Genomic DNA, 111,160 nt, shown 5'->3' with positions numbered 1-111,160 from the left:
AGGAGGCTGTTGCGGGCGGTCGTGTGCCGGGCGAGCGCTCAGGTTCCGGCCTCGCCGGCCAGTGCGCCGCGAGGATGTGCCTGCCGGTGGACCTGTTTGAGCCGCTCCGCAGAGACGTGGGTGTAGATCTGCGTTGTCTGCAGGGAGGCATGGCCGAGGATCTCCTGGACGCTCCGCAGGTCGGCTCCGCCTTCAAGCAGATGGGTGGCCGCAGTGTGGCGCAGCCCGTGCGGGCTCAGGTCGGGCATTTCGCCGACCTGGGAGATCCGTTCGTGGACGATGCGGCGCGCACTGGTCGGGTGGAGGCGCGCCCCGCGAACCCCCAGGAAGAGGGCGGGGCCGCTGTCCGCGGTCACCAGTGCGGGCCGTCCCGCCCGCAACCAGTCCTGGACGGAGCGGACGGCGGGTTCGCCCATGGGGACGGTGCGTTCCCGTCCGCCTTTGCCGAGGACGCGTACCGTCCCGCGGCCGGTGTCCAGGTCGTCGATGTCGAGGCCGCAGAGTTCGCTGACCCGGACGCCGGTCCCATAAAGCGTCTCCAGGACGGCCAGATCGCGGAGCCCCACGGGGCCCTGGGCGTCCACGGTGTCGAGCAGACGTGCGGCATCGTCCTGGGTGAGCACGCCAGGCAGGTCACGGTGGCGTTTGGGGGTGCCGAGCAGTAGGCCTGGATCGTCCTGGAGCAGGCCACGCCGGTGCAGATACCGGGTGAATGCGCGTGCGGCGGCCGTCCGGCGGGCCAGGGTGGCGCGGGATCGTCCGAGAGCGTGCTGGCGGGCGAGCCAGGCACGCAGCAGCGGCACGTCCAAGCCTGCGGGTTCCGTCACGCCGACGTCGGCGGCGTACCTGGTCAGGTCGCTCAGATCACCGAGATAGCCCCGCAGCGTATGCGGCGAAACGCCGCGCTCGGCGCGCAGATGCCGCTCGAAGTCGGAGACGGCGTCCTGAAGCGCATTGGTCACAGCGTCACGCTCCGCCAGCCTGCAGGCCGAAGCAAGCACCGCAGACCGTTTCGAGCGAATCGCCGCAGATGTTCGCCGAAGTTATCCACAGGAGGTCGTTCTCCAGATACGGATCGTGACGCTCCGGCACCGTCGGACTCCGGAGGTGAGGCCCATGAACGCCCACATCACTCTCGGCCGGCGCGGTGAGGACGCCGCCGCCGGCTACCTGCTCGAACTCGGCTGGACGATCATCGAGCGCAACTGGCGGTGCCGCGAGGGCGAACTCGACATCGTCGCCCATGACGGACGCGGCCACGTCGTCTGCGAGGTGAAGACCCGCGGCTCGGCCCGCTTCGGCGACCCCCTCGAAGCGATCACCAAGGACAAGGCGGCCCGGCTGAGGCGGCTGGCCTGGCGATGGGCCGCCGCCCACGGCGTCACCGGCGCGCCCGTGCGGGTGGACGTCCTCGGCCTCGTCACCGACGGCGACGGCTTCTCGATCGATCACCTGAGGGAGGTGTGCTAGATGACCCTCGCGAAGACCCGCTCGGTGTCCCTCGTCGGGGTGGACGGCTTGTTGGTGGACGTGGAGGCCGCCATCACCAGCGGTGTCCCGGGCCTGCACCTGGTCGGCCTCCCGGACACGGCGCTCAGCGAGGCCCGCGACCGGGTCCGCGCCGCGATCTTCAACTCCGGCGAGGACTGGCCCAACAGGCACGTCACTGTGTCGCTGTGCCCGGCGAGCATGCCGAAGAAGGGATCTACCTTCGATCTCAGTATCGCGGTCGCCCTGCTCGCGGCCGCGGAGGCCGTCCCCGCCCGGGCGTGCGCCGGCCTCGTGCTGATCGGCGAGCTCGGCCTCGACGGCCGCCTGCGTCCCATCCAGGGCATCCTGCCCGCCGTCCTGGCGGCGGCCAATCAAGGCTGCCACACGGTCGTCGTCCCGCGCGCGAACGCCGCCGAGGCGGAACTCGTCCCGGGCATGAAAGTGGTGTCGGCGAGCACGCTGCGGGGCCTTCTGTGCATCCTGCGCGACGAGCCTCCTCCCCTGGAGGAGGACGAGGATCGCGACCCTCCCCCTCCCACGGACGGGTTCGCCCTACGGCGGCTGAACATCCCGCCCGATCTCGACCTGGCCGACGTCCGGGGGCAGGCCGAAGCGCGCAGGGCGCTGGAGATCAGCGCCGCGGGAGGGCACCATCTCTTCTTCGCCGGCCCGCCGGGCTGCGGCAAGACGATGCTGGCGGAACGGCTGCCGACGCTGATGCCGCCCCTGGAGCCCGACATCGCGCTGGAGGTCACCGCGATCCACTCCCTCTCGGGGAGCCTCCGGCCCGGCCAGCCACTGATCACCCAGCCTCCGTTCTACGCGCCGCACCACACCGCGTCACGCGCCTCGATGGTCGGCGGCGGCTCGGGCCGCGCCCTGCAGCCGGGCGCCGTGTCCCTCGCCCACCGGGGGATCCTCTTCCTGGACGAGGCCCCGGAGTTCTTCGCGGGAACGCTCGACGCCCTCCGCCAGCCTCTCGAAGAGGGCGAGGTGCGGATCAACCGGATCGAGGGCATGGCCCGCTTCCCGGCGCGGTTCACGCTCGTCCTGGCGGCGAACCCGTGCCCGTGCGCCGCGGCCAAGCAGGTCGACTGCTCCTGCGCGCCCGGCATCCGCCGCAGATACGCCTCCCGCCTGTCCGGGCCGCTGCTCGACCGCATCGACCTCAAACTCGAACTGGCGCCGGCGAGCCGTGCCGAACTCCGCTACGACCTGGAGTTCGCCGAATCCAGCAAGGTCGTGGCCGAACGCGTCCTGCTCGCCAGGGAACGGACGCTCAGGCGCCTGGCCGGCACCCCGTGGCGCTCCAACTCCGAGATCCCCGGGCCGGAGCTGCGGCGCCGCTTCACGCCCCCTTCGGAGGCGATGGACGGCGCCGACGAAGCCCTGCAGAGAGGAACGCTCAGCGCGCGCGGCCTCGACCGCATCCTGCGGGTCGCCTGGACGATCGCCGACCTGTCCGGCCACGACGAACCCGGCCCGGACGACGTCGGCGGCGCGCTCACCCTGTGGTCGGCGGGGCGCCAATGAGCGATGAGCGAACCGCCCGCGCCACCCTCACCGCCGTGGCGGAGCCGGGCGACACCTTCCTCAACCGGATCATCGACCACTCCGGCCCGGAGCGGGCGCTCGAATCGATCCGCACCGGCGGGCTCCCCGGCGGCCTGTCCGCCGACGCCAAGGAGATCCGGCGGCTCGGCCACTGGCGGATCCGGCTGATCGCCGCGGAGCCCGATCAGGACATGGCCGTCTGCGCCCGGTTCAACGGGCGCCTCATCTGCCCGGGAGACCCCGAATGGCCGACGACCCTGGACGACCTCGGCGGCGGACGCCCCTACGCCCTGTGGCTGCGCGGCCCCGGGGACCTGCGCTACGGATGCCTGCGTTCGGTCGCCATCGTCGGTTCCCGCGCCGCGTCCCCGTACGGCCTGCGCGCCGCCGCCGGCTTCGCCTCGGACCTGGCCGACGAAGGCTGGACGGTGCTCTCCGGCGGCGCCCTCGGGATCGACGCGGCCGCCCACCGCGGCGCCCTGGCCGCGGACGGATCCACCGTCGCGGTCCTCGCCAACGGCGTCGACGTCCCCTACCCGGCGTCCAATGAGGGCCTCTTCGCCGAGATGGCCCACCGTTCCCTCCTGGTCAGCGAGTCCCCACCGGGCACCCACCCGCACCGCCTCCGGTTCCTCGTCCGCAACCGTGTCATCGCCGCCCTGTCCCGGGGGACGCTCATCGTCGAGGCGGAGGCCCGCAGCGGCGCCCTCAACACCGCCGGCTGGGCGGCCAGGCTCGGCCGCGTCGTCATGGCCGTGCCCGGCCCCATCACCAGCCGGTCATCGGTCGGCAGCCACCGGCTGCTCCGCGAGGAGGGCACCACCCTCATCACCCGCACCGAGGAGATCATCGAGGCCGTGGGGCGCATCGGCGCCGACCTCGCCCCGCCCCCGCACACACCCGTGCTGCCTCGCGACCGTCTCGAACCGGTCACCCGGTCCGTGCTGGAGGCGTTCCCCTCCCGCGGGGCGACCGGCCCCGCCCAGCTCGCCGTGAAGGCGGGCGTCGACCTGACGGCGGTCAACGCCAAGCTGGGGCTGCTGGCCGCCGCCGGCTTCGTCGAACGCGCGCCCGCCGGCTGGCGCCTCACCAAGTCCGCGAAGGCCCCCCGCGAGAAGCCGTCCGGGTACACGGAATGAAGCACTCACGACAGTCGAAGCGGGCGCCGCCCCATCACTGATCCGAGGGAAGCTCGAAGTCGCTCTTGGCGAGTTCTTCGACGTTGACGTCCTTGAACGTGACGACACGCACGTTCTTGACGAAGCGGGCAGGACGGTACATGTCCCAGACCCAGGCGTCCTGCATCGTGACCTCGAAGAAGATCTCGCCGTTGTCGGCGCTGCGCACCTGGAGGTCGACCGAGTTGGTGAGATAGAACCTCCGCTCGGTCTCGACGACATAACCGAAGAGCCCGAGGACGTCGCGGTACTCGCGATAGAGCTGCAACTCCATCTCGGTCTCGTACTTCTCGAGATCCTCCGCGCTCACGCCCGTGCCCCTTCCGTGCGGTCCTCGCCGGGGACCTCCCCTTCGGTCTCCTCCAACTCCACGTCCACTTCTCCATTGTTACGCAAGGCACGCCCGACGTTGACGTAGGAGAAACGATGCTCCGGACAAGGTCCGTGCGCGGCGAGCGCCCTGCCGTGCGCACGGGTCACATACCCCTTGTGGAGGTCGAACCCGTAGTCCGGATACCGCTCATGGAGAGCCACCATGATCCGGTCCCGGGTGACCTTCGCGATGATCGAGGCCGCCGCCACGCAGGCCGCGACCTGATCCCCCTTGATCATCGCAAGCCCGGGAACATCCAGGCCCGGCACGGGGAACCCGTCGCTGAGCACGTACGCGGGCCGCTTGTCCAGGGCGGCCAGAGCCCGCCGCATTCCGGTGACGTTGCAGTGGTGAAGGCCGATCCGGTCGATGTCGTGGCAGGGGATGACCACGGCGCTCCACGCGTACGCGCGCTCGGTGATCTCCGCGTACAGCTCCTCGCGGCGCGCGGGAGTGAGCAGCTTGGAGTCGGTGAGGCCGTCGATCCTGCGCCGACCCCCCTGAAGGATCACCGCCGCGACGACCAGCGGCCCCGCGCACGCGCCCCGCCCCGCCTCATCGACGCCGGCGACGGGGCTGAACCCGGCATGATCCAGGACACGCTCATACGCGTGCATCCCCGCGTCGCGGCGCGGCGTGAAGCGAAGCGGACGACCCTTCATGCCCGCAGCGTACGTCCCCGCAACCTCCCGCCGCGCCCCGAACGCCCCGTTCCGACATGTCCCCGACTTCCGGAGGACCCGTGAAGCCGATGCGGGTGGCCGGGTTAGTGCGGGTCAGGTCTGCAGGCGGCGGTGGCGCATGAAGAGGGCTAGGGGCAGGGTGCACATGACACCCAGCGCGTAGGGGGTGACGGGCAGGGCAGCGGAAGCGGTTTTCTGCAGGCCGCCTTGTTCGAAGGTATCGGGGATCGGAAGGGTGCCGATGCGGTCCAGAGGCCAGACGATGACGAAGGCGCGGCCGATGACCCGGTCGACCGGGATGGTGCCGCCGCCGGGGTCGCTCCGGTGGGAGCGGGAGTCGTAGGAGAGTTCGCGATGGTCGCCCATGACCCACAGCTGGCCCGGCTTCACGGTGACGTCGAACGGGTCGTTGGACGGTTTGTTCCGCTCGTGCGTGATCGGGTCGGTGTAGAGGTAGGAACTCTCGTCCAGAGGAACGCCGTTGACGGTGACCCGGCCCTTGGCGTCGCAGCATTTGACGCGGTCGCCGGGGATGCCGATGACGCGCTTGATGTAGTCCTTCTCGTTCGGCGCGACGCCGAAGGCGGTGCCGATGGCGCGTAGCACCTTGGACACCGGGTTGCCGGGCTCCTCGACCTGGACCTCCGGGTCCCAGGAGTCGAGGCCGTTGAAGACGATGACGTCGCCGCGCGCGATGTCCCGGGTATGGTAAACGATCTTGTTGACGAGGACGCGGTCACCGACCTGGAGGGTGTTCTCCATGGAACCGGACGGAATGTAGAACGCCTGAACCGCGAATGCCTTGATGACGAGGGCCAGTACGACGGCGACCACGATGAGGACGGGGAGTTCTTTCCAGAACGAACCCTGCTTCTTCTTCTTTTCGCCGTCGTCCTCGGAGTCTTCGCCCGTCTCCTCGGCCGAGTCCACGGGCTCCTTCTCTTCGGGCACCGCGCCCTCGGCTTCGGATCGCACGTCTCTCCGATCGTCCTCGTCAGTCATCAGAGCGAAAGCCTAGCGGCGCGGGGCCCACGGGACGCCTCCAGTGGGCGTGTCGCCGGCGGCCGGGCCGGCCGGCTCCCTCCGGAACGCCCGACGCCCCGGTCACCGTTACGGGTTCCCGGGGCGTCGTGGTTCATCCGCTCAACGAGTCCTTCTCATCCTCGGCGGGCACACGGATCGCGGTCTCGGCGGCGGAGGAAGAGGGGCTCAGTGGTCGCGCTTCTCCTTGATCCGCGCGGCCTTGCCGCGCAGGTTGCGCAGGTAGTAGAGCTTGGCGCGGCGGACGTCGCCGCGGGTGACGACCTCGATCTTGTCGATGGAGGGGCTGTTGATCGGGAACGTCCGCTCGACGCCGACGCTGTAGCTGACCTTGCGGACGGTGAAGGTCTCACGGGCGCCGCCGCCCTGCCGCCGGATCACCACGCCCTGGAAGACCTGGATTCGGCTCCGGTTGCCCTCGGTGACACGCACATGCACCTTCAGCGTGTCGCCCGGACGGAAGTCCGGCACGTCGGCGCGCATCGCGGCCTTCTCGATCTCCTGGATCAGGGTGTGCATCGCTGCGGTTCCTCATGGTCGAACGCGGGCGTCGAGAGGCCCCAGTGGGTCTTCGGTGGGGGCGTCGCGCCGCGGAAAGTGGTCGTGGGGTGCCGTGCGAACTGGACGCACGAACGCTTCAGTCTGCCATACCTTCGCCGTCAACCGGAAAACCGGCCTCGCGCAGCACGGCGCGATCCCGCGTGTCGAGGTCCTCCGGTGCGAGTCGGGCGAGCAGTTCGGGCCGGTGCCGCGCGGTGCGGCGGAGCGCCTCGTCGCGCCGCCAGCGGGCGATCGCGCCGTGGTGTCCGGACAGGAGGACGTCCGGGACGGGACGCTCACGCCAGACGGGTGGTTTCGTGTAGACGGGGCCCTCCAGCAGCGACTCCATGGCGCCCGGCGCGAAGGAGTCGTCGGCGACCGAGTCGGCGTTGCCGAGCACTCCGGGCAGGAGACGCCCGATCGCCTCGACCATGACCAGGACGGCGACCTCTCCGCCGGCGAGCACGAAGTCGCCGAGGCTGACCTCGTCCACGGGCATCCGGGTGCGGGCTTCCGCCGCGACCCGGGTGTCGATGCCTTCGTAGCGGCCGCAGGCGAAGAGCAGCCAGGGTTCGGCGGCGTAACGGGCCGCGTCGGCCTGGGTGAACGGCCGCCCGCTCGGCGTCGGAATGATCAGCCGCGGCAGCGGGTCGGGCGGTGGTGGGGGTGTCGGGGGTTCGCCCGAGGGCCGCGGTGGTGAGGACACCGGTCCGGCGCCGGAGGCGTGCGGGCCCGGTGCGGGCGGGGCGATGGTGTCGAGGGCTTCGCCCCAGGGCTCAGGTTTCATGACCATGCCGGGGCCGCCGCCGTACGGGGTGTCGTCGACGGTGCGGTGCCGGTCGTGGGTCCAGTCGCGCAGGTCGTGGACGTGCACGTCCAGCAGGCCGCCCCGGCGGGCCTTGCCGATGAGCGAGATGTCCAGGGCGGCGAAGTACTCGGGAAAGATCGTGACGATGTCGAGTCTCATGATGGGTCGAGCAGTCCGGGGGGCGGGTCGATCACGAGCCGCCCCCCGGGGACGTCCACCTCGGGGACGAGCGCCGCCACGAACGGGACCAGTTTCTCGCCGGCGTCGCCGCGCACGACCAGGAGGTCCTGGCCGTGGTGCAGGACGTCGGCGACCTCGCCGACGTCGGTGCCGTCCGCGGTGACGACGGTGAGGCCGATCAGTTCCTGGTCGTGGAAGTCGTCCGGGTCGGCGGACGGGGGGATGTCACCGGGGTCGACGACGAGCCAGGTGCCGCGCAGTTCCTCCGCGGCACCGCGGTCGCCGATCCCGGCGAAGCGCACGAGCAGGCGTCCCGAATGCCAGCGGACACGCTCGATGGTGAGGGGGCCGGTGGCCGGCGGGTCGGTGACGATCTGCGTGCCCTCGGCGAACCGGGATTCCGGTTCGTCCGTACGGACATCGACGGCGACCTCACCGCGGACGCCGTGCGGCCGTCCGATCCGTCCCACCACGAGCGGTTCGCTCATCGGAACGCCACTCAGCGGACCTCGTTGACGTCGAGCAGGTCAACGCGCACATAGCGACCACCGGAAAGGGCGCTGATCACCGTGCGCAGGGCCTTGGCGGTGCGACCGCTGCGGCCGATGACCTTCCCGAGGTCCTCGGGGTGCACGCGCACCTCGAGGACCCGGCCGCCCCGGATCCGGCGGGCGCGGACCCGGACGTCGTCCGGGTTGTCCACGATCCCGCGGACCAGGTGCTCGAGCGCTTCTTCGAGCACTGTCAGCCCTCGCTCTTAGCTTCGGTGGTCTCGGCGGCCTTCGCCTCGGACTTGTCGGCGGACTTCTCGGCGGCCTTCGCCTCGGACTTCTTCGGCTCGGCCTTCTTCGGCTCGGCCTTCTTCTTGCCCTTGGTCGCGGGGGCCGCGGCCTCGACGTCGCCCATCGACTCCTTGACGGCGGCCTCGAACGCGGCCTTCTTGTCGGCCTTCGGCTCGGCGACCTTGAGGGTGCCCTCGGCACCCGGCTCGCCCTTGAACTTCTGCCAGTCGCCGGTGATCTTCAGCAGGTTGCGGACGGGCTCGGTCGGCTGCGCGCCGACGCCGAGCCAGTACTGGGCCCGCTCAGAGTCGATCTTGATGAGCGACGGCTCCTGCTTGGGCTGGTAGAGCCCGATCTCCTCGATGGCGCGCCCGTCACGCTTGGTGCGGGCGTCGGCGACGATGATCCGGTACTGCGGGTTCCGGATCTTCCCCAGACGCTTGAGCTTGATCTTGACTGCCACGGGTGTGGTGTACTCCAGACTTCATTACAGGATGGGCGGGCCCGTGCCAGGTGGGGAACACCGGCCTACGGCCGCCCGATGGACTCCGGCCGCGCAGGACGAGAGAGGGCGCCTCACGATTCCGGGTTTCCAGCCAATCATTCTGCCAGACGATGGCGGTAAAAGCGCAATCGCGCGATGCCGTGTCCGGGACCGGCGGGCTCGGCCGCCATCACCCGGCCCCCGAGCCCCGGACGAGCGCGGTCACTTCTTCTTGCGGCCTTGGAGCTTGCTCAGGTCGGGCATCTGCAGGCCGGGCGGGAGCTGGCCGCCGAGACCGGGAGGAAGGCCGCCCGGACCACCGCCGAGACCGGGGGGCAGCCCCTGGGGCATGCCGTCGGCCGCGGGCTGCCGGTCGTCCTGCCGGTCCTTGCCGGCACGCTTGCGCGGGTCGCCGCTGCGCTGCCTGCCCTTCTTGTTCTTGGACGCCTTCGCCGCCTTGGTCGCCTTCTTCCGTCCGCCGGGCATGCCGGGGATGCCCATCCCGCCGGCCATCTGGCGCATCATCTTCTGCGCGTCGAAGAACCGGGTGACCAGGCTGTTGACCTCGCCGACGGCGACGCCCGAACCGCTCGCGATGCGGGCCCGCCGCGAACCGTTGATGATCTTGGGCTGGGAGCGTTCCTGGGGAGTCATCGAGCGGATGATCGCGGCGATGCGGTCCAGGTCCTTGTCGTCGATCTGGCTGATCTGATCGCGGACCTGCCCCATGCCCGGCATCATGCCGAGCAGGTTGCCGATCGGGCCGAGCTTGCGGATCATCATCATCTGCTCGAGGAAGTCCTCGAGCGTGAAGTCCTCGCCCGAGGCGAACTTGCTGGACATCTTCTCGGCCTGCTCGGCGTCGAACGCCTGCTCGGCCTGCTCGATCAGGGTGAGGATGTCGCCCATGTCGAGGATCCGGCCCGCCATGCGGTCCGGGTGGAAGACGCTGAACTCCTCGAGCTTCTCGCCCGTCGAGGCGAACATGATCGGCCGGCCGGTGACGTGCCGGACCGAGAGCGCCGCGCCGCCGCGGGCGTCGCCGTCGAGCTTGGTGAGGACGACGCCGTCGAAGCCGACGCCGTCCATGAACGCCTGGGCGGTGTTGACCGCGTCCTGGCCGACCATGGCGTCGACGACGAACAGCACGTCGTCGGGGTCGACGGCGTCCCGGATGTCGATGGCCTGCTGCATCATCTCGGTGTCGACGCCGAGACGTCCCGCGGTGTCGATGACGACGACGTCGTGCTGGGCCTGCCGCGCCTGGTCGATCGACCGGCGCGCCACGTCCACCGGGTCGCCGACGCCGCTGCCCGGCTCGGGCGCGAACACCGGCACCCCGGCCCGTTGGCCGACGATCTCCAACTGCTGGACGGCGTTGGGACGCTGCAGGTCGGCGGCCACGAGCATCGGCGCGTGGCCCTCCTGCTTCAGCCACCGGGCCAGTTTGCCCGCGAGGGTCGTCTTGCCCGCCCCCTGAAGGCCCGCGAGCATGATCACGGTGGGCGGGGTCTTGGCCAGCCTGATCCGGCGGGTCTCGCCACCGAGGATGTTGATGAGCTCCTCGTTGACGATCTTGACGACCTGCTGTGCCGGGTTCAGCGCCTGCGAGACCTCCGAGCCTCGCGCCCGCTCCTTGACCTCCGCGATGAAGTCCTTGACCACGGGCAGCGCGACGTCGGCCTCAAGTAGCGCGATCCGGATCTCGCGGGCCGTGGCGTCGATGTCGGCCTCGGAGAGCCGGCCCTTGCTGCGCAGCGACGAGAAGACCGTCGTCAACCGGTCGGAGAGCGTCTCGAACACGTGTCTGGACCGTCCTTGGAAAGCGTCTGGGATCGCCTATCAGCGTATCGGGTCACCGGCCGAGCCCCACCCCTCTCGCCGAGCCCGTTCCGGGAAGGCGCTCATATCGCATCGTTCCCGGGCTGGATCACTCCTCCGGCCCCGAGCACGATCCTGTTCCCGGGCGGCCCGGCGGAGACGGGTGCGTGTTCTACGAGCGGGTGAAGTCGGTGCAGGGCTGCGAAGCTAGTGCAGGGCCGCCAGAACCTCGACGCGGGCGGTCTCGAGGGCGGCGGGGTCGTCCAGGGGGCGGCCATGTTCGTCCACCACGTAGAAGACGTCCACGGCCTCGGCGCCGAGGGTGTCGACCTGCGCCGCGCGGACCTGCAGGCCGCTCGCGCCCAGCGCCTGCCCGATCCGCCAGAGCAGCCCCGGGCGGTCGTGTGCGCGCACCTCGACGACGGTGGCGGTGCGGGACGCGTCGTCCAAGATCATCACCCGGGGCGGGGGAACCGTCACGCCCGGACGCACCCGCGCCGACCGGGCGCGGCGTTCGAGGCGGTCGGCCACATCGAGCCGGTCCGCGAGCATGCGCCGCAGATCCGCCTCCAGGCTGGCCGGATCCGGCGGCGTCCCGTACTCGGGCACGGCCGTGAAGTCCAGCACGGCCGTCCCGCCGGAGCCTTCCGGGGAGGAGATGGTGCGGGCCGTCTTCACCGCCAGGCGGTGGAGGGCCAGGACGCCGGCGGCGCGCCACAGAAGGCCGGGACGGTCCGGGGCTGCGATGGTGATGCGCGATCCGGTGACGCGGACGGCGGCGCCGTCGTGGCGGGCCAGGGCCAGTTGATCGGATCCGAGCGCGGGGGCGGGCGGCGGTGTTCCGCCGGACAGCGCGGCGGCGGCGCGGCGGGCCAGTTCGGCGACCAGGCCCGCCTTCCAGGCACCCCAGGCGGCGGGTCCGGTGGCGTTGCCGTCGGCGATGGCGAGGGCGGCGAGGAGGTCGATGATCTCGCGTTCGCGGCCGGGCACCCGGGAGACGGCGGCGGTGACGGTCTGGACGGTCACCGGGTCGTCGAGGTCGCGGCGGGTGGCGGTCTCGGGCAGGAGCAGGTGGTGGCGGACGAGGGTCTCCAGGACCCGGACGTCGTCGTCGGGGAAGCCGAGGCGGGCGCCGATGTCGCGGGCGATGACGGCGCCGGTGGCGGAGTGGTCGCCGGGCCGGCCCTTGCCGATGTCGTGCAGGAGGGCACCGACGAGGAGGAGGTCGGGCCGGGCGACCTCGCGGGTGAGGGCGGCGGCTCCCGCGGCGGCCTCCACCAGGTGGCGGTCAACGGTGAAGCGGTGCACCGGGTTGCGCTGCGGGCGGTTGCGGACGTGCTCCCAGTCGGGCAGCAGCCGGACGATCAGCCCGGCCTGGTCGAGGGCCTCCCAGACGCCGATGGCGGCGGGCCCGGCGCCGAGCAGGGACACGAGGGCGTCGCGGGCGGCGGCGGGCCAGGGCGTCCGCGGCAGGACGGCGCGCTCGGCGAGCCGGGCGACCGTGGCGGGTGCGATCGGCAGGCCCGCCTGGGCGGCGGCCGCGGCGACGCGGAGCACGAGCGCGGGGTCGTTCAGGTCGGCGTTCCGCGCCAGGACGACCTCGCCTTCGTGTTCGACGGCGCCGTCCCCGACGGGCCGCCGCTCGACACCGCGCCGCTCCACCCCCCGCGGGGCCGGGCCGGACGATGGGTGGGGCCGGGCCTTGGTGTAGCGGTCCACGCGGCGCCACAGGTGGGTGGCCGCGTAGGTGATCGTGCGGGCGGCCTCCGCGATCGATCGCTGCAGGACGTTCGCGTCCGGGAGGCCGAGGGCCCGGGCGACGGATTCGTGTTCCTGCAGGACGAGGCGGTCGGTGGACCGGCCGGTGACCTCGTGCAGGACGTGCCGTACGTCCAGCAGGAGGTCGTGGGCCGCCCGGACCCGGGCGCCGGGGGCGGACGCCACCCAGGCCGCGGCGACGGCGTGCATGACGTGGACGTCGCGCAGCCCGCCGCGCGCCTCCTTCAGATCGGGTTCCTGGAGGAACGCCAGTTCGCCTTGGTCGTCCCAGCGTTCGCGGCACATCGCCGCCAGTTCGGCCAGCCGGAGGGGGGCGTCGGCGCGCCAGTCGGTGAGGACGGCGGTGCGCAGTTCGTCGACGAGCGTGTGGTCGCCCGCGATCCGGCGGGCCGACAGGAGCCCGAGTGCGGCCTTCATGTCGCCGCGCGCCACGGTGCGGGCCTCGTGGACGGTGCGGACGGAGTGGTCGAGGCGGAGCCCCGAGTCCCAGACCGGATACCAGACGCGGTCGGCGACGCCGGCGACGTCCGCGCGGCCGCGGTGCAGGAGGACGAGGTCGAGGTCACCGCCGGGTGTCAGCTCGCGGCGGGCGTGGCTGCCGACCGCGGCGAGCGCCACGTCGCCGGGGACGTGGCGGTCCGCGAGGAGTGAGCCCAGCCAGCGGTCCAGGTCCGCGGCGCGCGCGGCCCGCGCCGCCGCGAGGGCGGCACGGGCCGCGTCGGCCACGTCCCCGGCCGTCCCGGAGCCGCCGGCGCCGGGACGGCCCGGGCCGCGGTCTCCGGGCGGCGGGGCGGCGAGGGTCACCGGGTGCCTCAGAGGGCTTCCGGGCCGGTCTCGCCGGTGCGGACCCGGACGACGGTGTCGACCGGGACGGCCCACACCTTGCCGTCGCCGATCTTGTCGGTGCGGGCCGCCTTGACGATCACGTCGATGATGTCGTCGGCGTCCTCGGACTCGACGAGGACCTCGACGCGCAGCTTGGGCACCAGGTCGACCTGGTACTCGGCGCCGCGGTAGACCTCGGTGTGCCCCTTCTGCCGGCCGTAGCCGCTGGCCTCGCTGACGGTCAGGCCCTTGACCCCGAAGGTCTCCAGGGCCTTCTTGACCTCGTCGAGCTTGAACGGCTTGATGACCGCCGTGATGAGCTTCATCGCCTACGCCTCCACCTTCTTGGCCGCGTCCTCGGGCTTCTCCGCGTCCGCGGCGGGGGCGGGCGCGGCCGCCGCGGCCAGGGTCGCACCGGAACCGCCGCCCGTCCGGATGGTGCCGAAGTCGTAGGCGGTCTCCGCGTGCGCGGTGCTGTCGATTCCGGCGGCCTCGTCGTCCTCGCTGATGCGGAAGCCCATCACCAGGTCGATGAGCTTGGCGATCAGGTAGGTGACGACGAACGAGTAGGCGAGGGTGGCCAGAACCGCCACCGCCTGCTTGCCGAGCAGCGACAGCCCGCCACCGGCGAACAGCCCGTCGGCGCCGCCGTCGTTGACCGCGGTGGTGGCCAGGAGGCCGATCAGCAGGGCGCCGACGATGCCGCCGACCATGTGGACGCCGACCACGTCGAGCGCGTCGTCGTAGCCGAGTTTGTACTTGAGGCTGACCGCGAAGGCGCAGACCGCGCCGGCGACGAGTCCGACGGCGATGGCGCCGAGCGGGGTGACGAACGCGCAGGCCGGGGTGATGGCGACGAGTCCGGCGACGACACCGGACGCGAGGCCGAGCGTGGTGGACGAGCCGTCCCGCAGCTTTTCGACGACGATCCAGGCGAACGCGGCGGCGCAGGTCGCGACGAGCGTGTTGATGAACGCGACGCCCGCGACCTCGTTGGCGGCGCCGGCCGAGCCGGCGTTGAAGCCGAACCAGCCGAACCACAGCAGCCCGGCGCCGAGCAGGACGAACGGCAGGTTGTGCGGGCGCATCGGCTCCTTCGGCCAGCCCCTGCGCTTGCCGAGGACGAGTACCAGGGCGAGCGCCGCGACTCCCGCGTTGATGTGGACGACGGTGCCGCCCGCGAAGTCGAGTGCGCCGAGTTCGAAGATCCAGCCGGCCTGGCCGCCCTCTTCGCCGTCCGACCACCAGACCCAGTGGGCGATCGGGAAGTACACGAGCGTCACCCAGGCCAGGGTGAACACGACCCAGGCCCCGAATTTGGCACGGTCCGCGACCGCGCCGCTGATGAGCGCGACGGTGATGATGGCGAACGTCGCCTGGAAGGCCACGAACACCAGCTTCGGGATGCCGGTGCCGTCGTCGGCGGTGGCGGCGGTCTCCAGGCCGACCAGTCCCCATTCGCCGAACCCGCCGATGAACGAGCTGAGCCCGCCGCCGGAGGTGAACGCCAGGGACCAGCCGTAGACGACCCACGCCATGCCGACGACGGCGATGCTGACGAAGCTCATCATCATCATGTTGAGCACGCTCTTGGCCCGGCTCATGCCTCCGTAGAAGAAGGCCAGCCCCGGTGTCATCAGCAGCACGAGCGCCGCGCTCGTCAGTATCCACGCGGTGTTACCGCTATCGATCTTCATCTCTGAGAGAGTCCCTCCTCGCCAGGGAACGTGACTGCTCAGAGACTCTGGCGCGGCCGTTTCACCTGAGGGGCTCTTACGTTTCCTCGGTGTGAAAACCGACCCCGGCGTGTTTCGCCGGTGTTTCCGAAACCTCACATGCCTTATTTAGGCGACATTGGACCTTTTTTCAGTCTCCCAGGATCGCGTCCACAAAGGCCTCGGGTTCGAAGGGGGCCAGATCGTCCGGGCCCTCCCCCAGCCCGACCAGCTTGACCGGGACGCCCAGTTCCCGCTGCACCTGGACGACGATGCCGCCCTTCGCGGTGCCGTCCAGCTTGGTCAGCGCGATACCCGTGATGTTGACGACCTCCGCGAAGACGCGGGCCTGCTGCATGCCGTTCTGCCCGGTGGTGGCGTCCAGGACGAGCAGCACCTCGTCGACCGTGGCCTGCTTCTCCACGACGCGCTTGACCTTGCCCAGCTCGTCCATCAGCCCGGTCTTGGTGTGCAGCCGGCCGGCGGTGTCGACGATCACCACGTTGACCTTGGTGTCGATGCCCTGCTTGACGGCGTCGAACGCGACGCTGGCGGGGTCGGAGCCCTCCTCCTTGCGGACGACCTGCGCCCCGACCCGGTTGCCCCACGTCTCCAGCTGGTCGGCGGCGGCGGCGCGGAAGGTGTCGGCGGCGCCGAGCAGGACGGTCTTGCCGTCGCCGACGAGGACCCGGCCGAGCTTGCCGCAGGTGGTGGTCTTGCCCGTGCCGTTGACGCCGACGACCATCATCACGGCGGGACGGTCCCCCGGCGCCTCGGTCCGGAGGGAGCGGTCCAGATCCGGGCCGATCTGCTTGACGAGCTCCTGCTTGAGCAGCTCGCGGACCTCGCCCACCTCGCGGGTGCCGAGGACCTGGACCCGGGTCCGCAGGTCGTCGGTGACCTGGCGGGCCACGGCCGCGCCCATGTCGGCCGTGATCAGGGTGTCCTCGATCTCCTCCCAGGCGTCGTCGTCGAGCGTTTCGCGCGACAGCAGGACGAGGAGGGTCTTGCCGAAGGTGTTCTGGGAGCGGGCGAGGCGGGCGCGCAGCCGGACCAGCCTGCCCGCACCGGGCGGCGGCCTCTCGATCTCGACCGTGGGCCGCGGCGGCGGTACCTCCGTCGGCGGCGCCCTCTCGATGGTGGGGGCGCCGCCCTCCGCCTCGTCGGCGGCGGTCGCTCCTCCCGCCCGTTCCGTGGGCCGCTCGGCGGGCGGCCGCGGCCGCCCGCGACGGGGCCGCAGCAGCATGACGCCGCCGACGATCAGTGCGACCGCGGCCAGCGCGGCGATGACGATCAGATATTCCATAGCGCCCCCAGTTTTCCAGAAGGTGTCTACCCCGGGGGGCGGCCCCCTGGAACCCCCCTTCCGACGCAGGCCGTGATCACTGTGCGGGCCCGGGGGCGGGCAGTGACGCGCGCTCGGAGTTCTCCCACTCGTCAACGTTTCGCAGAAGGGCCTCCAGGTAGGAGCGGAGGTGGGTGCGGTAGACGTCGCTGTAGGTGCGCAGGTAGGCGATCTCCCGTTCCATGGCGCGTCGCTCGTCGGCCGGCGGGGCCTCCTGGCGGATGACGGGCGGCGGCGCGGTCTGTTCGGCGTTGCGGACGGCCGCGTCGGCAACCGCGGCGGCCTTGCGGTGGGCGTCCTCCAGCATGTGCTCGGCGCGTCCCTTGGCGTCGGACAGGATCGCCTCCCGGTGCAGCCTGGCCTCGTGGGCCAGCTCGCGCGTGTAGCGCTCGGCGTCCGCGACGTACAGGTCGGCGGTCTGCTGGGCCTGCGAGAGGATGCGGACGGCCTGGAAGTGGGCGTCCTCGGGCGCCATCACGCCGGGTGTGCCCTTGGCCGCCTGGGCGCGCAGCCGGTCGACCTCGTCGGCGAGGGCCGCCTTGTCGCCGAAGATCTGGACGAGTTCCCGCTCGACGTACGCCAGGAAGTTGCGGACCTGCTCCTCGTCGTATCCGCGGCGGCCGAGGGCGGCCCGGGCGAAGACCACCGACTGCAGTTCGCCCGGGGTCAGCCGCGTGCCCGCGGAGACGACGGGAAGGTTCGGGGAGTTCAACGCGCTCACCTCTGTGCGTCTGCGAAGGTTTCCAGCCGGATGCGGTCGCGGGCGACGCCGAGCCGCGTGAGCTGCTCGACCGTGTGCCCGACCATCGCGGACGGCCCGCACACGTAGGCGTCGTGGCCGTCCCAGGGGCCGTGCCTGGCCACGACGTCCGACAGATTTCCGTGCTCGACGTCGTCGTCGCCCGCTTGGGGTCCCGGCTGGAGCCCCGATTGGAGCCCTGACTGGAGCAGGGCGGAGAAGCCGTGGCCGCCGGACTCGTCCGACACGGTGGGCACGACGGTGAGCCAGCGGAACTCGCCGGCCAGTTTGGTCAGGTCTTCCAGGTCGTACAGGCCGTCCCTGGTGCGGGCGCCGAAGAACAGGTGCACGCGCGGAGGGGCGGCGCGCTGCGAGATCTGCTCCAGGATCGCCTTGAGCGGGGCCAGGCCGGTGCTGCCCGCCACCAGGAGGACATCCCGCCCGGACGCCTCGTCCAGCGTGAGCGTGCCGACGGGGGCGCCCATCCGGACCCGGTCACCGGTCTCGGTTCCGCGCACCAGGACGGGGCTCACCGGGCCGCCGTCGACGAGCCGGATGTGGAAGTCCACGGTGTGGTCGGGACGGGGGGCGTTCGCCATCGAGTAGTAGCGCCAGTGCCGCAGCCGGGCCGGCACCTCCAGCGCGACCGACTGGCCGGGCCGGTAGGGCAGCGGCCGGTCCGGCTGGACGCGCAGGACGCTGATGTCGAACCGTCGCCGTTCGACACCGAGGACCTGGCCGTTCCACCAGGCGGGGCTTGTGAGGGCGTTCTCGTCGGCGGCCTCCAGCATGACCTTGGCGACCAGGCTGTAGGCGGCGTTCCAGTCGCCCTCGACGTCGTCGCTCCAGGACGGCCCGCAGAAGTGCCGCACGGTGGCGAGGAGGCTGGCGCCGACGTGCGGGTAATGCTCGGCGACGATCCCGAACCTGCGGTGGTCGCGGCCGAGCTGCTGGAGGAACGGGACGAGGGCGGGCAGGTCATCGACCCGGGAGACGATGTGCCCGAGGGCGCGCAGCAGCTTGTCGCGCTGGCCGCTCATCCCGATCGGGAACATGTCGCGCAGGTGGGGGTTGCGGACGAAGAGGTCGGAGTAGAAGAACAGCGCGACCTGGTCGCCCTGTCCGGCGACGTGGTCGAAGCTGTCCTTGAGGCGCTGGGCGTCCATGTCAGATCAGGATGCGGGCCGGATCAGGAGACGGGCTCGGCCGCGGCCTCTGTCATGACCTGGGCGACGAGCCCGTAGGCGGCCGTCCAGTCGCGTTCGAGGTCCGCGTTCCATTCGGGGCCGCTGAAGTAGGCGAGGGTCGCCAGGAGGCTGGCTCCGACGGGGGCGTAGTGGTCGCCGAGGACCCCGAAACCGTGGTGCCGCCGGCCGAGGTCCTGCAGGAACGGGACGAGCGCGTCGGTGTCGTCGACGGTCGAGACGATCTGGGACAGCGCGGCGAGAAGGACCTCGTGCTGCTTGGCCATCGCCGCCGGGAACATCGACCTGAGCTGCGGTTCCCGGGCGAATAGGTCTGCGTAGAAATATTCTGCCACGTCGACGCCGTTCGTGCCGACGAGGGCGAAATTGTCTTTGAGTTTCTGCGGGTCCACGGGCGTCACCTTCCGAGCGGTTCTCCGTACCGGGCGGGGTTTGTCCGGTGAGGGAAGCCGGAGAACCAACGGTGCATATGGGTAGTGGATGGACTTCGACCCGCACAAGTCCGCCAGCGTCGTCACGGCGTCACGGTCGGTGTACGACGGTCGCGCCACTTCCCTGTCACCGGCAGGAATGCGTCGTGACCAAGTAGTTATTGGAGCCCGAAAATAATACAGACCACATCTCGGGACCCGTCCGAAATGCGGAACGCTGGGCGATGTAACGTTCCAATGAAAGGGTGACCGATATTTCTGTCATGTGAAAATTCGTGCACGAACTCAGTCGCGCAGCCGCTGGCTGACCACCTGGGTGACGCCGTCCCCGCGCATGCTGACGCCGTAGAGGGCGTCGGCTCCCTCCATCGTCCGCTTCTGGTGAGTGATCACGATCAGCTGGGACGCCTCGCGCAGCTCCTCGAAGACGGTGAGCAGCCGCTGCGTGTTGGTGTCGTCCAGTGCGGCCTCGACCTCGTCCAGGACGTAGAACGGCGACGGGCGGGCCTTGAAGACCGCGACGAGGAACGCGATCGCCACCAGGGACCGCTCGCCGCCAGACAGCAGCGACAGCCGCTTGACCTTCTTGCCGGGCGGGCGGGCCGCGACCTCGACGCCGGTGGCGAGCATGTCGTCCGGCTCGGTGAGCGACAGGCTGCCCTCCCCGCCGGGGAACAGCCGCGCGAAAATCCGCTCGAACTCGCGAGCGGTGTCGTCGTAGGCGGTGCCGAACACCTGCTGGACGCGGTCGTCCACCTCCTTGACGAGGCCGAGCAGCTCCCGCTGGGTCTTCTTCAGGTCCTCCAGCTGCGAGGTGAGGAACGCGTGCCGCTCCTCCAGCGCGGAGAACTCCTCCAGCGCGAGCGGGTTCACCTTGCCGAGCTGGTTGAGCTGCCGCTCGGCGGTCTTGGCGCGCTTCTCCTGGACGGCCCGTTCGTACGGGACGGGCCGCGCGTCCTCCCCCTTGTCGGGATCGGGCGGGACGAGCTGGTCCGGCCCGTACTCCGACACCAGGGACTCGACCTCCAGGCCGAACTCGTCCAGGGCCCGCTGCTCGTACTGCTCCAGCCGGAGCCGCTGCTCGGCGCGGGCGACCTCGTTGCCGTGCACGACGTTGACCAGGCGTTCGAGCGTCCCGGACAGCTCGCGGACCTGGGTCCGCACGACCTTCAGCTCCGCCTCGCGGGCGGCCTTGGCCTGTTCGGCGGCCTCCCGCCGCCGTACGGCCGCGTCCAGGGAGTGCTCGATGCGGTCCAGGGCGGTCCTGGCGCCCCGGTGGACGGCCTTGGCGACCCTCGCCTGCTCCTCGCGTCGGGCGCGGCGCTGGGCGGCGCGGGCGCGTTCCTCGCGCTCGCGGCGGGCACCGCGTTCGAGCGCGTCGGCGCGGCCGGCGATGGCCTGGACGCGTTCCTCGGCGGTGCGGACCGTCAGCCTCGACTCCATCTCGACGCTGCGCAGTTCCTGGCAGCGGGCGTTCAGCTCGTCGCGGGCCTGCGTGTCATGCCCGGCCTCGTCGGCGACCTCCGCGGCCTCCTCCGCCTCGGCGAGCCGCATCGCCAGTTCCTCTGCCGCCTCGGTGTCGCGCTCCAGAGATTCGTTCGCCGCGTCGAGCGCCTTGGTCAGCCGCTCCGCCTCGCCCCTGGCGGCGCGGACGTCGGCCTCCAGGCGGGCGGCGCGCTTGGCCTCCTGAGCGGCCTGCGCGTCGAACTCACGCAAGCGCGCGCGGACGCGGTCAAGCTCCGCCTGCGCCCGGTTGACCCCTGACTGGGTCTCGTTAGCGGTCGCTTCGGCGGCTTCCACCGCCGTCTGCGCCGCCTGCTCCCGCTCCATGGACGCCGTGAGGTCGTCGGCCGCGACACCCGCCGCCGTCTCGGCGGCCGCCAGGTCCTCGGTGGCCTCATCGAGCGTCGCGCGCATCTGCAGGAGGCTCTGCCCTCCACCCGCTGCGCCGCCCTGAGCCCAGTGGGCGCCGACAAGCTCCCCATCGCGGGTGACGGCCCGCAGAGAAGGCTCCCTGCGCACCAGCCCGGCAGCGGACGGGACATCGTCCACAACGGCGATGTCACGCAGAAGGTGCTCGACCGCAGGACGCACCGCATCCGGCACCGTCACGGCGTCGACCGCATAGTCGACCCCGGGGAGCCGCCCGCCCGCCACTGCCGCTCCCCCGCCGACGAGCAGCCCGGCACGTCCGGCATCGCGGGAACGCAGCAGCGTCAGCGCGGCTTCGGCCGTATCCAGCGAGCCGACGGCGATGGCCTCGGCCGCGTTGCCGAGCGCGGCCGCGATCGCGGTCTCATAGCCGGGACGGACGTTCAGCAGCGACGCCACCGTCCCGAGGACGCCTTCCAGCGAACCGTCCGCCCCCGCGGCCAGGAGGGCCTCCCCGCCGTCGGCGGCGCTGGCCAGCGTCAGATCGAGGGCCTCGATCCGGGCCTGCAACGCCGTGACCTTCTTCTGCGCCGCCTGGTCCGCCGACCGCGCGGAACCCACGGCCGACCGGGCCTCCTTCAGGGCCCGCCGGGGACCCTCCACCGCCGCCCGCGCCGCCTCGGCGGCGTCCTTGGCGGTGGCGAGCGCCTCCTGGGCCACCTCGTGCTCGGCGGCCAACTCCGGGTCCTCCACGACCTCGGCCTCGAACGCCTCGAACTCGGCCTGCGCGGACTCGGCGCGCTGCCCGGCCTCCTCCCGCGCCTCGGCGAGCCGGCCGATCTCCGAGCGTCCGGCCGCGGCCTTGCTGCGCAGCGCCTCGACCCGTCCCCGCAGCCGGGCCAGCTCCTCCCGCCGGTCGGCCGCGGCACGCGCGGCGGCCTGCAGCCGCCGTTCCTCGGCGGCCAGGGCCTCCTCTGCTCCCGACCGCTCCTCGACGGCCGCGGAAAGCCCGTCCTGCGCCGCCTCCAGCGCCTCCCGGAGCATGTCTTCCTGCTCGCGGACCTCGGCGGCCTCGCGCTCCATCTCCTCGGGATCGCGGCCGCGCCGTTCCTCATCGCGCGCTTCGGCGGCATTGCGATGCCGCTCGGCCGCGAGATCGGCGACGCCCCGCAACCGCTCCTTCAGCGCCGACAGCCGGAACCACGTGTCCTGCACGAGCGCGAGCCTGGGCGCCTGCTCGGCCTCCTCGGCCTCCAGCACGGCCTCGCGTTCCTGCGCCTCGGCCAGCGCCCGCTCCGTCTCGGTGCGGCGCTCCCGGACGGCGGCCTCGTCGGCCGCCTCCTGCTCAAGCCTCGTCCGCAAGGTGACCAGGTCGTCGGCCAGCAGCCGCAACCGGGCGTCACGCAGGTCGGCCTGGATGACGGCGGCCTTGCGCGCGATCTCCGCCTGCCTCCCCAGCGGCTTCAGCTGCCGCCGCAGCTCACCGGTGAGGTCCTGGACGCGGGTCAGGTTCCCCTGCATCGCGTCCAGCTTGCGGAGCGCCTTCTCCTTGCGCTTGCGGTGCTTCAGGACACCCGCGGCCTCTTCGATCACCGCGCGGCGCCCTTCGGGGCCCGAGTGCAGGACGCGGTCGAGCTGGCCCTGCCCGATGATGACGTGCATCTCGCGGCCGATGCCGGAGTCGGACAGCAGCTCCTGGATGTCGAGGAGCCGGCACGAGTCCCCGTTGATCGCGTACTCGCTGCTGCCGGACCGGAACATCAGCCGGCTGATCGTGACCTCGGTGTAGTCGATCGGCAGCGCGCCGTCGGAGTTGTCGATCGTCAGCACGACCTCGGCCCGGCCGAGCGGCGCCCGGCTGGCGGTGCCGGCGAAGATGACGTCCTCCATCTTGCCGCCGCGCAGCGACTTGGCGCCCTGCTCCCCCATGACCCAGGCCAGTGCGTCGACGACGTTGGACTTGCCCGACCCGTTCGGCCCGACGACGGCGGTGATGCCCGGCTCGAACTTCAGCGTGGTGGAGGACGCGAAGGACTTGAAGCCGCGCAGCGTCAAATTCTTCAGGTACACGCGTCCGCCGTCCTCCTGAGGTGACTGGGCGATGGCCGGCCGGCCGTGTTCGTTATACAACGGCCGAGGTCGGCTCGGGCACGGGACGCGCGGTCGCCGCACTGGATTCGGGTCACGGCGGTCATGCACCACCGGATGCCCCGAATTCCGCCGATCGCTACAGCTGCCATCAGATTCGGACAGGCAGAATGCGTACCAAGGTTTGACCGGATCCTGACCGTTCCCCGTACATCAGCCCGAGGGTACACCCGCACCGCCAGGCCCGAAGGGAACAGGACCGGGCACCCGAACCGGCCATCGCGGCCACCATGCGATCGCACCGCGGTGCCCGCCGAAGAAGGAAGGGCCGCCAAGGCCGGAGGCCGGCTACACGACCGCCAGGGGCGCTGCAATAAACAAGGGACGCCAGGTCGTGGCGTCCCTGTCCACTCTTGAGAAAGGCGCTGATCAGGTCAGCGCGGGTTCACGGTCCTTGACCGCAAGGGACATCACATCGTCGTCCGGCGCCGTCGCGAGCGCGTCGTTCTCTGCCTGAAGCCGTACGAGCTCGGCTTCCAGATCACGTACGCGCTGCTGAAGACGCCGCATCTCCGCGACCATCCGGGGGTCGGGACCGCCGACGTGGCCGAGTAGAGCCTTCGCCATGACTAAGGGTCCTCCACGCTGAGTAACCAGCAGGGATCACGCACGAGAATCGAATCAAGTCGGTGCGCGTATCGTCTAGAGTCGCACCGGCCGGTGTCCTGGTCAAGACGCACATCACAGGCCGGTAACAACCTTCCTCTACTAGTTTAGCAGGTATAAACCGGAACCCCCTACCCGGTCAGCGCTCATGGAAACCGGAGCCCTCTCCGCGCGGCTCGCTCCAGCGGCAGGTCACGCCCGTCACCTTGCCGGGGCGTCCGGGCAGGCCCGCGGGCGCGTCGCCGTCCAGCAGCTCCAGGAGCCGCCGGCATTTCCGGCGGGGTCCTTCGGCGACGACCTCGACGCGCCCGTCGGCGAGGTTGGCGGCGGTGCCGTCGAGGCCGAGCTCGAGCGCCCGTGCCCGCACCCACCAGCGGAAACCGACTCCCTGGACGTGGCCGCGCACCCAGGCCGTGAGCCGGACGATGTCCTCGTCACCGCCGTCCATCGCGTCCCCCCATCTCGATCGTGACTCCGGTCGCCTAATACCGTGCCCTGCGGGGACGCGGCTGGCACACGGGGCAGGTGTAGGACGAGCGGTTCATGAACTCGTCGCGGCGGATCGGCGCGCCGCAGCGGCGGCACGGTTCGTCGCGCCGCCCGTAGGCGTCCAGGGACCGTTCGAAGTAACCGCTCTCACCGTTCACGTTGACGTACAGGCTGTCGAACGACGTCCCGCCGACGGCCAGGGCGGCCCCCATGACGTCCTGTGCGGCCTCCAGGACGCGCGCGGCCTCCGCTCGCGTCATCGTCTCGGTGGGCCGCGCCCAGTGCAGCCTGGCCCGCCACAGCGCCTCGTCGGCGTAGATGTTGCCGACGCCGCTGATCAGGGACTGGTCGAGCAGAGCCCGCTTGATCCCGGTCCTGCGGCGGCGGAGGGCGCGGAAGAACGCCTCGGCGTCGAAGGCGTCCTCCAGCGGATCGGCGGCGATGTGCACGATCGGCTCCGGGACGAGCCCGGGGCCTCCCGGCCCGCCGATCACGTCGGGCACCAGGTCGGCGACCATGAGATGCCCGAACGTGCGCTGGTCGACGAAGCGCAGGTCGCGGCCGCCGTCGTCGAAGCCGATGCGGACCCGCAGATGCCTTTCGCGTTCCCGGTCCGGCTCGCCGACGAGCAGCTGGCCGCTCATCCCGAGGTGGGCCAGCATCGCCTCCCCCGGCGCACCGCCGCCGTCCGCGCCCAGCGGCACCCACAGGTACTTGCCGCGGCGGCGGGGTGTCAGGGCGGTGCGGCCGGCGAGGCGTCCGGCGAAGTCGGCCGGGCCGGGCTCGTGGCGGCGCACCGACCGCGGGTGCAGGACCTCGGCGGACTCGATGGTGCGGCCGGTCGTCCAGCGTTCCAGGCCGCGCCGGACGACCTCGACCTCGGGAAGCTCAGGCACCGGCCTGGGCCGCCTGACCGGCCTGCCGCTGACCGGCCTCCCGCGCCTCCTCGGCCTGATCTGCCTGGTCTGCCTGCTCGGTCTGATCTGCCTGCTCGGCGACCTCACGCTCCACGACGATCCGGCGGATCTCGTTCCAGGCGGCCTCGGCGGCGTGCTGCTCGGCCTCCTTCTTGCTGCGGCCCTCACCGGCCCCGTAGGCCGTCCCGCCGACCCGTACCGTGGCACGGAACGTCTTCTGGTGGTCGGGGCCGCTCTCGGCGACGTGGTACTCGGGGACGCCGAGCTCCTCGACCGCGGTGAGCTCCTGCAGCGAGGTCTTCCAGTCCAGGCCGGCGCCGAGGCCCGCCGAACGGGTGATCAGCCCGTCGAAGAGGCGGTGCACCAGGGCGGACGCCTCGTCCAGGCCGCGGTCGAGGTAGACCGCGCCGATCAGCGCCTCCAGCGTGTCGGCCAGTATCGACGCCTTGTCGCGGCCGCCGGTGCCCTCCTCGCCGCGGCCGAGCCGGATGTGGGCGCCGACGCCGAGGCCCCGCGCGACGCCCGCGAGGGCCCGCATGTTGACCACGGCGGCGCGCAGCTTGGCCAGCTGCCCCTCGGGCAGGTCGGGGTGGCCCCGGAACAGGGTGTCGGTGACGACGAGGCCGAGCACCGAGTCGCCGAGGAACTCCAGCCGCTCGTTGGTGGGCAGCCCGCCGTTCTCGTAGGCGTAGGAACGGTGGGTGAGTGCGCGTTCGAGCAGGTCGCCGTCGATGACGACGCCGAGCGCGCCGCTGAGTTCCGCGCGATCCGGCGCGGGGTCGCTTTTCTTGCCGCTCACAGGGCCCTCCTCGCAGGCCGTGCACCGCGCAGGGCGCGGTCGCGTCTGTGGCGCGCGGCCGGAACGGCCGGGACGGCGAGGACGCTCGGCGTGGAGGGTCCGCGAAGACGAGGTGCGCGCCGGTCGGTGATCCCGGCGTGCACCACGGCTCCGGGCGCAGTGTCCGCGCCGGTCACCACGCCGACGTCACGCGCCGGGTGGTCGGGTGCCTGTCCTGCCGCATCGCGGGGGGCGGGCCGCGCCGTACGCGCGGATCCGCCCCCCAGGATGCGAGAAGACCGAGACTCTCATCCGGTCCGCCGCCGGCACCGGGTGCCGGCGGCCGAGGATGAGAAGTGTTCACTCAGGACGACGGGGTGATGACCTGCCGCCGGTCGTAGGTGCCGCACGTCGCGCAGGCGGTGTGGGGCAGTTTGTGGTCGCGGCACGTCGGGCACTCGACCAGGTTCGGCGCCGCGGTCTTCCACTGCGCACGCCGGTGCCGCGTGTTGCTGCGCGACTTCTTCCGCTTGGGGACGGCCACGTCAGCCCTCCTGCTTTCCTTCTCGTCGGTCGGATGAACCACGGGGGCCTGAGCTCCCGCCCCCCCGGCCGGGGGGAGCCGGCGCCAGGTCGCCGGCCATGTCCTGCAGCGCCGCCCATCGGGGGTCGGCGACGTCGTGGCGGTGGCCGGGTTCGGCGTCCGCCAGCCGTACACCGCAGTCCGGGCACAGGCCCGGGCAGTCCTCCCGGCACAGCGGGGACAGCGGCAGCGCGAGCACCACCGCGTCCCGCAGGACGGGTTCGAGGTCGATCAGATCGCCCTCGAGGCGGAGCTCGTCGTCGTCGGCGTTCCCGCCGGAGCGGGTGTCGTCGTAGACGAAGAGTTCCTGGAAGTCCGCCTCGAAGGTCGAGGCGATCGGGTCGAGGCAGCGGGAGCACTCCCCCTGGAGGGGGACCGTCGCCGTGCCGGTGACGAGCACCCCTTCGAGTACCGCTTCGAGCCGGATGTCCAGGTCGATCGCGGCGCCTTCGGGGACGCCCACCATCTCGATGCCGAAATTCTCCGGTGCCGGCACGGACAGGTGCTCCTCCCGCGACGACCCGGGCTGCCTGCTCAACGCTCGGGTGTCGAGCACGAGTGGGGCGTTGGGGTCGAGGCGTGTCAGCGGCTTCCTGCTTTCGTGAGGCATGAGAATGACGGCCGCGGGTGATGGCCGATGCCACAGGGTACCGAAGACCCGGCCATTGCCCCAACTCGCGGCGCCCTCACCAGGGCGGGGCCGTCACTCGTCCTGCCGGAGCCGATCGACCAGGCGGTCGTGCACGATGTCGGGGACGAGCCCGGAGATGTCACCGCCGAATTTCACGACCTCTTTCATCAGGCTTGACGAAAGGAACGCGTACTCGGGGTTCGTCGCCATGAAGAGCGTCTCCACTCCGGCGATCCGGTGGTTCATCTGGGCCATCTGCAGCTCGTACTCGTAGTCGCTGACGGCCCGGAGCCCGCGGACGATCACCGGGATGTCCTGCTCTCTGCAGTAGTCGACGGTGAGCCCGTAGAACGTGTCCACCTTGACGTTGCCGTACTCCTTGGTGACCTCGGAGATCATGCCGGCGCGTTCGTCGACGGTGAACAGGCTCTTCTTGTTCTTGTTGATCAGCACGGCGACGACCACCTCGTCATAGAGACGGGAGGCGCGGCTGATGATGTCGAGATGCCCGTTGGTGACGGGGTCGAACGATCCCGGACAGACGACACGGCGCACGGCGTGAACCCCCTCGGTCCCGGTTTCTGACCTGCGGCGCGAACGTACCAAATCGTATTCGGCCCGCTTTCACCCGGGCTCGCCCGGGTCCGGCTCCGGCACGTGTCAGCGGACCAGCGCATCGACGATCCTGGCGGCGATCGGGCCGGACTCGATGCCGTAGCCGGGCGCCTCGGTCATCACCGCGACCGCGTACTCCGGGTCGTCGCGCGGGCCGAAGCCGATGAACCAGCGGTCGTTGTAGGGGGCGCCGGCGACGTCGGCGGTCCCCGTCTTGCCGCCGAGGATGGACGTGCCCTTCAGGGACTTGCCCGTGCCCCTCTCGACGACGGCCTCCATCATGTCCCGCATCTGCCCGGCCTGCTCGGACGTCAGGGCACGGGACATCCGGCCGGGCGAGATGTCGTCCACCGTCCGGCCGCCGGGGGCGCGCAGCCTGTCGATGAGGTGCGGCCGCATGACCACCCCGCCGTTGAGGACCGCGGCGGCGACCATGGCCATCTGCAGCGGCGTGGCGACCGTGCTGCCCTGCCCGATGGAGCCGAGCGCGCTGAGCGCCGGCTGGTCGGTCTGCGGGAAGGAGGAGGCGGCGCTGAGCAGGCCGTCCGCGTACTCGATCCGGTCACCGAATCCGAAGTCGGCGGCCTTCTCGTGGACGGCGTCGTTGCCGGGTTCCTCCGCGCCCATGTAGGCGAACGTGGTGTTGCACGACTGCGCGTACGCCTCGATGAGCGGGATCCGCTTCAGATCGCACGCCCCGCCGATGTCGCCGGCGTCGTTGTTGATCGCCTGCCCGGCGCCCGGCGGTTTGTAGCTGCGTCCGGCCCTGACCCCGGTGTCCCTGCTCGCCCCGGCCTCCAGCGCGGCCGCGGCGACCACGGTCTTGAACGTGGACCCGGGCGGGAACAGCTCCCTGGTGGCCTTGTTGAGCAACGGCTTGAGCTTCTGGGCGTTCAGGCGCTGGAACGCCGCCTCCGCCTTCTCCCCGTCGAGGGTGGAGACCTCGTTCGGGTCGTAGGCCGGCGTGGAGGCCATCACCAGGATCGCGCCCGTGTCGGCGTCGAGGACGACGGCCGCCGCACGCCGCACTCCCGCGCCCTTGAGCGCCTCGTAGGCGACGCGCTGCGCCTCGACGTCGACGGTGGCCTCGACCGTCCCGCCCGGAACGTGCTCTCCGAGGATCTTGTCGATGAGGTTGGACGTGGCGAGCCGGTCGTCGGTCCCGTCCAGGAAATGGTTCGCGGCCTCCTCCAGGCCGGTCTGGGAGAACACGGAGAAGTAGCCGGTGACGGGCGCGAAGACCGGGCCGTCCTCGTACCGGCGCCGGTAGCGCTCGTCGTCGATCTTCTCCGACCAGGCGAGGCGCTCGCCGTCCGCCACGATGGGCCCGCGGTCGACCTTGAAGCGGTCGTCGAGCCGGCGGGCGTTGAGAGCGGAGTCCCGCAGCTCCTGCGCCTCGAATCCCTGCACATAGGTGACGTTCGCCATCAGCGCGATGATCAGCACCAGGGTGACGACCCAGGTACGTGCCAGCGCGCGGTCGATCCCGGGTCCCATGCGCGTGCCCCTACCCGAATCCGTTCATGTCAAGGGCCACGCGGCGCGCCCGTACCAGAAAGTCGCCTCGCCGTAGCGCCGGTCCCGCTCGGCCTCGTACCCGTCCGGCCACCGCAGCGCCGGCCCTCGCGCGGCGCGTTCCACGACGACCAGCGCGTCCGGTGCGGCCCACCCGTGGTCGCGCAGGTTCTCCAGCAGGACGGTGACGGACGCGTCCGCAAGCGTGTACGGCGGGTCCGCGAAGATCAGGTCGTACGGCTCGTCCGGCGGTCTGCGGACGACCCGCTCCACCTTGTCCGGGCACGGGACGGCGCCCGGGAACCCGAGGACCTCGGCGTTCTGCCGGATCACCTTCATCGCACGCGGATGCGACTCGACGAGCAGCGCATGGGCGGCGCCCCTGGAGAGCGCCTCCAGGCCGACGGCCCCCGACCCCGCGTACAGGTCGGCGACGCGAAGCCCGTCCAGCGGGCCGAGGAGGGCCAGCACCGTGGAGAAGAGGCCCTCCCTGGCGCGGTCGCTGGTCGGCCTGGTGTCCCGTCCCGCCGGGACGGCCAGCCGCCGCCCTCCGGCGCTCCCCGCGATGACCCTGGTCATCTCCCCAGTATCGCGGCGGCCCGGCATGCACGGCGAACCTGCCGACGGTCCCGGCCACGGCCGGCTCCCGGAAAACTACACAACGCGCACGGTGCTCTCTTGTGAAACCACACCTAAATGACCCGAACGCTGTTCACAGCGACTACTGGACGTGTAAACGTGCTCGCAGGTTGTGCAACCGATCCCCTCAGGAGAACTCTGTGCATCACGGTAGGAGACTGGCGGTGACGGCCGGAGCGACGGTTCTGGGCATCGCCGCCATGAGCGGCGTCTCACACGCCGAAACCTCCCAGCCCCCCGTCAAGCACACCAAGGAGCCCGTGCTCGACCTTCGCCTGGGCGCCGGCCTGAAATACGACGAGGCCACCAAGACCGCCTCCGCGGGCCTCGACCTCGGCGCGGGCGTCAACACCTCCGGCGGCGGCGCGGGCATCCGGGTCAAGACCGGCGCGAGCGCGTCCCTGCCCGGCGCGACCGTCAAGGCGGGCGCCGAGGTGGAGGCCGAGGCGAAGTCGTCCGCCGGAAGCGCCGGGGTGACGGTCGAGGCCGGCGCCGAGGTGTCGGGCGGCAAGCGGGTCGTCAGCGCCGGAGCCGGCGTCGGCGCCTCGGTGGCCCCGGCGAGCGGCACACCGCTGTCGGCGAACGTGTCGGCCAACGCGTGCGCCGGCTCCGGCTGCGAAGCGCCGACGCCGCCGACCCCGCCCACGCCCCCGATCCCCCCGACGCCGCCGGTCCCCCCGGAGACCCCGGCGCCGCCGGGCCCGTCGCCGGCACCTCCCGCGCTGCCGTCGTCGCCGCTGCTGCCGGAACTCCCGTCCGGCATGGCGGTGGGTCCCGGCGCCACGGCCGCCGGCGAGTTCACGCCGCCGAAGGCGCTGCCCGTCACCGGAGCCGACGCTCTGCCGCTGGTGGCGCTCGGCCTCACCGCCATCGCCGCGGGCGGCGCCGCGGTGGCCGCGACCCGCAGGCGGACAGCCCGCGAGTCCTGAGCACCCCGCCGGAAGGGCGTCTCCCGCAGGGGGGCGCCCTTCCCGTGTCAGAGACGCTCGGAGCCCGCGACCTTCCAGCCGTCGCCCGAACGCTGGAGCAACAGCCTCCGGAACGAGACCGGATCCCGGTCGGTGCAGCCGCCCTCGCACTCGCCGAGCATCACCAGTGCCAGGAGCCGGTCCTGCTGCCCGGCCGGACGCAGGCCGATCTCCACCGGCGTCCCGGACGCCACGGACGGGTCCCGCGACACGGCGTCCAGCGCCCCCCGGGCCTGCGGGCCGGGCCAGGCCGCGCCCGCCGTGTCGGCCCGGGTGGAGCCCGCCTTCAGCGAGTAGAGGCTGTCGAGCAGCCAGCCGCCGCCCCGTTCGACCATGGTCGCCCGCATCGGGTCCTGGAGCCTGCCCGGGTCGGCGTTCTCCGCGCGCACCGTCCGCCGCACATACGACAGGACCGTCACCTTGCCCGGCGAGGCGGCCACCACGGCGGCGTCGACGACGTCGGCGGTGACCGAGCCCTTCTTGTCCTTCAACTCCTCGCGGTAGTCGCGGGTCGCGAGCTGCCGGTCGTAGTCGGCGCCGTACCGGGCCGTGGACAGCCGGTGCGCCGCCGCCATGTTCTCGTCGAGCGACGCGTGGTCGAAGGTCAGCACCGTCTCGATCGCCCGCGAGGCCGGCCCGACCGCCTCCACCGCCGCGGCGGGCGGCGCGGCGGGACCGGTGTCCGCCTTCGCGGGGTCCTTCCCCGAGCCGCCCGACAGCAGCGCCCACGCCGCCCCGCCCGCGGCCAGCGCGAGCAGCGGCGCCGCGACGGCGGCGACGATGCCCAGCGTCCGCCGCCGGCGCACCGGCGGGACCGTCTGCGGCTGCGGCGCCGGGGCCGTCCCGCCCGAGTCCGGGCCGGCCAGATGACCCGGCCGCCCCACGGTCGGCGGCGCGAGCGGCGCCCTCGCGAAGTCGGCGCCGGTGCTGAGCGTCCCCTCGTCCGCCGGGCCCGCCGGGGCCTCACCGCCGAGCAGGTTCAGCAGGACCTGCTGCGCCTCCGGACGCATCGCCGGGTCCTTCGCCAGACAGGACGCGACGGCCCCGCGCAGCGACTCCGGCAGCGCCGACATGTCGGGCTCGTAGTGCAGGATCCGGTGGAAGACCGCGGAGATCGTGTCGTTGCCGAACGGATGCCGCCCGGTCGCCGCGAACAGCATCGTCGCCGCCCACGTGAACAGGTCCACACCCGTGCCCAGTTCCGCGTCGGTGACCTGCTCGGGCGCCATGTACGACGGCGTCCCCAGGACACCGCTGCCCTTGGCCGCCGACGAGCCGATGACCCGCGCGATGCCGAAGTCGATGACGCGCGGCCCGTCCGGCCCCATCAGCACGTTGGACGGCTTGAAGTCGCGGTGCAGGATCCCCGCCCGGTGGATCGCCGCCAGCGCCGTCACCGTGCCGATCGCCAGCCGGTCGAGATCGGTCCCCGTCCGCGGCCCCTGCTCGTTCACGAGCCCGCTCAGCGACGGCCCCGGCACGTACTCGCTGACGACGTACGGCAGATCACCGGAGACGTCGGCGTCCACGACCTGCGCGGTACAGAACCCGGCGACCCGCCCGATCATCCCCAGTTCCCGCTCGAACCGCGCCCGCCACTCCGGATCACGGCTGAGCCGGTCGCGCAGCAGCTTCACCGCCGCCTCCACGCCGTCCTCGCGACGCCCCAGGTAGACGATGCTCTGACCGCCCTCCCCCAGCCGCCCGACCAGCTCATACCGTCCAAGCCGCACCGGGTCGTCCGGCAGCAGGGGACCAACGGCCGTCATGGGAGCTCCTCCGTCGCACACGAACCCGCCACGGAAGCCGTACCCGCCCGGGCCTGGATGGCCACCAACCACTGACGACACGTTAGACGTCCGTGACCGGCCGTGCGTTCTGAGTCATCGGGCGGCGGCCCCCGGGTTCAGGCCTTTTCGAGGAAGTCGGCGCGGTCTTCGTCGAGGAGGGAGGTGAGGACGGTGGCCAGGCCCGGGTGGGCGGACAGGTCGGGGTCGGATTCGACCAAGGCCGTGGCCTCCTCGCGGGCGTCGCGGATGACGTCCTCGTCGCGGTGGAGGGTGAGCAGCCGGAGGCTGGACGTGCGGCCGGCCTGCGCGGCGCCGAGGACGTCGCCCTCGCGGCGCTGCTCCAGGTCGAGGCGGGACAGCCGGAAACCGTCGGTGGTGGACGCGACCGCGTCGAGCCGTTCGCGGGCCTTGCTTCCGGGTTCGGCGTCGGTGACGAGGAGGCACAGGCCGTGCAGCGTGCCGCGGCCGACGCGGCCGCGGAGCTGGTGGAGCTGCGAGACGCCGAACCGGTCCGCATCCATGATCACCATGACGGTGGCGTTGGGGACGTCGACGCCGACCTCGATGACCGTGGTGGCGAGCAGGACGTCCAGGTCCCGGTCGGTGAAGCGGCGCATCACCGCGTCCTTCTCGTCAGGGTGCAGCTTGCCGTGCAGGACGCCGATGCGCACGCCGGCGAGCAGCTCCTCCAGTTTGGGCAGCACCTCCATGATCCCGATGGGGGACCGGCGGGAGGACTCGTCGCCGGCGTCCATGGCGTCGCCCTCGTCGCCCTCCTTCTCGCCGATGCGCGGGCAGACGATGTAGATCTGGCGTCCCTTGCCCGCCTCCTCCCGGATGCGCTCCCAGGTGCGGGCGAAGAACGCGGGTTTCTCCGGCGGCACCACGTGGGTCTGGATCTCCGACCGGCCCGCCGGAAGCTGCCCGAGGACGGAGGTCTCCAGGTCCCCGAAGACGGTCATCGCGACCGTGCGCGGGATCGGTGTCGCCGTCATGACCAGGACGTGCGGGCGGCCGCCTCCGGTCTTCTCACGCAGGGCGTCGCGCTGCTCGACGCCGAAACGGTGCTGCTCGTCCACGACGACGAGCCCCAGGTCGGCGAACTGGACGCTCTCCTGCAGGAGCGCGTGGGTTCCGACGACGATTCCGGCGGCGCCGGACGCCGCGTCCAGCAGTGCCGCCTTGCGCGCCTTCGCGCCTTGCGAGCCGGTGAGCAACGCGACCCGGGTGGCGTTGTCGGCGCCGCCGATCTGGCCCGCCTGGGCCAGGTCGCCGAGCATGCCGGTGATCGACCGGTAGTGCTGCTGGGCGAGGACCTCGGTGGGCGCGAGCAGCGCCGCCTGCCCGCCGTTGTCCACGACCTGAAGCATCGCCCGCAGCGCGACCACCGTCTTCCCCGCTCCGACATCTCCCTGGAGGAGGCGGTGCATGGGGTGTTCCAGTGCCAGGTCCGCCGCCAGCTCTTCGCCCACCTCACGCTGGCCCTTGGTGAGTTCGAAGGGCAGGCGGGCGTCGAACTCCGACTGGAGGCCGCCGAAGGCGGGGGGACGGGGCGTCGCGGGGAGCGCGGCGGCGGCGAGGCGGCGCTGGGCCAGGGCCACCTGGACGACGAACGCCTCGTCCCACTTGAGGCGGGCGCGGGCGCGGCCCAGTTCGTCCCAGGTGCGCGGGCGGTGGATGCCCTCGTACGCGTCGCGCAGGCCGATCAGGCGGCGTCGTTTCAGGAGGGCGCCGGGCATCGGGTCGGCGGGGAGGCTGAGCTGGTCGAGGACGGTTCCGACGGACGTGCCGATCGTCTCGATGGGCAGCGCCTTGGTGGACGGGTAGATCGGGATGATCTCGTCGGCCCACTCCTGCGCGGCCTCTTCCGCGCCCTTCTCCGCGACGACCTTGTACTGCGGGTGGGTGAGCTGCCGCACCTCCTTGCCGCTGCGGGGCCGGTAGGTGCTGATCTTCCCGGCGAACAGGCCGCGGGTGCCGGGCGACAGGTCCTTCTCCGGCCGGTAGGAGCCTTTGCGGCCGAAGAAGCTCAGCTTCAGCAGCCCGGTGCCGTCCGTGACGGTGATCTCCAGGACGTAGCCGGGGCTGCGGGTGAGGCTGCGGCCCTGCACCTTCTCGACCTCCGCCATGACCGTGACGTGCTCGCCGTCCTGCAGGCCGCTGAGCTGGGTCAGCTCGCCGCGGTGGGCGTAGCGGCGCGGGTAGTGGTGCAGGAGGTCGCCGACCGTGTGCAGGTCGAGGCCCTTCTCCAGCGCCTTGGCCGTCTTGTCGCCGAGGACCTTGCGCAACGGCTCGTCGAGATTCGCCACGCAGTCTTTTCTAGCCCATGACGGCGACGAGAATCACTCAACGCCGATGAGCAGCGGGTACCGTTCCTGGCCGCCGTCGTAAACGCCGACCTCGACGTCGGGGTGGTCGCCGCACAGGTGCCCTTCGAGGATCTCGGCGAGCGCGGGCGGCGCGTGGGTGCCGGCGATCAGCGTCACGAGCTCGCCGCCGCCGGACAGCATGCGGTCGAGCAGATTCCGGGCGACCTCGGTGACGTCCGCGCCGATCGTGACGACATCGCCCTCGATGAGGCCGAGGACGTCGCCGGGCTGGCAGAGTCCGACGCTCGTCACGGCCTCCTGCTCGGCGACCTCCAGGTGCCCGAAGCGGGTGGCGCCGGCGGCGCGGGTCATCTCGATCACGTCCTCGCCGAAGCGGCGCAGCGGGTCGTGCACCGCCAGGGCCGCCAGCCCCTGGACGGACGCCTTCGTCGGCACCACCGCGATCCGGGCGCCGCCGTCCCGCGCGCGCTCTGCGGCGGCTTCGGCGAGTGCGAGGACCTCGGGCTCGTTCGGCAGGACGGTCACCTCGTCGCCCGCCGTGAGGATCGCGTCGGCCAGCACCGCGAGCGGCGGTGCCATGCCGGGTTCGCGCCGGACGACCCGCGCGCCGCACTGCTCGAACAGCGCGGCCAGCCCGCCGGCGGCGGTGACGGCGATCACCGCGCGGCCGGTGTGCGGTGCCTGCGGATGCTCGCCGGCGCCGGCGTGCAGGTAGGTGACGCGGATCCGGTGCGGGCGTCCCGCGGTCATGCCGGCCTCGATCGCGGATCCGGCGTCGTCCACATGGACGTGGACGTTCCACAGGCCGTCGCCGCCCACCACGACGAGGGAGTCCCCGAGGCCGTCCAGCTTCTCCCGGAGGGCGTGGACGGCGTCGTCCGGAGCGTCCAGCAGGTACATGACCTCGTAGCCGGGTCCGTGCGGTCGCGGGCGCTCCGCGGCGGGCGCCGGCGGCCCGGCGGCGCGGGCAGGGACCTCGTACCGCTCGGGGTACTCCTCGGTGATCACGGCGGCGAGGACGTCGAGCACCACGCAGAGCCCGGCGGCGCCCGCGTCCACGACGCCGCTGCGGGCCAGCACGTCCAGCTGGGCGGTCGTGCGGCCGAGCGCCCTCCGGGCCCCGCCGGCCGCGGTCCGCGTCACCTCGGCGAGTCCGGTTCCGGACGTCCCCGGCGTGCAGGCCGAGGCGGCTTCGGCGAGGACGGTCAGGATCGTCCCCTCGACGGGGTGCTCCACGGCACCGCGGGCCAGGCCGGACGCGTGGTCGAGGGCCCCCGCGAACGCCGCGCCGTCCGGCGGCGCCTCCAGCGGGCCGAGGACGTCGGCGAGCCCGCGGAACACCTGGCTGAGGATCACGCCGGAGTTGCCCCGCGCGCCCAGCAGCGCGCCCTGCGCCAGTGCCCGCCAGATCCGCGCGGTGTCCGCGGACTCGGGGAGCTCGTCCAGCGCGTCCGCCGCGGCGATCACGGTCAGGTGCAGGTTCGTGCCGGTGTCGCCGTCCGGGACGGGGAAGACGTTGAGCGCGTCGATCTCCGCCCTCGTGCGTCCCAGCGCCTCGGCCGCGGACCTGCACCACCGCCGTACCGCCGCCCCATCGAGGACCTCGCTCACGGACCCGCCCCTCTCGCCGTCTCGCACCTCTTCTGTATCGTGCGCGCGCTGTCCGGGGAAACCGGGCGGATCGCGAGGCGATTCGCGTACCCGGCGGGGCGTCGGCTAGTCTGATCCGTGCGCCTCGTCCGAGGCGCTCATCAGTGAGCACCCGTGATCCCCGGCCGGCTGCCGGCGGCATCGGGCGGCGCTCCGGTTCAGAGCATCGACACCCACTTGGAGTTTCCCGTGGCTTCCGTCTGCGACGTCTGCGGCAAGGGACCCGGTTTCGGCATGCGCGTCTCCCACTCGCACCGCCGCACCCCGCGCCGCTGGAACCCCAACATCCAGCGTGTGCGCGCCGTCGTGAACGGCAGCACCAAGCGGATCAACGCCTGCACGTCCTGCATCAAGGCCGGCAAGGTCGTCAAGCCCACGGTCTGAGCACCGTCCGGGGCGGAGCGCCGGCCGAGCGCAGGCGCCGCCCGACGGCGGTTCGACATGGATCCTCGGCTTCGGCCGGCTCATCGGTTCGGTCCGGTGAGCCGGCTTTCGTGTTTCTCAGGCGCGGTGGCGCCAGGCGTGGTCGACGGGGCCGATGCCGGTGCCGAGCGGGAAGCCCGCCGCGATCGCGCCCGTCACGTACTCCTTCGCCTTCCCGACCGCCGTGGGGACGTCGTCGCCCAGCGCCAGGTGGGACGCGATCGCGGACGCGAGCGTGCAGCCGGTGCCGTGGGTGTGCCGGTTGTCGTGCCGCGGCGCGGTGAAGCGGTGCTCGTGCTCTCCGTCGAACAGCAGGTCGGCGGGCTCGCCCGGCAGATGCCCGCCCTTGATCAGGACCCATCGCGGGCCGAGCGCCTTGACGGCCTCGGCGGCCTCGCGCAGACCCGCCTCGTCGACGACCTTGACGCCGGTGAGCTGCTCCACCTCGTACAGGTTGGGAGTGACGACGGTCGCGGCCGGCAGCAGCACCGAGCGGACGGCGTGGACGGCGTCGGGTGAGAGGAGCGCGTCGCCGTGCTTGGAGACGCCCACGGGGTCGACGACGGCGGGCGCGTCGGTGGCGGCGAGGGCCTCGGCGACGGTCTCGACCAGGACCGTGGACGCGAGCATCCCCGTCTTGATCGCGTGGACGCCGATGTCGGACAGGACGGAGTCGAGCTGGGCCCGCACCGCCTCGGGCGGCAGTTCCCAGTAGCCCTGGACGCCGACGGAGTTCTGCGCGGTGACGGCGGCGATGACGCTCATCCCGTGGACGCCGAGGGCGAGCATCGTCTTCAGGTCCGCCTGGATGCCGGCGCCGCCTCCGGAGTCGGAGCCCGCGACGGTGAGCACGAGGGGCGGGGCCTGGGGCGCGGACGGAGTGTGCGACATGCCGTCCACTTTATGGCGGTCTGAGGGACTGGGCGGCCGCGGCCGCCGGGACGGCTCAGACGATGGCGCAGGGCTTGCCGTTCAGGACGCACGAAGTCGGCGTGGCGGCGGTGCCCCGCGCGGCGAAGACGATCCGCACGGTCTCGCCGGGCGCGATCCCTGCGCGGCCGCGGACGAACGGGACCTCGCCCGTCCGGACGACGGTGGCGCCGCTGACGGCGGTGACCGAGGCGGTCGGGATCTTGAAGGCGAGCGCCCACTTGCCGACGGGCCGCGGGCCCTTGTTGGCGATCGTGGCGGTCGCCTTGAAACCGCCGGGGGCCTTGGACGCGACACGGAACGCGATGACGAGGCCGTCGGAGCGGCCGGCGCCGCGGCTGGCGCGTTCGCCCGGCCCGCGCTGGGAGACCTGGCTGTCACGCTGGTCGGTCTGGGTGTTCTGGGGTGCGCCGCCGGCGAAATTGAGGGAGATCTGCTGGGTGCTCAGCGCGTAGGAGACGATCCCGACGGCGATGACGAGCGCGAGGATCGGCATGAGGGGGACGGGGAGCACCGAGAGGGACTTGAGCCATCGCCGCCCGCCTGACGCGGCCGGGCGGGGCCGGATCTCCGGCAGGTCGGGGAGCCGCGCGGGGGGCCGTTCGGCGGCCGCGGGATAGGGACCGGGAGCACCTGGAAAATCACCGGGATAGTCGCCCGGGAGCGGTTCGAACAGGCGGCGGGGCGGGGGTCCGTTCTCGCGTTCCGCGTCCGGCGGCGGGCCGGTCGGGATGCGGTCGTGCGGCGACACGTAGACCTGGTCGTCGGTCGGTCCGGAGAAGGCGTCGTAGGGCCGGCCGGGTGGAGCGCCGTAGAACGGCCCCCGGGACGCACCGGTACCCGGCACGGGGTCGTCGTCCGGTTGCTCAACCCTGCTGTGTCGTCCCATCCCATCCCTCTTCGATCACAGGATGTATACCAAACCAATACCAAACATGCCTACAGGATCCGTCAACGCATGGTTCCGTACACGTTCCGTGAACCCCCGCTCTTTGGCCGGAAATGGTCCCATCCGCCGTTTTGTGGCTCGCTGCCGTCCACGCGCACCCCCGCCCCTTCGGTGACGATTCCGATCCTTCTCCAGGATGAGGGCAGAACGGCATTCGCGGGGAAGGTTCCGGCGAATGCGTGGTCTTCACCACCCGTGAGGGCATGGCGCAGCCCGTCCGGCCCGAGGATCTCCGGGACGGGTACGGCCGCGGAGTCGACGTCGATCCGGACGCCGCTCGCGGCGGCGATGTGCCCGAGGTCCTGGACGAGCCCGTCGCTGACGTCCAGCAGTGCGGTGGCGCCGTGGGACCTCGCCTCCCGTCCCGCCTCGTACGGGGGCCTCGGACGGCGGTGGGCCGCGATCAGCTCGGCGGGCCCGTCGCGTCCGGCGCCGAGGAGCGCCAGCCCGGCGGCGGCGTGGCCGAGCCGCCCCCGGACGGCCACGATGTCGCCCGGACGCGCCCCGGACCGGGTGAGCGGCGCGCCGCCGCCCAGGTCGCCGAGCGCGGTGACGGCGAGCGTGATCTCCGGGGCGCCGACGACGTCGCCGCCGGCGACGGCGGCACCGGCCTCGCGGCATTCGTCGGCGAGCCCGTCGTAGAGCCGCTCGGCCCAGCCGGCGGCGGTGGCGGGCGGGGCCGCGAACCCGACCAGCAGTGCGGTGGGGCGGGCGCCCATGGCGACGATGTCGGCGAGGTTCTGCGCGGCGGCCTTGCGTCCGATGTCGTACGGGCCGGACCAGTCGCGGCGGAAATGACGGCCTTCGACGAGGAGGTCGGTGGTGGCCACGACGCGCCCGTCCGGCGCGGCGACCACCGCCGCGTCGTCGCCGGGGCCGAGCAGCACGGCCGGGCCCTGCGGCAGCCGCCGCGTCAGCCGGGCGATCAGCCCGAACTCCCCCGCTTCACCGATGGTGCCCATGCGCGCCGTTCCCCGTGTCCTCTGCATCCGGGCGGCGTGATCGCGGCACGCCCTCCCCCCGGCCGCCCGCCGCGGCGCGTAACACGATACGGTGAACCGTCCGACGGCTCATTCTCCGCCCGGGGAGGACGTGATGGTGCAGGCCTACATCCTCATCCAGACCGAAGTCGGCAAAGCGGCCGACGTGGCAGGTCATATCTCCGGTATTTCGGGCGTCACACTGGCCGAGGACGTCACGGGGCCGTACGACGTGATCGTCCGAGCGGAGGCGCGCAATGTCGACGAGCTGGGCAAGCTCGTCGTCGCGCAGATCCAGGCGGTGGACGGAATCACCCGCACCCTCACGTGCCCGATTGTTCACATCTAAACGGCGGTTGCCGGGGGGCCTGGGGGGTCGTCCCCCCAGAAGTGAACGGCGGTCGCCGGGGGGCCTCGGGGCCCGTCCCCCCAGAAGTGGACGGCTTCTCAGCACCGCGCTGCTCGCGGGGGTGGCGCTGGTGGCCGCCGCCTGCGGCGACGGGGCCGTGCAGGTCCCCGTGCCGCGGCCGGACGCGGCCACGCAGCGCCTGTGCGAGGGGCTGCGGCTGCCCGAGAAGGTGCACGGGCAGCAGCGCCGCGATACCTCGCCGAAGTCCTCGCTGACCGCCGCCTGGGGTTCGCCCTCGATCGCGCTGCGCTGCGGCGTGCCGCGGCCCGCCGCGCTGCAGCCGGCGTCGGCGCTGGTGACGATCAACGGGATCGACTGGTTCGGGTACCCCGTGGACCGGCCGGTGACCTTCACCGCGGTCGCGCGGCAGGCCTACGTCGAGGTCACCGTCCCGCCGAAGTACAACCCCGCCGGGGACGTGCTCATCGAACTCGGCCCGTCGATCAAGGCGACGATCCCGGAGAAGCCCGAGGGGCAGATCTGAGCGTCGGTCACCAGATCGGGACGGGGCTCTCCCCCCGCGCGTAGTAGCCGGGGATCGGCTCGCCGGCCGCGGCCCGGTCGAGGCGCCGCTTCATCCCGTCCGACAGCACGTCCGCCTTCATCATCTCGACGAACACCGACGTGACGTTGCCGAGGTCGAACCAGTCGCGCTGCCACGACCACTGCCGGTTCCCGGCATACCGGAACCAGGACCCGCCGATGCCGAGCACCTCGTACGGCGACCCGTCGGGGCGCCTGGCGTCGGCGACCTGCTTCCAGAAGCCGACGACCTCGCCCTTGACCTCGTCGACCAGGATGCTCTGGTACGGGTACGTCCAGCCGTCCAGGCCGCCCATCTCCGAGCCCAGTGCCAGATTGCGGATCTCGTCGCGGCCGACGGCCATGAAGTCCTGCTTCGGGCCGATGTTCCAGCCGTAGGTGGCGTCCTCGGTGTAGAGGTCGGCGAGGGGGCGCCAGTCGCCGGCCTCCTCGCAGCGCAGGTTGGCCTCCAGCCAGTACTCCACCATCGCGTCGAGTTCTTCACGGGGGAACGAGGGCATCACGTCTCCAGCAGTCTGAGGGCCTGGGTGGGGCAGTAGCGGACGGCGGCCTTCACTTCGGCGCGCATGTCCTCGGGCGGTTCGGCGTCCAGGATCCGGACCTTGCCTTTGGGCGGGACCTCGAAGACGTCCGGGGCCTCCATCTCGCACATGGCGTGCCCCTGGCACAGGTCCAGGTCGGCTTCGATCCTCACCGGCGCCTCCTGCGGTAGCGGACGGCGCACGGCTGGGCGAGCTGGACGACCATCTTCGAGTGGTCGTTGCGGTAGGTCTCGGGCGGCTGGGCGGGTTCGAACTCCCAGTCCCGCAGCAGCACCGAGAAGATCGCCTTGAGCTGCATCATCGCGAAGTTCGCCCCGACGCAGCGGTGCCGGCCCGCGCCGAACGGGACCCACGTCCACCGGTTGAGGAGGTCCTCCTCGCGGGGCGCGACGTAGCGTTCGGGCTGGAACGCGCCGGGGTCGGGGAAGTCGGTCTCGATCCGGTTGGAGACGGCGAGGCTGCAGCCGACCATCGTGCCCGCCGGGATGCTGTGGCCACACACCTCCTGGTCGGACTGCGCGACGCGCAGCAGCAGGATCAGCGGCGGGTGCAGCCGCAGCGCCTCCTTGATCGTCGACTCCAGGTACGGGATGGCGCGCAGCGCCTGGAACGACACCTCGCGGCCGTCCTCGTACAGCTCGTCCAGCTCGCGGACGACGCCGTCCAGGACGCCCGGGTTGCGCAGCATCTCGATCAGCGTCCACGCGGCGGTGCCGGACGTGGTGTGGTGCCCGGCGAACATCATGGAGATGAACATGCCGGTGACCTGGTCGGCGTCGAACTTGAGTGTGCCGTCCTCGTCCTTGATGGACATGAGGACGTCGAGCAGGTCGCGGTCCTCCTTCGGAGGCTTCGGCGGCCGTCCGTCCATGATCCCCTGGACGAGTGCGACGAGCGCCGCCCGCGCGGTGTCGCGACGCCGGAAGCTCTCGATGTCGGCGTAGGGGTCGACGTAGGCGAGCGCGTCGGTGCCGCGTTCGAGGTCGTGGTACAGGTCGGCGAACCGCCGGTCGAGCTGCTCGCGGAACTTGCGCCCGATCAGGCACGCGGACGAGGTGTAGATGGTCAGCTCGGCGAAGAAGTCGAGCAGGTCGATCTCGCCCTCGTCGCCCCAGCCGGCGACCATCCGGTCGACCTCGGCGGAGATCGTGGCGGCGTGTCCCTTCATGAACGAGCCCTTGAGCGCCTGGTTGTGCAGGGCCTCGCGGCGCTGTTCGGGGGTGGCGTCGAACACCACGCCCTCCCCGAAGATCGGGGTCATGAACGGGTACGCCTCGGCCTGGTCCAGTTCCTCGTCGGGGGCGCGGAAGAAGAACTCGTTGGCCTCGGCGCCGGACAGCAGCACCACGCGCCGCCCCGCGAGCCGGAACTCGCCGACGTCGCCGCACTCGTCCCGGACGCGCTGCATCAGCCCGATCGGGTCGGAGCGGAGCTCCTCCAGGTGGTCGGGCCCACCCGACACCACGCGCGGCTCCACCAAAGCGGTCATGAATCCTCCAGGGGGGCTTCGGGTTGTACTTCGACGAGGCGGAGATGGGCGCCGCGCGGGGTCGCGACGACGGCGGCGACGACAGCGGCGACGTCGGACGGGCGCAGGAAGTACGGATGGCGGGCGTGGCCCCACTTCACCCAGTCCTCCAGCACGGCGCCGGTCGTGTCGGCGTCCCAGGTCATGCCCATGCCGGTCGCGGTGGGTCCGGGGCGGACGACGGACGCCCGCACACCCGTCCCCTCCAGCTCCATCTGCATGGTGCGGGCCATGCCCTCCACGCCGTTCTTCGCCGCGACGTAGGCGCCGGTCCAGGAGCGCGGAGCGGGCACGGTGTCCGAGGAGATGAACACGATGTCGCCGCGCCGCCGCGCCACCATCTGCGGGACGAAGTGCGACACGAGACGGTGCGCGCCGACGAGGTGGACCTGCACCTGCGCGAGGAACTCGGCGGTGTCGAGCTCGTGGAGGCGTCCGGCGGCCAGGTCGCCGGCGCCGGAGACGACGACCTCGACCGGGCCGAGCGCGTCGGCGGCCGCCGCCGCGAACGCCTTGACGGAGTCGGAGTCGCCGACGTCGAGGGGATGCGCGAGCGCCTCTCCCCCGCCGGCCCGGATGGTGGCGGCCAGCTCCTCGCACTTGTCGGCGCGCCGCGCGCCGAGCGCGACCGGATGCCCGGCCATCGCCAGCGCCGCCGCGGTGGCCGCGCCGATCCCGGAGGACGCGCCCGCCACCACGACCGGACGCCGCTCGGGATGTGGATCGAACCGGGGCATCTCTACCGCACCTCCACCCGCACCGGCAGGGCCGCGAAGCCGCGCACGTTCACCGAGTGCACCCGCTCGGCACCCGCATGGTCGACCTCGTAGGACGAGACGTGCCGCACCAGTTCGCCCAGCGCGATCCGCGCCTCCAGCCGGGCCAGGTTGGCGCCCAGGCAGAAGTGCCGGCCGCCGCCGAAGCTGACGAGCTGCGAGGTGTCGCGATCGAGGTCGTAGGCGTCGGCCTCCTCGAAGACCCTCGGGTCGCGGTTGGCCGACCCCACCAGCAGGAGCAGCCGGTCGCCCTCGGGGACCCGCCGCCCGTGCAGCTCGACGTCCCGGGTGACCGTCCTCGCGAGCATCTGGCTGGACGTGTCGTAGCGGAGCGTCTCCTCCACCCAGTCGTCCACCCGGGCCGGGTCGCCCAGGGGCTTGGCGGCCTGCCCGGGATTCAGCGCCCCCCAGTACAGCGCGTTGGCGAGCAGCTTGGTCGTGGTCTCGTTGCCGGCGACCACCATCAGGAACAGGAACGCGATGATCTCTCTGTCGTCCAGCCGGTCCCCGTCGATCTCGGCGTCCAGCAGCGCCGACGTCAGGTCGTCCGACGGGCTGCGCCTGCGCTCGGCGACCATGTCCTGGTAGTAGCCGACGAGCGTGAGCGCCGCCTCCATCCCGGCCTGCGGGACGTCGTTGAGGCCCTCCTCCCGGTGGACGACGAGGTCGGCGAGCCGCCGCACCTCGACCCGGTCGGCCTCGGGGACGCCCATCATCTCGGAGATGACGTCCATGGGCAGCAGCCCGGCGAAGTCGGACACGAAGTCGAACTCGCGCTTGTCCAGGGCGGGTTCCAGGTGGCGCCGGGCCAGCGCCCGGATGTCGTCCTCCATCTCCTTCACCCGCCTGGGCGTGAAGCCCTTGGACACCAGCGCCCGCATCCGGGTGTGGCGCGGCGGGTCGAGGGCCAGGAACGACATCGTCCGGTGCGCCTGCGGCCCCCATGCGCTCGGTTCCAGCGAGACGCCGTTGGCGTTGGAGTACGTCGCGTGGTCGCGGAACGCCGCGGAGACGTCGGCGTGCCGCGACAGCGCCCAGAAGCCGAGCTCGTCGTTGCGGTAGAGCGGCGCCTCGTCGCGGAGCCGCGTGTAGAAGGGGTACGGGTCCTCGTGGACGGCGTAGTCGAAGGGGCTGTAGAAGACCTGCGCGGCAGGGTCCACGGCCGTCACCTCACTCGGGGGGGTCGGGCAGGATGAGCTCCGCCATCTCGGCGAGCCGGTCGGCCATGCGGGCATAGGACGTGTAGCCCATGCCCGCGTACACGAGCGCGCCGGTGTAGGCCAGCTCCAGCGCGCCGAGGATCTTGGGGTCGTCGTGGTCGCGCAGCGCGGCCTGGAGGCGCTCGCGGATGGCGACGCCGATCCGCATCCGCAGTTCCCGGACGTCGGGGTCGGTGCCGAGCAGGGCGGTGGTGCACGCCGCGGCCAGTTCCGGCTCGTCCGAGACCAGCAGTGCGATCTCGCGCAGCACCTCCTCCACGCGCTCGTGCAGCGTGCCGTCGGCCTCCACCGGCGGCAGCGCGCTGAGCCTGCGCCAGAACACCTCGGTGATCAGGTGGTTCTTGGACGCGAAGTAGGTGTAGGCGGTCGCGGGCGCGACCCCGGCGCGCTTGGCCACGTTGCGGACGGTCAGCCCCTCGTAGCCGGTCTCGCCGACCTCCACCACGGCGGCGTCGGTCAGCCGCCGCACCGTGTCGGCCTGCCGCTCGGTGAGGCGGCGGCGGGTGGGCTCGGTCGTCAGCTGCTCATTACCGGACACGTGTCCAGACATTAGTTCAGCAACGAGCCGATCGCAACGGTGGGGCGGGTGGGATTCGAACCCACTCAGCGCGAGGCACCTGGGTTACAGCCAGGCCCGACTCTCCGGACGTCGGCGCCGCCCCCTGCGCGGGCACCGTTCGAGGACGGGCCCGCGTCGTACCTCCGGAGGGATTCGAACCCCCATCGCACAGCACCTCATGCTGCCGTCTCTGCCGTTGGACTACGGAGGCATGCGTGCGGCTCCCGGGATTCGAACCCGGAACGTCCACTTCCTGAGAGTGGCCTCTCTGCCTGTTGGAGTAGAGCCGCGAGGATCTTCGCGAGGTGGCGTCACTCGCGGCTGCTCCGGGGCCGGGAGGGGTCTACCGGGAGACGGGATACCGGCCGGGGCGGGCGTGTGACGCCGAGGGAAGTCGTGGTCGATACTGCTCCAGAGCCATGGCCGGTCCTCCTCCCAAGGTCTCGTGTCACCGTCTTGGACGGGCTGACGTCGTCTACGGTGCCATCATCCGGAGAGCCGGCACAACGTGTTTTCCGCGCCGGTCACTGCTCTTCCGGCAGTGCCGCGCCGAAGGCGATCAGGGCCCAGAACGCGACCATGATCCAGCCGAGCGCGATCCCGGTGACGGCGAGACCCATCCCGCGTTCGCCCGAGCGGCGGACCCGCGCCCAGGCCATATGCCCGGCGACGATCGCCGGGATGGACGGAAGGCCGCAGGTGATCAGACCGACCGCGCCCATCGAGATCGCGTAGATCGCGAGGCTGTTCATGGGCGGCTTGGCGTGCGGATACCCGTGCGGCGGCGCCGTGGGGGCGCTGTAGGCGTTGTCGTAGGAGTTGTAGCCCGTGGGCTGCCGGTACGCGGCGGGACGTGCGGCGATCGCGTCGGCGTACCGGTTCCAGGTCTCCGCTTCGGCGGTGCGGCCCTGCCCGTTGAGGAGCACCGCGAGGTTGCGCATGGCGGCCGGGTCTCCGGCCTGGGCCGCCTGCCGGTACTGCCGCTCGACCAGCGCCTCCGCCTCCCCCGCGGCGAGCGCCGGGGCCGGGGTGTGCTGCGCGGCGGGCGCCTGGGTCCGCTGCGGGGCGGGCGCCTGGGTCTGCTGCGCGGGTGGCCTGGACGGCGCCTGCGCGCGCTCCGGCCGCACGCCGCTGGAGATGAGCCCGTCCAGCAGGGCCTGGGCGGACGGACGCCGCTCCGGGTCCTTGGCGAGTGCCGCGCGGACGGCGCCGAGGAGCGAGCCGCCGAGTCCGCCGAGATCCGGCTCGCCGCTGACGATCTGGTGGATGATCGCCGGAATCGAGTCGCCGCCGAAGCACGGCCCGCCGCGCGCCGCGAACGCAACGGTCGCGCCCCAGGCGAACACGTCGGACGCCGCGGTCGCGCCCCGTCCGTACAGCTGCTCGGGCGCCATGAACGCGGGCGTCCCGACGATGCCGCCGGTCGCGGTGAGCCTCGTCCCGTCCAGGGAGCGGGCGATGCCGAAGTCGATGACGCGCGGCCCGAACGTCGACAGCAGCACGTTGGCGGGCTTCAGGTCGCGGTGGACGACGCCGGCGTCGTGGATGGCGGTCAGCGCGGTCGCGATGCCGACCGCGACGGCCTCCAGGTCGGCGCCCCGGAGCGGGCCGTCCTTGGCCACGGCGGCGTCGAGGCTCGGCCCGTTGACGAACTCGGTCACCAGGTAGGGCGGCTCGGCGGCGGGGTCGGCGTCCAGGACCGGCGCGGTGCAGAACGGCCGGACCCGCTGCGCCGCCGCCACCTCGGCCTGGAACCGCGCCCGGTACTGCCGGTCGGCGGCGTACTCGCGCCTGATCACCTTGATGGCGACCTTGCGTCCGGCGCCGTCCAGCCCCGCGTACACCGTGCCCATCCCGCCCTCGCCGAGGCGATCCACGATCCGGTACCGGCCGATGCGTTCCGGCAGGTCGGGCTGTGACACGGGATGTTCTCCTCAGGGCGGGGCCAGGCCCCACAAGCCTGGCACATCCGGACGCCGCCCGGCCCATGACCGCGCGATTGTGATCAGCCGGGCCCGCCGAGGGACAGCAGGACCGCGAGCGCGACCGGCGCGACCGTGATGCGCCGAAGCCGCATCTCAGGGCAGTTCGGCGCGAAGCGTCCCGGCCACCACGTCCGCGGTGACGTTGAGCGGACGGACGTCGTGCGCCGTCCGGCTGAGCACGAGCGCGCCCTCGAAGGCGCTGAGAACGTACGTCGCCAGCTCGGCGGCGCGCGCCTCCGGGATACCGGCCCCGGCCAGCCGCCGGGCGGCGGCCGCCTCCCAGGACGCGAACACCTCCGCGCAGGCGTGCCGCAGCGGCTCGCTCGTGCTGGCGACCTCCAGGGCCACCGTCGCGATCGGGCAGCCGTCGGCCCAGTCCGACTTGCGAAGCGCGTCCGCGCTCAGCCGAAAGAAGTCGCGCACCGAATCCACCAGATCCCCGTCGGCTCCCGCGAACACGAGGTCGAACAGCTTCAGGTACCGGTTGCCTGAATGCGTGACGGCCTCGGCGCCCAGCTGCTCCTTCCCGCCGGGGAAGAAGTGGTACAGCGATCCCCACGGCGCCCCTCCGGCCGCCGTGATCTGCTTCAGCCCGGTCCCCGCGTACCCCTGCTCGCGGAAGAGCTGCGCGCTGGCCTCAAGCAGCCGGGTTCGAGTATCCCGCGTCATGCCGTCACCCTAGCCCGTTGCATCACTAGATCGATCTATCTAATATGACGATCGATCTAGATGGGAGCCGTCCATGACCGTCAGAACCGAAGACCGGGACCAGGTCCGGATCATCACGCTCGACCGCCCGGACCGCCGCAACGCCGTCGACGGCCCGACCGCCGCCGCCCTCGCCGGCGCCTTCACCGAGTTCGAGCGGGACGACGGGGCACGCGTCGCGGTCGTCACCGGGGCCGCCGGCACGTTCTGCGCGGGCAACGACCTGAAGGCGATGGCCGCCGGCGACTTCCCCGCACCCACCGCGGGCGGCCCGCCGCCGATGGCGGTGACGCACACCCGCTCGTCCAAGCCGGTGATCGCGGCGATCGAGGGCTACTGCTTCGGCGGCGGCTTCGAACTGGCCCTCTGGTGCGACATCCGCGTCGCGTCCGAGACCGCCGAGTTCGGCCTGCTCAACTTCGAGCGCGGCCTCCCCTCGATGGACGGCGCCACGGTGCGCCTCCCCCGCCTCATCGGCCGGTCCCGCGCCCTCGACGTCCTCCTCACGGCCCGCCGGGTGCCGGCCGGGGAGGCGCTGGACTGGGGAATCGTCACGACGCTCACCGGACCCGGCGAAGCCCTGACCGCCGCCGTCGCCCTGGCCGAGCGCATCGCGGCCCTCCCGGCGGCACCGCTCCTCGCCGCCCGGACCTCACTCCTCGATCAGTCCTCCCTGGAGGAGGCCACGGCTCTGCGGAACGAGACGGCCCAGGCCCTGGCGGCGGTGAATCAGGTGGCGATGTAGTCCGCGAGGTGCCGGCCGGTGAGGGTGGAGCGGGCGGCGACCAGGTCGGCCGGGGGGCCCTGGAAGACGATCCGGCCGCCGTCGTGGCCGGCTCCGGGGCCCAGGTCGATGATCCAGTCGGCGTGCGCCATCACCGCCTGGTGATGCTCGATGACGATGACCGACTTGCCCGAGTCCACCAGCCGGTCCAGCAGCCCGAGCAGCTGCTCGACATCGGCCAGGTGCAGCCCGGTGGTCGGCTCGTCCAGCACGTACACCCCGCCCTTGTCGCCCATGTGCGTCGCCAGCTTGAGCCGCTGCCGCTCGCCGCCCGACAACGTCGTCAGCGGCTGCCCCAGGCTCAGATACCCCAGCCCCACATCGGCGAGCCGGTCCAGGATCTTGTGCGCGGCCGGCGTGCGCGCCTCCCCGGAGCCGAAGAACTCTTCGGCCTGGGCCACCGACATCGCCAGGACCTCACTGATGTCCCGGCCGCCGAAGCGGTACTCCAGCACCGCCGCCTGGAACCGCTTGCCCTCGCACTCCTCGCAGGTGGTGGCCACCCCGGCCATCATCGCCAGATCGGTGTAGATCACCCCCGCGCCGTTGCACGCCGGGCACGCACCCTCGGAATTGGCCGAGAACAGGCCCGGCTTGACCCCGTTGGCCTTGGCGAACGCCTTGCGGATCGGGTCCAGCAGCCCGGTGTAGGTGGCCGGGTTGCTGCGCCGCGACCCGCGGATCGCGCCCTGATCGATCGACACGACACCCGCCCCCGCGGGGATCGACCCGTGGATCAGGGAGCTCTTGCCCGACCCGGCCACGCCGGTGACGACGCACAGCACCCCCAGCGGGACGTCCACGTCGACGTCGCGCAGGTTGTTGGCGTCCGCACCCCGGATCTCCAGCGTCCCGGAAGACTTGCGGACGGTGTCCTTGAGTGCGGCGCGGTCGCCCAGGTGCCGGCCGGTGACGGTGCCGCCGTCCCGCAGCCCGTCCACGGTTCCCTCGAAGCACACGGTGCCGCCGGCGGTGCCGGCGCCGGGGCCCAGGTCCACGACGTGGTCGGCGATCTGGATCGTCTCCGGCTTGTGCTCCACCACCAGCACCGTGTTGCCCTTGTCCCGCAACCGCAGCAGCAGCTTGTTCATCCGCTGGATGTCGTGGGGGTGCAGGCCGATGGTGGGCTCGTCGAACACGTAGGTGACGTCGGTGAGCGACGACCCCAGGTGGCGGATCATCTTGACGCGCTGCGCCTCACCGCCCGACAGCGTGCCCGCCGGCCGCTCCAGAGACAGGTAGCCCAGCCCGATCTCCACGAACGACTCCAGCGTGCGCAGCAGCATCGTCAGCAGCGGCGCCACCGACGGCTCGTCCAGCCCCCGCACCCACTCGGCCAGATCGCTGATCTGCATCGCGCACGCGTCGGCGATGCTCACCCCGCCGATCTTCGAGGAGCGGGCCGCCTCGGTGAGCCGGGTGCCGCCGCACTCGGGGCAGCCGGTGAAGGTCACCGCCCGGTCCACGAACGCCCGGATATGCGGCTGCATCGCCTCCCGGTCCTTGGACAGGATCGACTTCTGGATCTTGGGGATCAGCCCCTCGTAGGTGAGGTTGACGCCCTCCACCTTGACCTTGACCGGCTCCTTGTACAGGAAGTCGTCGAGCTCCTTCTTGGTGAACTTGCTGATCGGCTTGTCCGGGTCGACGAAGCCGGACTCGGCATAGACCCGCACCGTCCAGAAGCTGTCCGACTTCCAGCCGGGGATGGTGAACGCGCCCTCGGAGATCGACTTGGTGTCGTCGTAGAGCTGGGTGAGGTCGATGTCGGTGACCTGGCCCCGGCCCTCGCAGCGCGGGCACATGCCACCGGTGATGCTGAACTCGCGCCGCTCCTTCGTCTTCTTGCCGCCGCGGTCGAACGTGACCGCACCCGCTCCGCTGATCGACGCGACGTTGAACGAGAACGCCTTGGGCGAGCCGATATGCGGCCGCCCCAGGCGGCTGAACAGGATCCGCAGCATCGCGTTGGCGTCGGTGGCGGTCCCGACCGTGGAGCGGGGATCGGCCCCCATCCGCTGCTGATCGACGATGATCGCCGTCGTCAGACCGTCCAGGACATCGACGTCGGGCCGCGCGAGCGTCGGCATGAACCCCTGCACGAACGTGCTGTAGGTCTCATTGATCATCCGCTGCGACTCCGCGGCGATCGTGCTGAACACCAGCGAACTCTTCCCCGAACCCGACACTCCGGTGAACACCGTCAGCCGGCGTTTCGGGATCTCGATGCTGACGTCCTTGAGGTTGTTCTCCCGCGCGCCGTGCACGCGGATCAGATCGTGGCTGTCGGCAGCGTGCGGCTCAGGCGGCCGGCCGCCCGTCCCGGTGTCCGTGCTCCCCGTGTCCATGCTCCCCGTGTCCGTGCTCATCGTGTCTCCATCTGTCGTGCAGGGCAATCAGGCTAGGTCAGGCTAGGGACGGCTCGGTGACCGGCGCTTCTCGATTTCTGACCGGTCCGGCCATTCTGGTCGGTCCGGCCACCTGGTCGGTCCCGCCATCTGGTCGGTCCGGCACATCTGAACGGTCCGGCCCATCTGATCAGTCCGGCCATCGTGATCGCCCAGGGCCTTCCGTCAGCACATACTTACGAGTATGGTCTCCGTACCATGGAGTATGGAGCTGACATCGTCCGCCGTGCGCGGGAGCTTGCACCGGTGCTGAACGAGCGGGCCCGCGCGGCGGAGGAGGCGCGGCGGCTGCCCGACGAGAGCATCGCCGACCTGGCCGGGACCGGCCTGTTCGAGATGCTGGTGCCGAAGCGATTCGGCGGCGGCGAACTCGGGTTCGAGGCGATGGTCGCGGCCTGCCGCGAGATCGGGGCGGGCGACGCCTCGACCGGCTGGCTGAGCGTCATCTACACGCTGCACAACTGGATGATCGCCCTGCTTCCGGAGGAGGCGCAGCGAGAGGTCTGGGCGGACCGCCCGTACGCGCTGGTGCCGTGCACGCTGGCGCCGAACGGGACCGCCGAGGCCGTCGACGGCGGCCACCGCGTCACCGGGCGCTGGTCGTGGGGCAGCGGGGTGATGCACGCCGACCACGTGATGGTCATGGCGCTGGTCACCGTGGACGAGTCGATCGAGCCGAGGCTGTTCCTGCTGCCGCGCGAGGACGCGGAGGTCCACGACGTGTGGCACACGAGCGGGATGCGCGGCACCGGCAGCAACGACATCGAGATCAAGGACCGGTTCGTCCCGGCGCACCGGTCGGCGCCGCTGGCCGACCTCGTGGAGGGCAGGGCGCCCGGGTCGCGGATCCACGACGGGGCGATCTACCGCATTCCGCTCGTCCCGGTGTTCGCGCTCACCGGGGCCGCGCCCGTGCTGGGCGTCGCCGAGGGCGTCCTCGCCCGGTACGCCGAGCGGATGCAGGGGCGCGTGATGGCGTACACCGGCGTGAAGCAGCGCGATCTGATGAGCGGCCAGATCCGGCTGGCCAAGGCCACCGCGGACCTCGCCGCCGCCCGGCTCCTGCTGGAGGACGCGGTGCGCCGGGTGATGGAGACCTACGAGTCGGGCGGCCGCTTCGGGATGGCCGAGCGCGCCCGGTCCCGGCTGGTGGCCGCGCATGTGGCCGGCGTCGCCCGGACGGTCGTGAACGAGCTGTGCGCGTTCGGCGGCGCCAGCGTCCAGTTCACCGACTCGCCGTTCCAGCGCGCGCAGCGGGACGTGAACACGATCTCGTCGCATGTGGTCTTCGACGCCGACGCGACGTACGCCCTGTACGGCAGGACCGTGCTGGGGATGGACCCCGATCCGATGACCCTGGTGTGACGTGGCGACCCGTGAGGACACCGGGAGCCGCGCGACGGTCACCCGGCGGGACTGGATCGAGGCCGCCTACCGGGATCTCGCGCGGTCCGGCGAGCGCGGCGTCGGGATCAACGCGCTCGCCGCGCGGCTGGGCGTCACCAAGGGCAGCTTCTACTGGCATTTCAAGGACCGGGCCGCGCTGATGCGCGCGCTGCTGGACCGCTGGGCGCATGAGCGCACCGACGAGATGCTGGCCCGCGCCCTCGGCAGCACCCCCGATCCGCTCGAACGGCTCCGGCGCATTCATGCGCTCGGCCGCGAGGTCGCGCCGATCGACCGGGCGATGCGGTTGTGGGCCCAGCACTCCCCCGAGGCGGACGAGGCGGTCCGGCTCGCCGACCGGGCCCTGCTCGGTCACATCACCGGATGCCTGGACGAGCTGGGCTTCGCCCCCGGCGACGCCCGCCTCCGTGCGCTGCTGATGCTCCGCGCGTGGGTCGGCGGCTATCTCGTCCCGTCCCCGGACGAGGATCCGCCCGGCGGCGAGCCGTCCGACCGGACTCTGGAGATCTTCCTGGCGAATCGCGCCGATTCCTGATCTCCGGCCGAATTCACCGGTTCGGTCTTGCGTCCGGCCCCGCCCTGAACGGTAGTCTGGACACGTGTCCAGAACAACCGATCGCTTGCTTCTGCTGGACGGGCGGCTGACCCCGAGCGCAGGAGGCGGCGCCTTCGAGACCATTGATCCCGCCACCGAGGAGGTGCTCGGCACCGCCGCCGACGGCACCCAGGCCGACATGGACCGCGCGATCGGGGCCGCCCGCCGCGCGTTCGACGAGACATCGTGGGCGGCGGACGCCGCGTTCCGCGTCCGCTGCCTGCGCCAGCTCCGCGAGGCGATGCAGCGGCGCTCCGACGAGCTGCGCGAACTGACGATCAAGGAGGTGGGCGCGCCGAGGTTCCTGACGTTCGGGGGCCAGCTCGACACGCCCGTGGACGATCTGGGCTGGTTCGCCGGGCTCGCCGAGTCCTACGAGTGGGAACGCGACCTCGGCCGGGCCGAGCCGATGGGGATGCCCAGCAACCGGCGGATCCGCCGGGAGGCCGCGGGCGTCGTCGGGGCGATCACCCCGTGGAACTTCCCGCACCAGATCAACCTGGCGAAGCTGGGCCCGGCGCTGGCGGCGGGGAACACGGTGGTGCTGAAGCCGGCTCCGGACACGCCGTGGTGCGCCGCGGTCCTCGGCGAGATCATCGCGGCGGAGACCGACATCCCCGCCGGCGTCGTCAACGTGGTCACCTCGTCCGACCACGGGCTGGGCGCCCAGCTCGTCCGGGACCCGCGCGTCGACCTGGTGACGTTCACCGGGTCGACGGAGACCGGGCGGAACGTCATGGCGAGCGCGGCCGGCACGCTCAAGCGCGTCTTCCTGGAGCTCGGCGGCAAGTCGGCGTTCATCGTTCTGGACGACGCCGACCTCAAGGCCGCCTGCTCGTACGCGGCGTTCTCCGGGATCGCCCACGCCGGGCAGGGCTGCGCGATCACGACCAGGATCCTCGTGCCCCGCAAGGACTACGACGAGGCCGTGCGGATCACGGCCCGGACGCTGGCGAAGCTCGGCGCCGGCGACCCCGGCGACGACCGGACGATCTGCGGTCCCGTGATCTCGGCGAAGCAGCGCGACCGCATCGAGGGGTACCTGGATCTGGCCGTGAAGGAGGGCGGATCGTTCGCCTGCGGCGGTGGCCGCCCGGCGGGCCGGGACAAGGGCTTCTGGATCGAGCCGACCCTCATCACCGGGCTCGCGAACGACTCCCGCACGGCACGTGAGGAGATCTTCGGCCCCGTGCTGGTGATCATGCCGCACGACGGCGACGACGACGCGGTCCGCATCGCCAACGACTCGCCGTACGGGCTGTCGGGCGCGGTGCACGGCGGCGACGCCGAGCGGGCGCGGGCGGTCGCGGCGCGGCTGCGCACCGGGACGGTCAGCGTGAACGGCGGCGTCTGGTACAGCGCGGACGTCCCGTTCGGCGGCTACAAGCAGTCCGGGATCGGCCGCGAGATGGGCGTGGCCGGGTTCGAGGAGTACCTGGAGACCAAGGCGATCGCGGAGGGCACGACATGAGGTTCGAGGGCAGGGTCGCGGTGGTCACCGGGGCCGCGCAGGGCATCGGGGAGGCTTACGCGCGGGCGCTGGCCTCCGAGGGCGCGTCCGTGGTCGTCGCCGACGTGGACGAGCGCGGGCAGGCCGTCGCCGACGACATCAAGGGCGTGTTCGTGCGGACGGACGTGTCCGACCCGGCATCGGCCGAGGCGATGGCGGCGACGGCCGTGGAGCGGTTCGGCGGCATCGACCATCTCGTCAACAACGCCGCCATCTTCGGGTCGATGAAGCTGGACTTCCTCTTCACCGTCGACTGGGACTACTACAAGAAGTTCATGTCCGTGAACATGGACGGCGCGTTGCTGTGCGCGCGCGCCTGCTATCCCCACATGCAGGCACGCGGCGGCGGCTCGATCGTCAATCAGTCGTCGACGGCCGCTTGGCAGTACTCCGGCTTCTACGGGCTCGCCAAGGTCGGGGTCAACGGGCTCACCCAGCAGCTCGCGCATGAGCTGGGCAGCATGAACATCAGGGTGAACGCCATCGCGCCCGGCCCGATCGACACCGAGGCCAACCGCACGGTCGTCCCGGGCAACATGTCCCAGAAGATCGTCAGGGACAAGATGGCGCTGAAGCGGATGGGCACGCCCGAGGACCTCGTCGGGATGTGCCTGTTCCTGCTGTCGGACGAGGCGGCCTGGGTCACCGGGCAGATCATCAACGTCGACGGCGGCGAGGTGTTCCGGGCATGAGCGAAGCGCTGAGCGCCGGGTTCGTCGGGCTCGGGCAGATGGGCGCGCCGATGGCGCGGCATCTCACCGGCCGGGGCCTGATCGTCTTCGACACCCGCGCGGAGGCCGTCGCCCCGCTGGTGAAGGCGGGTGCGCGGGCGGCGAAGAGCGTCGCCGAGGTGGCCGCGCACGCCGAGCTGGTATCGATCATGGTCCGGGACGACGCGCAGGTGATGGAGGTGGGCGAGGAGGTCATCGCCAGCGCCCGTCCCGGGACCGTCCTCGCGATCCACTCGACGATCCGCGCCGGGACGGCGGAGGACCTGGCCGAGAAGGCGCGCCGGTACGAGATCGATGTCGTGGACGCGCCGGTCAGCGGCGGCTTCATGGGGGCGAGCGCGGGCAGCCTCGCCGTCATGGTCGGCGGGACGGACGAGGCGTTCGAGCGCTGCAGGGAGCCGTTCGGCGCGTGGGCCGACCTCGTCCTGCACATGGGCCCGGTCGGCGCGGGCACGCGCACGAAGCTGGCCCGCAACCTGCTGCACTTCGTGTCGTTCACCGCGGCGGCGGAGGCGCAGCGGCTCGCGGAGGCGTCGGGGGTGTCGCTGCGGAAGCTGGGGCGGGTCGTCCGGCACACCGACGCGATCACCGGCGGCGCCGGCTCGATCATGCTGCGGCCGACGACCGCGCCGATGAAACCGGACGACGACCTCTACGACATCCTGTGCCACACCCGGGACCTCGGCGAGAAGGACCTGACCCTCGCCCTGGAACTGGCCGGCGAGCTGGACGTGGACACCCCGTTCGCCCGCCTCGCCCTCGAACGCTTCGGCACGGGCCTGGGCCTGACGGAAGACCCGGCGGGAGGAACCGATGACTGATGGAAACGAACCGGAGGACGCCGGGGGCCGGCCCCCCGCCACGAACGCGGACGGGCGGCGCGAGCGCGGCCTGGAAATGATGCGCCAGGTCTACGGGTGGGAGATCGGGGACGCGCCCGGTGACTTCTTCGGAATCACCGTCGACCATCTCTTCGGCGACATCTGGACGCGTCCCGGGCTGAGCATGCGCGACCGGCGGATGCTCCTCATCGGCGTCCTGGCCGGTCAGGGGCTCAACGACGTCCTCGACATCCAGATCCCGGCGGCACTGGCCAACGGCGAGCTGTCGCCGGACGAGCTGCGCGAGATCGGCATCTTCCTGACGCACTACGTCGGCTGGCCGCTCGGGTCCAGGCTGAGCGTCCAGATCGACGGCCTCATCGCCAAGCACGAGAAGCGCGCGCGCAGGGAGAAGTCGGACTAGGCCCGAGTACCGGGAACCCCGGGTCCGGTGCGAGCGTCCAAGGTCAATGCTGGGTCGTGTCACAACGTCGGCTGCGACGGTGCTGATCCTGGCCGGGTCGGCGGGATGCTCCGGTTCCTCCGGAGGCTCCGACCGGCCGGGGCAGGCACCGCCGGTTCGGCTCGTCGCCTACGACGGGTGTGCGGCCCTGCACAAAGAGCTGCGTCAGGCGACGGCGGACCGGGTCGGCCCGTTCGGGCTGAGCGACGCGCCCGCGCTGCGGGGTCTGCCAGAGGACGGCATGGCGCTGCGGAAGGGCCCGCAGGCGGCCGAGGCGGCCCCGGGGCGGCCGCCGCGGCATTCCACCACGAACGCCCATGAGCGGGCCGCGGACGAACCCGACCTCGTCAAGACCGACGGCCGCAGGATCGTGACGCTCGCCGGCGGCGAACTCACCGTCATCGACCCCGCGGCCCGCGAGATCACGCACACCCTGGATCTGCCCGGCTCCGGCGGCCGCGGCGACGGGCGGTTGCTGCTCAGCGGCGACCGCGTCCTCGTCCTGGACGAGCAGACACCGATGATCCCGTTCGAGCGCCGGGCGATCCCCGGCGGAGGAGCCGCCTCACCCAGGCCACCGGCGCCGCCGAGGCCGACGACGCGCCTGACGCTCGTCGACGTCTCCGGCGCCCCGAAGGTCGTCGGGACCATGACGACCGACGCGGACTACCTGGACGCCCGGCAGAGCGGCTCGACGGTCCGGGTCGTGTTGAAGTCCGAGCCCGACATCCGCTTCCCGGGCGGCGACGGCGGGAAGGCGGCCACCGACGCCAACCGCCGTGCCGTGAACAAGGCGCCGCTCGACGCCTGGCTCCCCGCCTTCCAGGTGGACGACGGCGACGGCGGCCCGGCGAAGAGGTACCGGACGCCCTGCGACCAGGTCAGCCGGCCGTCCTCGTACGCGGGTTCGAGCATGGTGAGCGTGCTGACGTTCGATCTGTCCAAGGGCCTCGGCGACCCGCAGGCGATCGGCGTCACCGCCGGCGGCACGACCGTCTACGGCAACGGGAAGAGCCTGTACGTGACCGGCACTCCCCCGAGGCCGTTCATGCCGAAGCCGCGCGAGAGGCGCCCCGCCGAGGTGCGCACCGACGTGTACAAGTTCGACGTCAGCGGAACAGGACGTCCCCGCTATGTGGCGTCGGGTTCGGTCACGGGCTCCCTGCTGAACCAGTACTCCATGTCGGAACACGACGGAAGACTGCGCCTGGCCACGACCACCGGCCGGTTCGCCCGTGCGGAGAAGCCGTCGCAGAGTTCGGTGTACGTCCTCGCACAGGACGGCTCAAGCCTCGACCAGGTCGGACGCATCGACGGCCTCGGCAAGGGCGAGCGGATCCACTCCGTCCGGTTCATCGGCACGACCGGCTACGTCGTGACGTTCCGGCAGACCGACCCGCTGTACGTGCTCGACCTGAAGGACCCGCGCCGCCCCCGCCTCACCGGCGAACTCAAGATCACCGGCTATTCCGCCTACCTGCATCCCACCAGGGACGGGAAACTCCTCGGCGTCGGGCAGGACGCCGACCTCACCGGGCGCACGAACGGCCTCCAGGTCTCCCTGTTCGACGTCTCCGGCGAACCCCGCCGGATCAGCGACTACAAGCTCCCCGGGGCGAGGTCGCAGTCGGAGTTCGAACCGCACGCCTTCCTGTACTGGCCGGATTCCGGCCTCACCGTCATCCCGGTGAACGGCCGGAGCGACGAAGGCAACGGGGCCTTGGCCCTCAAGGTGACCGGCTCGTCCATCACCAAGGCGGGAACCGTCCGGCATCCCGGCGGGTACCGCGGCACCGGCATCCGCCGTTCGCTCATCGTCGGCGGCACCCTCTGGACGTTCTCCGGCCGAGGCGCCCGCGCCACCGACGCGGCCACGCTGAAGAGCACCGCGTGGCTGCCGTTCGGCTAGTCCGGCCGGTGGGTCAGCGCAGGTCGGTGGGTCAGCGCAGGTCGGAGGGTCAGCGCAGGTCGGTGGAACGCTTGACGGCGGTCTGGATGAGCCGGTCGACCAGCGCCGGGTAGTCCAGCCCGGTCGCCGCCCACATCTGCGGGAACGCCGATGCCGGGGTGAAGCCCGGCATGGTGTTGATCTCGTTGAGGATCCAGCGGCCGTCCGGCGTGTGGAAGAAGTCGACGCGGGCGAGGCCCTCGCAGTCGAGGGCGTCGAACGCCTGCACGGCGATGCGGCGGACCTCCTCGATCTGCGCGGCCGGCAGCCCCGGCGGGATCGCCATGCTGGTGGCCCCGTCGAGGTACTTGGTCTCGAAGTCGTAGAAGTCGTGCTCGCCCGCCATCAGCACCTCGGCGGGCAGGCTCGCCTCGGCCGGGCCGTCGTCCATGCCCTGCAGGACGCCGCACTCGATCTCGCGGCCCTCGACCGCGGCCTCCACGATGACCTTCGGGTCGTGCTCGCGGGCCGCCTCGACCGCGGCCTCCAGGCCGGCCTCGTCGGTGACGCGGGTGATGCCCATGCTCGACCCGGCCCGGGCCGGCTTGACGAAGACCGGTGTGCCGTCCGCGAGGCCCAGCTCCTTGATCTCGTCGATCTTGCCTTTGCGTTCGCGCCGCCACTCCCGGTCGCCGACCAGGACGTACGGGCCGACGGGCAGGCCGCGCGCCTGCCAGACGAGCTTCATGAACCCCTTGTCCATGCCGACGGCGCTGGCCAGCACCCCAGCGCCGACATAGCGGATGCCGGCGAGGTCCAGCAGCCCCTGGATGGTGCCGTCCTCCCCGAAGGGGCCGTGCAGCAGCGGAAGCACCACGTCGACGTCGCCGAGCGTCTCCGGGATCTGCCCCGGCCGGACGACCATCAGGCCGCGGCCGTCGGGGTCGAACGGCAGCGCGAGGACGCCGCCGCTCCCGGTCACCTCCGGCAGCCGGCCGTCCTCGATCGAGAGCCGCAGGTCTCCGGGCGCCAGCACCCAGCGCCCGTCGCGGGCGATGCCGATCGGCACCACGTCGTACCGGTCCCGGTCGATCGCGGCCATCACGGCCCCCGCGGTGACGCAGGAGATCGCGTGCTCGGAGCTGCGTCCGCCGAAGACGACGGCCACGCGGATCTTTGAAACCTGGGACATGACGTCCGACCCTATCGGTGATCAGCCCGGGTCGGCCACGAGCGATCCGGGCGCGGCGATCCCGCCGGCGCGGCCGTCACAGCCCGTACCGCTCGGGCTTGGGGGAACGGGAGATCAGCGAGATGGCCGCCTCCTTGATCGGCATGCCGTGGTGCAGGACGGCGGTGACCGCCTCCGTGATCGGCATCTCCACGTTGTGCTTGCCGGCCAGCTCCATCACCGCCTCCGACGACTTGACGCCCTCGGCGGTCTGCTTGGTGACGGCGATGACCTGCTCCAGCGTCATGCCGCGGCCGAGGTTCTCGCCGAACGTCCGGTTGCGCGACAGCGGCGACATGCACGTCCCGACGAGGTCGCCCATCCCGGCGAGCCCGGCGAAGGTGTGCTCGTCCGCGCCCAGCGCCGCGCCCAGCCGGGCGATCTCGGCGAGGCCGCGGGTCATCAGCAGCGCCTGCGTGCTGGCGCCGAACCCCAGCCCGACGGCCATGCCCACGCACAGCGCGACGATGTTCTTCACCGCGCCGCCCAGCTCGCAGCCGACGACGTCGGTGGAGGTGTAGACCCGGAAGTACGGCGTCATCGTGGCGGCCTGGAGGCGCAGCGCGGCGCCCTCGTCCGCGCAGGCCGCGACCGCCGCACCGGGTTCCCCGCCCGCGACCTCGCGGGCCAGGTTCGGGCCGCAGAACACCCCGACCCGCTCCGCGGGGACGTTCGCGACCTCGCCGATGACCTCCGACATCCGCCGCGACGTGCCGATCTCGACGCCCTTCATCAGGCTGACGAGGACCGCGTCCGGCGGCAGGAGCGGCACCCAGGCGCCGAGGTTCTGCCGGAGGGTCTGCGCCGGGACGGCCAGCGCCACGAAGTCCGCGCCCGCCAGGGCCTCCGCCGGGTCGAGGGTCGCGCGGACCCCCTCGGGCAGCGTGACGCCGGGCAGGTAGTCGGGGTTCTCGTGCCTCTCGTTGACCGCCTCGACGACCTCGGGGCGCCGCCCCCACAGGACGACCTCGCCGCCCGCGTCGTTCAGCAGCTTGGTGAACGTCGTCCCCCAGGACCCGGCCCCCATCACCGCGGTGCGCAATGTCACGAGCCGGCCGCCTTCGGGTCGCCGGTGCCCGGCCGCGCCGTCTCGGGCAGCGGGGGCCTGAACGCCTCGGCGGCCGCCCTTCGCCGCTCCTCCAGCACCTTGTGGTGGTCGTAGCGTTCCTTGGGCGGCTCCTGGCCGCGCAGTTCGCCGAGCAGCCCGCTGATCGCCGCCATGATGTCGTCGGTGGCGGCCCGCAGCGTCTCCTTGGTGAGCGGCAGCCCCGCGTACTCCGACAGGTCGACGGGCGGCCCCGCGACCACCCTCATCGTCTTGCGCGGGAGCGGGTGCAGGCCCCGCTTCAGGCTCCCCGCGAGCCCCTTCTGCTCGCCCTTCTTGTACGGCATCAGCTCGTGCGCCCCCCAGGTCGCCACCGGGACGACCTCGGCGCCCGTCTTCAGCGCCATCCGCGCCACCCCGGTCTGCCCGGTCATCGGCCACAGCTCGGGGTCGCGGGTGCAGCTGCCCTCCGGATAGAACATCAGGCACTCGCCGTCCACCAGAGCCTTCTCGGCGTCCTTCAGGACCTCGGCCGCGTCGGCGCTGTCGCGGTACACCGGGATCTGGCCGGTGCCGCGCAGCACGTTGCGGACGAAGCGCACGTCGAAGAGCGTCGACTTCGCCAGGTACACGGGATAGCGGCCCGACTCGTACACGAAGTGGGCGAGGGCGAGGGGATCGGCCTCGGAGATGTGGTTCGCGGCGATGATGACGCCGCCCTCCCCCGGCACGTTGCCCCGGCCGCGCCAGTCACGCTTGACCAGCCCGCAAAGCAGCGGGCGCAGGATGACGATCGTGAGCTTCCGCCACCCGGGCGAATACCCGTGGCTCATGCCCGCCTCCTCCTCACTCCGTCCCCCAGGCGAACGCGGGGTGTCCCATCCCCGAACGAACGCGGGGTGTGCCCAAGTGTCGCGGGTGCGTGCGCATAGTGTCGAGTCGCCATGTCTACCGCAGAGTTCTCCCAGTGGTCGCTCGTCGTACCGGTGAAGGTGCTGGCGCGGGCCAAGACCCGCATGTCCGCGGCGGCGGGCCGGCATCGCGAGTCGCTCGCGCTCGCGGTGGCGACCGACACGGTCGCCGCGGCGCTGCGCTGCGACCGGGTTCGCACTGTGATCGTTGTCACCGACGATCCTCTCCCGGCCGCCGATCTGGCCGCCCTCGGCGCCCTGGTGGTGCCCGACGTGCCGGACGCCGGGCTGAACCCGGCTCTCGTCCACGGCGCGGGCCGCGGCCGCGCACTCGCCCCCGGCAGCGGCATTGGCGCACTGTCAGCCGATTTGCCCGCTTTGCGACCTCTTGAACTTGCGCGCGTCCTCGACGCCGCCGGCCGGGCGCCCGAGGCGTTCGTCCCGGACGCCGCCGGCATCGGCACCACCCTGTACACCGCCCGCCCCGGCGTCCCGTTCTCGCCCGCCTTCGGCGCCGACTCCCGCGCCGCCCACCGCGCCCGCGGCGCCCGCGAGCTCCTCCTGCCCGGCACCGACAGCGTCCGCCGCGACGTCGACACCCCCGACGACCTCCGCGCCGCCCTCGCCCTGGGCACCGGCCCTCGCACTGCGTCCATTGGCGCCGCCCTCGGCATCCGTCGCCTGGGGGCGCCGGATGCCGAGGCCAACGCCTGCGATCGCTAGCATCGCTTCGACTCGCCTAGCGGCTCGCTGCGCGATCAGGTTCTCGCAAGCTCGAACCTGGCTTCGCACGCGATCGCGATGGTCCCCGTTGATGCGGGGCTGAGCCGTCCGCCGAGGCTAGAGTTCGGATATGCAGGGGACGGTGAAGGATTTCGACGCTTCGACCCGGTCCGGGAGCGTGCTGCTCGATGACGGGACGGAACTGCCGTTCGACGGGGAGGCGTTCACGGCGGGCGGGCTGCGGCTGCTGCGGCTCGGGCAGCGGGTCAACCTCGCGATGGACGGCGACCGGATCACCGTGGTGACCCTGTCGACGTTTCCGCTGCCGTCGCCCTGAGGCCTCGCGCACACCAGCGCCCGGGACCGTCTTGGCACGGTCCCGGGCGCTGGTGCGATGCGGCTACTTCTTTCCGGCCACCAGGTTCTTGAAGTCCGCGCCGGCCTTGAATTTCGGAACGGACGTCGCGGGAACCTCGATGGTCTTGCCCGTTGCCGGGTTCCGGGCCGTACGGGCAGGCCGGTCGGCCTTCTCGAACGAACCGAACCCGGTGATCGCGACCTTGTCGCCCTTGGCGACCGCGGTCTGGATCGCCTCCAGGATGGCGTCGACGGCCTCGGCTGCGGCCTTCTTGCTGCCCAGCCGGTCAGAGATCGCGTCGACCAGCTCACGCTTGTTCATGGGTTACTCCTCTAGTTCCCCCCTTGCCCGAACGAAACTAAGGGACCCTCAGCATGGACACAATCACCTGCACGCACGAGTTGGCGTGTCGCTGGCGTTTTTGTCGCACTCGCCCCTGTCTCGCCGGGTGACCGGACCGGATCCGGCCACTGCGCACGCTAACCGACGTCGGGCGTCTCTTGGAAATCGGCGAGGAACGTCTCCAGCCTGCGGGCGGCCAGTCCGGCGTCCCGTTTCGCCAGATCGGTGATCGCCAGCAGGTGCCGGATGAGCCGCTGCCGGTCCTCGGGGGGCAGCGGCGCGACGGCCCGGTGAGCGTCACGCAACTGCCGCGCGAGCAGGGTCAACGCAGGGTCGTCCCACTCGGGTCCACTCCACGGGACCGCGCTCAATTTCATGCCCCCAAAGGTCGGACGGGTATGCGCACCAAGGGAATTCTCCCCCGCCGCCACCCACGACCGTCCACCCGGGGGCACAAAAGGCCCGGCTCGCCGTCCGCGGACGGCGAGCCGGGCCTCGAGACGCGCTACAGCGTCACCGGCAGCCAGGGGGTGCGGTCCGACTCGAAGTCGTTGATGGCGTCGGCGTGGCGGAGGGTGAGGCCGATGTCGTCCAGGCCCTCCATGAGCCGCCAGCGGGTGTAGTCGTCGATCTCGAACGAGGCGGTCCGGCCGTCCCAGCGGACTTCGCGGTTCTCCAGGTCGACGGTGATCTCCAGGGTCGGGTCCTTCTCGATGCGGCCCTGGAGGTCCTCGACCTGCTCGCCGGTGAGGATGACGGGCAGCAGCCCCATCTTGGTGGAGTTGTTGCGGAAAATGTCGCCGAAGCGCGGCGCGATGACGACGCGGAAGCCGTACTGCTGCAGCGCCCAGACGGCGTGCTCGCGGGACGAGCCGGTGCCGAAGTCGGGCCCGGCGACCAGGATGCCCGCGCCGTCGTACCGCGGCTGGTTCAGGACGAACTCCGGGTCCTCGCGCCAGCCGGAGAACAGGCCCTTCTCGAAGCCGGTGCGGCTGACCTGCTTCAGCCAGACGGCCGGGATGATCTGGTCGGTGTCGACGTTGCTGCGGCGCAGCGGGACCGCGCGGCCGGTGTAGGTGGTGAACGCTTCCATCGTGGTTCCTTACAGGTCGGCGTCGTTCTGGGGGGACGACCCCCCAGGCCCCCCGGCGGCTTCGCCGAGGTCATTGGGGGCGGTGAGGCGGCCGGTGACGGCGGTGGCGGCGGCGACGGCGGGCGACACCAGGTGGGTGCGGCCGCCGGGGCCCTGCCGGCCCTCGAAGTTGCGGTTGGACGTGGAGGCGCTGCGCTCGCCGGGCGTGAGCTTGTCGGGGTTCATCGCCAGGCACATCGAGCAGCCGGCCTCGCGCCATTCGGCGCCGGACGCGGAGATGACCTCGTCCAGGCCCTCCTCCTCGGCCTGCTTCTTGACCTTCATGGAGCCGGGGACGACCAGCATGCGGACGCCGCCGGCGACCTTGCGGCCCTTGAGGACGCCCGCGACGGCGCGCAGGTCCTCGATGCGGCCGTTGGTGCAGGAGCCGACGAAGACGGTGTCGACCTCGATGTCGCGCAGCGGCGTCCCGGCGGTCAGGCCCATGTACTCCAGGGCGCGCTCGGCGGACTGGCGCCGGGCCGGGTCGTCGTAGGACGCGGGGTCGGGCACGGAGTCGCCGAGCGGGAGGCCCTGGCCCGGGTTGGTGCCCCAGGTGACGAACGGGGTCAGCTCGGAGGCGTCGATCACGACCTCCTTGTCGAAGACCGCGTCGTCGTCGGTGCGCAGCGACGTCCAGTACTCGACGGCCTTGTCCCAGTCGTCGCCGCTTCCGTTCTGGGGGGACGACCCCCCAGACCCCCCGGCAACAGCGTTGGAGGGGGCGTGGGGACGGCCCTTGAGGTATTCGAACGTGGTCGCGTCGGGCGCGATCATCCCGGCGCGGGCGCCGGCCTCGATGGACATGTTGCAGACCGTCATGCGGCCTTCCATCGACAGCGACCGGACGGCCTCGCCGCGGTACTCGATGATGTGGCCCTGGCCGCCGCCGGTGCCGATCCGCGCGATGATCGCGAGGATGAGGTCCTTAGCGGTGACGCCCTCGGGCAGCGCGCCTTCGACGGTCACGGCCATCGTCTTCGGCTTGATCTGCGGCAGCGTCTGGGTGGCGAGGACGTGTTCGACCTCGCTGGTGCCGATGCCGAAGGCGAGGGCGCCGAACGCGCCGTGCGTGGAGGTGTGCGAGTCGCCGCACACGACGGTCATGCCGGGCTGGGTCAGGCCGAGCTGCGGGCCGATGACGTGGACGATGCCCTGCCCGTCGTCGCCCATCGGATGCAGCCGGATCCCGAAGTCGGAGCAGTTCTTGCGCAGCGTCTCGACCTGGGTGCGCGACACCGGGTCGGCGATGGGCTTCAGCAGGTCCGTCGTCGGGACGTTGTGGTCCTCGGTGGCGATCGTCAGGTCGGGGCGCCGGACGGGGCGGCCGGCCATCCGCAGCCCGTCGAACGCCTGCGGGCTGGTGACCTCGTGGACGAGGTGCAGGTCGATGTAGAGCAGGTCCGGCTCACCCTCGGCGCGCCGTACGACGTGCGCGTCGTAGACCTTTTCGGCCAGTGTTCGGCCCATCACTCCCACCTCACCTGTAATGATCGTCGGCGCCGGTGCCGATCGCAGGGGCGCCGTGGTCCCGGTCACCTCGTGGTCCCGGTCACCTTGACTTGCATCTCAAATTCCGAGACGTCAATATCAAGACATGGACAACTCTAGCGGAGTCGGCGTACTTGACAAAGCCGTTCTTGTTCTGAACGCGCTGGAGGCGGGCCCGGCCTCGCTCGCGCAACTCGTCCAGACGACCGGGCTGGCCCGCCCCACGGCGCACCGCCTGGCCGTCGCACTGGAGCACCACCGTCTCGTCCACCGTGACACGCAGGGACGTTTCATCCTCGGGCCGAGGCTCGCCGAGCTCGCGGTCGCGGCGGGCGAGGACCGCCTCCTCGCGATCGCCCAACCCATTCTCGCCCACCTGCGCGACCTCACCGGCGAGAGCGCCTCGCTGTTCCGCCGCCAGGGCGACGTCCGGGTCTGCGTGGCCGCCGCCGAGCGCACCAGCGGCCTGCGCGACACCATCCCGGTCGGCGCCGCGCTCCCGATGACGGCGGGTTCTGCCGCACAGATCCTGCTCGCCTGGGAGGAGCCCGACCGGCTGCACCGGGGGCTGCGCAACGCCAAGTTCGAGGCCGCCACGCTGGCGTCCGTCCGCCGCCGGGGCTGGGCGCAGAGCGTCGGGGAGCGCGAGCAGGGCGTCGGCTCGGTGTCCGCCCCGATCCGCGGCGCGGGCGGCCGGGTGATCGCCGCCGTGTCGGTGTCCGGTCCGCTCGAACGCCTCAGCCGCTCCCCCGGCCGGCTGCACGCTCCCCCGGTCGCCGCGGCGGCCGAGAAGATCTCCGAGGGAATGCGCCGCACCGCGTCCTGACCCCACCTCGAGGAGGCGCCCGATGACCATCGACGAAGCCGGACTGCGCGGGAGACTCGGGCGGCTCACGCTTGAGGAGAAGGTCCACCTGCTCACCGGGGACGGGTTCTGGACGCTGCGTCCCATCCCCGAGATCGGGCTGAGGCGGATCGTCATGTCGGACGGGCCGAGCGGCGTCCGCGGCACCACATGGGACGAGCGCGACACGAGCCTGCTGTTCCCGAGCGCCACCGCCCTCGCCGCGACCTGGGACCCCGCGCTCGCCGAGCGGATCGGGCGGCTGAACGGCGCCCAGGCGCGCGACAAGGGCGTGCACGTCCAGCTCGCCCCCACGATCAACCTGCACCGGACGCCGTTCGGCGGGCGTCATTTCGAGAACTACTCCGAAGACCCGCTGCTCACCGCCCGCATCGGCGCCGCGTTCGTGAGGGGCGTCCAGTCGGCGGGGGTCGCGGCGACGGTGAAGCACTTCGTGGGCAACGACTCCGAGACCGCCCGGATGTCCTACGACGCGCGCATCGGCGGCGAGGCGCTCGACGAGCTGTACCTGCGCCCGTTCGAGGAGGCGGTGAAGGCGGGCGCGTGGGCGGGCTTCGCCGTCGCCGAGGCCGCACCTGGTGAGGCGGTGACGGTCCGCATCCGGCTGGACGAGCGTCTGCGCACGGCGGCCGGCGTCCTGGAAATCACCGCAACTCGGACAGACATTGGATAGTGCCGGTATCTGATCGGGCCACCCGGATAGCGTTGAACGTCCGGTCGAGGGGGTGCGGCGGTGCAGATCTCCGAGCTCAGTGATCGCAGTGGCCTGACGGTCCAGACGATCAAGTTCTACATCCGGGAGGGCCTGCTCCCGAAGGGCGCGGCGGTGAGCACGACCCGGTCGGAGTACGGCGCGCGCCACCTGGAGCGGCTGCGGCTGATCAACGCGCTGCGGGAGGTCGGCGACCTGCCGGTCTCGGCGATCCAGCAGATCATCGCGGCGATCGAGGACGAGCGCGTCAGCCTGCACGAGCTGTTCGGCACCACGCAGTACGCCATCGGCCCGCACGTGGCGGCGCCGCACGACCCGCACTGGCGCGCCGCACGCGAGGACGTGAACGCCCTCGTGCGCGAACTCGGCTGGAACGTCGGCGAGCGCGCCCCCGCCCGTGATCTTCTCGCACACACGTTCGTGGCGCTGCGCCGCCTCGGCTTCCCGATCACGCTGAAGGACCTGCGGCCGTACGTGAAGGCCGCGACCGAGGTCGCCGACCACGAGATCGGCAGGGTCCCCGAGGGGACGTCGCGCGCCCGGACGGTCCATTCGCTGCTGGTCTCGACCGTCCTGTACGAACAGGTCCTGGCGGCCCTGCACCGGCTGGCCCAGGAGGACGCCTCGTCCCGCCGCTTCGACCGGAACTGACTCCGGCAGGACGAGCCATGCCTGCTGCGCATGGCCACTCTGCCGAACCTTCGCTGGTGACATGGCCGCCGGGCGCCTAGCGTCGAGCACGCCCACGTGATCACACCCGCAGACCGCACCAGGAGGTCCTCCATGCGCGTCACGCTCGGCAATCCCGCGACGGTTCCCCCGCCGCCGAACCCGGCCTACTCCCACACCGCCCATGTGACCCAGGGCCCGATGCTGTACGTGTCGGGGCAGATCGCCCTCGACGAGAACGGCAAGGTGGACGCGCCGGGCGACATGACCCGCCAGTCGGAGGTGGTCTTCTCGCTGCTGGAGCGGATCCTCGCCGCCCACGGCGCGGGCTTCCCGGACGTCGTCAACATCCGGTCGTTCCTCACCGACCTCGACCTCCGCAGGGAGTACGGGGCCGTCCGCGCGCGGTACTTCACGGGGGCCCCTCCGACGAGCACGACCGTCGAGGTCTCCCGCCTGTTCCACCCCGACGCCCTCCTAGAGGTGGAGATCGTCGCCGCCGTCCCCCGTTAGCTCTCCGGCCACGTCGCGGAGGTCCGCCAGGAACGCGGTGACGGGCGGGGATCTGCGTGCGTGGCGTCCGACCGCCGCGTAGACCGACCGGCGCGGGCGGCCGGACGCCACCGCGCGCAGGACGACGCCGTCCCGCGACGCCGCCATCGCGGCCAGGGCGGGGACGAGCGTCACGCCGAACCCCTCCGCGACCAGGCCGAGCTTGGAGATCCACTCGGCGACCCGCAGCGGCGTCTGCGGGACGAACCCGGCGGCCTCGCAGCGGACGCGCAGGGCGGCGATGGCATCGGGGTCGTCGGCCACGATCCACGGTTCGTCGGCGAGGTCGCCGAGTGCGATGCGGCGGCGGGCGGCGAGCCGGTGGCCGCTCGGCAGCGCGACGAGCAGGGCGTCGTCGGCCAGCATCGTCCACTCGCCCCCACCCGCCGCCGACGGAGGGCGGGCTTCGCCCGTCCGGCCGGACCCGGCGGGGATCGACGGGAGCTTGTGCGTGCTGACCACGGCGATGTCGAGGTCGCCGGCCTCCAGCATCGGCAGCAGCCGTTCGGTCGTCCCCTCGCGCAGCACCGGCCGGACGCCCGGATGGCGGGCCCGGAACCGGGCGAGCGCGCGGGGCACGAGAGCGGCGTTCGCGGTGGGGAACGCGCCGAGCCGCAGCGTCCCGGTGTCGAGGCGGCGCAGGCCGTCGAGCGCGCGGGCGGTGTCGGCGAGCCGGTCGAGGAGACCGCGCGCGTGCGGCAGCAGGTACTCCCCGGCCGGGGTCGGGCGGACGCCCCGGGCGCCGCGCGCGAACAGTTCCACTCCGCAGACGTCCTCCAGCGCCGCGATCTGCCGGGACACCGCCGACTGGGTGTAGCCCCCGGCGGCCGCGGCGGCGGTGAACGAGCCGAGGTCGGCGACGGCGACGAAGGTCCGCAGCAGGAGGGGGTCGAGGGCTTCGGCGCGCACGACCGAAGCATACGAGGGCCGCCCGGTAGGCTCGCCGCATGCCGGAGAGCCGCCCGTTCGTCAGCCTGGCGACCGACTTCGGCGCCGCCTACACCGCGATCTGCGCGGGGGTCGTCTACACGATCGCGCCGGCGGCGAACGTGCTCGTGCTCAGCGACGAGATCACCCCGTTCGGCGTCCGTGAGGGCGCGATGCTGCTCCGCCAGGCGCTCCCGTACCTTCCGGCCGGCGTCCATGTGGGGATCGTCGACCCGGGTGTCGGCACACCGCGCCGCCCGGTCGCGATCGAGACGGGGCGCGGGGACGTGCTGGTCGGCCCGGACAACGGCCTGCTGGTCCCCGCCGCCGCGGAACTCGGCGGGGTCGTCCGGGCGCATGCCCTGGAGAACCCGGCGTACCGGCTGCCCGCCGTGTCGGCCTCGTTCCACGGGCGGGACATCTTCTCCCCCGCCGCCGGGCACCTGTCCTGCGGCGCCGACGTCGCCGATCTCGGGTCTCCGGTCGAGCCGGTGCCGCTGGACGTCCCGTCCCCGGTGGTGCGCGACGGGGAGCTGGCGGTGCCGGTGCTCTACACCGACCGTTTCGGGAGCCTGATCCTGGGCGGCGGGCCGGAGGACCTGACGGCCGCGTTCGGCTCGGTCCCGTACGGGACGCCCCTGGACGTCGCTTGGACCGTTCCGGCCCCCGGTTCCGCACGGGTCACGTTCGAGGAGACCTTCGGCGGCGTCGCCCCCGGCGATCCCCTTCTCTGGGTCGACTCGTCCGGCGGGCTCGGCCTGGCGGTCAACCAGGGGTCGGCCACCGAGGCGCTCGGGCTCGCGGGCGCGCAGGCCGTCACACTTCGCCGCCCGTAGGAGACCGAGACCTGCTTCCGAGGTACCGGACCGCCCGTGATCATCACCGGCGGCGTCATCATGGGCGCCGGCGTGGCGAGCATGCACTACACCGGACACCGGCATGACCGCGATGAAGATTGACGCCACCGGCCGGCGGTACGCCCCTTAGGCGGTCTCAGGGTCGTCCCCTACGCCCGGGGCGGTAGCGGGAGCGGGGAGCGGTGGGCGGCGCGCCGTAGATCGGGTGTCTCTCAGCGGCCGATGCCCGGGCCCACGCCGTACACGCAGCATCATCGGCATGACGAACACGACGCAGACCCTCACCCGCCCCGAGTCCCCCGTCCACGCCGGCCCGCCGAAGCTTTCCCCGACGCAGCTGCGCGCCGCTCAGATCGAGACCCTCGAAAGCCCGCGCCTGAAGTACGGGCTACTGGCCCGGATGCTGTTCAAGCAGATGGACCTCGTCTACGGCCGCGAGGGCACGCTCGTGAAGTTCGCGATGCTGGAGTTCATCGCCCGCGTCCCCTACCAGGCGTGGGAGCGGATGGGCTACTTCTCGCTGTCGCGGCACCGCCGCCGTTCCGCCCTCGCCAAGCGCGTCTACGAGCGGATCGTGGAGACCCGCGAGGAGCAGGACAACGAGCAGTGGCACCTGCTCATCCTCCAGGACCTCGTCCAGCGCGACGGGCTGAAGCAGTCCTTCGTGCTGCACCGGCTGGCGCCGTGGCTCGTGGCGTTCTTCTACTACCACGTGTCGTGGCTGCTGTTCCTGGTGCGGCCCGAGCTGAGCTACCGGCTCAACGCCGACTTCGAGGACCACGCCGAGCACGAGTACATGTCGTACGTGGCCGGGCATCCGGAGCTGGAGCACGCGCCCGCGCCCACGACGTACGCCGCCGAGTACGGGGAGTACGACTCGGTCGCCGACCTGCTGCGCCAGATCGGGCACGACGAGCGGATCCACAAACTGGACAGCCTGGTGAACATGCGGGCACCCCGCTTCCAGGACGCGCCCGCATCAAAGATCGTCAGTTGATTGACTGTCGGAGCGAGGCTGCCTAACGTCGGCCGCACCCGCCGGACGCACCCGCCTGAAGAGCGAGGCCAACGTGACGAAGCTCGACCGTCCCGCCCTGCCGTCCGTCACCGTCCTGGACCAGCCGATCGAGATGCGCGACGGGACCGTCCTGCGCGCGGACGTGCACCGGCCGGCGGGTGACGGGCGGCACCGGACCGTCCTGGTCCGCAACCCCTACGGTGAGCCGGTGTTCCGCTCGGTGCCGGTGACGCCGTACCTGCGGGCGGGGATGGCGGTCGTCCTTCAGCACTGCCGGGGCCGGGGCGCCAGCGACGGGGAGTTCGCCCCGTGGGCCGACGAGGGACGCGACGGCGCCGACACGGTCGACTGGATCACCGCGCAGCCCTGGTCGGACGGCGAGGTCGTCGCGGTCGGCAACTCCTACCTGGCCGGATGCGCGCTCCAGCTCGCGGCGGAGCGGCCCGGAGCGCTCAAGGCCGTGGCCGCCGCGATGACCCCGCACGACTTCTACGACGGGCTGAACTATCAGGGCGGTGCGTTCGCGCTCGGTTCGGCGTTCTTCTGGGCCACCACCCAAGGTCTCCTCGGCGCACTGCACGACATGGCGGCCGGCGAGGACGCCGGGGCCCGCCTGGGCGCGCTGACGCGGGCACTGGCCGATCCGGGCGCGGCCATGTCCACCGTGCCGCTGCGGGACGCGCCCGGTGTCGCGGACGCGTTCCCCCACTGGCGCGACTGGGTGGACCACCCGGAACGCGACTCCTACTGGACGGACGCGGCCGAGACCCTGCGCCACGACCGGATCGACGTTCCCGTCCTGCACACTGCGGGATGGTTCGACGTCTTCCTGCGCGGAACCCTGGAGAACTACAGCCGCATCCCCGGTGGACGTCTCATCATCGGACCGTGGACGCACATGTCGCAGATGGCGGGCGTCGGCGAACTCCATTTCGGTCATGCCGCCTCCGCGCAGTCCGCACTGCTGGAGCGTTCACAGCTGGAGTTCCTCAAGGGGAACACCGAAGGGCCGAAGGTCAGGTACTTCACGATGGGCGCCGACGTCTGGCGGGAGGCCGGATCATGGCCGCCGCCCGGCGCGGCCGACACCCGCTACTACCTGCACTCCGACGGTTCCCTGTCCCGTGACGCGCCCGCCGGGGACGAGGCGCCCTCCCGGTTCGTGCACGACCCCGCCGACCCCGTCCCCACCCACGGCGGGCCGCTGCTGCTGCACGACCCCGTCAACGTCGGCCCCCGCGACCAGCGGGCCATCGAAGAACGGCCCGACGTGCTCTGCTTCACCTCGCCCGTCCTCGACCGGGACGTGGAGGTCACCGGCCCGGTCACGGCCGTCCTGCACGCGGCGACCTCCGCGACCGGCGCCGACTGGACGGCCAAGCTCGTTGACGTGTGGCCCGACGGCCGCGCGATGAACGTGCTGGACGGCATCGTCCGCTCCCCCGGCGACCGGGCCCGGCACGAGATCGATCTGGCCGCCACCAGCCAGACCTTCAAGGCCGGGCACCGGATCAGGGTGCAGATCGCCTCGTCCGACTTCCCGCGGTTCGACCGGCACCCGGCGATGACCCGCGCCGAGCAGACGGTCTTCCACGACGCCGCCCGCCCCTCCTGGATCACCCTGCCGATCATGTCCGAGTGACATTCCAGCCGTGTCCCGGGACGGGGAGCAAGCATGATCACGCTCATCGGGAAGCCGTCCGCCTGAGCGCGGACGTCAGGACGCGGCGAGCGCGATGCCGCTGCCCAGCACCACGGAGAAGGCCGCGGCCGCGACGGCGACCACCGAGGCGCCGCGTCCAGGGCGGTCGGCGGTCCGGCGGGCCGTCCGGCCGTCCGGCCGTCCGAACAGCGGCACTAGGCGCGTTCCCGGCCGGGTCCTTCGTGCGCCGCGCCGCCGTTCCGCTGCCGGTCGGCGGCGGCGGCGCCGAGGATCATCTCGTCGACGACCCAGCGGGCCTCCGGGGACAGGTCGACGAGGGCGCGCAGCACCTCGGGCCGGATGACGCCGTGCTCCACGTCCCTGCCCAGCGCCTTGAGCGTGAGGTCGTCGCCGATGGGGCCGGACTCACTGGCGAAGCCGAAGAACCCGATCGGCACGCCGAAGAACGTGGCGAGCGCCGTGAGGGTCTTGAGCTGCGGATTCTCCTGGCGTCCGGTGCGCAGTTTCCACACGGTGGTGGACGAGATGTCCCCGCCGGTGGCGCGCGCGATGGCGGCGGCCGTCTCCACGTTGTTGCGCGGCGGCCCGGCATCGGCCGGCCACAGGTTCCGGATCAGCCATTCGACCTTCTCGGCCAGCGTCGCCCCCGGCGACACCTCGAGCATGCGATCGCGCATCGTTCCCCTCCCACCGACCTCAGTGACTTTAGTTGACCACGGCCGGGCTCGTCCGCCAACGACACACGCGCCCTCCGAAAGCCGCGGGGCCTGCGATTCGTGCCCTGCCACACGACCGCGCCCGTCCGGGCGAATCGGGCAACGACGGAAAAGAGCCGCCGGGACTAGACGCCTCCTCCTTCTCAGGTCTTGGCCCCTCCTCCCCTTACTCCTCCTCCACGGTGAACTTTGCCAAGAACCGTTGCAAAGGTCCTTTGTAACTTCTAGCGTCGTGAGCATGAAGGATCAGCCGGCGCCCAGGGCGATCACCGATCCGCAGCAGGTGCGGCTGCTCGCGCACCCGTTGCGGCGGCGGATCGCCGAGATCATGCGGCGCGGTCCCGTCTCGTCCACGACCCTCGCCCGCGAGCTGGGGCAGAGCACCGGCTCGACGAGCTACCACCTGCGGCAGCTCGCCAAGCACGGGTTCGTCGAGGAGGCGCCGGAGCTGGCGCGCGGCCGGGAGCGCTGGTGGCGGGCGGTGCCCGCCGATCGGCGGCTCCCCCCGTACAGCGAGCAGTCGCCGCAGATGCGCGAGGCCGTGGAGGACCTGACCCGCCTGGAGCTCGCGAACGAACTCGACGCGCTCACGCGCTTCCAGGAGGGACGTGACGAGATGGGCCCATGGGCGGACGCCCTGCTCTTCTCGTTCTCCACCATCACGCTGACGCCGGAGCAAGTGCGGCCCTTCTTCGAGGAGTACATCGCGCTCCTCTACCGCTTCAAACACTCCGACGACGACCCGCCGCCGGACGCGCGCACCCTCCACGCCAGGTTCCTGGCGTTCCCGGAGGTCTAGAGCCCGGACCGCCGAGTTGCCGCTCGGCGGCCCGGACGGGTGGAAGCCCCGCATCACCACGCCGGAAAGGTGTGTTCGCACGCGACACGAAACCCCCACCGGAAAGGAGAGCACCTCATGCTGCTCTCGCGCAAACGATCGCCCCGCCTGCTCAAATGGGCGGTCCTTCTCGCCTGGGTCGTGATCACGATCCTGGCCGTCCCGGCCGCGAGCCGCCTCCCGGACGTCGTCGAGGCGAACTCATCGGCCGAACTCCCCCGCGGCGCCCAGGCGACCCGGGTGGAGGAACTGACGTCCCGTTTCCCCGGCGGCGAACTGGCACCCGGCATCATCGCCTACGTCCGCCCCTCGGGCATCACACCCGGCGACCGCGCGAAGGCCGAGGCCGACCGCCGCGCCCTCACCCCCATCGCCGCCGCGACGATCGACCCGCCGCAGCCGTCCCGCGACGGCAAGGCGCTCATGCTGAACGTGCCTCTCACTGACGACGACACCCTCAGCGACAAGGCCGGGAAACTCCGCGAGACCTCCCGGGCGGGCGCACCACCCGGCCTGGAAGTCCACCTGACGGGCCCGGCCGGCTCGGCGCTCGACGTCGGCGACGCCTTCGAGAACCTAGAGAAGCCGGTCCTCATCATCACGATCCTCGTCGTCACGGCCGTCCTGCTGCTCACTTACCGCAGCCCCGTCCTGTGGCTGCTGCCGATCGTGAACGCGGCGATCGGCCTGCAGGTCGCGGGCGCCGTCGTCTACCTCCTCGGCGAGCACGCCGGCCTCTACGTGGCGGACGGGATGTCCGCCATCCTGAACGCCCTGGTCTTCGGCATCTCGACCGACTACGCGCTGCTCCTCCTCGCCCGCTACCGCGAGGAACTGCGGCGCCACCCCGACCGCCACCGCGCGATGGCGATCGCGCTCCGCCGCGCCGCCGCCCCCATCGCCGCGTCCGCCGCGACGGTGTCCCTCGGCCTGCTGTGCCTGCTCGCCGCCGACATGGGCTTCAACTACGCGCTCGGCCCGATCGGCGCCATCGGCGTGCTGGGCGGCCTGGTCGTCGTCATGTCCCTGCTGCCCGCCCTCCTCGTCGTCTTCGGACGCTGGATCTTCTGGCCCCGCATCCCCCGCTACGGCGACGGCCCGCCCGCCCGCGGCGCCTGGGACCGCATCGGCCACCGCATCGCCGCCCGCCCCCGCCTGATCTGGATCGGCGGCCTCGCCGTCCTCGGCGCCCTCTCGACCGCCGCCCTGGGCATCAACACCGGGCTGGACCGAGCCGACTTCCTCACCACCACACCGAGTTCCGTCATCGGCGAACGTGCCCTGGCCGAGCACTACCCCGGCGGACAGGGACGCCCCCTCCAGGTCATCACCGAACAGCAGGACACGGCCTCCGTGACCACCGCGCTCCAGAACTCACCCGGAGTGGCCCGCGTCGGCGACCCCCTGCCCTCCACCGACGGCCGCCTCACGAACCTCGGCGTCGTCCTCACCGACCCACCCGACAGCGATGCGGCCGAGGACACCGTCCGCGGCCTCCGCGAGACCATCCCGGACGCCATCTTCGGCGCGAGCACCGCCATGGAGATCGACCTGGCCGACGCACAGTCCCACGACCGCCGCGTCGTGATCCCGCTCGTCCTCGGCGTCGTCCTCCTCATCCTGATGGCACTCCTCCGCGCCCTCGTCGCCCCGCTCCTGGTGATCGCCACGGTCGTCGCGTCCTACTTCGCCGCCCTCGGCGCGTCCTGGCTGCTGTTCCGGTACGCCTTCGGCTTCCCTGCCGTCGACACCCAGGTCGCCCTGATGGGCTTCCTGTTCATGGTGGCGCTGGGCGTGGACTACAACCTGTTCCTCGTCTCCCGCGTCCGCGAAGAAGTGGGACGCAGCGACCACCGCACCGGCGTCCTGCGCGGCCTGGGCGTGACCGGGGGCGTCATCTCCAGTGCCGGCCTGGTCCTGGCCGCCACCTTCGGCACCCTCGGCATCATGCCGGTCACGATGATGGTGCAGATCGGCGTCCTGGTGTCCGTCGGCGTCCTCATCGACACCTTCTTCGTCCGCTCCGTCATCGTCCCCGCCCTGGCCCTGGACACCGGCCCCCGCTTCTGGTGGCCCGCCCACCACACCAAGGCCCCACCCCAGAAACGGCCCAGGGAAGTAGCACATCACTGACAAAGGAAAGGCCGGACGGCCAGAACGCACCGAACGTCCTGGCGGGAACCCTGCGCCTGATGAAGGACGCGAGCGAGAAAACGAGCCGCCGCTCCCCCTTCGCTGGTGGTCGGGCGAGGACGGCGCAGACTACGCCGTCAAGGACGGCACCGCCGCCGTCTTCGAAAGGGCATTGTTCGCCGCGCAGGCGAAACGGGAATCCGGCCAGGTGCACGCCTTCAGGTTGTCCGCCGACCAGGTGCAGCCCATCATCCAACGCCTCACCCAGAAGGAGCCAGCAACCAACATCACCCCCGCGCCAGGGCATGGGGCGCGTCACGGCTGAGAGGATTTCGGCCGGGGCGCGGAGGGACGGTCGGGGGGCCGTCCCTCCGCCTTTCTTCACGGATTGAGGACCGCGAAGACGACCTTGCCGACGTCGCCGGCCAGCGGCCGGGCACCCCAGCATCGGGTGAACTGCTCCACGACGAACAGGCCACGGCCCGACTCACCGTTGATGTCCGCGCTCTCGATGCGCGGCATGCCGCACGTGGAGTCCTGAACCTCCACCCACACCGCACCGTCGCCGGTGCGTCCGATGCGGAAGATCACCTCGTCGTCGGCGGTCGTCGCGTACCGGATCGCGTTGGTGACCAGCTCGCTCGCGATCAGGCACGGGACGAAGTCGTCCACGTCCCAGCCGCCCATCACGAGCCGGATGAACCTGCGCACCTCCGCCACGGCCTTGAGGTCCCGTTTGACCGTCATCTCGCCGTGCACCGCCTCGCCCACCAGCTTCTCCTCACTGTGTGTGTCGTACAACACACAGTGAGCCAGAATCCGGGTTACGGTGTGCTTACCGGGCGCAACTGGTGGTGACTGGGAAGCCGCTGGCGAAGCCTGGTAATTACCCCCGAGAGGTAGGAGCCATGCCCCCAAGGCGCCAACGCCCCCGAGAAGCCCCCGCCCTCGTCGCCTTCGGACGCCAGATGCGCCGAATGCGAGAGGCCAAGGAGGTCAAGCAGGAGACCATCGCCCATCTCACGAAGATGAGCGGTGCACAGGTGAGCCGTATCGAGACCGGTAAGAGGCGTGCCTCACGATCCTTCGTGCAGATCGTGGACGATCACCTGGAGGCAGGTGGCTCACTCCTCAACCTGTGGGAGGACCTGAACAAGGACGGCCGACCAGTGCCGATTTGGTTTGATTGGCCGGAAATGGAAGCTGACGCAGCGATGCTGATCACCTGGCAGCATTCCGTGATCCCCGGCCTGGTCCAGACTCCCGCCTACGCACTCGCGATCCTGCACAACAACCAGGCCGCTGCGGACGCGAGGATCGCCCGGCAGGCCATCCTCACCAAGGCCCCCGGGGACGACGAGGCATCCGTGCCCACGTACGTGATCCTGATCAACGAATACGCGCTCCACAACCCGGTCGGCACTCCCGAGACCATGAGGGAACAACTCGAACACCTCATCGAGATGAGCATGTTGCCCAATGTCACGGTTCAAGTAGTCTTGGGAAGTGGCGAGCACGATGGCAACATGGGCGCATTCGTGGTCGCGACGATGGACGATCGAAGCGAGGTCGCGTATATCGAGACGGCCGTACGCCCGATCACGACAGACGACCCCGCAGACCTGTCCGTCCTGGCGAAGACCCTTGTCGTCCTTCGCTCGCAGGCACTCACGGAACAGATGTCGCGCGAGTTCATCAGAAAGGTGGTCCAAGAGAAATGGACCTGAAGAACGCCAAGTGGCACAAGAGCAGCCGAAGCGGTTCCAACGGCGGTGACTGCGTCGAACTGGCGGGGCTCCCGGACGCTGTGGCCGTGCGGGACAGCAAAGACCCGGATGGGCCCGTCCTGCTGGTGACCGGCGCGGCGCTTCGCGCGGCCGTCCAAGCGGCCGCCCCCGCGACCCGCTAGACCATCCACGACGACCCTCGTCCAGGCGGCGGCCTCCGCGAACGTCCGAGGCCCCGCCGACCGATCCCCCGGCCCTCTGCCCCTCACGACCGAGGGCCAGGGGGCTGATCACCGTCCACCGGACGACCGGCGACCGGCGCGCCCGCACCAGACAGCCGAGACCCGACTCCGGCCTGCCGTCGTCCGCTCCCACCACACCGCCCGAACGCACCCCAGGCCGCAGCGCCTTTCAAGCCGCCCTCCGCCTCCCGCAACCCAAGCCGGGCATTAACAGCACGCGACCAATTGATTACTGGTAGTTTGCTCGCCATGCCGACGAGTGAACACGAGCTGCCGCTGGAGATGGTCCGCAACCGACCGCGGCTCGTCCCGACGATCATGCGGACCGTCTTCGGCCTGGACATGCCCGACGAAGGGCTGGCCACGCTGACCTCCGAGTCCTACGCGGGCCTGAACCCCGCCGAGCTGCGCTGCGACGCCACGGTGCTCCTGGACGACCCAGAGAGGCCCACCCACGGCGTCGTCGTGGAATCGCAGCTCCGCTTCAAAGCGGACAAGCTCTATAGCTGGCCCGCCTACCTGGCGCTACTGCGAAACCGCCGCAAGTGCCCGGTGACGCTCCTGGTGTTCTGCCGTGACCAGGCCGGCGCACGCAGCTGCGGCGCCCCGATCGACATGGGACACCCAGGCTGGGTTCTCAAGCCCCTGACCGTCCACCCCGGCATGCTCCCGCCCGTCACCGATCCCGCCCAAGCCCGCCGGCTTCCCGAACTCGCCATCCTCAGCGCCCCCGCCCACGCGGCCACTGGCGGACCCCACACCAAAGCGGTCCTGACCAGCGTGAAGGCCGCCCTCGATGAAATCCACGAACACGGCGGCGACAACGGCCGCTTGTACTATGACTACCTGATGACACAGCTCTCTGAGCCCGCCCGCAAGGTCCTGGAGGGAACGATGAACATCGCCGACTACGAGTGGCAGTCGGACTTCGCCAAAACCCACCAAGCCGAAGGGGAAGCCAGAGGCGAAGCGAAGTCGGTGCTCCTGTTCCTGCAAGCACGCGGCATCGACGTCCCCGACGACATCCGCGAGCGCATCACGAGCTGCACCGACACCGACCAGCTCGAACGCTGGGTCCAGCGCGCCGCCGTCGTCGACACCGCCGACGAGCTCCTCGACTGATCCCTCCAGCCCGACAGGCTCCCGAGAGCACAGTGGGCATCAGGACCGTGGACTTCACGAACAACAGGCAGTCCCCGCTTGCCGATCTCGCATCGACGAGCTCGGCCGCTGGGTCCGGCGCGCCGCCCTCTTCACAGATCCGGCCGCAACCGCGCCAGGTCGTTCTTGGCCCGGGCCGCTGTCACCCGGTTTCATCGTCGAGATCACCGGACTCGCCACCGCTGGGGCCGTGTCGGTACTCTGGGCATCTTGACGCGGGAACGGCGAAGCCGGCGACAGCGGCACGTTCCTGCGCCGAGCTGACGAAAGGAGCCGCGAGGGTGGCTGACGCCAGTCCCAAGCCGCGGCTGCGGGCACCGGCACGGAGAGCTCTGATCATGGCGGCGGCGTTGAGGGCCTTCGCCGCGAAGGGCTATCACGGTGTTTCGCTGGGTGAGATCGCCGCGGCCGCCGGGGTGGCGCGGACGGTGATGTACGACCACTTTCCGTCCAAGCGGGTGCTGCTTCTGGCGGTCATGCAGGAAGAGAACGCGGCACTGGTCGAGCACGTGGGGTCCCGCATCACCGGCTCCGGGTCCGCCGAGGATCGGATGCGCTCCACGATCGACGCCTATTTCAGCTTCGCCCAGAGCCGCCCGGATGCCCGGCGCCTGCTGTTCGACCGGACCGACGAGAACGATCCGGAGATCCGCATCGTCCGAGAGGGCATGCGCGAATCGCGCACACACGCGGTGACGGCCTTGCTGGCCGAGGACATCCGTGCGATGGGCGTGACACCGGGCGACCCGATCGCCGACGCGATGGTCGAGCTGATCATCAGCGGCCTCGACGGCGTCGCGCACTGGTGGGAGGACCAGCCCGACATGCCCAGGGAGATAATCGTCGAGGGAGCGATGCGCCTGCTGTGGAGGGGCCTCGGGAACGGACGCTGAAGCAGGCGGGCCCGAGGGCCACGTCCCGGTCGCCCGCCGCCGGTCCTCGAATCCGCGGTTGCCGGACACCGGATGAGGCGCCCGGCAGGAAACGCCGCGTCAGCCCAAGGCCCGGCCACCGGTCCTCCCCCAGTTCGAAGGATTGCCGCGGCTGCGGCCGAGGCCGCGGGGTCGACACTGTCCGCCACGGTCGCGGTCGGTCTGTTCGGGCAGGGGAAGCGATGCGCGCAGGTTCTCCTCCAGGCCGAGGTCACCGACCGTGTCCCCGCGCGCCAACCGCAACTGTGCGGCGAACAGATCCAGTCCGGCCAGCCGTTCGGTGACGAAATGGCCGCTGTGCAGGCGCGGATCGACGCCGGTCAAGTAGAAGCGCCTGCTGGGCGTCAGCAGGAACGTCATCGTGCCCACGCCGCGGTAGGCGACCGCGTCGGCTAAGCGCAGTGCAGCGTCGAGCAGCAGGAAGCGTGTGGAGGCGGCGAGTCCGCCGGCCGGTGCCAGCCATCCGGTTCGGTGCGTGCGGCGTGGGAGCGGCTGCCGCTCCCACAGGTGCGCGACCTGCCGTCCGTCACCCGCGATCTGAACCTCCACGCGGCCGGCCTGTTCCAGGAACTCCTCGATGTACACCTCCGTACTCTCCGGAGGCGAGCCCGTTCCGGCCAGCCGGGCATGGACCCGGTCCAGGTCGGCGCGGCCGGTGACCACGTGTCCGCCCTGTGGGCCGCGGCTGGACACCGGACGAATCAGGGCCGCCCGCCCCTGCAGGGCGGCCAAGAACTCTTCGGCGTCATCCCAGGAGACGGGGCCCGGCGGCCCGGGCGCGACCGGTACGCCCACCGCGTCGGCCAGGCACCGGACGAGACCGCGATCATTGACGATCTTCAGAACGCCCGCGGGCGGCCCGACCACCGTCAGCCCATGGCGGGCGCAGCGGCGGGCGAACCCCGCGTCCCGGCTGAGCGCCCCTCGTCCCGGGTGGACAAGGCCGGCGTCCGCCCGCGCGGCCGCCCACAGGATTCGTTCGGCGGCGGCATGCCGGCGGTTTCGCGATCCGGCTTCGTCCGACTCGACGCGGCGCGGGTCCTGCGGATGTTCTTCGAGGAGCTCTCGCAGTGCGAACGGATGCCACCCCAGATCGGCGGCGGCCTGCGCTATCCGGATGGCGGTCTTGCCCTGGTCTGCGATCAGCAGCGTACGGCTCATGACGCCCTGCCCGTAGTCGGTCTGGTTCGTGACCCGGCTTCGTCGGTGCGGAAGCGGCCCCGGCCGGGTGGTTCGGCTCGTGGGCGACCGTCACTCCCTCGGGTGCGGGCGGTAGCGTTCGCGGCGCGTCTTGGCTCCGATGATCCTCATCGCCGTCAGCAGGGTCCACCGGTTGACGCGGCGTGGCAGCGGACGGAGCGTCACGCGGATCATCGTCGCCATCCGGTCGAACCGGCGCTGCTCGCGGGCGGACCATTCGATGCCGAGACGGTCCCTGACCGGCTCGGGAAGGCAGCCGATCGCGACGAGCGTGCCGAACGGCCGCAGGATCGGCCGGTGCATGCGGATGACGAACCTCGGCACGAACGGCACCGCGCCGACGCCCTCGGTGCGGGCGATCTGGATGCATCGCGCGGCGGGGGGCGTCAGCTCCAGACGTTCGGCGCAGAAGGCCGTGAACGCGTCCTGGAACGAGCCGTAGTCGGGTGGAACCGGACGCGTCGTCACGCCGTAGCGTTCGTACCAGGTGACGGTTTCGCGGTAGAGCCGCTCATGGTCGGCCGGAGCCAGCATGCCGGCCGGGAGGAACAGCTCCGCGGTACGGAACATGTGCCAGGTGAAGGTGGCATGCGCCCACCAGAAGGTTTCGGGATCGAGGGCGTGGAATCTGCGGCCCGCCGAGTCCACACCCTTGATGTCCAGATGCAGATCGCGGATCCGGCGCGCGCGGTCCGCCCCGTCCGGCTCGAAGATGGTGGCCCAGATCTGCGGAACGGACCGCCAGATCCGGCCGAACGGGTCGTCGAAGAAGCCCGACTCCTCGGCGACGGCCGTCCCCAGCGGCGGATACATGAGCTGCAGCAGTCCGGTGGCGCCGCCCGGCACGGCGGCGCGCAGGTCGCCGGCGATTCGCCAGAGCAGCGACTCGGGCCCCAGAGGCGCGTCGCCGGCCGATGGGGCACCCGGCAGACCGGTGAAGGCTTCAGGTGTCGTCATCCGAGACCTCCTCCCCTTTCTGGGTCGCAACAATGACACAAGAATGTTGCAAGCGTCCAGACCCAGGTGACGGCATAATGACCGCCGTGAGCGTCCCGACCCCACCTGGCCTCGTCGAACGTCTGCCTCCGCCACCGGACGAGAAGGTCCGGCCGTTCCTGGAAGCCGCCGCCACCTGCCTGACCCGGTACGGCCTGTCCCGTTGCTCGATGGCCGACATCGCCCGCGAGATGGGCGTGTCGCGCAGCACCGTGTACCGGCAGCTCGGTTCGGTCGAGAACGCCGCCTGGCTTCTGGCGTCGCGAGACCTGCACGCCTTCTACGACACGCTTCCGGAGTTGTTCGCCGGCGCCCACGGCCCCGAAGTGATCCTCCGGCCGCTCGCCGCGCTGGTGCGCCAGGCATGGTCGAACCCGATACTGAGCAAGCTCCTGCAGGACGAACCCGACTTCGTCGGCCGTGCGTTCACCTCCCACGCCAACGCCATGCTCGACCAGGGTGCGCGGATGCTGGCCCCGCTCTACCAGGCCCTGATGGACGCCGGCAGCATCCGCCGCCAGGACCCCGACGCGCTCGCGCACTGGATTCTGCGGGTCTTCGTGATGCTCACCATCGCACCGCCCCCGACCGACCTCGACCGGCTCCTGGAGGACATGCTGCTCCCCGTCCTCGCTCCCCCGCCGGAATCAGAGCGTTCATGAGCCGTCCCACGCCCACGGCACGCACCGGGCGGTCGGGCGCCGCCTTCGGCAGAGCATGGGCGTGGGCTATGCAGGCTGCGTCCAGCGCATGCACCGCACCAGCCCAGGCACGTCAAGGCCCTGGGCGTTTCACCGTGATCAGTCGGCGAGGAACTCCCTGTAGGAGATTTCGCCGTCGGCGTTCTTGTCGGCGGTGGCGATGTAGGCGTCGATCTCCTCGACGGAACGAGGGTCGCCGGACGCGGCGAACGCGGCGATGAGCTCGTCCCGGCCGAGGTAGCCGGAGCCGTCGGTGTCGAGCGAGCGGAACTCGGCCAGATGATCGGTATCGGGGTTCTCATGCTTGCCCATGGATTGCTCCAATCGTCGGTTCCCCCGACAGCGTAGAGGGGGCTCTCGAGGAGACCGCGGGCCGTCCGGCTCGGTCCATGAATCCGCGCGCGGCCGCGCCGCGTCGCCCAGGGGCCGAACTGCGGCGCGGCATGTCGAGGTCAGTGGCGGTGAGCCTCTTCGAGGGATGTACCGGCCAGGCGGGCCGCGACCTTGCCGGCGAAGTGGGGGCAGTCGAAGACGTCCTCGTGCGGGCAGTCCAAGGAATGGGTGATGGCGATCCGCGCCGCCTGGGCCTCGGCTATCCGTCGATCAAGCTCGGTGATCTTGCGTTGGGCCAGCTCCCGCCAACCGCCGGCCGATGAACCGGGGTCGAGGAGCGCTTTGAGATCGCGCAGCGTGAAACCGGCATCGCGCAACAGCAGGATCACGCCGACCTGCCCGACCGCCGCCGGCGCATAACGCCGCCTGCCCGAGACACGGACCGGCGCCGGCAGCAGGCCGAGCTCCTCCCAGTAGCGCAGGGCGGAAGTGGCGACACCGGTACGGCTCGCCAGCTCCCCGATCGTCAACCGCTCGTCCGCCATGGTGACGTCAAGCGTACTTGAAGCCGTTCACCGGCGACCGTCTCTACTCCGGGAGACCTGGACAGTTGTCTGATCTACTGTCTATATTGCGGGCGGTACACCTTTGGAGGGGACCTGATGCCCAGCCGCTACGCACGCCTGAGCCGCGACCAGCTCACCACGCTGGTCCCGGAGCTGTTGCTCATCGGTCACCTCATCGACCGGGCGGGGATGCCGTTCTGCCTGGAGGCATGGGGCCAGGACCAGATGACGCAGATCGCCATCGAGGAATGGGCCGGCGCCAGTCCCATCTACACGCGGCGGATGCAGAGGGCCCTCCGGTTCGAGGGCGACGACGTGCCCACGATCTTCAAGGGAATGCAGCTGGACATCGGTGCGCCGCCGCAGTTCATGGACTTCCGCTACAGCGTGACCGACCCGTGGCACGGGGCGTTCCACCTGGACCACTGCGGAGCGCTGCTGGACGTCGAGCCGATGGGCCCCGGCATGGTCAAGAACATGTGCCACGACATCGAGGACCCCACGTTCGACGCCACCGCCGTGGCCACCAACCCGAAGGCCCAGATGCGGCCGATCCACCGCCCGCCGCGCGAACCGGCCGACAAGCACCCGCACTGCGCCTGGACAGTGGAGATCAACCCGGACTCACCCGGCGTCGAGGCGATCCCGGCTCTGGCGGTCAACGAGCGTTCGCACGCCGCCTCACTCGTCCTCGATGACATCGATCCCGCCCAGGACGGTCTGAGCGACTACAGCGGCCCCCTGGTGGACGACCTCGATTTCGGGGCCTTCTCCCATTCGGCGCTGGTCCGCATGGCCGACGAGGTGGTCCTGCAGCAGCATCTGCTGAATCTCTCGTTCCAGCTGGCCGTACGGCAGCGTGCTGCAGAAGACGAGCAGGTGTTCCACCGGGTCGCGCTGCGCCAGCTCATCGGGCACGCCGGGGTGGCCGCCGAGCGCCTGCACCGGGCGCTCGGCCTGTCGGACACCCCGCAGGACGCGGCCCAGGTCATCGAACTGCACCCGCTGATGAACCCGGCACCGTACGTCGGCCTCAGCCGGGACGGAGAGTCGATCACGGTGTCGTCGTCGCCGGCGCACCGGGACGGCGGCTGGCTGCCCCTCTGCACGCCCGGCGAACCCGATGCCCTGCGGTCGATCGTCCGTGCGGTCAACCCCTACCTGGACGTCGAGATGACCGGCACCGCCACCGACTGGACGGCGCGGGTCGTCCTGACGGGCACCGCCGCTCCGGAGTCCGGAGAGGTCGCGGTTACGAAGATCAGCAAGGGCGCCGCGTTCCGGTTCGAACCCCGCAGGTCCCTGCCGCTCTTCGTGAAGTGACCGGCCCGTGAAGTGACCGGCCGTGAAGTGACCCGCCGGCGGTCCAGCGGCGCCGGGGCCGGGCTCAGGCGGCCTTCGCGTTCTCCCACGCGGCGAAGAACCCGCCGAGTTCGGCCTGCTGCTCGCCGTCGAAGGCGTTCTTGGGGAGGAACGCCGCGATCTGCCTGTTGATGAAGAACAGCCAGAACTCCGGTGTCGTCTCGACCCGGCTGAACATGGACCACGTCATCTTGACGGTGTACTGGTCGGTGCGGGTCTCGTACCCGTCATCGGTGACGTGCAGCGTCGTGGGCACGCAGAGGTAGGTGAGCTGCCGCGCGGCGAGCCGGCGAATCGCCCGGGTCGCCGCGATCGCCGCGATCGGGGCCGCGGCCGCCGCGACGAGCATGCCGACGCCGATGAAGACGTCGCCGATCAGGAAGCAGACCAGTCCCGCCGCGACCAGGACCGTCGGTAGTACCACCAGGTAGACCACCCTGAGCTGCCGCTTGAGGCCCAGACGCAGCGCCCGAGCCACCTCATCCGTAGAGGGTTCGTATCTGATCGTGATGTCCATCTGGCCGCCTTCGTCCGATGCGTTGGACATCATTCACCGGACCGACGGCCACGGCAAACCGCGTCGTGCGGCTGTCCCGGCGGCAGCCGCACGACGCGTTCAGACCGCCGGCTTGTGTTCGGCGGTCACCGGCTCGTGTGTGGAGGCGGAGCGGGCTCGTCTGCGGGTGCCGACCAGGCGCTGCAAGGCGATGAAGGCGAACAGGAGGACGCTGATCGCGATGCGCGTCCACCATGAGCTGAGCGTGCCCTCGAAGGTCAGCATGGTCTTGATGACGGCCAGGACCAGGACGCCGAGCAGGGTGCCGAACACGTACCCGGAGCCGCCGGTCAGGACGGTGCCGCCGATGACGACGGCTGCGATGGCGTCGAGTTCCATGCCGACGGCGTGCAGGCCGTCGCCGGACAGGGTGTAGAAGGCGAACAGGACGCCGCCGAGGGCCGAGCAGAACCCGCTGATGGCGTACACCTGGATCTTCGTGCGGGCGACGGGCAGCCCCATCAGCAGCGAGGACTGCTCTCCTCCGCCGATCGCGTAGACGTTGCGGCCGGTCCGCGTCCAGTGCAGGACGTACACGGCGACCGCGAAGACGACCAGGGCGATGACCGCCCCCGCGGAGACGCGGACGTCGCCGGGCACGGTGATCCGGTTGAGCGCGACGCCGTCGAAGAAGCCGTTCTCGATGGAGATCTGTTTCTCGCTGATGGTGAAGCACAGGCCGCGGGCCAGGAACATCCCCGCGAGCGTGGCGATGAACGGCTGGATCTCGAAGGCGTGGATGACGTAGCCCATGGCGGCGCCGAACACCGTCCCGACGAGCAGCACGACCACGATCACCAGCGGTCCGGGCACGCCGAGCCTCGACGTTCCGACCGCGCACAGCATGCCCGACAGGGCGACGACCGACCCGACCGACAGGTCGATGCCGCCGCTCAGGATGACGAACGTCATGCCGATGGCGACGACGAGCAGGAACGCGTTGTCGATGAACAGGTCGGCGAAGACCTGGGCGGTGCCGAAGTTCTCGTACCGCAGTGCCCCGGTGACGAACGCCAGGACGAACAGGCCGAGCGTGACGAGGACCGGGACGTGCCGGCGGTGTACCGCGGGCAGGGCGAACGCGGTGGTCATGCGGGGATCTCCACTTTCTTGTCCGCGGGGGGCGGGTCCGTGGGCGGTGGAACGGGACGGCCGGGACGGCGGCGGGCGACCTTGGCGCGGAACGCCGGGGACTGGAGCAGGCACACGATGGTGACGACGACGGCCTCGAACACCAGCGTGGTGCGCGGCGGGATCCCCGCGGTGTAGATCGTCGTGTCCAGCGTCTGGATGATGAGCGCGCCGACGACGGTGCCCGCGATGGAGAACCGTCCCCCGGTGAGGGCCGTACCGCCGAGCACCACGGCCAGGATCGCGTCCAGCTCGATCCACAGGCCGGCGTTGTTGCCGTCGGCCGCGGACACGTCCGAGGCGATCATCCACCCGGCGACCCCGGCGCACATCCCGCAGAACACATACCCGAGCACGATCAGCCCCGACGCGCGGATGCCGACGAGCCGGGACGCCTCGGCGTTGCCGCCGACCGACTCCAGCAGCATCCCGAGCGCGGTCCTGCGGGCGAGCACGGCCGCGGCGGCCACGGCGGCCGCCACGATGAGCACCGCGACGGGCACCCCCAGCAGATGGCCGCCGCCGATCGTGGAGAAGCCCGAGTCCTGGTCGATCGTGATGATCTGCCCGCCGGTGATCAGCTGGGCGATGCCGCGTCCGCCGACCATGAGGATGAGCGTCGCGATGATCGGCTGGATCGTCAGCCGGGTGACCAGGAGCCCGTTCCAGAGCCCGAGCGCCAGGCACAGCGCGAGGCTCACCGCGAGCGCGACGGTCAGCCCGTGCCCCTCGCTGATCAGGTAGCAGGCCATCGCTCCGCTGATCGCCACCACCGAGCCCACCGACAGGTCGATGCCGCCGGTGGCGATGACCATGGTCATGCCGAGCGACACCATGATCAGCGGGGCGCCGAACCGCAGGATGTCGATCAGGCTGCCGTACAGGTGCCCCTGCCGGACCTTGATGGTGAGGAAGTCCGGTGTGAAGGCCGCGTTGACCAGCAGCAGCAGGACGAGAACCGCGACCGGCCAGAACAGCCGGTGCCTCGTCAGGTGCGCCAGGTTCGCGCGGTTCATGACGCTCATGACGCTCCGTTCGCGATCGTCTCGAGGAGGCGCTCCGGGGTGAGCGACCCGTCGTTGGCGAGTTCGGCGACGAGCGTGCGGTCCCGCAGCACCTCCACCTTGTGCGAGAGGCGCAGGACCTCCTCCAGTTCGGCGGAGATGAACAGCACGCCCATGCCGTCGTCGGCGAGGGACACGACCAGCTTCTGGATCTCGGTCTTGGCGCCGACGTCGATGCCGCGGGTCGGCTCGTCCAGGATCAGCAGCCGGGGCCGGGTGATGAGCCAGCGCGCGAGCAGCACCTTCTGCTGGTTGCCGCCGCTGAGGTTGCGGACCGGCGTACCGGGGGACGGCGGCTGGATCCGCAGCGTCCTGATGTACTCGGCGACCAACTCGTCCCGGCGCTTCGGCGGCAGCGGCCTCGTCCAGCCGCGGGCCGCCTGGAGGGCGAGGACGATGTTCTCCGCGACGGTCAGGTCCATGACCAGGCCGTCGCCCTTGCGGTCCTCGGGGCAGAACGCGATGCCGCGGTCGATCGCGGCGCGCGGCGTCCGCAGCGCGACGGTCTCCTCCCCCACCCGGACGTGCCCGGTGTCGGCGGCCTCCGCGCCGAACACGAGCCGCGCCAGTTCGGAACGTCCCGACCCGAGCAGCCCGGCCAGGCCGACGACCTCGCCCTCGTGGATCTCCAGATCGACCGGAGTGATCGCGCCGGTCCGCCCGGCGCGCTCCAGGGAGAGCAGCCGCTTCCCGCGCGTGATGGCGGGCGCGGCCTCTTCGAGTTCCTCCAGGTCGTGCAGTTCCTGGCCGGTCATCCGGGACACCAGGTCGAACCGGCCGAGGTCGCCGATCGGGTACTCCCCGACCAGCCCGCCGTTGCGCAGGACCGTGACCCGGTCGCAGATCTCGTAGATCTGGTCGAGGAAGTGCGAGACGAACAGGATCGCGACGCCGTCCCCGCGGAGCCGCCGCATCACCGCGAACAGCCGCTCCACCTCGCCGCGGTCGAGGCTGGACGTCGGCTCGTCCAGGATCAGGACCTTGGCGTCCAGGTCGACCGCCCGCACGATCGCGACGAGCTGCTGGACGGCGAGGGACTGCGTGCCGAGCGGCGCGGCCACATCGACGTCCAGGTCGAGCCGGGCCAGCAGCTCGGCGGACCTGCCCCGGATCCGCGGCCAGTCGATCCGGCCGAACCTGCGGGGCTCGCGGCCGATGAAGATGTTCTCCGCCACCGACAGGTTGGGGCAGAGGTTGACCTCCTGGTAGACGGTGCTGATGCCCAGCCGCTGGGCGTGCGTCGGGTCGTGGACCCGCCTCTCCTCACCGTCCAGTGTCATGCGGCCCGCGTCCGCCTGGTGGACGCCGGTGAGGACCTTGATCAGCGTGGATTTCCCGGCGCCGTTCTCGCCCATGAGGGCATGGATCTCGCCCGGGAACAACCGGAAGGCCACGTCGTCGAGCGCACGCACCCCCGGGAACTGCTTGGAGATTCCGGTGACCTCCAGGACGGGCTCAGCCACGATGCCCTCCTTCTCTTCCTGGCTTCGTCGGCTTCCTGGCTTCGTCCCTGACGGCTCCCGCCGCGTCCGCGGCAGACGGGCGGACGCGGCGGGGGCCACGGGGGTCAGTACTTCCGGGTCGGGAGGGCCTTCTCGGCGGCCGCCTGGTCGAAGACCGTCTCCTTGGTGATGATGCGCCGCTCGACGGGCTCGTCGGCGTTCACCTTCTTGACGATGTCCATGAGCTGTCCGCCGAGGAGCGGGTTGCACTCCACGATGAAGTTGATCTTGCCTTCGGCGAGGGCCTTCATCCCGTCCTTGACCGCGTCCACCGTGATGATCTTGATGTCCTCGCCCGGCTTGAGCCCGGCCTCCTCGATCGCCTGGATCGCGCCGAGCCCCATGTCGTCGTTGTGCGCGTACAGGACGTCGATGTCCTTGTGGGCCTTCAGCAGGGCCTGCATGACCTCCTTGCCCTTGGCGCGGGTGAACTCGCCGGACTGGGAGGCGATCACCTTCAGGTTCGGGTTGGCCTTGATGACCTCCTCGAAGCCCTTCTTGCGGTCGATCGCCGGCGCCGCGCCGACCGTCCCCTCCAGTTGGACGATGTTCACCGGCTCCTTGGTGTCCTTGACCTCCTCCACCAGCCACTGGCCGGCCTTCTTGCCCTCTTCGACGAAGTCCGAGCCGAGGAACGTCACGTACATGGACGCGTCGGAGTCGACCGCGCGGTCGGTGAGCACGACCGGGATACCGGCCGCCTTGGCCTCCTTGAGGACTGCGTCCCAGCCGGTGACGACGACGGGCGAGAACGCGATGACGTCGACCTTCTGCTTGATGAAGGAGCGGATCGCCGCGATCTGGTTCTCCTGCTTCTGCTGGGCGTCGGCGAACTTGAGGTCGATCCCGGCGGCCTTGGCCTCCTCCTTGATCGACTTGGTGTTCGCCGTCCGCCAGCCGCTCTCGGCGCCGACCTGGGAGAAGCCCAGGGTGATCGAGCCGGAACCGGAACCGGAACCTGAGTCGCCGCAGGCGGTCAGTGCCGTCAGGGCGAGCGCCGTGCTCGCGGCCGCGGCGAGGATTCTTCGCAACATCGGGGGTTTCTCCTTCGAGGGACAGCGGTGATGTTAGCGCTAACATCTCCGGACAGGGACGGTACGGGACGAGAGGGGACGACAGGGGATCAGGCGCGGCGGGCCGCGGTGCTTTCGCGGACGATGAGTTCGGGGCCGACGACACGCCGGCCGTGGGCGCCGCCCGCGTCGGGACGGCCGATACGGTCCATCAGCAGGGTGAACGCGTGCCGCCCGACCTCGCCGAAGTTCTGCCGGACGGTGGTCAGGGGCGGAGAGAAGTACGGGGACTCGGGGACGTTGTCGAAGCCGACCACGCTGACGTCCTGGGGGATCCGGCGGCCCGCCTCGCGCAGCGCGCGCAGCAGGCCGAGGGCCATGGCGTCGTTCGCGGCGAACACCGCGGTGACGGACGGGTCATGAGCGATCATCCTGCCCAGGTCATAGCCGGACCGGGCGGACCAGTCCCCCACCAGGGAGTCGGGTTCCCGGCACCGCCCGGCCGCCAGGGCCGCACGCCAGCCGGCCACCCGGCCGCCGGCGTCGACCCAGTCGGCCGGACCGGACAGATGCCACACCGTCTCGTGCCCCATGTCGAGGAGATGCCGCGTGGCCCGCACCGCCCCGACATGCTGGTCGACCGCCGCCAGCGGGAAGGGCAGTTCCTCCGCCGCGCCGACCACCACGATCGGCAGGTCCGGGGGAAGGTCGCGCAGCCCCTCGGCCGCCGACACGTGCGGCGCCACGATGATGATGCCGTCGACCGCCTGACCGCGCAGCCTGTCCACGGCCTCGCCGATCGACCGGCGGCTCAGCGCGCTCAGGCTGACGATGCTGATCAGGTAGTCGTTCTCGCGCGCCGCCCGCTCGATGCCGTACACCGTGGAGGCCGGGCCGTAGAGCGTCGTGTCGAAGCTGACGACGCCCAGCACGCCCGACCGCCCCGTCACCAGAACCCGCGCGGCCACATTCGGCCGGTAGTCCAGCGCGCGGACCGCGGCGAGCACCCGGGCGCGGGTGGACGCGCGCACCTTCCCGGGCGAGTTGAGGACGCGGGAGACGGTCATGGCCGAGACGCCGGCGAGCGCGGCCACGTCCTCCATGAGGACGCGGCGCCCCTCGGCCGGGCCCCGATCGGCCGGACGCCGGCCCGTCGACTCGCCCATCGTGGCCTCCAGGTGCCGAACACGCTTGCAGGAATGTTTGCGATAACGCGTTCAGCTGTCAATACCCCGACACCCGAATCACGCGTCAGATCATCGACAGAGCAGGGAATCAACCCGAATCACCCGTCCTGAAGATTCGCAGCCGGGCGGGCATTGACGGGACAAACCGATAGCGCTAACACAGGTCAGGGCGTGAGAACGGCGCGCGGCATCAGCTGGCGCGCCGTCGGGTCCCAGCCGAACTCCCCCACCCGGCCGACCTCGCTCGGTCTCGCGGGTGATGTGCCGCATCCCGTCCCCTCTGAGGATGAAATGCACCCGCGATCGGAGAGGAACCATGAACGCACATCGGTGGACCACCCTGTTGGCCATGAGCTGGTCGGCGGTGACGGCCGGGCTGGGACATGGGCCCTGTTCGCCGTGGCGGGCTGCCTCATCTGGGCCGCCTTTGCGGTGACGTCATACCGGGTGAGCAGGGGCCGCTGCGCCATCTGCGGCCGGTGCGGCGCCGCCTGGACTCTCCCGGAGTCCGCCGCCCGCTGGGGACGCAAGCTCACGATCGCCGCCGCGCTCATGCCCCTGCCTTACGGGCTCATCCGCCTGACCTGGTTGACGCCCTGGCCGGTCGCGTTCCCCGAGGACGCGGGGTGGGGTGTCTGGATCACCGGGATCCTGCTCGGCTTCGCCTCGGAGGGCGGCGCGCTCATGACCCGTGGCCTCATCCGCCCCTGGGGCGAGGTGTGGCCGAGATGGGTTCCCGCGCTCCACGGCCGCTCCATCCCGGTCGCCGTGCCGACCTTCGCAGCGCTCACGGCTTCGGTGATGCTCGCCCTCCTCACCGTCTTCGTCGCCATGGAGACCGCCAGTGGCGACGCCGACCTGCTGGGCACGGTGGTGTTCGTGCCACTCGGCCTCTGGGGGCCGCTGCTCGCCGGTGCCGCCCTGGCGTACTACTACCGGCGGCGAACCACCTGTGCCCACTGCCACGAGGGGCCACCGGTCCGGCGAGAGCGGATCGCGCTCAGCGCGTGATCACGTCCACACCCCGTCCGTGGCCTCTTCGGGACGTGGCACTTCCGCAGGGAGGTTCCCGTCCCCCAAGATGGATGGCCCGGCCCGCTCTTTCAGGGAGTCCCCATGGGTGAAGACGCGGCGATGGACAGAATCGACACGAGCGTGCCGCATTCGGCGCGAATCTGGAACTACTGGCTCGGCGGCAAGGACAACTACCCGGTCGATCGTGCCGCCGGTGACCGGTACCGGGAGACGTTCCCGGGCGTGGTCGACGTCGCCCGCGCGTCCCGGCTGTTCCTCACCCGGTCGGTCCGGTACCTGGCCGCCGAGGCGGGCGTCCGCCAGTTCCTCGACGTGGGGACGGGCCTGCCGACGGTCGACAACACGCACGAGGTCGCCCAGCGCGTCGCACCGGACGTCCGCGTCGTATACGTCGACAACGACCCGCTGGTGCTCGTCCACGCGCGGGCTCTGCTGACCAGCACGCCGGAGGGTCACACCGACTACATCGAGGCCGACCTCCACGACCCGGGCCACATCTCGGACGTCGCCGCCAAGGTCCTGGACTTCACGCGTCCCGTCGGGCTCATCCTGAGCGGGATCATGGGCCATGTTCCGGACGGTGACGAGGCCCGCTCGATCGTCCGGGCGCTGCTGGACCCGCTGCCGTCCGGCAGCCACCTCTCCCTCAACGACGGCACGAGCGTCGTCGCCGGCGAGGCGGTCGAGGAGGCCCAGAACGACTACAACGAGGGTGGCTCCATCCCGTACCGGCTGCGTTCCCCGGAGGAGATCGGCCGCTTCTTCGACGGCCTCGAACTGGTCGAACCCGGCCTGGTCTCCTGCCCGCTGTGGCGCCCCGAGTCGACCGCGCTCGGCGCCGGCACCCCCGTCGACGCCTTCGGCGCCGTGGGCCGCAAACCCTGAGAGCATGAAAAAACCGCAGATCATCCGATCTGCGGCCGATGTACCCCCGAGCGGATTCGAACCGCCGTTACCGCCTTGAGAGGGCGGCGTCCTAGGCCACTAGACGACGGGGGCCGGACACCCGAGCGATCTCCCGCTCGGACCTGGTCCACCCTACCGGACGCCACCCCCCGCCTCGACCCGTTTTCGGCCTGGCCGACGCTGCCCCGCATGCCGGCCCGCACCGGTCGCCTAGCCAATGCAGCTTCTCGGACGTCGCAGATGAAATGTCTCGCGCGGCAGCCGATGGGACGGAGGGGCCAACCTCTGGCGATCCCATGTGCGGGCACTGGGCCAGGCCGGATCCGGTGCGGTTCTTGGAAGGTGCGACGGTGCAGAGAACGTTCCTGCGCGTACGCGCCGGCCCATGTGAGGACGAACCCCGAACATCGGGGTTTCAGGGGTCGCCCCAGGAAAGACATCACTGGAGGCAAAGGCGAGAGCAACTCGACGAGCAGTCCGGCTGCGTACCCCCGAGCGGATTCGAACCGCCGTTACCGCCTTGAGAGGGCGGCGTCCTAGGCCACTAGACGACGGGGGCGTGGTCCACGGAGAGTGGACGCAGCTGGGGTACCAGGACTCGAACCTAGACTAAGTGAACCAGAATCACTCGTGCTGCCGATTACACCATACCCCAGTGAGGTACGGGCTTCCGTGCCGTTTCCGGCTGGTCGCTCGCGCCTCGATGAGAATACAGGACCTTGGGACTTCGACCAAAACGATTGACGCGGGAGGTCAGGCGGGAGGCCCGATGTGACGCCGGCCCCAGTCGACGAGGGGACGCAGGCGCCGCCATGACGCACGCACCCGGCTCACCACCTCGGTGGTCAGCATCCACGGGTCGGGCGGCCAGCCTTCGTGGGCGTAGAGCGAACGGTGCCGCAGGAGTTCCAGGCGGGGGTGGTCCGGTGGCGTGCCCCGGGGACGGGTCTTGAGCCGCTCTCCGGCGATCTCCATCCCGGCGGATCGCAGATCGTCCACGATGGCCTGGAGTTCCTTGCCGGACGTGTCGGAGCCGACGGCGGCGCGGTAGCGACGGAGCTGCTCGGGTGTCGGAGCGTACATTCCGCCCGCCGCCATCAGGCCGTCCGCGTCGATCTGGACGTAGAAGCCCTCACTCGTGTGGCCGCCCTGATGTGTTTTGTAGGGCGACTTGTCTTTGCTGAACCGGAGGTCGCGGAATGGGCGAAAGAGCTTGACCGCGCCGAACTCCTCCTCGAGTTCGGCGCACAACTCGCTCATCGGTTCGCGCACATGGCGTTCGTACGTCTCCTTGTGGGCCGTCCAGTACGACTTGCTGTTGTCGGCCTGCAAGCCCTCGTAGAACTCGAACGCCTCGCCGGTGAAGCCGCCGAACGCCATGGCTTCCCCTCAGTCGCGGGCGATGACCCGGTTGGTCAGGCTGCCGACGCCGTCGATGGTGACGGTCACCTCGTCCCCGATCTCCAGCGGGCCGACGCCGGCGGGGGTGCCGGTGAGGATGACGTCGCCGGGCAGCAGCGTCATGACCTGGCTGACGTACTCGACGAGGGCCGGGACGTCGTGCAGCAGCAGGGAGGTGCGGGCGTCCTGCCGGACCTCCCCGTTGACGGTGGTGGAGATCGCCAGGTCGGCGGGGTCGGCCTCGGTCTCGATCCACGGGCCGATCGGGCAGAACGTGTCGAAGCCCTTGGCGCGCGTCCACTGCCCGTCCTTGGCCTGCAGGTCGCGGGCCGTGACGTCGTTGGCGCAGGTGTAGCCGAGGATGACGTCGGCGGCGCGGGACGCCGGGACCTCGCGGCACATCCGGCCGATGACGACGGCGAGCTCGCCTTCGAAGTCCACCCGCTCCGACAGCTTCTGCGGGTACGTGATCGCCTCCCCGGGGCCGATCACGGCGGTGGACGGCTTGGAGAACAGCATCGGCTCGGCCGGGGCCTCGCCGCCCATCTCCTGCGCGTGGGCGGCGTAGTTCTTGCCGATCGCGATGACCTTGCTGGGCAGGATCGGCGCGAGCAGCCGGACGTCGGCGAGCGGGAAACGCTGTCCGGTGAAAGTCAGATCACCGAACGGGTGAGCCGCGATGGCGGCGACGGTGTTCTCCTCCACCACACCGAAGGACATGCCGTCGTCGGTGGAGAACCTGGCGATACGCATGGGCGAGAGCCTAGTACGCCGTTCAGAAGCCGCACGCCACGCCGTTGAGCTTGCAGCCCTTCGGAGTCGTCGTGATGCCCGACGCACCGAACTGGACGTCCCACGTGCCTCCCGGCGGGATGGCGGGCGCGCCCTTCAGATTCTCGAGCTCGACCTTCTCGCCGCCCTTGACGAGCCGCGCTCCCCAGATGTTCTTCACGTCCGCGCCGGGGGTGCCGAACGTCAGCCGCCACGTCTTCATGGGCTTGTCGGTGCGGTTGGTTATGATCATGCGGCCTTCGAAGTACCCCTCGTCCTGCTGGACGAGCTGGTAGGTGATGCCCTTGCCCTGCATCACCGGCCCGATCGGCGCGGTGGGCGCCGCCGCGGGCGGCTGACCCGGCTGCTGCGTGGGCGGCTGACCCGACGGGCCGCCGGATGGCGGGGCCGCCGGCGCCCCACTCGCCGTCGGCGCCGGCTCTCCACCTTCGGTCGCCGGGGCGGACGCCGTCGGAGACGGGCTCTTCGCGGCCGTCCCCCGCTTGTCGCCGCCGAGGAACAGCAGCGTCACGACGCCGGCGGCGGCGAGGAGCACCACCACGGCGACCAGCGCGATCAGCAGGAGCGGACCCCCCTTACGCGACGATCCGGACGAGCTGGACGGCATGACCGGCGCGACCGGCGGCAGTCCCCCGGACGGTGAGGCGGCGGCCGGCATCGCCGGCGTCGGCATCTCGTGCGGTGGCGGCATCTCGTGCGGGGGCGGCACCGTCCCCTGCGGCGGCGCCCCGGGCATCGCGTAGGCGAACGCCGGGCCCGCTCCGCCGGGGTTCGTCGATTCGCCCCCGGAGGCGAACTGCTCCGTCCACGGCCCCTCCTCGGGCACGGGATCGGGCGTGGGCACGGGTGCGGGGACGTGCTGGTCGGCGGCCGGCGCCTGTTCCCGCGGCACCGCCTGTTCCTGCAGTGCCGCCTGCTCCGGCGGCGCCGCCTGCTCCGGCGCCGGAGCGTTCTCGGGCGCCGTGGCCTGCTCGGGGACGGGCGCCTGCCCGTACACCAGTGCGGGCATCTCGAACACGGCCGCCTCCGGCGGGGCGGAAGGCGTGCGCGGAACGGGGACGTCGGCGGCGGTGACCGGCGCCTCCGAGATGCCGGCCGACCCGTCGGTAAGGGTGACCGGGGGCTCGGCGACGGTCACGGGAGCCTCATCGCCGAGGCCGCCGGCCGGCGGCTCCTGGAAGGTCACGTCCGCCTCACGGAGCGGCACGTCCTGGAAGGTCACGTCCAGATCGTCTTCGGGGTCGTCCTGCGGCAGATCGTCCTCAGGGTCGTCGACCGGGACGCCGCGGAACGTCACGTCCGGGTCGTCCTCCGGGACGTCCTGGAGCGTCGCGCCGGAGTCGAAGTGTCCGCCCACGGGGTCGTCGACGAGGGTCGCCTCGGGCGCCGGCACGCCGGCTTCCGGCTCCGCGGCCTTGCCCGGGACGCGGAACTCGGCGGTCGTCTTGTGGTCCGGGGGAACGTACCCGGGCTCCTCGCCGCTCAACTCGTCACCTTCCACTTCGTCGATCTCATGGAGTCCGACGACGGGCGGGCCGATTCGGTTCACACCGAACCGCCGGGTGCCGCAAAGCGGTCAGCCGGCGGGGGCCGGCTCCAGTCCGCGGCGGGCCGCCTGCCGCAGCTGCCGGTTGAGCATGTCGGTGATGAGCTCGATGGCGTCCGGGGTGGTGGCGTCCTGGGCGCCGCTGAGCCAGCGGGTGGCCTCGGCCAGCAGGTCCTCGGCCGAGTCTGCGGCGGAATCGGCGTCCGCCATCAGCCCCAGCACGGCGCCGAGGCGCAGCGCCGCGTCGGCGCGGCCGGACTCGGCGGCCCGCCGGTACCAGTCCGCGGCCTGCTCCAGGTCGCCTTCACGTTCGTACATCTCACCCAGGCCGAAGGCCACGTCCGCCCACGTTCCGTCCGTCGGACGCCCAAGGTCCTCGGGGCTCCAGGGTCGGACAGGCATGCGATCACTCCGGTAGGTTCGGTTCACTGAGAGACGGCACGCGGAAGGCTCACGCGTGCCGTGCCGAACCCATGGTGGACGCTTCACCCGAAATCCGCCACCGCTTTCGCCATGTTCGGCGAAATTTCTGCGTAGCCACACGGATACCGACGGAAAGACACTCGTTCCGATGAACGACCGGTTCAGCCGATCCGGTAGCGAGCGAGCCCGTCCTCGAAGCCGTCGTGCCCGGCGGTGAAGGGGCGCGGCCGGGCCGGCGGCCCGTCGGCGGCGGCCCTTTCCAGCAGGGCGGGGACGGCGCGCGGGTCGGGCAGCACGCCTTCCCCGAGCCGGACCGGGTCGCGCAGGACCGTCCGGACTCCGGGTTCGCCGGAGACGAACTCACCGCGGACGAATCCATCGGACTCGTTCCACACGAGGGCCTCAAGCCCGAGGACGAAGGTCGCGTCCCGGGGGCAGGACGGATCGAGCCAGATCTTCGAGAGCGCCACCCCGCGCGCCTGAAGCGCGTCGCCGACACGGGTGATGTATCCGCGGGTGGCTTCGACGAAGGGGTCCGGGTGAGGCAGGGGGCGAATGCGGCCGGTCACTGGATCATCCCTCTCTCTTCCGTCTCCTAGAAGTATGAGGGAAAAGATCCGTTATGTCCCGTTTCTGGAAGGAGAAATCCGACTGAAGGCAGCACAAACAACCCCGTTCGCCCCGTTCCTCCCTCCCCTCCCTTTGTCCCCGGCTGTTCTTGAGATCGGACGGCGCCGCCGGCGGGTGGGGGCCCCTGCCGCCCGCGGGGACCGTCAGTGCGCCGCGAGGAAGGCGACGTCCGGGCGGAACCGCGGCCGAGGACGAGGCGCCGAGGAGACCAGCCGGGGGACGACCACCACGGCGAAACCCGCCGCCGAGCAGACCGCCGTCAGCGGCGCCGGCACTCCCACCCGGCGTCCCAGACCGGCCGCGGCGACCAGGATCGCGATCCCGGTGACCACGTGCACGGCTCCGGGCCAGGGCTCCCGCGTGACGCCGACCTCGGGCACCGGCGTCAGCACCAGCAGCGGATGGGCCCGCTCGCTGGGCTGCTCCCATCCGGCCCGCTCCCACGCGGTCCGCTCGTCGTTCCACGCGGCGTGCTCCCACGCGGCCCGGCGTTCGATGCCGGCCACCGGGTACGGCGCACCCGGCACCGGGTCTGTCCGACTGTCTTCCACCTCGAACTCTCCTTAGGTCAGCGGCCCGCCCCGCGGCGACCAGAGATCATGCGCCGGGGCCACCCGAGGGCGGCTGACCGGGTGTGAACACGTTGACCAGCATCCCCAGGCGATTGGGTGCGCCCACCGAGGCAGCCCTAGTGCCGTGGAGATCGGTGCCGCCCATGCGGCGGCCGATCAAGGCGACGTAGAGCGAAAGGACCAGGAACAGCGTCGCGGGTCCGAAGACCCACAGGGCGACCGTCATGATTGAACCCTCCTCCGACTGGTTCGCGATATCTCTTACATCCAGAAGTTCCCGCTGCTAACGTTGTCCGAGTTCTTCGCTGATTCACTTGTACCTACAAGTCTCTCACTCAAGGTGTTACCCTTTTTAGAGATTGCAAACACGTTGGGCGGGAACGACTTGTTCAGATCATGAAGTCCGGTTCAGTGCACGTCCCTCGTCCGGCGAGGTGCACCACGGGCGGGACAGGCCGGGAAGGAGCGGATTCCGATGGCTCGCACGACGCCTCTCCGCTGGCGCGATATCGCCACTGACCTGCTCAACCGCATCGAGTCCGGCGACCTGTCCCCCGGGGACGGCGCGTCCGGCCGGCGGCGTCTGCCCCCCGAGAAGGAGCTGGAGGCCCACTACCGCGCCTCCCGCAACACCGTCCGGGACGCCCTGTCCTGGCTGGGGCAGCAGGGATTCGTCGTCTCCGAACAGGGCAAGGGCACGTTCGTCGTCCACCGCCCGAACATCGTCCACGTCACGCTGTCCGCGGTCGAGTTGGGTCTCGCGCCGGGCAGGGGTTCCGGCGAGTGGTACAACCGCGACGCCTTCATCCCCGCGAACCGTGAAGTGACGCCGTCGGCGGTCAAGGTGGAGGTCCAGGAGGGCACCAAGGTCATCGCCCGCTATCTGCAGACCAACCCGGGCTCGGAGTTCATCTCCCGCCACCAGGAGCTCTTTCTCGACGACCGGCCCTGGGCCCTGCAGACCTCGTTCTACCCGCTCGAATTCGCCACCGGCGGCGCGTCCCGCCTGCTCTACCCCCGCGACATCCCCGAGGGCGCGGTCGCCTACCTGGGCGAGACACTCGGCTACAGCGAGGTCGGCTACCACGACGAGATCAAGGCCCGCGTCCCGGACGAGAACGAGAAGCGGTTCTTCAGCCTGGGCGACTCCGCCGCCGACGTCGTGTTCGAAACCGTCCGGACCGCCTACTCCCCCGACGGCAAGGCATTCCGGCTCACCGTGACGGTCTGGCCCGCCGACCGCACACGGCTGCACTACAACGACGGGCAGGTCCCCGACGACGTCCTCAGGACGCCGGGCGTGGGACCTCCTGAGGACACTCCGCGCGAATCCCCGCCGGCCGAAGGCGCCGGAAGCGGATAGATCGCCGCCGTCCGACCACGGCGGCTGTCTCGCACCTATCCAACACACGCCCCCCTTCCCGACCGTTGGGAGCCCGAGGCACTCCCATCACGGCCAGGAGGCGGGGGCTCGGCTTTTCCCGGAGTTCAGGAGCACGTGGACACAGAGACCAGGGCCCGCCGACGCAGCCGGGCCCCCCGCACCAGCTACCGCATCCGCATCGCCCGGCCGGACGAACTCGACGACGTCCTCGGGCTCATCGATCACGCGGCCGCATGGCTGCGGGCCGAGAAGAACACGACACAGTGGGCCCGGCCTTGGCCCAGCCCGGACGACCGCCGCAAGCGCGTCTACGAGGCCCTGCTGAACCGGGAGACATGGCTCCTGTTCGACGGGGAGCACATGATCGGCACCGTCAGCATCAGGCTGATCGGCCACGAGGAACTCTGGACGGCGCAGGAACGCGAGACCGAGGCCGTCTACCTCCATCGCCTCGTCATCCACCGAGATTACGCCGGTGACGGCCTGGGGGCCGAGCTGATCGACTGGGCCGGACGCAAGGGAGCGTCGCAGCAGCAGAAGGCCGAGCTGATCAGAATCGACGTCTGGACCGACAACACCGAACTCCACGCCTACTATCGCCGGCAAGGGTTCAAGGACGTCGCCATCCGCACCACCAGCGACAGAACCCCGTCAGGCGCCCTGTTCGAGCGCCCCCTGGCCCCTGCTTGGACCGCATCGCCACAACGCATCACCGAAGACGGCCGGCTTGCATGACATCCGGCCACCCGACGGCACGCCGAGGATGAGACCCCCGTGGCAGACAAGATCCCGAGGTACCAAGAGATCGCACAGGACCTCCACGCTCAGATCGAGGAGGGAACCCTCGCCCCGGGTGATCAGCTGCCGACAGAGACGGAACTGGCGGACCAGTGGAAAGTCTCCGCCAACACGATCAAGAAGGCCGTCAACGAGCTGCGCAAGCGCGGTCGCGTGGAGACGATCCCGCAAAAAGGGAGCTTCGTCACCGAGCAGGCTCAGCCGTTCGTCATCACGCTGAACCACACCGACCGGGGAGAGGAGGACGTGCCCGGACGGGGATTCGGCGGTGGCGAAGGCAGGGCCTTCATGAAGGAAGCGGACCGTCAGCGGCACCGGGCGCACTCCTCTGTGCCGAAGGTGGAGGTCGAGGACGCGAAGGAGCCGCAGATCAAGGCGCTGGGCATCTCACCGGACCAGTCGCAACCACAAGTCGTCCGCCGGTCCCAGCAGCGATTCGTAGACGACAAGCCGAACTCACTCCAGCATTCGTACTTCAGGCTGGAGCTGGCGATCAAGGCGCAGGCCCTGCTGAAGTCGGTGGACATCAAAGAGGGCACCGTCGCGTACCTGCAACGCCACGGCCACGTGCAGACCGGCTACGAGGACGAGTTCGACGCGCGCCCGCCGACGGATGACGAACTGAAGTTCTTCGGCCTCTCCAAGGACAGTCTCGCCGTGATCGAGCACAGGCGCACTGCCTACGATCAGAACGGCGAGCCGTTCCGCCTCACCGTCACCGTCTACAAGCCAGGCACCAACAAGATCCGTTTCATCGCCGGAGAGGTGCCCAACGAGGTCTGGAAACGCGGTTCCTGACCCATCGCCATCCTTCAGCGACACCATCCCCACAAGGGGCCAAAGATGTCCAATCCTGCCTTCCTGGCACGCCACCCGGACCCGGAAGTCGATGCCTCGCGCGGCTACATCACGGACGTGACGCGACGGCTCACAGCCCGGGGTATCCAGGTGCGCGACGCCTGGCTCGACCCCAAGGACCCCATCGACGCGACCATCATCACCGGTCAGAACGCGCTCGTGTGGGACGAATGGACCGGCTGGAGGGTCGGCACGTACGTGTCCGGCCGCCAAGGCGAGCGCACCCTGCTCGGTGATGCTTACCGACTCGGCGGAGGCCTTCTACTGCCGCCGCCGGAACTCGCCGATCTGGTCGAGAACGGCTCGGTACGGCCACTGATCACGCGCAAGCCGGACGCGCGCGACGGGCTGTTCGACGCGCTGCGCCGCTACTGACCCACAGATCCCGGTCTCCCCCGGCACCGACAGCCCAGGCCGCCGTAGCAAGGCAAAGCGAAACGGTTCGGACGGCCCGCTCCTCCGACGGAAAAGCGTTCTGGTCGGCCGGTTGCGGATCAGCAGCGCAGCGGGCCTGGTCAGACGAAGCGGACGAGCATGAGGTCGCTGTCCGGGGTTTCGCGCCAGTAGACGGCGCCGGGTTCGCGGGACATGCTCTCGACCTCGGAGGCGATGATCAGCGCGCGGTTGATGCAGTCGGTCTTGTTGTAGCCGGTCAGCTCCTGGAGGCGCTGGAGGGCCTGCACCGCCTTGCCGGTCAGGTTGATCGTCACGCGCTCGCTCTGCGGGACCGCGTCGGCGCGGGGGGCGGGATCGTCGGCGTCCATGCTCCCGCCCGAGGTGTCGGCGGCTGCTCGAGAGTTCGTCATGAGCGCGTTCTCCAATTCGGGGCGCGGAACCCGGCCCACCAGCCGATAGGCGCCAGGGGTGGGTTCACCGCCGGTCAGGCGATGATACAGCCTTCCGGCAGCCAACCCCTGCCCCCCACGTCCAGGGTGTATGTGTGAGGTTCCCTCGGATGGTGGGCTGAAACCTCCGGCCGATCGGGTTCGCTTGTCGCTTGCCATCAGGTTAGCTAACAGTCGCCAGATTTTATACAGCAAACATATGGCCATCATATGCGCTACTGCGTACTCTCAGGGTTGGGAGAACTGGGGACACGACGACCGCCGGGGAGAACGGCGTAAACTTCGCCGCACCTTCCCGGGGGAAGGAAGACTCCGTGAGCACTGACCGTTCCGCGGCGCGGCTGTGGAGGCACGCGGCCTCGCACGGCGGCACCGGCCTGCTGAACGCGAAGGTGACGACCCCCGTGACACTCCTCGCCGTGCTGCTCGGGTACGCACTGGACGGCTCGCCGGGCGCCGTGATCACCGGCGGCCTGACGTTCCTGTCGTTTCCCGCGGTGACGATGACGAACGCGTTCGTCCAGTTCATGAGGGCCGGGACGCTCCAGGAATCGTCCGGGCCTCCGCCCCCGCCGGCCATCCCGGCGCAGGAGGTCGGGCCGGCCGCGCGCGTGCCGGACGTCCGGTACGAGGGGTCGACGTTCTGGGGCACGCTGACACCGGACGAGCGGCAAGCGCTTCTCGCGCGGGCACGGCCGCACATGTTCCGCAAAGAGGACGTGCTGTGCCGTGAGGGCGGGCCCGCCGCCGAGGTCATCGTGATCATGTCCGGATGGACCCGGGTGTGGGTCGAGGACGGCCCCGAGCAGAGGATCATCGCGTTCCGGGGGGCGGGCGAGCTGGTCGGCGAACGGGCGGCGCTGATGGTCAAGGACCGGTCCGCCACCGTCACCGCCGAGGGCGACGTCCAGGCCCTGCGGGTCGACGCCGGCGACTTCGCGATGTTCCTCGACGCCAACCCGCGCGTACGGGCCGTCCTGGAACAGCAGGTCTACCGCCGGCAGATCGAGAGGGCCGCGCCGGGTGTCCTGCCCGACTGGTCCGGGGGCAACTGCACGGTGCTGATCACCGACATCACCGGATTCAGCTCACCGTCGCGCACCGACGCCGACCGCCGGTACGTACTGGACGCCATGTACCGGCTGCTGGACGAGTCGTTCGCCGCGTCCGGCCTGGCCCTGTCCGACTTCTACCAGGAGGACCGCGGCGACGGCGCCCTCATCGTCGTCCCGCCGACCACGCCGACCGAGGCCGTCATCGACCCGATGCTCGCGCACCTGGCCGTGGCGCTGCGGCGCCACAACCGGCGCGCCGCCGAGGCCACCCGCATGCTGCTGCGGGCCGCGCTGCACGTGGGGCCCGTGCAGCGCGGCCCGAAAGGCGTGTCCGGCATCTCGATCATCACGGCGCGGCGGATGGTGGACGCGCCCGCGGTGAAGAAGCGCGTCGCCGAGACCGGCGCCGACCTGGCGTTCGTCGCCTCCGACTTCGTCTTCGACACGGTGATCACGTCCGCGCCCGGGTTCGTCGACCCCGGCCGCTACGCGCGGGTCCGGGTCCGGCTGAAGGAGACGTCGCTGTCGGCGTGGCTCACGCTCGAAGGCGGAGAGTCGCAGCTCAGGGCCGTCTGAGGGCGGGTCAGGCGGCCACCACATCCTGGTAGTCGGGGTGCTTCTCGATCCACTTCTGGATGAACGGGCACACCGGGACCGCGGACAGGTTCCTGGCCCGGAGGTCGTCCAGGACGCCGCGCGCGAGCGAACCGCCCACTCCCCTGCCGCCGAACGCCGGATCGACCTCGGTGTGGACGAGAGCGACCGTGCCGTCGCCCGGCTCGTACGCGACGAACCCGGCGAGTTCGCCGTCCAGCCTGATCTCGTAGCGGCTCTGCTCGGCGTTGTCGGTGATCTCAGTGCTCATGCCCTCGATAATGCCCGGCGGGCGCCGCGCATTCCCGATCAGCCCGGGTCGTACCCGGCGCGGAGCAGGCAGTAGGTGACGGCCTCCTCCAGCGCCTGCCAGGACGCGGCGATGACGTTGTCCTCGACGCCGACCGTGCCCCATTCGCGTTCGCCGTCGCTGGACTCGATGAGCACCCGCGTCCGGGCGTCGGTGCCGTGGGCGCCCTCCAGGATGCGGACCTTGTAGTCGACGAGTTCCAGCCGCGCCAGCTCCGGGTAGAGGCGGCCGAGCGCGACGCGCAGCGCGTTGTCGAGGGCGTTGACGGGGCCGTTGCCCTCGCCGGTCGCGATGATCCGCTCGCCCTTGGCGTGCAGCTTGACGGTCGCCTCGCTGACCATGGATCCGTCGGGACGGCGCTCCACGATCGACCGCCACGACTCGACCTCGAAGTGCCGCTGCCGGACGCCGGTCAGCTCCTCGCGCAGCAGCAGCTCGAATGAGGCGTCGGCGGCCTCGAAGGTGTAGCCGGTGTTCTCCAGTTCCTTGACCTTGCCCACGACGGCCTTGGACTTCTCGCCGGACAGGTCGTAGCCCAGCTCGCGGCCCTTCAGCTCGACGGAAGCGCGCCCGGCCATGCTGGAGACCAGCATCCGCATGTCGTTGCCGACGGCGGACGGATCGATGTGCTGGTACAGATCCGGGTCGACCTTGATGGCGGAGGCGTGCAGGCCCGCCTTGTGGGCGAACGCCGACAGGCCCACGTACGGCTGCTGCGAGCCGGGCGCGACGTTGGTGACCTCGGAGACGGCGTGCGCGATGCGGGTCATCTCGCCGAGCTGGGCGTCGCTGACCAGGTTCATGCCCCGCTTGAGCTGGAGGTTGCCGACGACGGTGAACAGGTTGGCGTTGCCGCTGCGCTCGCCGTAGCCGTTCGCGCAGCCCTGGACGTGGGTGGCGCCGGCCTTGACGGCGGCGAGGGAGTTGGCCACCGCGCAGCCCGAGTCGTCGTGGCAGTGGATGCCGACCCGCACGCCGGCGGAGACGACCTCGTGAACGATGTCGGCGAGCTCGTCCGGCAGCATGCCGCCGTTGGTGTCGCAGAGCGCGACGACGTCCGCGCCGGCCTCGACTGCGGTGCGGACGGCCTCCAGCGCGTAGGCGCGATTGGCCTTGTAGCCGTCAAAGAAGTGCTCGGCGTCCAGGAAGACTCGTTGGCCCTCCGCACTCAGATGGGAGACCGTGTCGCGGATCATCGCGAGGTTCTCCTCCAGGGTGGTGCGGAGGGCCAGCTCGACGTGCCTGTCGTGGCTCTTGGCGACAAGGGTCACGACGGACGCGCCGGATTCGCGCAGCGCGGCCACCTGCGGGTCGTCGGCGGCCTTCACACCGGCCCGGCGGGTCGCGCCGAACGCGGTGAGCTGCGCGTGCCTCAGGTCGAGCTCTGTTCGAGCGCGCCTGAAGAACTCGGTGTCCTTGGGGTTGGCGCCGGGCCAGCCGCCCTCGATGAAACCGACGCCCAGGTCATCGAGGTGCCGTGCGATGGCGAGCTTGTCGGGCACGGAGAGGTTGAGCCCCTCCTGCTGCGAGCCGTCGCGCAGGGTCGTGTCGTAGACGTGGAATGCGTCGCCTTGCATTGGAAACCCCCAAGGGATGGGTCATCAGCGCCAGGGCACAAAAAAGACCCCTCACGGACGTGAGAGGTCTGCGCGCCGGCGTCGTCCCGTCAGCTGCTGCCGGCGCGCCAGCCGATAATCACGAGGCTGTGGCGCATGATGTCAACCAGTTTGCCACACGGTTCGCATGCTCGTACCGTCCGTCTCGGATGCTGAGACGCCAATGCCCCGGCGCGGATGGCGCCGGGGCTGCGCGAACGCCCGGATCAGACGATTCCGTGGACCCAGCCGTAGGGGTCGGGACGGGTCCCGTACTGGATGCCCACCAGCTCTTGGCGCAGCCGCATCGACAGCTCGCCGGGCTCGCCGTTCCCGATCGTCCACTCGCGGTCGGCGCCCTTGACCCGGCCGACCGGGCTGATGATCGCGGCGGTGCCGCAGCCGAACACCTCGGTGATCTCGCCGGACTCGCAGCCCGACTGCCACTCGTCGATGCTGATCTTGCCTTCTTCCGTGGGGATGCCGAGGTCGGGTGCCAGCTTGAGCATCGAGTCGCGGGTGACGCCGGCGAGGAGCGTCCCGGTGAGCGCCGGGGTGAGGAGCCGGGCCCGCGAACCGGAGCCGTAGACGAACATGAGGTTCATCGAGCCGACCTCCTCGACCCAGCGGTGCTCCACGGCGTCGAGCCAGACGACCTGGTCGCAGCCCTGCGCGACGGCCTCGGCCTGGCCGGCGAACGAGGCCGCGTAGTTGCCGCCGAACTTGGCCTCGCCGGTGCCGCCGGGGGCCGCGCGGGTGTAGTCCTGCGACAGCCACACCGAGACGGGCTTGATGCCCCGCGGGTAGTACAGGCCGGACGGGGACGCGATGACCATGAACAGGAATTCGTTCGCCGGGCTGTTGACGCCGAGCGCGCGGGTGGTGGCGAACATGAAGGGACGCAGGTAGAGGCTGTGCCCCTCGGTGTCGGGCACCCAGTCCTTGTCGGTGCGGACGAGCAGCTCGACCGCGTCGACGAAAAGCTGCTCGGGGATCTCCGGCATCGCCATCCGGTGGGCGGAGCGGTTCATCCGGGCCGCGTTCATGTACGGCCGGAAGGTGACGATCGACCCGTCCGGCTGCCGGTAGGCCTTGAGGCCCTCGAAGAGCTCCTGCGCGTAGTGGAACACCTGGCTGGCCGGGTCCATCGGGATCGGCCCGTACGGTTCGAGCCGCGCGTCGTGCCAGCCCCGGTCCGCCGAGTAGCGGATCGTGACCATGTGGTCGGTGAAGTGGCGCCCGAAGCCGGGATCGGCCAGGACGCGCTCGCGTTCGGCGGCGGTCGCGGGCCGCTCGGTGCGCGTGATCTCGAAATCCAGGGTGGTGCTCATCGCGGTTCGTCCTCTCGCGGATCGCCGGGGCGGCCCCATCGCCGCTTCGGCTTCCTTAGTCCCTATTGTCGTACTTCGTCTAGACCCACTCCCCACCGAACACTTTTCCTCCTCGGCAGGCCCGGACGCTCCCGCGCTCGGGACACGGCCGGAGGAAGAATGTTCGCACGCGGCGCATACGGAAAACCGGGCGCGCCGCGAGGGCACGCCCGGAGTTCCCTGTCCTGGCCAGAGAGGCGTGCCCCTAGCCGGATACTCGCTTGGCGATCGCGTCGCCGATCTGGACGGTGGACCGGGCGCCGAGGGCGGCGCGCTCGGCCAGATCGTCGGACACGGCCTGCTCGACGCGGCGGGCGGCGGCGCCCGCGCCGACGTGGTCGAGCAGCATGGCGACGGACAGGATCGTGGCGGTCGGGTCGGCCTTGCCCTGCCCGGCGATGTCGGGGGCGCTGCCGTGCACCGGCTCGAACATCGACGGCGCGGTCCGGTCGGGGTTGACGTTGCCGGACGCGGCGAGCCCGATGCCGCCGGCGATCGCGGCGCCGATGTCGGTGATGATGTCGCCGAACAGGTTGTCGGTGACGACCACGTCGAACCGCTGCGGCTGGTTCACGAAGAACATCGTCGCCGCGTCGACATGGCAGTAGTCGGTGGTGACCTGCGGGTACTCCTCGGCGACCCGCTTGAGGACGCGCTGGTAGAGGTCGCCCGCGAAGGTGAGCACGTTGTCCTTGTGGACGAGCGTGAGCTTCCTGCGGGGCCGGGACGCGGCCACCTCGAACGCGTACCGGATGACCCGCTCGACCCCGAAGGCGGTGTTGACGCTCTCCTGTGTCGCGACCTCGTGCGGGGTGCCCTTGCGCAGCACGCCCCCGACGCCGGTGTAGGGGCCTTCGGTGCCCTCCCGGACGACGACCATGTCGATGTCGTCCGTCGCCACGCCCGCCAGCGGAGTCTCGACACCCGGGAACAGCTTCACCGGGCGCAGGTTGACGTAGTGGTCCAGCTCGAACCGCGCCCGCAGCAGCAGCCCCCGCTCCAGGACGCCGCTCGGCACACCCGGGTCGCCGACGGCGCCGAGCAGGATGACCTCCTGCTCGCGCAGCTCGTCCAGCACCGAGTCGGGCAGCGTCTCCCCCGTCCGGTGCCAGCGGGCGGCGCCCAGGTCGTAGGAGGTCCGCTCGAACGCGAGGTCTCCGGACGGGGCGACCGCCTCAAGGACCTTCAGTCCCTCGGCGACCACCTCGGGGCCGATCCCGTCACCCGGGATGACGGCCAGACGAATGCTGCGGGAAGCCATGCGCGCACTCTACTGCAAACGTCTCACTGCTTGGGCTTTCATCTCAAATATCGGGACGAGTGTCTCGGAGGCCGCAATCACCGCACATGCCGCCGCCTGGGACGCGGTAGTACAGGCAGCAATTGTGCCGGACGAACCCGTCCCGCCCGAAGGAGCCCGCGCCGGCCAGCGGCTCACGCGCGAGCAGCTCCCGGACGATGGCGGCGCGCACGCCGCCGGGCGGCCCGACGTTCAGGCCTCCGGCGAGGGCGGAGGCCGCATTCCCCCACAGCAGCCCGTCCGCGAGGCCGACGAAGGTCGGCATCGCCTCGCTCAACGGCCTGAGCCGCCCGTCCACGACCATGGGATGGACGAGGTCGGCGGCCTCCACGGCGTCCTCGACACGCCACCCGCGCGGCTCCCCGAGCCCCAGCGCGATGGCCTCGCCCGGCGCCCACCGCCACCGCAGCCCCGACAGGTCGGGCACGATTCCGCGCCCCGCCGCCGCCACGGCCGGCGACCACAACCGCGAAGCGAGGCCCTGGAACAGGATGGAGGCGGCCACCCGCCGCTCACCCGTCCCCAGCCGCTCGCCGTACTCCTCCGTCACGGCAGGAAGCCGGCCATCCGGCTCGGGAAAGGGCCGCCACGCCGCGCCGGCCACCTCACCCGCCCCGGTGACGATCTCGAAGTAGGGCCCGAGCAGGGCGACGTCTTCAAGAACCTTCACAACCTCGACCGGGTGGGCCTCAGAAGCCATGGTGCCCAGTGTGCACGGGCCGTCTGACCGCGGTCACCGCATGCGCGCCGGGCTAGTCCGCTCTCCTGTCCAGGGCGGTCTGCAGGGCGCGGGCCGCCTCTTCCTGGGCGTCGTCGTCGGCGGGCGCGTTGTTCCAGGTGTCGTTCATGGGTTCGCTCCGATCGCTGAACTGGTGGCCAGAGGGGCCGCCGGGAATCCGTGGTTCGCACGGTCCGGGCGTGGAATCGGACTCACGGCCAGGCAGAGCCTCCGCAGCGGGTGCCGGCCTGCCGATGATCAGGCCCCGCTGCGGCAGCGAAGGATTACCACGTAACGCCGCATGACTACCTGCGAGATTACCCCGCGTCAGGTGGAGTGTCCCGACCCGTGGCGGAGAATCTCAATGGGTGAGACGGGACGGGTGTGAGAACCACCACGGGCGGGGGGGCGGGGCGCGGCCCGCCCCCCCCCCCGGGGGGGGGGGGGGGGGGGCGGGGCGGCCCCCCCCCCCGCCGGCCCCCGCGGCCCCGGCCCCCCCGGGGGTGGG

At 71.2% G+C, this 111,160-nt stretch carries 115 protein-coding genes and 6 tRNA genes; 39 read left to right on the top strand and 82 right to left on the bottom strand.

Annotated elements, in window-relative coordinates; genetic code table 11:
• Nucleotides 1-38: 38 nt before the first annotated feature.
• Entirely contained in the window at nt 39-962 is a 924-nt protein-coding gene (locus ACGFIS_RS09855; protein WP_392901788.1) for a tyrosine recombinase XerC, read from the bottom strand.
• 154 nt (nt 963-1,116) lie between these two features.
• Between ACGFIS_RS09855 and ACGFIS_RS09850 the strand changes: the two genes are divergently transcribed.
• From ACGFIS_RS09850 to dprA, 3 genes are read left to right on the top strand one after another with little or no spacing between them, the layout of a single operon-like run.
• Entirely contained in the window at nt 1,117-1,470 is a 354-nt protein-coding gene (locus ACGFIS_RS09850) for a YraN family protein (RefSeq protein ID WP_392901786.1), read from the top strand.
• Nucleotides 1,471-3,024, top strand: coding sequence for a YifB family Mg chelatase-like AAA ATPase (locus ACGFIS_RS09845; protein ID WP_392901784.1), 1,554 nt, complete (start codon nt 1,471-1,473; stop codon nt 3,022-3,024).
• Nucleotides 3,021-4,184, top strand: coding sequence for a DNA-processing protein DprA (gene dprA, locus ACGFIS_RS09840; RefSeq protein WP_392901782.1), 1,164 nt, complete (start codon nt 3,021-3,023; stop codon nt 4,182-4,184). The genes ACGFIS_RS09845 and dprA overlap by 4 nt, the downstream gene beginning before the upstream one ends.
• Nucleotides 4,185-4,218: 34 nt before the next feature.
• Here dprA and ACGFIS_RS09835 read toward each other — a convergent pair whose 3' ends face one another.
• The 26 genes from ACGFIS_RS09835 to rsmD form a co-directional block, all read right to left on the bottom strand.
• A complete protein-coding gene (locus tag ACGFIS_RS09835) occupies nt 4,219-4,533 on the bottom strand; it encodes a DUF2469 domain-containing protein (RefSeq protein WP_392901780.1) in 315 nt (104 codons plus the stop codon).
• Nucleotides 4,530-5,258, bottom strand: coding sequence for a ribonuclease HII (locus tag ACGFIS_RS09830; protein WP_392901778.1), 729 nt, complete (start codon nt 5,256-5,258; stop codon nt 4,530-4,532). The genes ACGFIS_RS09835 and ACGFIS_RS09830 overlap by 4 nt, the downstream gene beginning before the upstream one ends.
• Nucleotides 5,259-5,372: 114 nt before the next feature.
• A complete protein-coding gene (gene lepB, locus ACGFIS_RS09825) occupies nt 5,373-6,254 on the bottom strand; it encodes a signal peptidase I (protein ID WP_392901776.1) in 882 nt (293 codons plus the stop codon).
• Nucleotides 6,255-6,488: 234 nt separating this feature from the next.
• Nucleotides 6,489-6,839 (bottom strand): 50S ribosomal protein L19, encoded by a 351-nt coding sequence (rplS, locus tag ACGFIS_RS09820; protein ID WP_089312872.1) that lies wholly within the window; start codon nt 6,837-6,839, stop codon nt 6,489-6,491.
• A gap of 118 nt (nt 6,840-6,957) precedes the next feature.
• The gene (trmD, locus tag ACGFIS_RS09815; protein ID WP_392901773.1) at nt 6,958-7,827 is read right to left on the bottom strand and encodes a tRNA (guanosine(37)-N1)-methyltransferase TrmD; all 870 of its coding nucleotides are present in this window, start codon (nt 7,825-7,827) and stop codon (nt 6,958-6,960) included.
• Nucleotides 7,824-8,336, bottom strand: a complete 513-nt coding sequence (gene rimM, locus ACGFIS_RS09810) for a ribosome maturation factor RimM (protein WP_392901771.1) — start codon at nt 8,334-8,336, stop codon at nt 7,824-7,826. The genes trmD and rimM overlap by 4 nt, the downstream gene beginning before the upstream one ends.
• Nucleotides 8,337-8,347: 11 nt before the next feature.
• Entirely contained in the window at nt 8,348-8,590 is a 243-nt protein-coding gene (locus ACGFIS_RS09805) for an RNA-binding protein (protein ID WP_392901769.1), read from the bottom strand.
• Nucleotides 8,591-8,592: 2 nt separating this feature from the next.
• Nucleotides 8,593-9,093, bottom strand: a complete 501-nt coding sequence (rpsP, locus tag ACGFIS_RS09800; protein ID WP_392901767.1) for a 30S ribosomal protein S16 — start codon at nt 9,091-9,093, stop codon at nt 8,593-8,595.
• Between the two features lie 243 nt (nt 9,094-9,336).
• Nucleotides 9,337-10,917 carry a signal recognition particle protein gene (gene ffh / locus ACGFIS_RS09795; RefSeq protein ID WP_392901765.1) on the bottom strand — a complete coding sequence of 527 codons (1,581 nt, stop codon included), beginning with the start codon at nt 10,915-10,917 and terminating at the stop codon, nt 9,337-9,339.
• A gap of 225 nt (nt 10,918-11,142) precedes the next feature.
• Nucleotides 11,143-13,518 (bottom strand): [protein-PII] uridylyltransferase, encoded by a 2,376-nt coding sequence (locus ACGFIS_RS09790; protein WP_392901763.1) that lies wholly within the window; start codon nt 13,516-13,518, stop codon nt 11,143-11,145.
• A gap of 8 nt (nt 13,519-13,526) precedes the next feature.
• Nucleotides 13,527-13,865 (bottom strand): P-II family nitrogen regulator, encoded by a 339-nt coding sequence (locus tag ACGFIS_RS09785; RefSeq protein WP_132158442.1) that lies wholly within the window; start codon nt 13,863-13,865, stop codon nt 13,527-13,529.
• 3 nt (nt 13,866-13,868) lie between these two features.
• A complete protein-coding gene (locus tag ACGFIS_RS09780) occupies nt 13,869-15,236 on the bottom strand; it encodes an ammonium transporter (protein WP_392901760.1) in 1,368 nt (455 codons plus the stop codon).
• Nucleotides 15,237-15,405: 169 nt separating this feature from the next.
• Nucleotides 15,406-16,560, bottom strand: coding sequence for a signal recognition particle-docking protein FtsY (gene ftsY / locus ACGFIS_RS09775; protein WP_392901758.1), 1,155 nt, complete (start codon nt 16,558-16,560; stop codon nt 15,406-15,408).
• 76 nt (nt 16,561-16,636) lie between these two features.
• Nucleotides 16,637-17,311 carry a DivIVA domain-containing protein gene (locus ACGFIS_RS09770; RefSeq protein ID WP_392901755.1) on the bottom strand — a complete coding sequence of 225 codons (675 nt, stop codon included), beginning with the start codon at nt 17,309-17,311 and terminating at the stop codon, nt 16,637-16,639.
• 5 nt (nt 17,312-17,316) lie between these two features.
• Entirely contained in the window at nt 17,317-18,504 is a 1,188-nt protein-coding gene (locus ACGFIS_RS09765; RefSeq protein ID WP_392901753.1) for a globin domain-containing protein, read from the bottom strand.
• A 23-nt stretch (nt 18,505-18,527) separates the two neighbouring features.
• The gene (locus tag ACGFIS_RS09760; protein ID WP_392901751.1) at nt 18,528-18,935 is read right to left on the bottom strand and encodes a globin domain-containing protein; all 408 of its coding nucleotides are present in this window, start codon (nt 18,933-18,935) and stop codon (nt 18,528-18,530) included.
• Nucleotides 18,936-19,259: 324 nt separating this feature from the next.
• Nucleotides 19,260-22,916, bottom strand: a complete 3,657-nt coding sequence (smc, locus tag ACGFIS_RS09755) for a chromosome segregation protein SMC (RefSeq protein WP_392901749.1) — start codon at nt 22,914-22,916, stop codon at nt 19,260-19,262.
• Nucleotides 22,917-23,363: 447 nt separating this feature from the next.
• The gene (locus ACGFIS_RS09750) at nt 23,364-23,561 is read right to left on the bottom strand and encodes a hypothetical protein (protein ID WP_083946295.1); all 198 of its coding nucleotides are present in this window, start codon (nt 23,559-23,561) and stop codon (nt 23,364-23,366) included.
• Between the two features lie 178 nt (nt 23,562-23,739).
• Entirely contained in the window at nt 23,740-24,048 is a 309-nt protein-coding gene (locus ACGFIS_RS09745; protein WP_392901746.1) for an acylphosphatase, read from the bottom strand.
• A gap of 34 nt (nt 24,049-24,082) precedes the next feature.
• Nucleotides 24,083-24,985 carry a bifunctional DNA-formamidopyrimidine glycosylase/DNA-(apurinic or apyrimidinic site) lyase gene (gene mutM / locus ACGFIS_RS09740; protein ID WP_392901744.1) on the bottom strand — a complete coding sequence of 301 codons (903 nt, stop codon included), beginning with the start codon at nt 24,983-24,985 and terminating at the stop codon, nt 24,083-24,085.
• Entirely contained in the window at nt 24,978-25,805 is an 828-nt protein-coding gene (gene rnc, locus ACGFIS_RS09735; protein WP_392901742.1) for a ribonuclease III, read from the bottom strand. The genes mutM and rnc overlap by 8 nt, the downstream gene beginning before the upstream one ends.
• Before the next feature lie 343 nt (nt 25,806-26,148).
• Nucleotides 26,149-26,328 carry a 50S ribosomal protein L32 gene (rpmF, locus tag ACGFIS_RS09730; protein WP_358451043.1) on the bottom strand — a complete coding sequence of 60 codons (180 nt, stop codon included), beginning with the start codon at nt 26,326-26,328 and terminating at the stop codon, nt 26,149-26,151.
• A 1-nt stretch (nt 26,329) separates the two neighbouring features.
• Nucleotides 26,330-26,977, bottom strand: a complete 648-nt coding sequence (locus ACGFIS_RS09725; protein WP_392901739.1) for a YceD family protein — start codon at nt 26,975-26,977, stop codon at nt 26,330-26,332.
• Between the two features lie 93 nt (nt 26,978-27,070).
• Nucleotides 27,071-27,553, bottom strand: coding sequence for a pantetheine-phosphate adenylyltransferase (coaD, locus tag ACGFIS_RS09720; RefSeq protein ID WP_392901737.1), 483 nt, complete (start codon nt 27,551-27,553; stop codon nt 27,071-27,073).
• 105 nt (nt 27,554-27,658) lie between these two features.
• A complete protein-coding gene (locus ACGFIS_RS09715) occupies nt 27,659-29,110 on the bottom strand; it encodes a penicillin-binding transpeptidase domain-containing protein (RefSeq protein ID WP_392901735.1) in 1,452 nt (483 codons plus the stop codon).
• 24 nt (nt 29,111-29,134) lie between these two features.
• Nucleotides 29,135-29,707 carry a 16S rRNA (guanine(966)-N(2))-methyltransferase RsmD gene (gene rsmD / locus ACGFIS_RS09710; protein ID WP_392901733.1) on the bottom strand — a complete coding sequence of 191 codons (573 nt, stop codon included), beginning with the start codon at nt 29,705-29,707 and terminating at the stop codon, nt 29,135-29,137.
• A gap of 224 nt (nt 29,708-29,931) precedes the next feature.
• Here rsmD and ACGFIS_RS09705 point away from each other — a divergent pair, with 224 nt between their 5' ends.
• Complete coding sequence (locus tag ACGFIS_RS09705) at nt 29,932-30,696, top strand: hypothetical protein (RefSeq protein WP_392970223.1); 765 nt, start codon at nt 29,932-29,934, stop codon at nt 30,694-30,696.
• A gap of 47 nt (nt 30,697-30,743) precedes the next feature.
• Here ACGFIS_RS09705 and ACGFIS_RS09700 read toward each other — a convergent pair whose 3' ends face one another.
• The 3 genes from ACGFIS_RS09700 to ACGFIS_RS09690 form a co-directional block, all read right to left on the bottom strand.
• The gene (locus tag ACGFIS_RS09700; RefSeq protein WP_392970220.1) at nt 30,744-32,504 is read right to left on the bottom strand and encodes a serine/threonine-protein kinase; all 1,761 of its coding nucleotides are present in this window, start codon (nt 32,502-32,504) and stop codon (nt 30,744-30,746) included.
• A 137-nt stretch (nt 32,505-32,641) separates the two neighbouring features.
• Nucleotides 32,642-34,834 carry an ATP-dependent DNA helicase RecG gene (recG, locus tag ACGFIS_RS09695; RefSeq protein WP_392970217.1) on the bottom strand — a complete coding sequence of 731 codons (2,193 nt, stop codon included), beginning with the start codon at nt 34,832-34,834 and terminating at the stop codon, nt 32,642-32,644.
• 33 nt (nt 34,835-34,867) lie between these two features.
• Complete coding sequence (locus ACGFIS_RS09690) at nt 34,868-36,466, bottom strand: DAK2 domain-containing protein (protein WP_392970214.1); 1,599 nt, start codon at nt 36,464-36,466, stop codon at nt 34,868-34,870.
• A 228-nt stretch (nt 36,467-36,694) separates the two neighbouring features.
• On the opposite strand from ACGFIS_RS09690, the gene rpmB reads away from it, so the two are divergent.
• Nucleotides 36,695-36,889, top strand: a complete 195-nt coding sequence (gene rpmB / locus ACGFIS_RS09685) for a 50S ribosomal protein L28 (RefSeq protein ID WP_030164391.1) — start codon at nt 36,695-36,697, stop codon at nt 36,887-36,889.
• A 117-nt stretch (nt 36,890-37,006) separates the two neighbouring features.
• On the opposite strand, the gene thiD is transcribed toward rpmB, so the two are convergent.
• The 3 genes from thiD to ACGFIS_RS09670 all read right to left on the bottom strand — a co-directional run bounded on the left by thiD (nt 37,007) and on the right by ACGFIS_RS09670 (nt 39,769).
• Nucleotides 37,007-37,819 carry a bifunctional hydroxymethylpyrimidine kinase/phosphomethylpyrimidine kinase gene (gene thiD / locus ACGFIS_RS09680; protein WP_392970211.1) on the bottom strand — a complete coding sequence of 271 codons (813 nt, stop codon included), beginning with the start codon at nt 37,817-37,819 and terminating at the stop codon, nt 37,007-37,009.
• A 55-nt stretch (nt 37,820-37,874) separates the two neighbouring features.
• Complete coding sequence (locus tag ACGFIS_RS09675; RefSeq protein ID WP_392970208.1) at nt 37,875-38,747, bottom strand: cellulose binding domain-containing protein; 873 nt, start codon at nt 38,745-38,747, stop codon at nt 37,875-37,877.
• A 62-nt stretch (nt 38,748-38,809) separates the two neighbouring features.
• Nucleotides 38,810-39,769 (bottom strand): thiamine-phosphate kinase, encoded by a 960-nt coding sequence (locus ACGFIS_RS09670; protein ID WP_392970206.1) that lies wholly within the window; start codon nt 39,767-39,769, stop codon nt 38,810-38,812.
• 133 nt (nt 39,770-39,902) lie between these two features.
• Here ACGFIS_RS09670 and ACGFIS_RS09665 point away from each other — a divergent pair, with 133 nt between their 5' ends.
• Together ACGFIS_RS09665 and ACGFIS_RS09660 are read left to right on the top strand one after the other, a co-directional pair.
• A complete protein-coding gene (locus ACGFIS_RS09665; RefSeq protein ID WP_358451064.1) occupies nt 39,903-40,136 on the top strand; it encodes an Lrp/AsnC ligand binding domain-containing protein in 234 nt (77 codons plus the stop codon).
• Nucleotides 40,045-40,680, top strand: coding sequence for a DUF3515 domain-containing protein (locus ACGFIS_RS09660; RefSeq protein ID WP_392970203.1), 636 nt, complete (start codon nt 40,045-40,047; stop codon nt 40,678-40,680). The genes ACGFIS_RS09665 and ACGFIS_RS09660 overlap by 92 nt, the downstream gene beginning before the upstream one ends.
• A gap of 7 nt (nt 40,681-40,687) precedes the next feature.
• Here ACGFIS_RS09660 and ACGFIS_RS09655 read toward each other — a convergent pair whose 3' ends face one another.
• The 11 genes from ACGFIS_RS09655 to ACGFIS_RS09605 all read right to left on the bottom strand — a co-directional run bounded on the left by ACGFIS_RS09655 (nt 40,688) and on the right by ACGFIS_RS09605 (nt 48,018).
• Complete coding sequence (locus ACGFIS_RS09655; RefSeq protein WP_392970200.1) at nt 40,688-41,239, bottom strand: nuclear transport factor 2 family protein; 552 nt, start codon at nt 41,237-41,239, stop codon at nt 40,688-40,690.
• On the bottom strand, nt 41,239-41,433 hold the full coding sequence (locus ACGFIS_RS09650) for a ferredoxin (protein ID WP_392970197.1): 195 nt from the start codon (nt 41,431-41,433) through the stop codon (nt 41,239-41,241). Before ACGFIS_RS09650 ends, ACGFIS_RS09655 begins: the two co-directional genes overlap by 1 nt.
• Complete coding sequence (locus ACGFIS_RS09645; RefSeq protein WP_392901709.1) at nt 41,430-42,770, bottom strand: cytochrome P450; 1,341 nt, start codon at nt 42,768-42,770, stop codon at nt 41,430-41,432. Before ACGFIS_RS09645 ends, ACGFIS_RS09650 begins: the two co-directional genes overlap by 4 nt.
• A complete protein-coding gene (locus tag ACGFIS_RS09640; protein WP_392901707.1) occupies nt 42,767-43,546 on the bottom strand; it encodes an SDR family oxidoreductase in 780 nt (259 codons plus the stop codon). The genes ACGFIS_RS09645 and ACGFIS_RS09640 overlap by 4 nt, the downstream gene beginning before the upstream one ends.
• 2 nt (nt 43,547-43,548) lie before the next feature.
• On the bottom strand, nt 43,549-44,745 hold the full coding sequence (locus tag ACGFIS_RS09635; RefSeq protein WP_392901705.1) for a cytochrome P450: 1,197 nt from the start codon (nt 44,743-44,745) through the stop codon (nt 43,549-43,551).
• A 10-nt stretch (nt 44,746-44,755) separates the two neighbouring features.
• Nucleotides 44,756-45,343: a TetR/AcrR family transcriptional regulator gene (locus ACGFIS_RS09630; RefSeq protein WP_392901703.1), complete on the bottom strand. Its 588-nt coding sequence runs from the start codon at nt 45,341-45,343 to the stop codon at nt 44,756-44,758.
• Nucleotides 45,344-45,383: 40 nt separating this feature from the next.
• Nucleotides 45,384-45,467: transfer RNA gene (locus tag ACGFIS_RS09625), tRNA-Tyr, on the bottom strand.
• 35 nt (nt 45,468-45,502) lie between these two features.
• Nucleotides 45,503-45,575: transfer RNA gene (locus tag ACGFIS_RS09620), tRNA-Leu, on the bottom strand.
• A 5-nt stretch (nt 45,576-45,580) separates the two neighbouring features.
• Nucleotides 45,581-45,654, bottom strand: a tRNA-Leu gene (locus ACGFIS_RS09615).
• A 234-nt stretch (nt 45,655-45,888) separates the two neighbouring features.
• Nucleotides 45,889-47,286, bottom strand: coding sequence for a protein kinase (locus ACGFIS_RS09610; protein ID WP_392901701.1), 1,398 nt, complete (start codon nt 47,284-47,286; stop codon nt 45,889-45,891).
• A gap of 156 nt (nt 47,287-47,442) precedes the next feature.
• Entirely contained in the window at nt 47,443-48,018 is a 576-nt protein-coding gene (locus ACGFIS_RS09605; RefSeq protein WP_392901699.1) for a TetR/AcrR family transcriptional regulator, read from the bottom strand.
• A gap of 73 nt (nt 48,019-48,091) precedes the next feature.
• On the opposite strand from ACGFIS_RS09605, the gene ACGFIS_RS09600 reads away from it, so the two are divergent.
• Nucleotides 48,092-48,802: an enoyl-CoA hydratase-related protein gene (locus ACGFIS_RS09600; protein ID WP_392901697.1), complete on the top strand. Its 711-nt coding sequence runs from the start codon at nt 48,092-48,094 to the stop codon at nt 48,800-48,802.
• On the opposite strand, the gene ACGFIS_RS09595 is transcribed toward ACGFIS_RS09600, so the two are convergent.
• The gene (locus ACGFIS_RS09595) at nt 48,787-51,189 is read right to left on the bottom strand and encodes an ATP-binding cassette domain-containing protein (RefSeq protein ID WP_392902839.1); all 2,403 of its coding nucleotides are present in this window, start codon (nt 51,187-51,189) and stop codon (nt 48,787-48,789) included. The genes ACGFIS_RS09600 and ACGFIS_RS09595 overlap by 16 nt on opposite strands.
• A 258-nt stretch (nt 51,190-51,447) precedes the next feature.
• Here ACGFIS_RS09595 and ACGFIS_RS09590 point away from each other — a divergent pair, with 258 nt between their 5' ends.
• The 7 genes from ACGFIS_RS09590 to ACGFIS_RS09560 all read left to right on the top strand — a co-directional run bounded on the left by ACGFIS_RS09590 (nt 51,448) and on the right by ACGFIS_RS09560 (nt 58,685).
• Nucleotides 51,448-52,614, top strand: coding sequence for an acyl-CoA dehydrogenase family protein (locus tag ACGFIS_RS09590; protein ID WP_392901695.1), 1,167 nt, complete (start codon nt 51,448-51,450; stop codon nt 52,612-52,614).
• A 1-nt stretch (nt 52,615) separates the two neighbouring features.
• The gene (locus tag ACGFIS_RS09585) at nt 52,616-53,191 is read left to right on the top strand and encodes a TetR/AcrR family transcriptional regulator (protein ID WP_392901693.1); all 576 of its coding nucleotides are present in this window, start codon (nt 52,616-52,618) and stop codon (nt 53,189-53,191) included.
• Between the two features lie 64 nt (nt 53,192-53,255).
• Nucleotides 53,256-54,722 (top strand): aldehyde dehydrogenase, encoded by a 1,467-nt coding sequence (locus ACGFIS_RS09580; RefSeq protein WP_392901691.1) that lies wholly within the window; start codon nt 53,256-53,258, stop codon nt 54,720-54,722.
• The gene (locus tag ACGFIS_RS09575) at nt 54,719-55,453 is read left to right on the top strand and encodes an SDR family oxidoreductase (RefSeq protein ID WP_392901689.1); all 735 of its coding nucleotides are present in this window, start codon (nt 54,719-54,721) and stop codon (nt 55,451-55,453) included. Before ACGFIS_RS09580 ends, ACGFIS_RS09575 begins: the two co-directional genes overlap by 4 nt.
• Nucleotides 55,450-56,313 carry an NAD(P)-dependent oxidoreductase gene (locus tag ACGFIS_RS09570; RefSeq protein ID WP_392901687.1) on the top strand — a complete coding sequence of 288 codons (864 nt, stop codon included), beginning with the start codon at nt 55,450-55,452 and terminating at the stop codon, nt 56,311-56,313. Before ACGFIS_RS09575 ends, ACGFIS_RS09570 begins: the two co-directional genes overlap by 4 nt.
• On the top strand, nt 56,306-56,737 hold the full coding sequence (locus tag ACGFIS_RS09565) for a carboxymuconolactone decarboxylase family protein (RefSeq protein ID WP_392901685.1): 432 nt from the start codon (nt 56,306-56,308) through the stop codon (nt 56,735-56,737). Before ACGFIS_RS09570 ends, ACGFIS_RS09565 begins: the two co-directional genes overlap by 8 nt.
• 79 nt (nt 56,738-56,816) lie before the next feature.
• Nucleotides 56,817-58,685 carry a beta-propeller domain-containing protein gene (locus tag ACGFIS_RS09560; protein ID WP_392970194.1) on the top strand — a complete coding sequence of 623 codons (1,869 nt, stop codon included), beginning with the start codon at nt 56,817-56,819 and terminating at the stop codon, nt 58,683-58,685.
• Nucleotides 58,686-58,734: 49 nt separating this feature from the next.
• On the opposite strand, the gene ACGFIS_RS09555 is transcribed toward ACGFIS_RS09560, so the two are convergent.
• The 3 genes from ACGFIS_RS09555 to ACGFIS_RS09545 all read right to left on the bottom strand — a co-directional run bounded on the left by ACGFIS_RS09555 (nt 58,735) and on the right by ACGFIS_RS09545 (nt 61,773).
• Nucleotides 58,735-59,856 (bottom strand): D-alanine--D-alanine ligase family protein, encoded by a 1,122-nt coding sequence (locus tag ACGFIS_RS09555; protein ID WP_392901681.1) that lies wholly within the window; start codon nt 59,854-59,856, stop codon nt 58,735-58,737.
• Nucleotides 59,857-59,932: 76 nt separating this feature from the next.
• The gene (locus tag ACGFIS_RS09550) at nt 59,933-60,922 is read right to left on the bottom strand and encodes an NAD(P)H-dependent glycerol-3-phosphate dehydrogenase (protein ID WP_392902837.1); all 990 of its coding nucleotides are present in this window, start codon (nt 60,920-60,922) and stop codon (nt 59,933-59,935) included.
• 17 nt (nt 60,923-60,939) lie between these two features.
• Nucleotides 60,940-61,773, bottom strand: a complete 834-nt coding sequence (locus tag ACGFIS_RS09545) for a lysophospholipid acyltransferase family protein (RefSeq protein ID WP_392901679.1) — start codon at nt 61,771-61,773, stop codon at nt 60,940-60,942.
• A 111-nt stretch (nt 61,774-61,884) separates the two neighbouring features.
• Here ACGFIS_RS09545 and cofC point away from each other — a divergent pair, with 111 nt between their 5' ends.
• A complete protein-coding gene (gene cofC, locus ACGFIS_RS09540; protein ID WP_392901677.1) occupies nt 61,885-62,574 on the top strand; it encodes a 2-phospho-L-lactate guanylyltransferase in 690 nt (229 codons plus the stop codon).
• A 130-nt stretch (nt 62,575-62,704) separates the two neighbouring features.
• Nucleotides 62,705-62,911, top strand: a complete 207-nt coding sequence (locus ACGFIS_RS09535) for a cold-shock protein (RefSeq protein ID WP_392901675.1) — start codon at nt 62,705-62,707, stop codon at nt 62,909-62,911.
• A 63-nt stretch (nt 62,912-62,974) separates the two neighbouring features.
• On the opposite strand, the gene ACGFIS_RS09530 is transcribed toward ACGFIS_RS09535, so the two are convergent.
• The 4 genes from ACGFIS_RS09530 to leuC form a co-directional block, all read right to left on the bottom strand.
• Nucleotides 62,975-63,253: an HU family DNA-binding protein gene (locus tag ACGFIS_RS09530; protein ID WP_026403810.1), complete on the bottom strand. Its 279-nt coding sequence runs from the start codon at nt 63,251-63,253 to the stop codon at nt 62,975-62,977.
• Between the two features lie 158 nt (nt 63,254-63,411).
• On the bottom strand, nt 63,412-63,651 hold the full coding sequence (locus ACGFIS_RS09525; protein ID WP_392901673.1) for a hypothetical protein: 240 nt from the start codon (nt 63,649-63,651) through the stop codon (nt 63,412-63,414).
• Between the two features lie 128 nt (nt 63,652-63,779).
• Nucleotides 63,780-64,367 (bottom strand): 3-isopropylmalate dehydratase small subunit, encoded by a 588-nt coding sequence (gene leuD / locus ACGFIS_RS09520; RefSeq protein WP_392901671.1) that lies wholly within the window; start codon nt 64,365-64,367, stop codon nt 63,780-63,782.
• 9 nt (nt 64,368-64,376) lie between these two features.
• A complete protein-coding gene (gene leuC, locus ACGFIS_RS09515; protein ID WP_392901669.1) occupies nt 64,377-65,876 on the bottom strand; it encodes a 3-isopropylmalate dehydratase large subunit in 1,500 nt (499 codons plus the stop codon).
• Between the two features lie 127 nt (nt 65,877-66,003).
• On the opposite strand from leuC, the gene ACGFIS_RS09510 reads away from it, so the two are divergent.
• The 4 genes from ACGFIS_RS09510 (at nt 66,004) to ACGFIS_RS09495 (ending at nt 68,656) form a co-directional block, all read left to right on the top strand.
• Nucleotides 66,004-66,723 (top strand): IclR family transcriptional regulator, encoded by a 720-nt coding sequence (locus tag ACGFIS_RS09510; protein WP_358463973.1) that lies wholly within the window; start codon nt 66,004-66,006, stop codon nt 66,721-66,723.
• A gap of 22 nt (nt 66,724-66,745) precedes the next feature.
• Nucleotides 66,746-67,435: a glycoside hydrolase family 3 N-terminal domain-containing protein gene (locus ACGFIS_RS09505; RefSeq protein WP_392901666.1), complete on the top strand. Its 690-nt coding sequence runs from the start codon at nt 66,746-66,748 to the stop codon at nt 67,433-67,435.
• Nucleotides 67,436-67,495: 60 nt separating this feature from the next.
• The gene (locus ACGFIS_RS09500) at nt 67,496-68,125 is read left to right on the top strand and encodes a MerR family transcriptional regulator (RefSeq protein WP_392901664.1); all 630 of its coding nucleotides are present in this window, start codon (nt 67,496-67,498) and stop codon (nt 68,123-68,125) included.
• A 132-nt stretch (nt 68,126-68,257) separates the two neighbouring features.
• Complete coding sequence (locus tag ACGFIS_RS09495; RefSeq protein WP_392901662.1) at nt 68,258-68,656, top strand: RidA family protein; 399 nt, start codon at nt 68,258-68,260, stop codon at nt 68,654-68,656.
• Here the strand turns inward: ACGFIS_RS09495 and ACGFIS_RS09490 are convergent.
• Entirely contained in the window at nt 68,621-69,604 is a 984-nt protein-coding gene (locus ACGFIS_RS09490) for a LysR family transcriptional regulator (RefSeq protein WP_392901660.1), read from the bottom strand. The genes ACGFIS_RS09495 and ACGFIS_RS09490 overlap by 36 nt on opposite strands.
• 38 nt (nt 69,605-69,642) lie before the next feature.
• On the opposite strand from ACGFIS_RS09490, the gene ACGFIS_RS09485 reads away from it, so the two are divergent.
• From ACGFIS_RS09485 to ACGFIS_RS09475, 3 genes are all read left to right on the top strand, one after another.
• Nucleotides 69,643-70,458 (top strand): S-adenosyl-l-methionine hydroxide adenosyltransferase family protein, encoded by an 816-nt coding sequence (locus ACGFIS_RS09485; protein WP_392901658.1) that lies wholly within the window; start codon nt 69,643-69,645, stop codon nt 70,456-70,458.
• 280 nt (nt 70,459-70,738) lie between these two features.
• Nucleotides 70,739-71,476 carry an alternative oxidase gene (locus ACGFIS_RS09480; RefSeq protein ID WP_392901656.1) on the top strand — a complete coding sequence of 246 codons (738 nt, stop codon included), beginning with the start codon at nt 70,739-70,741 and terminating at the stop codon, nt 71,474-71,476.
• 73 nt (nt 71,477-71,549) lie between these two features.
• The gene (locus ACGFIS_RS09475) at nt 71,550-73,139 is read left to right on the top strand and encodes a CocE/NonD family hydrolase (RefSeq protein WP_392901654.1); all 1,590 of its coding nucleotides are present in this window, start codon (nt 71,550-71,552) and stop codon (nt 73,137-73,139) included.
• Nucleotides 73,140-73,214: 75 nt separating this feature from the next.
• Here the strand turns inward: ACGFIS_RS09475 and ACGFIS_RS09470 are convergent, their stop codons facing one another.
• Together ACGFIS_RS09470 and ACGFIS_RS09465 are read right to left on the bottom strand one after the other, a co-directional pair.
• Nucleotides 73,215-73,355 carry a hypothetical protein gene (locus ACGFIS_RS09470; protein ID WP_392901652.1) on the bottom strand — a complete coding sequence of 47 codons (141 nt, stop codon included), beginning with the start codon at nt 73,353-73,355 and terminating at the stop codon, nt 73,215-73,217.
• A complete protein-coding gene (locus ACGFIS_RS09465; RefSeq protein WP_392901650.1) occupies nt 73,355-73,837 on the bottom strand; it encodes a helix-turn-helix domain-containing protein in 483 nt (160 codons plus the stop codon). The genes ACGFIS_RS09470 and ACGFIS_RS09465 overlap by 1 nt, the downstream gene beginning before the upstream one ends.
• 277 nt (nt 73,838-74,114) lie before the next feature.
• On the opposite strand from ACGFIS_RS09465, the gene ACGFIS_RS09460 reads away from it, so the two are divergent.
• Both ACGFIS_RS09460 and ACGFIS_RS09455 read left to right on the top strand, forming a co-directional pair.
• Nucleotides 74,115-74,675, top strand: coding sequence for an ArsR/SmtB family transcription factor (locus ACGFIS_RS09460; protein WP_392901648.1), 561 nt, complete (start codon nt 74,115-74,117; stop codon nt 74,673-74,675).
• A gap of 117 nt (nt 74,676-74,792) precedes the next feature.
• Nucleotides 74,793-76,847, top strand: a complete 2,055-nt coding sequence (locus ACGFIS_RS09455; protein ID WP_392901646.1) for an MMPL family transporter — start codon at nt 74,793-74,795, stop codon at nt 76,845-76,847.
• A 381-nt stretch (nt 76,848-77,228) separates the two neighbouring features.
• On the opposite strand, the gene ACGFIS_RS09450 is transcribed toward ACGFIS_RS09455, so the two are convergent.
• On the bottom strand, nt 77,229-77,618 hold the full coding sequence (locus ACGFIS_RS09450; protein ID WP_392970190.1) for an ATP-binding protein: 390 nt from the start codon (nt 77,616-77,618) through the stop codon (nt 77,229-77,231).
• A 137-nt stretch (nt 77,619-77,755) separates the two neighbouring features.
• Between ACGFIS_RS09450 and ACGFIS_RS09445 the strand changes: the two genes are divergently transcribed.
• The 4 genes from ACGFIS_RS09445 (at nt 77,756) to ACGFIS_RS09430 (ending at nt 80,870) form a co-directional block, all read left to right on the top strand.
• The gene (locus ACGFIS_RS09445) at nt 77,756-78,574 is read left to right on the top strand and encodes a helix-turn-helix domain-containing protein (RefSeq protein ID WP_392901641.1); all 819 of its coding nucleotides are present in this window, start codon (nt 77,756-77,758) and stop codon (nt 78,572-78,574) included.
• Entirely contained in the window at nt 78,565-78,756 is a 192-nt protein-coding gene (locus tag ACGFIS_RS09440; protein WP_392901639.1) for a DUF397 domain-containing protein, read from the top strand. The genes ACGFIS_RS09445 and ACGFIS_RS09440 overlap by 10 nt, the downstream gene beginning before the upstream one ends.
• 309 nt (nt 78,757-79,065) lie before the next feature.
• Complete coding sequence (locus tag ACGFIS_RS09435) at nt 79,066-79,938, top strand: hypothetical protein (RefSeq protein WP_392901637.1); 873 nt, start codon at nt 79,066-79,068, stop codon at nt 79,936-79,938.
• Nucleotides 79,939-80,258: 320 nt separating this feature from the next.
• Complete coding sequence (locus ACGFIS_RS09430; protein WP_392901635.1) at nt 80,259-80,870, top strand: TetR/AcrR family transcriptional regulator; 612 nt, start codon at nt 80,259-80,261, stop codon at nt 80,868-80,870.
• A gap of 99 nt (nt 80,871-80,969) precedes the next feature.
• Here the strand turns inward: ACGFIS_RS09430 and ACGFIS_RS09425 are convergent, their stop codons facing one another.
• The gene (locus ACGFIS_RS09425; protein WP_392901633.1) at nt 80,970-82,070 is read right to left on the bottom strand and encodes a biotin carboxylase N-terminal domain-containing protein; all 1,101 of its coding nucleotides are present in this window, start codon (nt 82,068-82,070) and stop codon (nt 80,970-80,972) included.
• Between the two features lie 90 nt (nt 82,071-82,160).
• On the bottom strand, nt 82,161-83,066 hold the full coding sequence (locus ACGFIS_RS09420) for an oxygenase MpaB family protein (RefSeq protein ID WP_392901631.1): 906 nt from the start codon (nt 83,064-83,066) through the stop codon (nt 82,161-82,163).
• Nucleotides 83,067-83,152: 86 nt separating this feature from the next.
• On the opposite strand from ACGFIS_RS09420, the gene ACGFIS_RS09415 reads away from it, so the two are divergent.
• Nucleotides 83,153-83,767, top strand: a complete 615-nt coding sequence (locus tag ACGFIS_RS09415) for a TetR/AcrR family transcriptional regulator (protein WP_392901629.1) — start codon at nt 83,153-83,155, stop codon at nt 83,765-83,767.
• 138 nt (nt 83,768-83,905) lie between these two features.
• On the opposite strand, the gene ACGFIS_RS09410 is transcribed toward ACGFIS_RS09415, so the two are convergent.
• Nucleotides 83,906-84,118 carry an EF-hand domain-containing protein gene (locus ACGFIS_RS09410; RefSeq protein WP_392901627.1) on the bottom strand — a complete coding sequence of 71 codons (213 nt, stop codon included), beginning with the start codon at nt 84,116-84,118 and terminating at the stop codon, nt 83,906-83,908.
• 140 nt (nt 84,119-84,258) lie between these two features.
• Nucleotides 84,259-84,684 carry a MerR family transcriptional regulator gene (locus tag ACGFIS_RS09405; protein ID WP_392901624.1) on the bottom strand — a complete coding sequence of 142 codons (426 nt, stop codon included), beginning with the start codon at nt 84,682-84,684 and terminating at the stop codon, nt 84,259-84,261.
• Nucleotides 84,685-84,801: 117 nt separating this feature from the next.
• Here ACGFIS_RS09405 and ACGFIS_RS09400 point away from each other — a divergent pair, with 117 nt between their 5' ends.
• Nucleotides 84,802-86,028 (top strand): hypothetical protein, encoded by a 1,227-nt coding sequence (locus ACGFIS_RS09400; RefSeq protein WP_392901622.1) that lies wholly within the window; start codon nt 84,802-84,804, stop codon nt 86,026-86,028.
• Nucleotides 86,029-86,092: 64 nt separating this feature from the next.
• Here ACGFIS_RS09400 and ACGFIS_RS09395 read toward each other — a convergent pair whose 3' ends face one another.
• The 6 genes from ACGFIS_RS09395 to ACGFIS_RS09370 form a co-directional block, all read right to left on the bottom strand.
• On the bottom strand, nt 86,093-86,584 hold the full coding sequence (locus tag ACGFIS_RS09395; RefSeq protein ID WP_392901620.1) for a YcxB family protein: 492 nt from the start codon (nt 86,582-86,584) through the stop codon (nt 86,093-86,095).
• A 99-nt stretch (nt 86,585-86,683) separates the two neighbouring features.
• Nucleotides 86,684-87,715 (bottom strand): galactofuranose ABC transporter, permease protein YjfF, encoded by a 1,032-nt coding sequence (yjfF, locus tag ACGFIS_RS09390; protein ID WP_392901618.1) that lies wholly within the window; start codon nt 87,713-87,715, stop codon nt 86,684-86,686.
• The gene (locus ACGFIS_RS09385) at nt 87,712-88,779 is read right to left on the bottom strand and encodes an ABC transporter permease (RefSeq protein WP_392901616.1); all 1,068 of its coding nucleotides are present in this window, start codon (nt 88,777-88,779) and stop codon (nt 87,712-87,714) included. The genes yjfF and ACGFIS_RS09385 overlap by 4 nt, the downstream gene beginning before the upstream one ends.
• Nucleotides 88,776-90,281 (bottom strand): sugar ABC transporter ATP-binding protein, encoded by a 1,506-nt coding sequence (locus ACGFIS_RS09380; RefSeq protein WP_392901613.1) that lies wholly within the window; start codon nt 90,279-90,281, stop codon nt 88,776-88,778. Before ACGFIS_RS09380 ends, ACGFIS_RS09385 begins: the two co-directional genes overlap by 4 nt.
• Before the next feature lie 104 nt (nt 90,282-90,385).
• The gene (locus ACGFIS_RS09375) at nt 90,386-91,354 is read right to left on the bottom strand and encodes an ABC transporter substrate-binding protein (protein ID WP_392901611.1); all 969 of its coding nucleotides are present in this window, start codon (nt 91,352-91,354) and stop codon (nt 90,386-90,388) included.
• 89 nt (nt 91,355-91,443) lie between these two features.
• A complete protein-coding gene (locus ACGFIS_RS09370) occupies nt 91,444-92,499 on the bottom strand; it encodes a LacI family DNA-binding transcriptional regulator (protein WP_392901609.1) in 1,056 nt (351 codons plus the stop codon).
• A gap of 468 nt (nt 92,500-92,967) precedes the next feature.
• On the opposite strand from ACGFIS_RS09370, the gene ACGFIS_RS09365 reads away from it, so the two are divergent.
• A complete protein-coding gene (locus ACGFIS_RS09365; RefSeq protein ID WP_392970187.1) occupies nt 92,968-93,531 on the top strand; it encodes a hypothetical protein in 564 nt (187 codons plus the stop codon).
• A gap of 105 nt (nt 93,532-93,636) precedes the next feature.
• Nucleotides 93,637-94,440, top strand: a complete 804-nt coding sequence (locus tag ACGFIS_RS09360; RefSeq protein ID WP_392970184.1) for an SAM-dependent methyltransferase — start codon at nt 93,637-93,639, stop codon at nt 94,438-94,440.
• Between the two features lie 41 nt (nt 94,441-94,481).
• Here ACGFIS_RS09360 and ACGFIS_RS09355 read toward each other — a convergent pair.
• The 10 genes from ACGFIS_RS09355 to ACGFIS_RS09310 form a co-directional block, all read right to left on the bottom strand.
• A tRNA-Glu gene (locus ACGFIS_RS09355) sits at nt 94,482-94,554 on the bottom strand.
• A gap of 393 nt (nt 94,555-94,947) precedes the next feature.
• Nucleotides 94,948-95,020 (bottom strand) — tRNA-Glu (locus ACGFIS_RS09350).
• Nucleotides 95,021-95,044: 24 nt separating this feature from the next.
• Nucleotides 95,045-95,116, bottom strand: a tRNA-Gln gene (locus ACGFIS_RS09345).
• Nucleotides 95,117-95,214: 98 nt separating this feature from the next.
• Nucleotides 95,215-95,841, bottom strand: coding sequence for a DUF2461 domain-containing protein (locus ACGFIS_RS09340; protein WP_392901603.1), 627 nt, complete (start codon nt 95,839-95,841; stop codon nt 95,215-95,217).
• Between the two features lie 9 nt (nt 95,842-95,850).
• Nucleotides 95,851-96,615, bottom strand: a complete 765-nt coding sequence (locus ACGFIS_RS09335) for a fumarylacetoacetate hydrolase family protein (protein ID WP_392901601.1) — start codon at nt 96,613-96,615, stop codon at nt 95,851-95,853.
• A gap of 22 nt (nt 96,616-96,637) precedes the next feature.
• Nucleotides 96,638-98,140 (bottom strand): cellulose binding domain-containing protein, encoded by a 1,503-nt coding sequence (locus ACGFIS_RS09330; protein ID WP_392970182.1) that lies wholly within the window; start codon nt 98,138-98,140, stop codon nt 96,638-96,640.
• A 90-nt stretch (nt 98,141-98,230) separates the two neighbouring features.
• Nucleotides 98,231-98,602: a hypothetical protein gene (locus ACGFIS_RS09325; RefSeq protein ID WP_392901597.1), complete on the bottom strand. Its 372-nt coding sequence runs from the start codon at nt 98,600-98,602 to the stop codon at nt 98,231-98,233.
• 182 nt (nt 98,603-98,784) lie between these two features.
• Entirely contained in the window at nt 98,785-99,192 is a 408-nt protein-coding gene (locus ACGFIS_RS09320; protein ID WP_392901595.1) for a DUF6292 family protein, read from the bottom strand.
• A gap of 204 nt (nt 99,193-99,396) precedes the next feature.
• A complete protein-coding gene (locus tag ACGFIS_RS09315) occupies nt 99,397-99,804 on the bottom strand; it encodes a hypothetical protein (protein WP_392901593.1) in 408 nt (135 codons plus the stop codon).
• Nucleotides 99,805-99,850: 46 nt separating this feature from the next.
• The gene (locus ACGFIS_RS09310) at nt 99,851-100,051 is read right to left on the bottom strand and encodes a hypothetical protein (protein ID WP_392901591.1); all 201 of its coding nucleotides are present in this window, start codon (nt 100,049-100,051) and stop codon (nt 99,851-99,853) included.
• Nucleotides 100,052-100,300: 249 nt separating this feature from the next.
• Here ACGFIS_RS09310 and ACGFIS_RS09305 point away from each other — a divergent pair, with 249 nt between their 5' ends.
• The 4 genes from ACGFIS_RS09305 to ACGFIS_RS09290 all read left to right on the top strand — a co-directional run bounded on the left by ACGFIS_RS09305 (nt 100,301) and on the right by ACGFIS_RS09290 (nt 103,240).
• Entirely contained in the window at nt 100,301-101,188 is an 888-nt protein-coding gene (locus tag ACGFIS_RS09305) for a GntR family transcriptional regulator (protein WP_392901589.1), read from the top strand.
• A gap of 135 nt (nt 101,189-101,323) precedes the next feature.
• Nucleotides 101,324-101,944 (top strand): GNAT family N-acetyltransferase, encoded by a 621-nt coding sequence (locus ACGFIS_RS09300; protein WP_392901587.1) that lies wholly within the window; start codon nt 101,324-101,326, stop codon nt 101,942-101,944.
• 39 nt (nt 101,945-101,983) lie between these two features.
• The gene (locus ACGFIS_RS09295; protein WP_392901586.1) at nt 101,984-102,805 is read left to right on the top strand and encodes a GntR family transcriptional regulator; all 822 of its coding nucleotides are present in this window, start codon (nt 101,984-101,986) and stop codon (nt 102,803-102,805) included.
• A gap of 45 nt (nt 102,806-102,850) precedes the next feature.
• Nucleotides 102,851-103,240: a DUF6292 family protein gene (locus tag ACGFIS_RS09290; RefSeq protein WP_392901584.1), complete on the top strand. Its 390-nt coding sequence runs from the start codon at nt 102,851-102,853 to the stop codon at nt 103,238-103,240.
• A 140-nt stretch (nt 103,241-103,380) separates the two neighbouring features.
• Here the strand turns inward: ACGFIS_RS09290 and ACGFIS_RS09285 are convergent, their stop codons facing one another.
• Nucleotides 103,381-103,671: a hypothetical protein gene (locus ACGFIS_RS09285; RefSeq protein WP_392901582.1), complete on the bottom strand. Its 291-nt coding sequence runs from the start codon at nt 103,669-103,671 to the stop codon at nt 103,381-103,383.
• Between the two features lie 353 nt (nt 103,672-104,024).
• Between ACGFIS_RS09285 and ACGFIS_RS09280 the strand changes: the two genes are divergently transcribed.
• Nucleotides 104,025-105,341 (top strand): cyclic nucleotide-binding domain-containing protein, encoded by a 1,317-nt coding sequence (locus ACGFIS_RS09280; protein WP_392970179.1) that lies wholly within the window; start codon nt 104,025-104,027, stop codon nt 105,339-105,341.
• Between the two features lie 7 nt (nt 105,342-105,348).
• On the opposite strand, the gene ACGFIS_RS09275 is transcribed toward ACGFIS_RS09280, so the two are convergent.
• The 5 genes from ACGFIS_RS09275 to ACGFIS_RS09255 all read right to left on the bottom strand — a co-directional run bounded on the left by ACGFIS_RS09275 (nt 105,349) and on the right by ACGFIS_RS09255 (nt 110,634).
• A complete protein-coding gene (locus tag ACGFIS_RS09275; protein ID WP_392901578.1) occupies nt 105,349-105,630 on the bottom strand; it encodes a GNAT family N-acetyltransferase in 282 nt (93 codons plus the stop codon).
• 38 nt (nt 105,631-105,668) lie between these two features.
• The gene (gene cimA, locus ACGFIS_RS09270; protein WP_392901575.1) at nt 105,669-107,246 is read right to left on the bottom strand and encodes a citramalate synthase; all 1,578 of its coding nucleotides are present in this window, start codon (nt 107,244-107,246) and stop codon (nt 105,669-105,671) included.
• A 245-nt stretch (nt 107,247-107,491) separates the two neighbouring features.
• On the bottom strand, nt 107,492-108,595 hold the full coding sequence (locus ACGFIS_RS09265) for a branched-chain amino acid aminotransferase (protein WP_392970176.1): 1,104 nt from the start codon (nt 108,593-108,595) through the stop codon (nt 107,492-107,494).
• 244 nt (nt 108,596-108,839) lie between these two features.
• A complete protein-coding gene (locus ACGFIS_RS09260; protein WP_392970173.1) occupies nt 108,840-109,895 on the bottom strand; it encodes a 3-isopropylmalate dehydrogenase in 1,056 nt (351 codons plus the stop codon).
• Nucleotides 109,896-109,938: 43 nt separating this feature from the next.
• Nucleotides 109,939-110,634 carry a (2Fe-2S)-binding protein gene (locus ACGFIS_RS09255; RefSeq protein ID WP_392970170.1) on the bottom strand — a complete coding sequence of 232 codons (696 nt, stop codon included), beginning with the start codon at nt 110,632-110,634 and terminating at the stop codon, nt 109,939-109,941.
• Nucleotides 110,635-111,160: the final 526 nt, after the last annotated feature.

This window comes from Spirillospora sp. NPDC048824 (assembly GCF_043198455.1).
GTDB lineage: Bacteria > Actinomycetota > Actinomycetes > Streptosporangiales > Streptosporangiaceae > Spirillospora.
This window is presented reverse-complemented; position numbering and strand designations above follow the sequence as displayed.

Coding starts and splice junctions, on each gene's coding strand:
- ACGFIS_RS09850 (WP_392901786.1), top strand. CDS start 1,117: ATGAACGCCCACATCACTCTCGGCCGGCGCGGTGAGGACGCCGCCGCC.
- ACGFIS_RS09845 (WP_392901784.1), top strand. CDS start 1,471: ATGACCCTCGCGAAGACCCGCTCGGTGTCCCTCGTCGGGGTGGACGGC.
- dprA (WP_392901782.1), top strand. CDS start 3,021: ATGAGCGATGAGCGAACCGCCCGCGCCACCCTCACCGCCGTGGCGGAG.
- ACGFIS_RS09830 (WP_392901778.1), bottom strand. CDS start 5,258: ATGAAGGGTCGTCCGCTTCGCTTCACGCCGCGCCGCGACGCGGGGATG.
- rplS (WP_089312872.1), bottom strand. CDS start 6,839: ATGCACACCCTGATCCAGGAGATCGAGAAGGCCGCGATGCGCGCCGAC.
- trmD (WP_392901773.1), bottom strand. CDS start 7,827: ATGAGACTCGACATCGTCACGATCTTTCCCGAGTACTTCGCCGCCCTG.
- rimM (WP_392901771.1), bottom strand. CDS start 8,336: ATGAGCGAACCGCTCGTGGTGGGACGGATCGGACGGCCGCACGGCGTC.
- ACGFIS_RS09785 (WP_132158442.1), bottom strand. CDS start 13,865: ATGAAGCTCATCACGGCGGTCATCAAGCCGTTCAAGCTCGACGAGGTC.
- ACGFIS_RS09780 (WP_392901760.1), bottom strand. CDS start 15,236: ATGAAGATCGATAGCGGTAACACCGCGTGGATACTGACGAGCGCGGCG.
- ftsY (WP_392901758.1), bottom strand. CDS start 16,560: ATGGAATATCTGATCGTCATCGCCGCGCTGGCCGCGGTCGCACTGATC.
- ACGFIS_RS09765 (WP_392901753.1), bottom strand. CDS start 18,504: ATGGACGCCCAGCGCCTCAAGGACAGCTTCGACCACGTCGCCGGACAG.
- ACGFIS_RS09750 (WP_083946295.1), bottom strand. CDS start 23,561: ATGGCGAAGGCTCTACTCGGCCACGTCGGCGGTCCCGACCCCCGGATG.
- ACGFIS_RS09745 (WP_392901746.1), bottom strand. CDS start 24,048: ATGGACGGCGGTGACGAGGACATCGTCCGGCTCACGGCCTGGGTGCGC.
- ACGFIS_RS09725 (WP_392901739.1), bottom strand. CDS start 26,977: ATGCCTCACGAAAGCAGGAAGCCGCTGACACGCCTCGACCCCAACGCC.
- ACGFIS_RS09715 (WP_392901735.1), bottom strand. CDS start 29,110: ATGGGACCCGGGATCGACCGCGCGCTGGCACGTACCTGGGTCGTCACC.
- rsmD (WP_392901733.1), bottom strand. CDS start 29,707: ATGACCAGGGTCATCGCGGGGAGCGCCGGAGGGCGGCGGCTGGCCGTC.
- ACGFIS_RS09700 (WP_392970220.1), bottom strand. CDS start 32,504: ATGACGGCCGTTGGTCCCCTGCTGCCGGACGACCCGGTGCGGCTTGGA.
- thiD (WP_392970211.1), bottom strand. CDS start 37,819: ATGTCGCACACTCCGTCCGCGCCCCAGGCCCCGCCCCTCGTGCTCACC.
- ACGFIS_RS09675 (WP_392970208.1), bottom strand. CDS start 38,747: ATGGGACGACACAGCAGGGTTGAGCAACCGGACGACGACCCCGTGCCG.
- ACGFIS_RS09670 (WP_392970206.1), bottom strand. CDS start 39,769: ATGGGCACCATCGGTGAAGCGGGGGAGTTCGGGCTGATCGCCCGGCTG.
- ACGFIS_RS09665 (WP_358451064.1), top strand. CDS start 39,903: ATGGTGCAGGCCTACATCCTCATCCAGACCGAAGTCGGCAAAGCGGCC.
- ACGFIS_RS09660 (WP_392970203.1), top strand. CDS start 40,045: ATGTCGACGAGCTGGGCAAGCTCGTCGTCGCGCAGATCCAGGCGGTGG.
- ACGFIS_RS09655 (WP_392970200.1), bottom strand. CDS start 41,239: ATGCCCTCGTTCCCCCGTGAAGAACTCGACGCGATGGTGGAGTACTGG.
- ACGFIS_RS09645 (WP_392901709.1), bottom strand. CDS start 42,770: ATGACCGCTTTGGTGGAGCCGCGCGTGGTGTCGGGTGGGCCCGACCAC.
- ACGFIS_RS09640 (WP_392901707.1), bottom strand. CDS start 43,546: ATGCCCCGGTTCGATCCACATCCCGAGCGGCGTCCGGTCGTGGTGGCG.
- ACGFIS_RS09605 (WP_392901699.1), bottom strand. CDS start 48,018: ATGACGCGGGATACTCGAACCCGGCTGCTTGAGGCCAGCGCGCAGCTC.
- ACGFIS_RS09600 (WP_392901697.1), top strand. CDS start 48,092: ATGACCGTCAGAACCGAAGACCGGGACCAGGTCCGGATCATCACGCTC.
- ACGFIS_RS09595 (WP_392902839.1), bottom strand. CDS start 51,189: ATGGACACGGGGAGCACGGACACCGGGACGGGCGGCCGGCCGCCTGAG.
- ACGFIS_RS09590 (WP_392901695.1), top strand. CDS start 51,448: ATGGAGTATGGAGCTGACATCGTCCGCCGTGCGCGGGAGCTTGCACCG.
- ACGFIS_RS09575 (WP_392901689.1), top strand. CDS start 54,719: ATGAGGTTCGAGGGCAGGGTCGCGGTGGTCACCGGGGCCGCGCAGGGC.
- ACGFIS_RS09570 (WP_392901687.1), top strand. CDS start 55,450: ATGAGCGAAGCGCTGAGCGCCGGGTTCGTCGGGCTCGGGCAGATGGGC.
- ACGFIS_RS09565 (WP_392901685.1), top strand. CDS start 56,306: ATGACTGATGGAAACGAACCGGAGGACGCCGGGGGCCGGCCCCCCGCC.
- ACGFIS_RS09555 (WP_392901681.1), bottom strand. CDS start 59,856: ATGTCCCAGGTTTCAAAGATCCGCGTGGCCGTCGTCTTCGGCGGACGC.
- ACGFIS_RS09550 (WP_392902837.1), bottom strand. CDS start 60,922: ATGGGGGCCGGGTCCTGGGGGACGACGTTCACCAAGCTGCTGAACGAC.
- ACGFIS_RS09545 (WP_392901679.1), bottom strand. CDS start 61,773: ATGAGCCACGGGTATTCGCCCGGGTGGCGGAAGCTCACGATCGTCATC.
- cofC (WP_392901677.1), top strand. CDS start 61,885: ATGTCTACCGCAGAGTTCTCCCAGTGGTCGCTCGTCGTACCGGTGAAG.
- ACGFIS_RS09535 (WP_392901675.1), top strand. CDS start 62,705: ATGCAGGGGACGGTGAAGGATTTCGACGCTTCGACCCGGTCCGGGAGC.
- ACGFIS_RS09530 (WP_026403810.1), bottom strand. CDS start 63,253: ATGAACAAGCGTGAGCTGGTCGACGCGATCTCTGACCGGCTGGGCAGC.
- ACGFIS_RS09525 (WP_392901673.1), bottom strand. CDS start 63,651: ATGAAATTGAGCGCGGTCCCGTGGAGTGGACCCGAGTGGGACGACCCT.
- leuD (WP_392901671.1), bottom strand. CDS start 64,367: ATGGAAGCGTTCACCACCTACACCGGCCGCGCGGTCCCGCTGCGCCGC.
- leuC (WP_392901669.1), bottom strand. CDS start 65,876: ATGGGCCGAACACTGGCCGAAAAGGTCTACGACGCGCACGTCGTACGG.
- ACGFIS_RS09510 (WP_358463973.1), top strand. CDS start 66,004: ATGGACAACTCTAGCGGAGTCGGCGTACTTGACAAAGCCGTTCTTGTT.
- ACGFIS_RS09505 (WP_392901666.1), top strand. CDS start 66,746: ATGACCATCGACGAAGCCGGACTGCGCGGGAGACTCGGGCGGCTCACG.
- ACGFIS_RS09495 (WP_392901662.1), top strand. CDS start 68,258: ATGCGCGTCACGCTCGGCAATCCCGCGACGGTTCCCCCGCCGCCGAAC.
- ACGFIS_RS09485 (WP_392901658.1), top strand. CDS start 69,643: ATGCCGGAGAGCCGCCCGTTCGTCAGCCTGGCGACCGACTTCGGCGCC.
- ACGFIS_RS09480 (WP_392901656.1), top strand. CDS start 70,739: ATGACGAACACGACGCAGACCCTCACCCGCCCCGAGTCCCCCGTCCAC.
- ACGFIS_RS09465 (WP_392901650.1), bottom strand. CDS start 73,837: ATGCGCGATCGCATGCTCGAGGTGTCGCCGGGGGCGACGCTGGCCGAG.
- ACGFIS_RS09460 (WP_392901648.1), top strand. CDS start 74,115: ATGAAGGATCAGCCGGCGCCCAGGGCGATCACCGATCCGCAGCAGGTG.
- ACGFIS_RS09455 (WP_392901646.1), top strand. CDS start 74,793: ATGCTGCTCTCGCGCAAACGATCGCCCCGCCTGCTCAAATGGGCGGTC.
- ACGFIS_RS09445 (WP_392901641.1), top strand. CDS start 77,756: ATGCCCCCAAGGCGCCAACGCCCCCGAGAAGCCCCCGCCCTCGTCGCC.
- ACGFIS_RS09440 (WP_392901639.1), top strand. CDS start 78,565: ATGGACCTGAAGAACGCCAAGTGGCACAAGAGCAGCCGAAGCGGTTCC.
- ACGFIS_RS09435 (WP_392901637.1), top strand. CDS start 79,066: ATGCCGACGAGTGAACACGAGCTGCCGCTGGAGATGGTCCGCAACCGA.
- ACGFIS_RS09425 (WP_392901633.1), bottom strand. CDS start 82,070: ATGAGCCGTACGCTGCTGATCGCAGACCAGGGCAAGACCGCCATCCGG.
- ACGFIS_RS09420 (WP_392901631.1), bottom strand. CDS start 83,066: ATGACGACACCTGAAGCCTTCACCGGTCTGCCGGGTGCCCCATCGGCC.
- ACGFIS_RS09410 (WP_392901627.1), bottom strand. CDS start 84,118: ATGGGCAAGCATGAGAACCCCGATACCGATCATCTGGCCGAGTTCCGC.
- ACGFIS_RS09405 (WP_392901624.1), bottom strand. CDS start 84,684: ATGGCGGACGAGCGGTTGACGATCGGGGAGCTGGCGAGCCGTACCGGT.
- ACGFIS_RS09400 (WP_392901622.1), top strand. CDS start 84,802: ATGCCCAGCCGCTACGCACGCCTGAGCCGCGACCAGCTCACCACGCTG.
- ACGFIS_RS09395 (WP_392901620.1), bottom strand. CDS start 86,584: ATGGACATCACGATCAGATACGAACCCTCTACGGATGAGGTGGCTCGG.
- yjfF (WP_392901618.1), bottom strand. CDS start 87,715: ATGACCACCGCGTTCGCCCTGCCCGCGGTACACCGCCGGCACGTCCCG.
- ACGFIS_RS09385 (WP_392901616.1), bottom strand. CDS start 88,779: ATGAGCGTCATGAACCGCGCGAACCTGGCGCACCTGACGAGGCACCGG.
- ACGFIS_RS09375 (WP_392901611.1), bottom strand. CDS start 91,354: ATGTTGCGAAGAATCCTCGCCGCGGCCGCGAGCACGGCGCTCGCCCTG.
- ACGFIS_RS09370 (WP_392901609.1), bottom strand. CDS start 92,499: ATGGGCGAGTCGACGGGCCGGCGTCCGGCCGATCGGGGCCCGGCCGAG.
- ACGFIS_RS09360 (WP_392970184.1), top strand. CDS start 93,637: ATGGGTGAAGACGCGGCGATGGACAGAATCGACACGAGCGTGCCGCAT.
- ACGFIS_RS09340 (WP_392901603.1), bottom strand. CDS start 95,841: ATGGCGTTCGGCGGCTTCACCGGCGAGGCGTTCGAGTTCTACGAGGGC.
- ACGFIS_RS09335 (WP_392901601.1), bottom strand. CDS start 96,615: ATGCGTATCGCCAGGTTCTCCACCGACGACGGCATGTCCTTCGGTGTG.
- ACGFIS_RS09325 (WP_392901597.1), bottom strand. CDS start 98,602: ATGCCTGTCCGACCCTGGAGCCCCGAGGACCTTGGGCGTCCGACGGAC.
- ACGFIS_RS09310 (WP_392901591.1), bottom strand. CDS start 100,051: ATGACGGTCGCCCTGTGGGTCTTCGGACCCGCGACGCTGTTCCTGGTC.
- ACGFIS_RS09305 (WP_392901589.1), top strand. CDS start 100,301: ATGGCTCGCACGACGCCTCTCCGCTGGCGCGATATCGCCACTGACCTG.
- ACGFIS_RS09290 (WP_392901584.1), top strand. CDS start 102,851: ATGTCCAATCCTGCCTTCCTGGCACGCCACCCGGACCCGGAAGTCGAT.
- ACGFIS_RS09285 (WP_392901582.1), bottom strand. CDS start 103,671: ATGACGAACTCTCGAGCAGCCGCCGACACCTCGGGCGGGAGCATGGAC.
- ACGFIS_RS09275 (WP_392901578.1), bottom strand. CDS start 105,630: ATGAGCACTGAGATCACCGACAACGCCGAGCAGAGCCGCTACGAGATC.
- cimA (WP_392901575.1), bottom strand. CDS start 107,246: ATGCAAGGCGACGCATTCCACGTCTACGACACGACCCTGCGCGACGGC.
- ACGFIS_RS09265 (WP_392970176.1), bottom strand. CDS start 108,595: ATGAGCACCACCCTGGATTTCGAGATCACGCGCACCGAGCGGCCCGCG.
- ACGFIS_RS09260 (WP_392970173.1), bottom strand. CDS start 109,895: ATGGCTTCCCGCAGCATTCGTCTGGCCGTCATCCCGGGTGACGGGATC.
- ACGFIS_RS09255 (WP_392970170.1), bottom strand. CDS start 110,634: ATGGCTTCTGAGGCCCACCCGGTCGAGGTTGTGAAGGTTCTTGAAGAC.